Origin of the sequence: Streptomyces sp. CC0208, assembly GCF_003443735.1 — a bacterium.
Taxonomy (GTDB): domain Bacteria; phylum Actinomycetota; class Actinomycetes; order Streptomycetales; family Streptomycetaceae; genus Streptomyces; species Streptomyces sviceus.
On record NZ_CP031969.1, the window covers coordinates 6559687 to 6675029 of the forward strand.

Consider the following 115343-nt stretch of genomic DNA (forward strand, 5'->3'; position numbering starts at 1 on the left):
CGTCGAGGACGTCCAGACGGCCCTCGGCGCCCTCGCGCGTCATGTCGTACGACGGCTCGGGGCGACCCTCGTCGCCCTCACCGGCTCCGCCGGCAAGACCAGCACCAAGGACCTGATCGCGCAGGTGCTGCGGCGCAAGGCGCCGACGGTGTTCACGCCGGGCTCGCTCAACAACGAGATCGGGCTGCCGCTCACCGCGCTCACCGCCACCGAGGAGACGAGGTTCCTCGTCCTGGAGATGGGCGCCCGCGGTATCGGCCACATCAGCTACCTCACGGATCTGACGCCCCCGAAGATCGGCCTGGTCCTCAACGTCGGCTCCGCGCACATCGGCGAGTTCGGCGGCCGTGAGCAGATCGCGCAGGCCAAGGGCGAGTTGGTGGAGGCGCTGCCCGCGGAGGGTGCGGCGATCCTCAACGCCGACGATCCTCTCGTACGGGCCATGGCGTCCCGTACGAAGGCGAAGGTGATCCTTTTCGGAGAGTCCGGCGAAGCGGACGTTCGCGCCGAGAACGTACGACTCACGGACAGCGGACAGCCTGCCTTCATGCTTCACACACCCTCCGGTGCAAGCGAAGTGACCATGCGCCTGTACGGTGAGCACCACGTGTCGAACGCGCTCGCCGCGGCCGCCGTCGCCCATGAGCTGGGCATGTCCGCAACCGAGATCGCCACCGCGCTCTCCGAGGCGGGCTCCCTCTCCCGCTGGCGTATGGAGGTCACCGAGCGCCCGGACGGCGTGACCATCGTCAACGACGCCTACAACGCGAACCCCGAGTCCATGCGAGCGGCCTTGCGCGCGCTCGCGGCGATGGGCAAGGGGCGGCGGACCTGGGCGGTGCTCGGCAAGATGGCCGAGCTCGGGGACGAGGCGCTCGCCGAGCACGACGCGGTCGGACGGCTCGCCGTCCGGCTCAATGTCGGCAAGCTCGTCGCGGTCGGGGGCAGGGAAGCGTCCTGGCTGCAACTGGGCGCATATAACGAGGGTTCGTGGGGTGAGGAGTCGGTGCACGTGTCCGACGCACAGGCGGCGGTCGACCTGCTGCGCAGTGAGTTGCGCCCGGGAGACGTCGTCCTCGTGAAGGCGTCCCGTTCGGTCGGCCTGGAGAGCGTCGCCCAGGCGCTGCTCGACGCCGAGGGTGAGGTTGCCGCCCGATGATGAAGCAGATCCTGTTCTCAGGAGTCATCGGCCTCTTTCTGACCCTGGTCGGCACCCCGCTGCTGATCAAGCTGCTCGCGCGCAAGGGGTACGGCCAGTACATCCGGGACGACGGCCCGCGTGAGCACGCCAGCAAGCGCGGTACGCCGACCATGGGTGGTATCGCCTTCATCCTGGCGACGGTCGTCGCCTACTTCCTGTCCAAGGTCATCACCGGCTACCCGCCCACCTACTCGGGTCTGCTGGTGCTCGGCCTGATGTGCGGCATGGGCCTGGTCGGCTTCCTCGACGACTACATCAAGATCGTCAAGCGGCGTTCGCTGGGCCTGCGGGCCAAGGCGAAGATGGCAGGGCAGCTCATCGTCGGCATCAGCTTCGCGGTGCTCGCGCTGATGTTCCCCGACACCCACAACAACACCCCGGCCTCGACGCGGCTGTCGTTCATCACGGACTTCGGCTGGAAGATCGGCCCGATCCTGTTCGTGGTCTGGGCGCTGTTCATGATCCTCGCGATGTCGAACGGCGTGAACCTCACCGACGGTCTGGACGGCCTCGCCACCGGTGCCTCCGTGCTCGTCTTCGGCGCCTACACGTTCATCGGCGTCTGGCAGTTCCAGGAGTCCTGCGCCAACGCGCAGACCCTGACCAACCCCAATGCCTGCTTCGAGGTGCGTGATCCGCTCGACCTCGCGGTGATCGCCTCCGCGCTGATGGGTGCCTGCCTCGGCTTCCTGTGGTGGAACACCTCGCCGGCCAAGATCTTCATGGGTGACACGGGTTCGCTCGCGCTCGGCGGTGTCCTCACCGGCCTGGCCATCCTCTCCCGCACGGAGCTGCTGGTGGCCATCATGGGTGGCCTGTTCGTCCTCATCACCATGTCGGTGGTCATCCAGGTCGGCTCCTTCAAGCTCACCGGCAAGCGCGTCTTCCGCATGGCCCCGCTCCAGCACCACTTCGAACTCAAGGGCTGGTCCGAAGTCCTCGTGGTGGTCCGTTTCTGGATCATCCAGGGCATCTGCGTGATCGTCGGCCTTGGTCTCTTCTACGCGGGATGGGCAGCAGAAAAGTGACCTCCTCGGAGCACCTCGACTGGCAGGGGAAGCACGTCACCGTCGCCGGACTCGGTGTCTCCGGCATCCCGGCGGCCAAGGCGCTGCACGCGCGCGGGGCGCACGTCACGGTCGTCAACGACGGCGACGACGCACGCGCGCGTGAGCAGGCCGCCGAGTTGGAGGCGCTGGGCATCACCGTGCGCCTCGGCGACGGCGCGACCCTGCCCGAGGGCACCGAACTCGTCGTCACCGCGCCGGGCTGGAAGCCGGACAAGCCGCTCTTCACGGCGGCCCGTGCGGCCGGTCTGGAGATCTGGGGCGACGTCGAACTCGCCTGGCGTCTCAGGGGCCCCGACGCGGCCCCCTGGCTCGCGATCACCGGCACCAACGGCAAGACGACCACCACCCAGATGCTGGCGTCGATCCTGAAGGCCGCGGGGCTGCGCACCGCCGCCGTCGGCAACATCGGCGTCTCCCTCCTGGACGCGGTCCTCGGCGACGAGCAGTACGACGTCCTGGCCGTGGAGTTGTCGAGCTATCAGCTCCACTGGGCGCCCTCGCTGCGCGCCCACTCCGCCGCCGTCCTCAATCTCGCCCCCGACCATCTCGACTGGCACGGCTCCATGGAGGCGTACGCCGCCGACAAGGGCCGCATCTACGAGGGCAATCGGGTCGCCTGCGTCTACAACGTGGCCGACAAGGCCACCGAGGACCTGGTGCGCGAGGCGGATGTCGAGGAGGGCTGCCGGGCCATCGGCTTCACCCTCGGCACTCCCGGGCCCTCTCAACTCGGTGTCGTCGAGGGCATCCTGGTCGACCGGGCCTTCGTCGAGGACCGGCACAAGAACGCCCAGGAGCTCGCCGAGGTCTCCGACGTCAACCCGCCCGCCCCGCACAACATCGCCAACGCCCTTGCGGCGGCGGCACTCGCACGCGCATTCGGGGTGCCCGCCAGGGCCGTACGGGACGGGCTGCGGGACTTCACCCCGGACGCCCACCGCATCTCCCACGTGGCCGACGTGGACGGGGTCGGCTACGTCGACGACTCCAAGGCGACCAACACCCACGCGGCCGAAGCCTCGTTGGCGGCCTACGAGTCGATCGTGTGGATCGCGGGCGGGCTCGCCAAGGGCGCGACCTTCGACGAGCTGGTCGCCAAGTCGGCAAAGCGACTTCGCGGTGTCGTGCTCATCGGCCAGGACCGCGCCCTGATCCGTGAAGCCCTCGCGCGACACGCCCCGGAAGTACCCGTGGTGGACCTCGACCGGACCGACACTGGGGCGATGCTCGCGGCTGTCCAGGAGGCCTCCCGCCTCGCCGTCGCAGGGGACACGGTGCTGCTGGCCCCGGCCTGCGCCTCGATGGACATGTTCGCCAACTACAACAAGCGCGGTGACGCGTTCGCGGAGGCGGTTCGCGAACTCGGCTCCTGACCGACGTAGCGGAGGCGTTGATGCCCACCAGCCGAACCGGCAGGCCGCCCGTGCAGCGGGCGTCCCGACGCCCCGCCGTCCCCCGGCAGGCGCGCGAGAACCCCGTACAACAGCTCTACTCGCGTGCGCGGAAGGCCTGGGACCGGCCGCTGACCGCCTACTACCTGATCCTCGGTGGCAGCCTGCTGATCACCGTGCTCGGGCTGGTGATGGTCTACTCGGCCTCCCAGATCACGGCCCTGCAGATGTCGTTGCCGGGATCCTTCTTCTTCCGCAAGCAGTTCCTGGCCGCCGTCATCGGCGCCGTACTGCTGCTGATCGCCTCCCGGATGCCGGTCAAGCTGCACCGGGCGCTCGCCTATCCGATCCTGGCGGGCGCGGTCTTCCTGATGGCCCTGGTGCAGGTGCCCGGGATAGGGATGTCGGTCAACGGCAACCAGAACTGGATCTCGCTCGGCGGCTCCTTCCAGATCCAGCCCAGCGAGTTCGGCAAGCTCGCCCTCGTGCTGTGGGCGTCCGACCTGCTCGCCCGCAAGCAGGACAGGAAGCTGCTGACCCAGTGGAAGCACATGCTGGTGCCGCTCGTCCCGGTCGCCTTCCTGCTGCTCGGGCTGATCATGCTCGGCGGCGACATGGGCACGGCGATCATCCTGACGGCGATCCTGTTCGGCCTGCTGTGGCTCGCGGGGGCCCCGACCCGGCTGTTCGTCGGGGTGCTGTCGGTCGCCGGGCTGATCGGGATGATCCTCATCAAGACCAGCCCCAACCGCATGGCCCGGCTTGCCTGCATCGGCGCCACCGAGCCCAGGTCGGGGGGCGCCGACTGCTGGCAGGCCGTGCACGGCATCTACGCCCTGGCGTCCGGCGGAATCTTCGGCTCCGGGCTCGGCGCGAGTGTGGAGAAATGGGGCCAACTACCCGAAGCCCACACCGACTTCATCTTCGCCGTCACCGGTGAGGAACTGGGCCTTGCGGGGACGCTGTCGGTACTCGCTCTCTTCGCGGCTCTAGGCTATGCGGGTATCCGCGTGGCCGGACGCACGGAGGACCCCTTCGTGAGGTATGCCGCGGGAGGCGTGACCACCTGGATCACCGCTCAGGCGGTGATCAACATCGGTGCGGTGCTCGGTCTGCTGCCGATCGCCGGAGTCCCGCTCCCGCTGTTCTCCTACGGAGGGTCCGCCCTGCTGCCGACCATGTTCGCCGTCGGGCTGCTGATCGCGTTCGCGCGTGACGATCCCGCTGCGCGGATGGCGCTTTCGATGCGGCAACCCCGCTTTGGTAGAAAGCGGGCGGGAGGCGCCGTGCCGGCACGGGGTCCTCGGAGATGGAACACGATGCGACGGCGCGCCCCCTCGGCGCGTTCGTCCGGAGAGCGGTGAATTTCGGTGCATGTCGTACTCGCCGGTGGGGGGACCGCCGGCCACATCGAGCCCGCGCTCGCCCTCGCGGACGCCCTGCGCAGGCAGGACCCGACCGTGGGGATCACGGCCCTGGGCACGGAACGGGGCCTGGAGACCAAGCTCGTCCCACAGCGCGGCTACGAGCTCGCGCTCATCCCGGCCGTCCCGCTGCCCCGTAAGCCGACCCCGGAGCTGATCACCGTGCCGGGCCGGCTGCGCGGCACGATCAAGGCCACCGAGCAGATCCTGGAGCGCACCAAGGCCGACGCGGTGGTCGGCTTCGGCGGCTATGTGGCGCTGCCCGGCTACCTCGCCGCCAAGCGGCTCGGCGTGCCGATCGTGGTCCACGAGGCCAACGCCCGTCCCGGCCTCGCCAACAAGATCGGGTCCCGGTACGCCGCCCAGGTCGCCGTCGCCACGCCGGACAGCAAGCTGCGCAACTCCCGGTACATCGGCATCCCGCTGCGCCACACCATCGCCACCCTGGACCGGGCCGCCGTCCGCCCCGAGGCCCGGCACGTGTTCGGCCTCGACCCGAACCTGCCGACCCTGCTGGTCTCCGGCGGCTCGCAGGGCGCCCGGCGCCTCAACGAGGTCGTCCAGCAGGTCGCGCCCCTGCTCCAGCAGGCCGGGATCCAGATCCTGCACGCGGTCGGTCCCAAGAACGAACTGCCGCATGTACAGCAGATGCCGGGAATGCCCCCGTACATCCCGGTAAGTTACCTGGACCGGATGGACCTCGCGTACGCCGCGGCCGACATGATGCTCTGCCGCGCGGGCGCGATGACCGTCGCCGAACTCTCCGCCGTCGGGCTCCCGGCCGCCTATGTCCCGCTGCCCATCGGCAACGGCGAACAGCGGCTGAACGCCCAGCCGGTGGTCAAGGCCGGCGGCGGACTGCTGGTCGACGACGCGGAACTGACGCCCGAGTGGGTACGGGGTCACGTCCTGCCCGTGCTCGCCGACCCGCACCGGCTGTACGAGATGTCCCGCGCCGCCGCCGAGTTCGGCCGCCGGGACGCCGACGACCTGCTCGTCGCCATGGTGTACGAGGCGATCGCCTCGCACCGACGCCAGTAGCCAGGAAGAGGGAGTGCGCGTGGCCGGATCGACGACCGCCGAGCGCGGCGAACGCCAACAGGAGTCGTCCGGCCCGCCTCCCGTCCGGCGGTTGAGGGTGCGTCGGCTTCGTACGATCATCATCCTTGCCGTGGCGCTCGCGCTCCTCTCCGCGGGCGCCGTCTGGCTGTTGTACGGCTCCCAGTGGCTGCGCGTGGAACGCGTGTCGGTCTCGGGCACCCTGGTGCTGACTCCGGAACAGGTCCGCGAGGCCGCGGACGTCCCGGTGGGCTCGCCGCTGATTTCCGTCGACACCGATGCGATTGAGGCACGGCTGCGCCAGAAATTGGCCCGAATTGACTCGGTTGATGTCGCTCGCTCCTGGCCCCATGGAATCGGGCTGAAAGTGACTGAGCGTACTCCGGTTCTGCTTGTCCAAAAGGGCGGAAACTTCGTCGAAGTGGACGATGAAGGTGTCCGATTCGCCACGGTTCCCGTGGCCCCGAAAGGCGTCCCCGCCCTGCAATTGGCACTCGGTCGACCGGACACCCGCGCCGCGAGCCTGCGCCGCTTCGGCGAGTCCCGGCTGGTGCGCGAAGCGGTGCGCGTGGCGGGTGACATTCCGATCGACGTCGCGCGCGCGACCCGTTCCGTCAAGGTGCGTTCGTACGACGACATCTCGCTGGAGTTGAGGGGCGGTCGCACCGTCGCCTGGGGGAGTGGCGAGAACGGCGCCGCCAAGGCTCGCACCCTGACCGCTCTCATGAAAGCGGCCCCCGATGCGCGGCACTTCGACGTCAGCGTTCCCACCGCCCCTGCGTCAGCGGGGAGTTGACGCACATCAGCGCAGGCCAGCACCCTGGTTGGGCACTGCTACGGCTGATCACATAGGGTGAAAAGAAAAACGGGAGGTTCGGCGTGTTCGTTGAACGTGCGCCACTTGTCGACTTAGTGTCCTGTTCAGAAGACTCCAGGGAACAGACACACTGGTAACCCTAAACTTCAGCGTTAGGGTTCGGGTCGGCGCTACGGACCGTCCCATTCGGCATCAGTCGACGGATCGCGAGGCAGCACTGCTTCGTCGGTTCGGCGACACGTAACTCGAGGCGAGAGGCCTTCGACGTGGCAGCACCGCAGAACTACCTCGCAGTCATCAAAGTCATCGGTGTCGGCGGCGGTGGTGTCAATGCCATCAACCGGATGATCGAGGTCGGTCTCAAGGGCGTCGAGTTCATCGCCATCAACACCGACGCGCAGGCGCTGTTGATGAGCGACGCCGACGTCAAGCTCGACGTCGGCCGCGAACTCACCCGCGGACTCGGCGCCGGCGCCAACCCGGCCGTCGGCCGCAAGGCCGCCGAGGACCACCGCGAGGAGATCGAGGAGGTCCTCAAGGGGGCCGACATGGTCTTCGTGACGGCCGGTGAAGGCGGCGGCACCGGCACCGGCGGCGCGCCCGTCGTGGCCAACATCGCCCGCTCGCTGGGCGCCCTCACCATCGGCGTGGTCACCCGCCCGTTCACCTTCGAGGGCCGGCGCCGCGCCAACCAGGCCGAGGACGGCATCGCGGAACTCCGCGAAGAGGTCGACACCCTCATCGTCATCCCCAACGACCGCCTGCTGTCCATCTCGGACCGCCAGGTCTCGGTCCTCGACGCCTTCAAGTCGGCCGACCAGGTCCTGCTCTCCGGTGTCCAGGGCATCACCGACCTCATCACCACGCCCGGTCTGATCAACCTCGACTTCGCCGACGTCAAGTCGGTCATGTCCGAGGCCGGTTCGGCGCTCATGGGCATCGGCTCGGCCCGCGGCGACGACCGCGCGGTGGCCGCGGCCGAGATGGCGATCTCCTCGCCGCTGCTGGAGGCGTCCATCGACGGCGCCCGGGGCGTGCTGCTCTCCATCTCCGGCGGCAGCGACCTCGGCCTGTTCGAGATCAACGAAGCGGCCCAGCTGGTGAGCGAGGCCGCCCACCCCGAGGCCAACATCATCTTCGGCGCGGTCATCGACGACGCCCTCGGCGACGAGGTCCGCGTCACCGTGATCGCCGCCGGCTTCGACGGGGGCCAGCCGCCGACCCGCCGCGAGACGGTCATGGGATCCTCCTCGACCTCGGCCCGCCGGGAGGAGCCCACTCCGGTACGGCAGACCGAGAGCCGTCCGTCCTTCGGCTCGCTCGGCAGCGTCACGCCGAAGGAGGACCCGGAGCCCGCGCCCGAGCCGGCCGCCGACCTCCCGGTCGCCCCGCCCGTCCCGCCGTCCCGGAGCTACTCGGACAGTGCGGCTGAGGAGCTGGACGTGCCGGACTTCCTGAAGTGATAGGACAGCGCGACAGCGTGAGCGGCGCGCACTTCGCCTTCACCGACCGGTGGGGCGGGGTGAGCGCCGCTCCGTATGAGGAGCTCAACCTCGGCGGAGCGGTCGGCGACGACCCCGAGTCCGTGACGACCAACCGCGAACTGGCCGCCAAGTCACTCGGGCTCGACCCGACCCGCGTGGTCTGGATGAACCAGGTGCACGGGGCGGACGTCGTGGTGGTCTCCGAGCCCTGGGGCGACAAGCCGGTGCCCCGGGTCGACGCGGTCGTCACCGCCGAACGCGGTCTCGCCCTCGCCGTCCTCACCGCCGACTGCACCCCGGTGCTGCTCGCCGACCCGGTCGCCGGGATCGCCGCGGCGGCCCACGCGGGTCGCCCCGGCATGGTGGCCGGAGTCGTCCCGGCCACGCTACGCGCGATGACCGAACTCGGCGCCGATCCCGCCCGGATCGTCGCCCGCACCGGACCCGCCGTCTGCGGCAGGTGCTACGAAGTGCCCAAGGAGATGCGCGCCGAGGTCGCCGCCGTAGAACCGGCGGCGCACGCCGAAACGAGTTGGGGCACTCCCGCGGTCGACGTGAGCGCCGGAGTGCACGCGCAGCTCAACCGGCTCGGGGTGCGCGACCGGCGTCAGTCGCCGGTGTGCACGCTGGAGTCGGGCGACCACTTCTCGTATCGCCGCGATCGCTCCACAGGGCGACTCGCGGGATATGTCTGGCTGGACTGATGGGGCATGACGGACCGTAAGGACGAACTCGCCGCGAATCTGGCGAAGGTGGAGCAGCGCATCGCCGCCGCGTGTGCGGCCGCCGGGCGGGGGCGCGAAGAGGTGACCCTCATCGTGGTCACCAAGACCTACCCCGCGAGCGATGTGCGGATTCTCTCCGAGCTCGGGGTGCGCCACGTCGCCGAGAACAAGGACCAGGACGCGGCGCCCAAGGCTGCCGAATGCTCGGATCTGCCCCTTACTTGGCATTTCGTTGGTCAATTGCAGACCAACAAAGTGCGATCTGTGGTGGGTTACGCGGATCTCGTGCAGTCCGTCGATCGTTCGAAGTTGGTGACGGCTCTCTCCAAGGAGGCCGTGAAGGCCGAGCGCGAAGTGGGCTGCCTGATCCAGGTGGCCCTGGACGCCGGTTCGAGCGAGCGTGGGGAGCGGGGTGGTGTGGCGCCGGGCGGAATCGGGGAGTTGGCCGGTCTCGTGGCCCGGGCTCCGGGACTGCGGCTCGACGGTCTGATGACCGTCGCTCCGCTCACCGGGGAGTACGCGGGACGCGAACAGGCGGCGTTCGAGCGGTTGATGGATTTGTCGACCGACCTGCGCCGGGACCATCCGGCTGCGAACATGGTCTCGGCAGGGATGAGCGCGGACCTCGAACAGGCCGTGGCGGCAGGGGCGACACATGTGCGCGTCGGCACCGCGGTACTCGGAGTCCGCCCCCGGCTCGGGTAACGTCGCCAGGAAGTCGGACCACAGCAGAAAATATGGTCATTACCGCCGAAAGGCGGTCATAACGACCTCGTGGATCGCGGGCACTTGGCAGTCAGCCGATCCACCACAGAGCGGAGGACTCAGAGAATGGCCGGCGCGATGCGCAAGATGGCGGTCTACCTCGGCCTCGTGGAGGACGATGGGTACGACGGCCGCGGTTTCGACCCCGACGACGACTTCGAACCGGAACTCGACCCGGAGCCCGAGCGGGACCGCCGACGGCATGAGCCGTCTCATCAGTCACATCAGGCACTTCAGCCTGAAAGGGACGAATCGGTCAGAGTTGTACAGTCCTCGGTGCCGCGCGACCCGGTGCCCCGATCCTCTTCGCTCGCCGCGGAATCGGTGCGTCCGGCGCGCATCGCGCCCGTGGCATCCATCACACAAGAGCGCGCAAGCCTGGAGAAGAACGCACCGGTGATCATGCCCAAGGTCGTGTCGGAACGAGAGCCTTACCGGATCACCACACTTCACCCCCGGACCTACAACGAGGCCCGTACCATCGGGGAACACTTCCGTGAGGGCACCCCGGTGATCATGAATCTGACTGAGATGGATGACACAGACGCCAAGCGACTTGTCGACTTTGCGGCCGGTTTGGTGTTTGGTCTTCACGGCAGCATCGAGCGGGTGACGCAGAAGGTGTTCCTGTTGTCGCCTGCTAACGTCGATGTCACGGCGGAGGACAAGGCCCGCATCGCAGAGGGCGGGTTCTTCAACCAGAGCTGAGAAGCAACAACCGGAACGAAGCACGGAACAGGGGAGAGGGAAAGACAGTCCATGAGCGTGTTCGCACAGGTGATCTACATCGCGCTGATGGTGTTCCTCATCGTGCTCATCTTTCGGTTGGTCATGGACTACGTCTTCCAGTTCGCCCGCTCGTGGCAACCCGGCAAGGCGATGGTGGTCGTTCTGGAGGCCACCTACACTGTCACCGATCCACCGTTGAAGCTTCTGCGGCGGTTCATCCCGCCGCTGCGTCTCGGGGGCGTGGCGCTCGACCTGTCCTTCTTCGTGCTGATGATCATCGTCTACATCCTCATCTCCGTCACGGGAAACCTGGCGAGGTGACTGTGGACGATACGGTCTTGCCGACTGCCGATGACTACGTTGAGGTGAAGAGATGCCGTTGACCCCCGAGGACGTGCGGAACAAGCAGTTCACGACCGTCCGCCTCCGAGAAGGCTATGACGAGGACGAGGTCGATGCCTTCCTCGACGAGGTCGAAGCCGAACTGACCCGCCTGCTGCGCGAGAACGAGGACCTGCGCGCCAAGCTGGCCGCGGCGACGCGTGCTGCTGCCCAGAACCAGCAGAACATGCGCAAGCCCCCGGAGCAGCAGGACCAGCAGCAGGGTGGCATGCCCGGACAGGGAATGCCGCAGCAGGGTATGCGTGGGCCCGGTCCCGGCGCCCCCGTACCGGCCGGCATATCCGGTCCGCCGCAGCAGCAGATGGGCGGCCCCATGGGTGGCCCGCCCCAGCTGCCGAGTGGTGCGCCGCAGCTGCCCGCCGGTCCCGGCGGTGGCCAGGGCGGCCCGCAGGGTCCAGGTCCGATGGGCCAGGGTCCCATGGGTCAGGGCCCGATGGGCCAGATGGGCCAGGGTCAGATGGGCCAGGGTCAGATGGGCCAGGGCACCATGGGCGGTCAGCCGCCCATGCAGCAGCAGATGGGTGGCCCGATGGGCGGCCCCATGGGCGGTCCGATGGGCGGCCCCGGTCAGGGCCCCGGTGGCGACAGCGCCGCCCGAGTCCTCTCGCTCGCCCAGCAGACCGCCGACCAGGCGATCGCGGAGGCCCGTTCCGAGGCCAACAAGATCGTCGGCGAGGCGCGTTCACGTGCCGAGGGTCTCGAGCGTGACGCCCGTGCCAAGGCCGACGCCCTGGAGCGGGACGCACAGGAGAAGCACCGCGTCGCGATGGGCTCCCTGGAGTCCGCCCGCGCCACGCTGGAGCGCAAGGTCGAGGACCTGCGCGGCTTCGAGCGCGAGTACCGCACGCGTCTGAAGTCGTACCTCGAGTCCCAGCTGCGTCAGCTGGAGACCCAGGCCGACGACTCGCTGGCTCCGCCGCGTACCCCGGCGACCGCGTCGCTGCCGCCGTCCCCGGCGCCTTCGATGGCTCCGGCCGGTGCGAGCGCGCCGTCCTACGGTGGCAACCAGGGCATGGGCGGCGGTCCTTCGCCGGCCGGTCCGTCCTACGGCGGGCAGCAGCAGATGTCGCCCGCGATGACCCAGCCGATGGCGCCGGTGCGGCCGCAGGGGCCCGGTCCGATGGGGCAGGCTCCCTCGCCCATGCGTGGCTTCCTCATCGACGAGGACGACAACTGACGGCCTCTAGTACGCCTCAGGCGTCGGCAGCGTTCAGGGCAGGGCCCCGGATTTCGATCCGGGGCCCTGCCCTTTTACGCGGGTTGATCACAGTGTCGCGGACATGAGGAAGGCCCGGTCCCCTCGCTTTCGCGGAGGAACCGGGCCTTCCTTCTCGGTCCTACGCCTTGCGCAGGCGGAACGTCAGCGACAGGCCCTCGTCGGTGAACGGGGTGCCGTAGGTGTCGTCCGCCTGGCCCTGGGCGAAGTCCGTCGCCAGGACCTCGTCGGCGATCAGAGCCGCGTGTTCGGACAGGGCCGCGAGGACCGCCGGGTCCGTGGAGGTCCATCGCAGCGCGATGCGGTCGGCCACGTCGAGGCCGCTGTTCTTGCGGGCCTCCTGGATCAGGCGGATCGCGTCACGGGCCAGGCCCGCTCGGCGCAGCTCCTCCGTGATCTCCAGGTCCAGGGCCACCGTCGCACCGGAGTCGGACGCCACCGACCAGCCCTCGCGCGGGGTCTCCGTGATGATCACCTCGTCGGGGGCGAGCGTGATCGTCTCGCCGTCGACCTCCACCGACGCCGTGCCCTCGCGCAGGGCGAGGGAGAGCGCGGCCGCGTCGGCGTGCGCGACGGCCTTGGCCACGTCCTGGACGCGCTTGCCGAACCGCTTGCCCAGGGCGCGGAAGTTGGCCTTCGCCGTGGTGTCGACCAGGCTGCCGCCGACCTCGCTCAGGGAGGCGAGCGCGGTCACGTTCAGCTCGTCCGTGATCTGTGCGTGCAGTTCGCGGTCGAGGGCGTCGAAGCCGGTCGCGGCGATGAGCGCCCGGGACAGCGGCTGACGGGTCTTCACGCCCGACTCCGCGCGCGTGGCACGGCCCAGCTCGACGAGCCGGCGCACCAGCACCATCTGCTTCGACAGCTCCGGGTCGATGGCGGAGAGGTCCGCCTCCGGCCAGGAGGCCAGGTGCACCGACTCCGGGGCGCCCGGGGTGACCGGCACGACCAGGTCCTGCCAGACCCGCTCGGTGATGAACGGGGTCAGCGGGGCCATCAGCTGGGTGACCGTCTCGACGACCTCGTGCAGCGTGCGCAGCGCGGCCTTGTCGCCCTGCCAGAAGCGGCGCCGGGACCGGCGTACGTACCAATTGGACAGATCGTCGACGAACGCCGACAGGAGCTTGCCGGCGCGCTGGGTGTCGTACGACTCCAGGGACTGGGTCACCTGGTCGGTCAGGGCGTGCAGTTCGGACAGCAGCCAGCGGTCCAGGACCGGGCGGTCGGCCGGGGCCGGGTCCGCCTCGCTGGGCGCCCAGCCGGACGTACGCGCGTACAGGGCCTGGAAGGCGACCGTGTTCCAGTAGGTGAGGAGGGTCTTCCTCACCACCTCCTGGATGGTGCCGTGGCCCACGCGGCGGGCCGCCCACGGGGAACCGCCGGCCGCCATGAACCAGCGCACCGCGTCCGCGCCGTGGCGGTCCATCAGCGGGATCGGCTCCAGGGTGTTGCCCAGGTGCTTGGACATCTTGCGGCCGTCCTCGGCGAGGATGTGGCCGAGGCAGACGACGTTCTCGTACGACGACTTGTCGAAGACCAGGGTGCCGACGGCCATCAGCGTGTAGAACCAGCCGCGCGTCTGGTCGATGGCCTCGGAGATGAACTGCGCCGGGTAGCGGGACTCGAACAGTTCCTTGTTCTTGTACGGGTAGCCCCACTGCGCGAACGGCATCGAACCCGAGTCGTACCAGGCGTCGATGACCTCCGGCACGCGCGTGGCCGTCTTCTGGCACTGCGGGCACGCGAAGGTGACGTCGTCGATGAACGGGCGGTGCGGGTCCAGTTCGGAGTGGTCCGTGCCGGTCAGCTCGGTGAGCTCCGCGCGGGAGCCGACGACGGTGAGGTGGTCGTCCTCGCAGCGCCAGATCGGCAGCGGGGTGCCCCAGTAGCGGTTGCGGGACAGCGCCCAGTCGATGTTGTTCTGGAGCCAGTCGCCGAAGCGGCCGTGCTTGACCGTCTCCGGGAACCAGTTGGTGTTCTCGTTCTCCTGGAGGAGGCGGTCCTTGACGGCGGTGGTGCGGATGTACCAGGACGGCTGCGCGTAGTAGAGGAGCGCGGTGTGGCAGCGCCAGCAGTGCGGGTAGCTGTGCTCGTACGGGATGTGCCGGAAGAGGAGGCCGCGCTGCTGGAGGTCCTCGGTGAGCTGTTCGTCCGCCTTCTTGAAGAAGACGCCGCCTACGAGGGGGACGTCCTCCTCGAAGGTGCCGTCGGGGCGGACCGGGTTCACCACGGGCAGGCCGTAGGCGCGGCAGACCTTGAGGTCGTCCTCACCGAAGGCGGGGGACTGGTGGACCAGGCCCGTACCGTCCTCGGTCGTGACGTATTCGGCGTTGACGACGTAATGCGCCGGTTCCGGGAACTCCACGAGCTCGAACGGACGTTGATAGGTCCAGCGCTCCATCTCGGCGCCGGTGAAGGACTCGCCGGTGGTCTCCCAGCCCTCGCCGAGGGCCTTGGCGAGCAGCGGCTCGGCGACGACGAGCTTCTCCTCGCCGTCGGTCGCGACGACGTAGGTGACCTCGGGGTGCGCGGCGACCGCCGTGTTGGACACCAGGGTCCAGGGGGTCGTCGTCCACACCACGAGCGCAGCCTCACCGGCGAGCGGACCGGAGGTGAGCGGGAAACGGACGTACACGGACGGGTCCACGACCGTCTCGTAGCCCTGCGCCAGTTCGTGGTCGGACAGGCCGGTGCCGCAGCGCGGACACCAGGGGGCGACGCGGTGGTCCTGGACCAGCAGGCCCTTGTCGAAGATGGTCTTCAGCGACCACCAGACGGACTCGATGTACTCCGGGTCCATCGTGCGGTACGGGTCCTGGAGGTCGGTCCAGTAGCCCATGCGGGTCGTGAGCGCCTCGAAGGCGTCGGTGTGGCGGGTCACGGACTCGCGGCACTTGGCGTTGAACTCGGCGATGCCGTACGCCTCGATGTCCTTCTTGCCGCTGAAGCCGAGCTCCTTCTCGACCGCCAGCTCCACCGGGAGGCCATGGCAGTCCCAGCCGGCCTTGCGGGCCACGTGGTAGCCGCGCATGGTGCGGAAGCGGGGGAAGACGTCCTTGAAGACGCGGGCCTCGATGTGGTGGGCGCCCGGCATGCCGTTGGCGGTGGGCGGGCCCTCGTAGAACACCCACTCGGGGCGGCCCTCGGACTGCTCCAGGGTCTTGGCGAAGATCTTCTGCTCGCGCCAGAAGTCGAGCACCGCGTGCTCGAGCGCGGGCAGGTCGACCTGGGCGGGCACCTGGCGGTACTGCGTCATCAGTCTTCCTCCGGCGGATGTGCTGCCTTCCGTCCGGAGGGACGAGAGCCGTGTCTTTCCGTACGCCGGTTTCGGCGCGCTCCCGCGGTACCACCCTCCTTGGCCCGCCGACGCCTGGTGTGTGTCGGTGAGCCCCCTCATTGGGGTCGCGATGCCGGGTCTAACGGCCCTCATGGGCTTTCTTCCGGCGGCTCCGGGGTGATCTTCGCGTCGCGCTCGCCCCCGGGCTTCCACCGTCCCCGGGTCGCTCTGGGCTGCGTACGCCGCTACTCGTCCCCATCCACGCTTTTCGCTCCGCCCAGTGTACGGCGCCCCGAGGACAGTGGCCGACCGCTTTTTCCGGGGCCGGGCGGAGAGGCTGCCGCAGGGCGTCGAGTGGCCCGAATGGAGCGGCGCCGGTGTTCGGATTCCGGGACGGGCGGTTGTGCGGATTACCCGGCGGGGAGCTGGGCACAACGCATGCATGCTTCCCGCCCCGCGCGCGTGGGGCGGGCGAATCGGGCGGCGTGCCCCGTTGCCGCGGGACTCAAGTCGATTTATCGTCCCAGCACGATTCGCGAGCAAGATCACAATATGTGAAGGGGCCGCGGCATGGTGGCGAAGAAGACCGCCGTACAGCAGTCGGCGTCGGGCCGTTCCAGCCATGCCCGTGCCTCCGGTGGCGGGGCCAAGGACGCGGGTGGGAAGAAGAGTGTGCGCGGGGTGGCGTCCGAGGCCGCGTCGTCCGGCAAGGGCGCGGCGGCCAAGGCCGTGAAGGCGGTCGGATCGGCGGCGAAGAGTGTCGCGAAGAAGGCCACGGCGGCCTCCCGGGGGGCCGCGCAGGAGGATCTCCCGGCCGGGAGACCGGCGACCGAGCCGCCGGTCGGCGGGAGGGCGTCGGCCACGAAGGGCGTCGGCAAGGCCTCGGTCACGAAGAAGGCGTCGGCGACGAAGAAGGCGTCGGTCACGAAGAAGGCTGCGGGTAGGAAGAAGGCGGTCACGTCCAAGTCCGCGGCCACGGGGAAGGCGGCCACGGGGAAGGCGGTCGCCGAGGAGGCGGCCAGGGAAGCCGGAGCCAGTGGGAAGGCGGTTGCCGGGAAGTCTGGGGTTGCCGAGAAGGCGTCGGCCACGAAGAAGTCCGCGGTCGCCAAGAAGGCGGTCACGTCCAAGTCCGCGGCCAGGGAGAAGGCGGTCACGGGGGAGGCGGTCGCCGAGGGAGCGGTCAGGGAAGCCGGAGCCGGTGAGAAGGCGGTTGCCGGGAAGTCTGGGGTTGCCGAGAAGGCGTCGGCCACGAAGAAGTCCGCGGTCGCCAAGAAGGCGGCCACGGAGAAGGCGGTCGCGGGGAAGGCGGTCGCCGAGGAGGCCGTCACGGGGGGCGGAGGGACTGGGAAGGCGTCGGTCACGAAGAAGAAGGCGGTCGTGAAGAAGACCGCCGCGAAGAGCACGGCGGCGCCGAAGAGCGCGGTCAGGAAGACAGCCGCGCCGAAGGGCGCGGCCAAGGGCACGGCCGCGACCAAGGCCGCGGGGAGGAAGACGGCCGCGAAGGACACCGCGGTCGAGGAGACGGCCGCCACGGAGGCCGGGGTCCCGCAGGGGGCCGCCGGGCAGGGCACCTCCGGGAAGACGGCGGCCAGGAAGAGCACGGCCAACAAGGCGGGCGCGGCCGAGGCCGCGAAGCAGACGGGAGCCACGACGGTGGTTGCGAAGAAGACCCCTGGCACGGCCACAGCGGCGAAGACAGCCCTACCCAACGCGCGTGTCGCCGCGGTGGAGCCCGGCGAACTGGCGGTGCGCCCGGGTGAGGATCCGTGGACGCCCGAAGAGGTCGAGGAGGCCCGCGCGGAACTGACGGCCGAGGCTCTGCGGCTGCGTACCGAGATCTCCACGTCCGAGGAGTCCCTGGTGGGGCTCATGCGGGACTCCGGGGACGGCGCCGGCGACGACCAGGCCGACACCGGGACAAAGAACATCACGCGCGAGAGCGAGATGGCCCTCGCGGCCAACGCGCGCGAGATGCTCCTCCAGACCGAGCGCGCCCTGGGGCGTCTCGACGCCGGCACCTACGGCCTGTGCGAGAACTGCGGCAACCCCATCGGCAAGGCCCGCATGCAGGCTTTCCCGCGCGCGACCCTGTGCGTGGAGTGCAAGCAGAAGCAGGAACGCCGGTACTGAGGGTCCTTGGAGGCGTGTCGTACCCTCGTCCTCAGTCAGGTACCTAGGTCGAGGGACTCACGTGGCAGAGGCGGAGCGCATCATCGGTACGCCGGATACCCCAGAGGCGGCGGGGACCGAGCCGGAGCAGGACCAGACGGCGCGGCCCAGGGGCAAGCGCCGTATCGCCGTGCTGTTCACGGTGGCCGCCTTCGCGTACGCCCTCGACCTGGTCAGCAAGATGATCGTGGTCGCCAGGCTGGAGCACCACGAGCCGATCGAGATCATCGGGGACTGGCTGAAGCTCGAGGCGATCCGCAACGCGGGCGCGGCCTTCGGCTTCGGCGAGGCGTTCACCGTGATCTTCACGGTGATCGCGGCCGCGGTGATCGTGGTCATCGCCCGGCTCGCCCGCAAGCTCCACAGTCTGCCCTGGGCGATCGCGCTCGGGCTGCTGCTCGGCGGGGCGCTCGGCAACCTCACCGACCGGCTCTTCCGCTCGCCCGGCGTCTTCGAGGGCGCGGTCGTCGACTTCATCGCGCCCAAGCACTTCGCCGTCTTCAACCTCGCCGACTCGGCGATCGTGTGCGGCGGCATCCTGATCGTGCTGCTGTCCTTCAAGGGCCTCGACCCGGACGGCACCGTCCACAAGGACTGAGCGCGCGGTCGGGGCTGTCTCACCCGTCCGGCATACTCGACGGGTGAGCACCATTCCCGAGATCCGTACCCTGCCCGTGCCCGACGGCCTGGAGGGCGAGCGCGTCGACGCTGCCATCTCCCGCATGTTCGGCTTCTCCCGGACCAAGGCGGCCGAGCTCGCCGCCTCGGGGAAGGTCACGGTCGACGGGTCGGTGGTCGGGAAGTCCGAGCGGGTGCACGGCGGGGCCTGGCTGGAGGTCGAGATGCCACAGGCGGCCGCGCCGGTGCAGATCGTCGCCGAGCCGGTCGAGGGCATGGAGATCGTCCATGACGACGACGACGTGGTCGTGATCGTCAAGCCGGTCGGTGTGGCCGCGCACCCGTCGCCCGGCTGGACCGGGACGACCGTGATCGGTGGGCTCGCCGCCGCCGGGTACCGCATCTCCACCTCCGGTGCCGCCGAGCGCCAGGGCATCGTGCACCGGCTCGACGTGGGCACCTCGGGGCTGATGGTCGTGGCCAAGTCGGAGCGGGCCTACACCTCGCTCAAGCGGCAGTTCAAGGAGCGCACGGTCGACAAGCGGTACCACACGCTCGTCCAGGGCCACCCTGACCCGACCAGCGGCACCATCGACGCGCCCATCGGCCGGCACCCTCAGCACGACTACAAGTGGGCCGTCACCGCCGAGGGCAAGCCGTCCGTCACGCACTACGACCTCATCGAGGCGTTCCGCGCGGCCTCCCTGCTCGACGTGAAGCTGGAGACCGGGCGCACCCACCAGATCCGCGTCCACATGGCGGCCCACCGCCACCCGTGCGTCGGCGACCTGACGTACGGCGCCGACCCGACGCTCGCCAAGCGGCTCCGGCTGACCCGGCAGTGGCTGCACGCCGTGCGGCTGGGCTTCGAGCACCCCGGGGACGGGGAGTGGGTGGAGTTCGCGAGCGACTATCCGGAGGACCTTCAGCAGGCCCTGGACCTGGTGCGTGAGGAGACCTACGGGTGAGCACGCTCGCGTACGCGGTGCGGGTCGCCGAGGACCCCGCCGACCGTGAGGCCTGCTTCGCGGTGCGCAAAGAGGTCTTCGTCGGCGAGCAGGGCGTGCCCGAGGACATCGAGTACGACGCCTACGACGCCGTGGCGGTGCATGTGCTGGCCGTGCGGGAGGACGGGGTGCCGCTCGGGACCGGGCGGCTGCTGTTCGGTGACGCGGCGGCCGGGAAGACCGGCGGTGACCCGTCGGTGGGGTCGCTGGGGCGGCTCGCCGTGACCCGGGAGGCGCGCGGGCTCGGGGTGGGGGCCGCGCTCGTGCGGGCCGTCGAGGAGGCGGCACGCGCGCGGGGGCTGACGGCGGTGGACCTGCACGCCCAGACGCAGGCGCTGGGGTTCTACGAGCGACTGGGGTACGTGGCGTACGGGCCGGAGTTCCCGGACGCGGGGATGCCGCACCGGGCCATGCGGCGGGTTCTCTGACGGTCGGCGGGAGCGGCGGTCGGGAGGGTTCGGGCGTTTTGCGGGCAGACTGAAGTGAACATTGGTTCGTCGATCTGCCCGGAGCTCTGACCGTGGATCAGTTGGCCCTGTTGTTCGTGTTGTTGCTGGGGGCTCTGATCAGTGTCCCGGTGGGGGACCGTTTCGGGTTGCCGGCGCCGGTGCTGATGACCCTGCTCGGCATAGTGCTCGCGGTGCTGGACTTCGTACCGAATGTCGACATCCCGCCGGACCTGATCCTGCCCATTCTGTTGCCGCCCCTGCTCTACGCGGCGGTGCGGCGCACGTCCTGGCGTCAGTTCGCAGCCAACAAGCGGCCGATCTTCCTGCTCGCCGTCGCGCTGGTGTTCGTGACGACCCTGTGTGTCGCCGCCGTCGCCCACGCGATCGTGCCGGGGCTGCCGATCGCCGCCGCCGTCGCGCTCGGCGCGCTGGTCGCGCCGCCCGACCCGGTCGCCGCGACCGCCGTCGCGGGCCAACTCGGACTGCCCCGCCGACTGGTGTCCATCCTGGAGGGCGAGGGCCTGTTCAACGACGTGACGGCGATCGTGCTCTATCACGTGGCCGTCGCCGCGGCCGTCAGTGGCTCGTTCCAGGCCGGGGAGGCCGTCTTCGAGCTGGTGCTCTCCGCCGTGGTCGCCGTCGTCGTGGGGCTCGTGCTGGGCTGGGGCGCCAACAAGCTGATGGATCTGCTGGGTGACGCGACCCTCCAGATCGGGCTGACGGTGCTCGTGCCGTACGCCTCCTACGTGCTTGCCGAGGAGCTCCACGGCTCCGGTGTGCTCGCCGTGCTGACCACCGCCCTGTTCCTCGCCGAGCACGGCACCGACGCCGACGACGTGATGACCCGGCTGGCCGGGCACACCTTCTGGGACATCGTCGACACGCTCGTCACCGGCGTGGCCTTCGGGCTGATCGGTCTCGAACTGCACAACGCGATCAGGACCGCGTCCGGCCGCTGGGGCGAGATGCTCGGCTGGGCCGCGGCGATCGTGGCCGTGGTCGTGCTCGTACGGCTGGCGTGGCTGATGCCGGCCACCTGGCTCACCAAGCGGATGCACGCCAAGCGGGACTACAGCGAGGAGATCCCGACCAGCTGGCGCGAGACCGTCATCATGTGGTGGTCCGGGATGCGGGGCGTGGCGTCGGTGGCGCTGGCGTTGGCCATTCCGCTGGAGACCGAGTCGGGGGCGGGCTTTCCCGACCGGGACGAGATCGTCTTCATCGCGTTCGGGGTGATCATGGCCACGCTGGTGCTCCAGGGGCTGACCCTGCCGTGGCTGGTGAAGCGGCTGGGGGTACAGGCCGACACCGAGCGGGAGAAGGAGTTCGAGAAGGCCCTCGCCGTCCGGGCGGCCAAGGCGGCCAAGCGGCGGCTGCGGGAGATCGAGGCCGTGGAGGAGCTGCCGGAGGAGCTTGCCGAGCAGATGCAGCGGCGGGCGTTCGAGATCGGCGTGCGGATCCATCCCGAGACGGGGGACGAGGAGCGGCGCGAGGCACGGCGGCGGCTCAAGCGGGTGCGGCGCATCCACGGGGAGATGCTGAGCGCCGCGCGGCACGAGGTGCTGGCGGCGCGGAGCGAACCGGGGGCCGACCCCGAGGTGGTGGACCGGGTGCTGCGGCACCTGGACGTCCGCAGTCTGCGGTGAGCGCGCGGAAACCGGGGTGAACCCGCCGAGGGTGTGTTTGTAGGCTGCGGTTATGGCTCGCAACGTGGTAATCAGCGGTGGCGGTACGGGAATCGGGCTCGCGGCGGCACAGGTGTTCGCCGCGGAAGGGGACCGGGTGCTGCTGCTCGGGCGGCGCGCCGAGGTGCTGGAGAAGGCCGGGGTGCCCGGGGCGCTGACGTACGCCGCCGATCTCTCCGACGTCGATCAGGTGCGCGGGGTCGTCGGGTTCGTGGGACGTGAACTCGGGGCGGTGGATGTGCTGATCCACAGCGCCGGGGGCACCGGGCAGCTTGAACCGCCCGCTGACAGTACCGATCCGCTGGAGGCCGTCGCCCACAACTGGACCGTGAACTTCAGGCTCAATCTGCTGACCGCGGCGCTGCTCACCGAGGGGCTGAAGGACCGGCTCGCCTCGCCGGGCGGGCGGGTCCTGTTCGTCAGCTCCATCGCCGCGTACCGGGGGTCCGGGAGCGGGGCGTACGGGGCGGCGAAGGCGGGGCTGCATCCGTACGCCTACGACCTGGCTCGCGACTTGGGGCCGCGGGGGATCACCGCGAACGTGGTGGCGCCGGGGTACATCGAGGACACGGAGTTCTTTGGCGCGGCTATCGATCCTGCTCGGCGGGAACGGCTCATCGGGGACACGTCCAACGGGCGGGCGGGGACGCCGGGTGATGTCGCCGCCACGCTGCACTGGCTGGCGTCGCCCGGGGCCGGGCATGTGACGTCGCAGATCGTGCAGGTCAATGGCGGGGCTGAGCGCGGGAGGTGACGGGGGGATGCCGGCCGTCGACGGGCCGTGGGCGGGTGCGGGTCCGTCGTGGCTGGTGGCGCAGTTCCCCGCGCCCCTGGGTGGGTGTGGTCATGGGGTGCCGGGACGGGCCCTTTGTCGTGCGGCGCCATGGCGTGCGGCGCCGTGGTGGGACTGAGGCGTGGTGTCGGGACGGGTCGGCGGGTGCGGGTCCGTCGTGGCTGGTCGCGCAGTTCCCCGCGCCCCTGGGTGGGTGCGGCCACGCGGCGCCACGACGGACCCCCTGCCGTGCGGCGCCACGACGGACGCCCTGCCGTGCGGGTGACAGGGCGGGCCGCCGTGCGACGACCCACGGCCGGGTCAGCCGCGGCCCGTTCGAGGGGGCTCGTGGGGTCCGCCGACGGTCACGCCTTCGGAGTTGTGGCCGTTGCGTCGGTCGCCGTTCCGGTGGAACCCAGGCGCCAGCGTGGCGTCCGCCGTGTTGACCCGTGGCAGGGCGTACGGGTGGTGGTCGGTGAGCCAGCTGAGCATCTGTTCGCGGACCGTGACCCGTACCGTCCAGATGTCGTCGGCGTCCTTCGCGGTCACCAGGGCACGCACCTGCATGGTGTTCGGAGTGGTGTCGGTGACGGCGAGGCCGTAGTCGCGCCCGTCCCAGGCGGGGCACTCGCGCAGGATGTCCCGCAGCCGCTCACGCATCAGCTCCACCGGGGCCGTGTGATCGACGTGCCAGTACACGATGCCGGTCATCTGCGGGGTGCCGCGCGACCAGTTCTCGAACGGCTTCGAGGTGAAGTACGACACCGGCATGGTGATCCGGCGCTCGTCCCAGGTCCGTACCGTCAGGAAGGTCAGCGTGATCTCCTCGACGGTGCCCCACTCGCCGTCCACCACCACGGTGTCGCCGATGCGCACCATGTCGCCGAAGGCGATCTGCAGCCCGGCGAACATGTTGCTGAGCGTCGACTGGGCGGCCACACCGGCGACGATGCCGAGGATTCCGGCCGAGGCCAGCAGTGAGGCACCGGCCGCGCGCATCGCCGGGAACGTCAGCAGCATCGCGGCCACCGCCATCACGCCGACGACCGCGGCGACCACCCTTGTGATCAGCGTCACCTGGGTGCGCACCCGGCGGACCCGGGCAGCGTCGTGGTGGGCGCGGGCATAGCGGGTGTACGTCGTCTCCACTACGGCGGCGGCGATCCGGATCACCAGCCAGGCGGTCGCCCCGATGAGGATCAGGGTCAGCGCCTGCCCGATACCGGCACTGTGCCGCTGTGCCAGCCGCGCCTCGTCGTACGCCCCTCTCAGCATCGCCGCGCACAGCACGAGCATGTAGGGGATGCGGCCACGGCGCAGCAGACCCCACAGCGGGGTCTCGCTGTGGCGGTCGTCGGCCTTGCGCAACAACAGGTCGGTGGCCCAGCCGATCACGAGAGTGAGCAGCACTGAGCCGCCGACCACGATCAGTGGGCGGAGTACGTTCTCCATGACCCCGAACCTAACCGGACTGGAGAATCATGAACATGTGACTTCTGCCCCGAAGTGGGTACGGCCCCCGCCCTGCCCGCGCGACGGCACTGTCGGTGCAGGCTGGCACCATGGCCTCATGAACATCATGCTCTTTCACTCGACCTACGGCCTCAGGCCCGCCGTCCGTCAGGCCGCCGACCGGCTGCGGGAGGCCGGGCACGAGGTGTGGACGCCGGACCTCTTCGAGGGGCGCACGTTCGAGACGGTCGAGGAGGGCATGGCCTTCAACGAGGAGATCGGCAAGGACGAACTGCTGAAGCGGGCCGTCCTGGCCGCCGCGCCCTACTCCGAGCGCGGTCTCGTCTACGCCGGCTTCTCCCTCGGGGCCTCGATCGCGCAGACCCTCGCCCTCGGCGACGAGAAGGCCCGCGGCCTGCTGCTCCTGCACGGCACGTCCGACATCGCGCCGAACGTGACCGCGGACGAGTTGCCGGTCCAGCTGCACGTGGCCGAGCCCGACCCCTTCGAGACCGACGACTGGCTGAGCGCCTGGTATCTCCAGATGGTCCGCACCGGCGCCGACGTCGAGATCTACCGGTACGCCGGGGCCGGTCACCTCTACACCGACCCCGGCCTGCCGGACTACGACGAGGAGGCCGCCGAGGCCACCTGGCGGGTGGCCCTCGGCTTCCTCGACAGCCTCTAGAGCGGCTCTAGACCGGCGTGTACGTCCGCTCGACCTTCTGCGTGCCGGTCCGCGTGCGGTACGAACGCGCCCAGGACGAGGTCGCGTTCGCCTTCGTCTTGTCGGACAGCACGTAGTAGTCCATCTGCGCCCGGTCGGCGGTGATGTCCAGGACGCCGTAGCCGTGGCGGTCGGTGTCGACCCAGTGGACGTGCCGGTTGGCGACCTGGATGACCGGCGCCGCGAGCGCGGTGACCGTGCCCTCGGGGACCTTCAGGATGTCGTCGAGGTTGTCCGAGCTCACCGAGGTGACGACGAACTCCGTGGCGGCCGAGGCCGACAGCGGATAGGTACCGGCGTCCACCGGCACGTCGTTGGCCCACGCCATGTGGATGTCCCCGGTCAGGAAGACGGTGTTGCGGATGGCGTTGGAGCGCAGGTGGGCGAGGAGTTCACGGCGGTCGTCCGTGTAGCCGTCCCACTGGTCGGTGTTGAGGGCGAGGCCCTCCTTCGGCAGGCCCAGCAGCTCGGCGAGCGGCCTGAGCAGGTCGGCGGAGAGCGAGCCGATCGCGAACGGCGAGATCATCACGGAGTTGCCGACCAACCGCCAGGTCGTGTCGGAGGACTTCAGCCCCGCCTTGAGCCAGTCCAGTTGGGCCCGGCCCGTGATCGTGCGGTCCGGGTCGTCGACCGAGCCGTTGCCCACGGCGGCCTGCTGGGAGCGGAAGGACCGCAGGTCGAGCAGTGAGAGGTCGGCGAGCTTGCCGAAACGCAGCCGGCGGTAGGTGGTGCCCGCGAGCGCCGGGCGGACCGGCATCCACTCGAAGTAGGCCTGCTTGGCGGCGGCCTGACGGGCCGACCAGGCGCCCTCCGCGCCCTCGGTGTGGTTCTCGGCGCCCCCCGACCAGGCGTCGTTGGCGAACTCGTGGTCGTCCCAGATCGCGACCACCGGGGCGACCGTGTGCAGGGCCTGGAGGTCCGGGTCGGTCTTGTACTTGCCGTGCCGGATCCGGTAGTCGGCGAGGGTGAGTATCTCGTGGGTCGGCGCGTGCTGCCGTACGACGGTGTCGCGGGTGCCGTAGTCGCCGGTGCCGTACTCGTAGATGTAGTCGCCCAGGTGCAGCCAGGCGTCCAGGTCGCCGCGGGCCGCGAGGTGGCGGTACGACGAGAAGTAGCCGGCCTCCCAGTTGGCGCAGGAGACCACGCCGAAGCGGAGGTTCGTGACGGCCGCGTCCGCCGCCGGCGCGGTGCGGGTGCGCGCCGCCGGGGAGTCGGTGCCGCCCGCCGAGAACCGGAACCAGTAGTCGGTCGCGGGCGCGAGGCCGCGCACGTCCGCCTTGACCGTGTGGTCGGAGGCGGCGGTCGCGGTGACGGAACCCTTGGCGACGACGCTCGTGAAGGCCTTGTCCCTGGCGACTACCCAGCCGACCTCGGTGTCCGGGCCGAGCCCGGAACCGGGCACCGCCTCGGCGGTCGGGGTCACCCGGGTCCACAGCAGGATGCCGTCCGGGAGCGGGTCGCCGGAGGCAACGCCGTGCAGGAAGGCGGGGGCCTCGACCGCGCCGGCCGGCCATGCGGCGGCGAGGGGGGCGGCCAGGACAGCAGTGGCCGCCGCGGCCTTGACGACCGTACGGCGGCGTGGGGACAGGGAGTTGCTGTCGGCTGATCTCTGTCTACTAGTCACGGCCGATCAGGTTACTGATCGGTATGAACGAGAGCGGGCGAACTCATGAAAGTTCGCCCGCTCTTTGCCTGAAGAGTGCGGGGATCAGCCCTTCAGGGCCGCTGCGAGCGCCGTGTTGAAGTCGGCGACCGTCATCGGCGCGTTCTTGCCGTCGGGGCCGGTCAGCTTCTTGCCGTCCATCATCAGGGTCGGAGTGCCGGTGATCCCGTCCTTGTTGAACTTCTCGGACATGTCCAGGGCCCACTTGTCGTAGGTGCCGTTCTTCACGGCGTTCTGGAAGGTCTTGTTGTCCTTGAGCTCCGGGACGGTCTGCGCGATCTTGATGAGGTAGGCGTCGTCCTTGAACTTGTCGGGGCCGCTCTCCTCGGGGTGCCACTTCGTGGAGTACATCGCGGTCTTGTACTTCAGGAACGCGTCGGAGCTGACGTTCAGCGCCGCGCCGAGGGCGCTGAGGCCGTTCTTGGAGCCCTCGCCGCCGAGGTTGCCGTCGAGGAAGGTGGCGCCGACGAACTGGATCTTGAACTTGCCGTCCGCGACGTCCTTGTCGACGGTCGAGCCGACGGTCTGCTCGAACTGGGCGCAGACGGGGCAGCGCGGGTCCTCGTACATGAGCAGGGTCTTCTTGGCGGTGCTCTTGCCGATGACGACCGTCGTGCCGTTGGTGCCCGTGCTGTTGGCCGGCTTGACCAGCTTGTCGTCCTTGGCCGCTTCCCAGTAGCCGGGCTTGTTGCTCTGCACGACCGCGTAGCCGATGCCGCCGGCTATCGCCAGGACGCCGACCACGGCGCAGGCGACGATGACCTGCCGCTTGATCTTGTCGCGCTTGGCCTGGCGCTCGCGCTCCTGCCGCAGCCGCTCGCGGGCGGCGGTCTTCGCGGCCTGGCTGTTCCGCTTGCTCATGGTGGTGTTCTCCATCGAGGGGACGCGCACACGTCGTGTGCGGGGATACGTGGGTCGGGACTGGTGGTGCGCGGACGCTGTGCGAGCGGGAGGCTCAGGCGACAGCGGGCGAGCACGGCGGTCCACGCCGTCCCAGGGAGTGCACGAGGATCGCGTCGAGCACGACGGCCGTACGGCGGCCGGGGCGCACCGGGCGGGCCGGTTCCGGCGCCGACCGCACGGTCAGCGCGGCGGCCGCGAGAAGCAGCGGCCGGAAGGTCGTGGCGGCCACGGCCCGCAGCAGCTGGGCCAGGGCCCGCTCGCCGCGGCGCAGCCAGGCGGCCGCGAGGAGGCCGACGCAGATGTGGGCGCCCAGCAGCAGCCAGGCGGTCTGCGGGTCGGCGTGGGCGAGCAGGCCGCCGAGCCGGCCGGGGTCGGTGCCGGTCATCCGGGCCAGCGGCGAGCCGACACTGGTGCCGTCCCCGCAGAACACGTCCCAGCCGACCGAGCGCAGCGGACCCGCCACCGGGCCGCCCGCGGCGCCGTAACAGACGTGCTGGCCGGTGGTGAAGACGGTGTCGGCGGCGAGCTCCAGCGGGATCAGTACGGCGGCGATCCGCCCGAAGCCGCGCTCCCGGCCGGCCAGCGCGAAGGTGAGCGCGAACACGGCGACGGCGACCGCCGCCACCGTGTTGAGCGGCAGGGGAGCCCGGGACAGCAGTACGTGCGACGCGGTGCTGAGCGTCACGACGAGTGCCGTGAACAGCGCCGCGCGGAGCGCTCGTAGCTGGGTCCCGGATATGTCCATAGCGTGGAGAGTGTGTCACGCGGGCCTGTAAGGGACCCCTAAAGAGTCCCTGTGAGCGGCCCTATCGTTATCGACAGCGGTGAGGGGCCGGTCACAGGCCGGGGATGCGGCCGTTGCGGAACAGGTCGACGAAGGTCTGGTGGTCGGCACGCGCGCGTGCGCCGTAGCTGTGCGCGAAGTCGACCAGGAGGCCCGCGAAACCGTCCTCGTCGGCCGCGATCGCCGCGTCGATGGCCCGCTCGGTCGAGAAGGGCACCAGGGACTCGCCCGAGGTGTCGTCCGCTGCCGCGTGCATGGTGGCCGTGGCCCGGCCGAGGTCGGCGACGACCGCCGCGATCTCCTCCGGGTCGTCGATGTCGCCCCAGTCCAGGTCCACGGCGTACGGCGAGATCTCGGCGACCAGCTGGCCCGCGCCGCCCAGCTCGGTCCAGCCCAGCCACGGGTCGGCGTGCTGCTGGAGGGCGCGCTGGGAGATCACCGTGCGGTGGCCCTCGTGCTGGAAGTAGTCGCGGATCGCCGGGTCGGTGATGTGCCGGGAGACGGCCGGGGTCTGGGCCTGCTTGATGTAGATCACGACGTCGTTCTCCAGGGCGTCGGTGTGCCCTTCGAGCAGGATGTTGTACGACGGCAGCCCGGCCGATCCGATGCCGATGCCGCGGCGGCCGACGACGTCCTTGACGCGGTAGGAGTCCGGGCGGGCCAGGGAGGCCTCCGGGAGGGTCTCCAGATAGCCGTCGAACGCCGCGAGCACCTTGTAGCGGGTGGCCGCGTCCAGCTCGATGGAGCCGCCGCCCGGCGCGAAGCGGCGCTCGAAGTCGCGGATCTCCGTCATCGACTCCAGGAGGCCGAAGCGGGTCAGCGAGCGGGCGTCGCGCAGCGCGTCCAGGAGCGGGCCCTGGGCGGTGTCCAGGGTGAAGGGCGGCACCTCGTCGCTCTTGGCGCCGGTGGCCAGGGCGTGGATCCGCTCGCGGTACGCGCCCGCGTACACCTCCACCAGCTCGGTGATCTGCTCGTCGCCGAGCGCCTTGGCGTACCCGATCAGCGCGACGGAGGCGGCGAAGCGCTTGAGGTCCCAGGTGAAGGGGCCGACGTAGGCCTCGTCGAAGTCGTTGACGTTGAAGATCAGCCGGCCGTTGGCGTCCAGGTACGTGCCGAAGTTCTCCGCGTGCAGGTCACCGTGGATCCACACGCGCGAGGTGCGCTCGTCCAGGTACGGCCCGCCCCTCTTCTCGGCGTCGAGGTCGTGGTAGAAGAGGCACGCCGTCCCGCGGTAGAACGCGAACGCCGAGGCCGCCATCTTCCGGAACTTCACGCGGAACGCTGCCGGATCGGCGGCCAGGAGCTCGCCGAAGGCGGTGTCGAAGACAGCGAGGATCTCCTCGCCGCGGTGCTCGTCGTTGAGCTGCGGTACCGACATCGCGGGGTGCCTCCAGGTACATGTGTACGACAGCGTTTCTGTCGTCTCTCCAACGGGCGGGTCCCGGCGAAAGTGCCCGCGACCCTCGTTGTGAAGGTACGCGGGGCGGCCCCTTGAGTGTCAGTGCCGAGGCATAGACTTCGACGCTGTCCCCCCACTGTCCGCCCGCCTGTCGTCGAGTGTTTTCCATGGAGGCCACGCCGTGTCAAAGCCGCCGTTCACGCACCTGCACGTCCACACCCAGTACTCCCTGCTGGACGGTGCCGCGCGGCTCAAGGACATGTTCAACGCGTGCAACGAGATGGGCATGACCCATATCGCCATGTCCGACCACGGCAACCTCCATGGGGCGTACGACTTCTTCCACACCGCGAAGAAGGCCGGGGTCACCCCGATCATCGGGATCGAGGCGTACGTCGCCCCCGAGTCCCGGCGCAACAAGCGCAAGATCCAGTGGGGCCAGCCGCACCAGAAGCGGGACGACGTCTCCGGTTCCGGTGGTTACACCCACAAGACGATGTGGGCCGTGAACTCGACCGGCCTGCACAACCTCTTCAAGCTCTCCTCGGACGCCTACGCCGAGGGCTGGCTGCAGAAGTGGCCCCGCATGGACAAGGAGACGATCTCCCAGTGGTCCGAGGGGATCGTCGCCTCCACCGGCTGCCCCTCGGGTGAGCTCCAGACCCGGCTGCGCCTCGGCCAGTACGACGAGGCACTGAAGGCGGCCGCCGACTACCAGGACATCTTCGGCAAGGACCGCTACTTCCTGGAGCTGATGGACCACGGCATCGAGATCGAGCACCGGGTCCGCGACGGCCTTCTGGAGATCGGCAAGAAGCTCGGCATCCCCCCGCTGGTCACCAACGACTCGCACTACACGTACGCGCACGAGGCGACCGCCCACGACGCCCTGCTGTGCATCCAGACCGGCAAGAACCTCTCCGACCCCGACCGCTTCAGGTTCGACGGCACCGGCTACTACCTGAAGTCCACGGACGAGATGTACGCCGTCGACTCCTCGGACGCCTGGCAGGAGGGCTGCGCCAACACCCTCCTGGTCGCCGAGATGGTCGACACCACCGGCATGTTCGAGGCGAAGAACCTCATGCCGAAGTTCGACATCCCCGAGGGCTACACCGAGGTCACCTGGTTCAAGGAGGAGGTCCGCCGCGGCATGGAGCGCCGCTTCCCCGGCGGCGTCCCCGAGGACCGCCAGAAGCAGGCCGACTACGAGATGGACGTCATCATCCAGATGGGGTTCCCCGGCTACTTCCTCGTGGTCGCCGACTTCATCATGTGGGCCAAGAACAACGGCATCGCGGTGGGCCCCGGCCGAGGCTCCGCGGCCGGTTCGATCGTCGCCTACGCCATGGGCATCACCGACCTCGACCCGATCCCGCACGGCCTGATCTTCGAACGGTTCCTCAATCCCGAGCGCGTCTCCATGCCCGATGTCGACATCGACTTCGACGAGCGTCGGCGCGTCGAGGTGATCCGGTACGTGACGGAGAAGTACGGCGCCGACAAGGTCGCCATGATCGGCACCTACGGCAAGATCAAGGCCAAGAACGCGATCAAGGACTCCGCGCGCGTGCTGGGCTACCCGTACGCGATGGGCGACCGGCTCACCAAGGCGATGCCCGCCGACGTCCTCGGCAAGGGCATCGACCTGAACGGCATCACCGACCCCTCCCACCCGCGCTACAGCGAGGCCGGCGAGATCAGGTCGATGTACGAGAACGAACCGGACGTGAAGAAGGTCATCGACACCGCCAAGGGCGTCGAGGGCCTGGTCCGGCAGATGGGTGTGCACGCGGCCGGCGTGATCATGTCCAGCGAGCCCATCGTCGACCACGCCCCGATCTGGGTGCGGCACACCGACGGCGTGACGATCACGCAGTGGGACTACCCGCAGTGCGAGTCGCTCGGCCTGCTGAAGATGGACTTCCTGGGCCTGCGCAACCTCACGATCATGGACGACGCCATCAAGATGGTGAAGGCCAACAAGGGCATCGACCTGGAGATGCTCGCCCTGCCGCTGGACGACCCCAAGACCTTCGAACTGCTCTGCCGCGGTGACACCCTCGGTGTCTTCCAGTTCGACGGCGGCCCGATGCGCTCGCTGCTCCGCCAGATGCAGCCCGACAACTTCGAGGACATCTCCGCCGTCTCGGCCCTCTACCGGCCGGGCCCGATGGGCATGAACTCGCACATCAACTATGCGGAGCGCAAGAACGGCCGCCAGGAGATCACGCCGATCCACAAGGAGCTGGAGGAGCCGCTCGAAGAGGTCCTCGCGGTCACCTACGGCCTGATCGTCTACCAGGAGCAGGTGCAGAAGGCCGCCCAGATCATCGCCGGGTACTCGCTCGGCGAGGCCGACATCCTGCGCCGCGTGATGGGCAAGAAGAAGCCCGACGAGCTGGCGAAGAACTTCACCATCTTCCAGGCCGGCGCCCAGAAGAACGGCTACAGCGACGAGGCCATCCAGGCCCTGTGGGACGTGCTGGTCCCCTTCGCCGGCTACGCCTTCAACAAGGCCCACTCCGCCGCGTACGGCCTGGTCTCCTACTGGACCGCGTACCTCAAGGCCAACTACCCGGCCGAGTACATGGCCGCGCTGCTCACCTCGGTCAAGGACGACAAGGACAAGTCGGCCGTCTACCTCAACGAGTGCCGACGCATGAAGATCAAGGTGCTCCCGCCGAACGTCAACGAGTCGGAGCACAACTTCGCGGCCCAGGGCGACGACGTGATCCTCTTCGGCCTCGAAGCGGTGCGCAACGTCGGTACCAACGTGGTCGAGTCGATCATCCGCAGCCGCAAGGCCAAGGGGAAGTACGCCTCCTTCCCCGACTACCTCGACAAGGTCGAGGCGGTCGCCTGCAACAAGCGCACCACGGAGTCGCTGATCAAGGCGGGCGCGTTCGACACCATGGGGCACACCCGCAAGGGCCTCACCGCGCACTTCGACTCGATGATCGACAACGTGGTCGCGGTCAAGCGCAAGGAGGCCGAGGGCCAGTTCGACCTCTTCGGCGGGATGGGTGAGGCGGACAGCAGCGAGCCCGGCTTCGGACTCGACGTGGAATTCACCACCGACGAGTGGGACAAGACCTATCTGCTCGCCCAGGAGCGGGAGATGCTCGGCCTGTACGTCTCCGACCACCCGCTCTTCGGCCTGGAGCACGTGCTGTCCGACAAGGCCGACGCGGGCATCGCCCAGCTCACCGGCGGTGAGCACGCGGACGGCGCGGTCGTCACCATCGGCGGCATCATCTCGGGCCTGCAGCGCAAGATGACCAAGCAGGGCAACGCCTGGGCGATCGCCACCGTCGAGGACCTCGCCGGGTCCATCGAGTGCATGTTCTTCCCGGCGACCTACCAGCTGGTGTCGACCCAACTCGTCGAGGACGCCGTGGTGTTCGTCAAGGGCCGCCTCGACAAGCGCGAGGACGTGCCCCGGCTGGTCGCGATGGAGCTCCAGGTCCCCGACCTGTCCAACGCGGGCACCAACGCGCCCGTGATCCTCACGATCCCGGCGCTGAAGGTGACCCCGCCGATGGTCAGCAGGCTCGGTGAGATCCTCAGCCATCACAAGGGGGAGAGCGAGGTCCGCATCCGGCTCCAGGGGCCCAGCAAGACCACGGTCCTCAGGCTGGACCGGCACCGAGTGAAGCCGGACCCGGCGCTCTTCGGCGACCTGAAGGTGCTGCTCGGACCGTCCTGCCTGGCGGGCTGAACGACCCGGACGGCACCGACCATGCAGAGGGGCGCACTCCTTATGGGGTGCGCCCTTCTGTGTGCCTGGGTCTCAACAACCCTTTATGCAGATGTCAGTTGTGGCCGAAGCTTTTCTGCCGCCCCTTGCGGGCCACGTCGCCGGGGGTCACCTGCGGAGCGTGCTGCTCGCTCGGCGTCTCCATCGAGGAGTGCTGGGGCTCCTGCCCGGCACGCTCGGTCTGCGACGGCTTACGGTTCTGCTTCTTGTTCTTGGCCATGGTGGTGCCTCCTGTGGGGATCTAGGGGCCAGGGCCAGGACCAGATTCACATAGGCTGACAGCAGGCGCATTTCGGGCAATTACCGTGTGTGACAGGGAATGTCGCCGGGCAATGCCCCGAAACGCCACGCCGAAGATCGAGTTCCGGCCGTTAACCCTCGTGCGGTCGGGCAGACTCGAAGGAAGCCCGAAGCAAACCTCCCGGAAAGAGGGTGGATCGCGTGGACCGCTGCATCGTCCTGGTGGACGCCGGGTATCTGCTGGGGGCCGCCGCCAGTCTCCTTGCCGGGGAGCCCTCCCGTTCCCGTATCACCGTCGACCACGCCGCCCTCGTGCAGGGGCTGCGCGACCGGGCCGAGTCCGACACCGAACGGCCCCTGCTGCGCATCTACTGGTTCGACGGCGCCCCCGACCGCGTCCCGCAGCCCGAGCACCGACGACTGCGGGTGATGCCCCGGGTCACCGTTCGGCTCGGCGCCCTGACCCGCAGCGACGGACGCTGGGCCCAGAAGGGCGTGGACGCCGCCATGCACGCCGAGCTCACCGAGCTGGCCCGCAACCGGGCCTGCTCCGACATCGTGCTCGTCACCGGCGACGGGGACCTGCTGCCGGGCATGATGGCCGCCAAGGAGCACGGGGTCGCCGTACACCTGTGGGCCGTGCAGGCCGCCGACGGGGACTACAACCAGTCGGAGGACCTGGTCGCCGAGGCGGACGAGCGGCGGGTGCTGGACCGCGCGTGGATCACCAAGGCCGTCCGCGCGAAGGAGCTCGGCGGTATCTGCGCGCCGCAGCCCGTGCCGCGGCCCGAGATCGCCGCGATCCTGTCGGCGCCCCTGCCCGAGTCCGCGCCCTCGCAGGCGCCCGAGCGGTCCGCCGAGGAGAGCGAGCACGCCCCGGCGGCCGCCTCGGAGAACGGCACGCAGGAGCGGGTGCCGGCGCCGAAGGGCGTACCGACGCCCAAGGACCTCGCCGCACTGCGCGCCCCCGGTGCCCAGCAGCCCGCCCAGCACCCCGCGAGCGCGACCCTGCGCTGGTCCTCCGACAAGGGCTGGGTCGACCGGCCCAGTGGTGCCGCCGAGCCGCCCGAGGTCGCCTCCATGCCGACGCTCGCGCAGCTGACCACGGCGGAGCAGCGGTGGGCCGACCGGGAGGAGGACATCACCACCGTCGGCGGCGACCCTTTCGAGGTGGGGCAGGTCTTCGCGCGGCGGTGGATGGAGCGGCTCGGGGACCAGCCGCATCTGCAGCGGCTGTCCGGGATGTACCCGCGCGTGCCGCACCGGATCGACGGGGAGCTGCTCCGGTACGCGGCCCGGTTCGGGCTGCTGGCGCACAAGGACGACCAGATCGACGAGCACGACCGTTATGCGATCCGGGCCGGCTTCTGGCGGGAGATCGATGCGCGGACGGCCGCGGAGCACGCCCCCGCCGGGGAGTGAAACGGCACATACACCGCCCCAAGGGCGAGCAAAGCTCCCCGACCCCGTAGTCTCGTCCTTTGTGAGTACGCGCGCTGCACCGGCACTTCGACACCGTGGTGATGTCGTGTGTGCGGTGCGCGGACTGACCAAGACCTATCCCGCGGTGCGCGGGCGGCGCGGGACGCCGGCGACGCCCGAGGTGCGGGCCACCGACGACGTACGGCTGGACATCCGCCGCGGTGAGATCTTCGGGCTGCTCGGGCCGAACGGCGCCGGAAAGACCACACTCGTACGGCAGCTCACCGGGCTGATGCGGCCCGACCGGGGCAGTGTCGAGATCCTCGGGCACGACATCGTGCGCCACCCGGACCGGGCCTCGCGGATCCTCGCCTACCTCGGCCAGGAGTCCACCGCCCTCGACGAACTCACCGTCTCCCTCGCCGCCGAGACCACCGGTCGGCTGCGCGGCCTGGAGGCCAGGAAGGCGCGGGCCGAGCGGGACGCCGTACTCGACGAGCTGGGGCTCACGCCGATCGCCGGGCGGCCGCTGAAGAAGCTCTCCGGCGGGCAGCGACGGCTCGCCTGCTTCGCGTCGGCGCTCGTGGGGGAGCGGCCGCTGCTCGTGCTCGACGAGCCGACCACCGCGATGGACCCCGTGGCGCGGCGCGCGGTGTGGTCCGCCGTGGACCGCCGGCGGGCCGAACGCGGCACGACCGTGCTGCTCGTCACCCACAACGTCATCGAGGCGGAGACGGTCCTGGACCGGGTCGCCGTCCTCGACCAGGGTCGGGTGATCGCCTGCGACACACCCACCGGCCTCAAGGAACAGGTCGCGGGCGAGGTCCGCGTCGACCTCGTGTGGCGCGAGGCGGCCCCGCTGCACGTGCCCGAGGTCGCCGCGCTCCAGGAGCGGGCCGTGGCCGCCGGGCGCCGCTGGACGCTGCGGCTCGCCCCCGAGGAGGCCCGCGCGGTCGTCGCCACCGTCACCGGCGGGGCCGCGTTCGCCGCGCTGGACGACTTCACGCTCGCCACACCCAGCCTGGAGGACGTGTACCTCGCGCTGGGCGGGGCCGCGCAGCAGGGACTGGTGAAGGCTTGAGCACTTTGAGTACGCGGACGGCCCTGTCCGTACGTCACAGGGCGAGTGCCGGAGCGAAGAGGAGCTGAGCCACGTGAGTGTCGTACCCGCCGAGGCTCTGCAGGGCGGCGCGCCGGCCGTAGAGGAGACGGGCCGGGACGCGGCCGCCGAACTCGGGCCGCGCGCGAGGCTGTGGCCTTCGCTGGCGGCCGTGTACCGGGCGCAGCTGTCCCGCGCGCGGGTCGCCCGCATCCCGCTGCTGTTCGTGGCGACCTTCCAGTCGATCGGGATCATGATCCTGATGCGGGGGGTCGTGGACGGCGGGGGCGAGGCGCAGTCCGTGGTCGCCGGGGCGTCCGTGCTGGTCGTGGCCTTCGTCGCGCTCAATCTGCTCGCGCAGTACTTCGGGCAGCTGCGGGCGAGCGGAGGGCTCGACCACTACGCCACCCTGCCGGTGCCGCCCGCCGCCGTGGTGCTCGGCGCCGCGGGCGCGTACGCCTCCTTCACCGTGCCCGGGACCGTGGTGACCGCCGTCTTCGGGTGTGTGCTGTTCGGGCTGCCGCTGGCGCACCTGTGGGTGCTGGTGGCGGTGATTCCGCTGGCGGGAGCCGCTCTGGCGGGCCTCGGTGCGGCCCTCGGGCTGCTCGCGCCCCGGCCCGAGCTGGCCACCCTGCTGGGACAGCTCGGGATGTCCGCCGCGCTGCTGCTCGGGGTGCTGCCCGCCGACCGGATGCCCGGGGTGGTGCGGTTCGCCCGGGACCTGCTGCCGTCGACCTACGGCGTCGAGGCCTTCGCCCGGACCTTCGGGCCGCATCCCGACTGGGCCTTCGTGCTCGGCGACCTCGCCGTGTGCGGGTGCGTGGGAGTGGTCTCGCTGGCCGTCGCCACCTGGGCCTATCGCCGGGCGGCCGTCCGGTGACGCGCCGCACAGGCGGGCCTGGCACGATGTCAGGGTGACCGCTCCGTTGACGCCTCCTCCGCCGCCGCACGAACCGTCCCCGCACGAACCGTCCTCGCACGATGCCTGGCAGGCCCCCGGTGCCGCCTACGCGGCTCCTGCCGAACCCCGGTACGGGCACGGCGGGCCCGGGATGAAGACCGAGCTGCTGGAAGGCACGGTGATCATGGTCGCCGTGGCGCTCGCGGGGGCGCTGCTCGGGGTGCTGTGGTGGTGGCTGGCTCCGCATGTGCCGCTGGTCGGGGACGTGGACGAACAGGGGAGCTGGGTCGTCTATCTCAAGGACACCGAGGGGGAGCAGGCGGTCGGGGTGGACGGGACGCTCACCCTGCTGGCCCTGGCCTTTGGTTTCGTGAGCGCGCTGGCCGTGTTCCTGTGGCGGCGGCGGGGCGGGGTGCCGCTGGTCGTGGGGCTGGCCGTCGGGGGAGTGCTGGCGTCTCTGCTCGCGTGGCGGGTGGGGACGTGGCTCGGTCCCACGTCCGACGTGATCGCCCATGCCAAGGCCGTGGGCAAGGGGGTGACGTTCTCCGCGCCGCTGAAGCTGGGGGCGAAGGGGGCGTTGCTCGCCTGGTCGTTCGCGGGCCTTGTCGTGCATCTGGGGCTCACGGCGCTGTTCGGGCCGCGGGATCCTGAGCCGGCGTACGGGGCGGCGGTCCCGGGGGACGGGTACGGGACGCCCGCGCAGTAGGGGCTCCGAGAGGGCCCCGTCCCTTGAACGCCGGACGGGGCCGAGCGACCTGGGCCGGAGTCGGCCCCTACGCCGGGCGCCTGCCGTGGTTCGATCGGCCCTTCTTCGTGCGCCACCTGCGCTTGCGCGTTCTCTTCGACATACCCCTGCTGCTTAGTCCAGGAAGGGGCCCTCGTCGAGGGGTCACGCGCGGGCGATGGGCGCCAGGACCGCGTTCGTGAGATCGGCCAGGTCCTTCGGCGCCAGTTCCACCTCCAGGCCCCGGCGGCCGGCCGAGACGCAGATCGTGTCGTGAGCGGAGGCGGAGGCGTCCAGGACCGTGGGCAGCTTCTTGCGCTGGCCTAGTGGGGAGATGCCGCCCCGGACATAGCCCGTGGTGCGTTCCGCGAGGTTCGGGTCGGCCATCGCCGCCCGCTTGCCGCCCGCGGCCGTCGCCAGGGCCTTCAGGTCCAGGGAGCCCGCCACCGGGACCACCGCGACCGTCAGCGCGCCGTCCACGTCCGCCACCAAGGTCTTGAAGACGCGCTCCGGGGAGACTCCCATCGCCTCGGCCGCCTCCTCGCCGTAGGAGGGGTGGGCGGGATCGTGGTCGTAGGCGTGCACGGTGAAGGAGACGCCCGCGGTGGTCAGGGCCACGGTCGCCGGAGTGCCGCCCGGCTGCTGCTTCTTCGACTTCTTCGCCATCTGACGGATTCCGGCCTCAGTTCAGACTCGTCGGGCCGCGCGTCAGTTCCGACGCCGGCAACGACGGCAGATTACGGATGATCGACGTCTCCGCGCGCAGGATTTTCAGTTCGTCGCGCAGCCGGGACGCGGTGTCGGGGGCCTGGAGCAGACGCTGCTTGGTGGGGATGTCCAGCATCACCGCGGCCGCCACCAGGTACGAGACCACCGACGGTTCGTCCGGGAGGTCCGCACCGGACGACAGGGAGCGTTCCCTGGCTCCCGCCAGGCGCTTCTGGTACTGCTGGAAGGCCCGTAGGACGCCCTCCGCCAGGGGCCCGGACTCGTCGCCCGCCTCCTCCGGCAGCTCCTCCAGTTCGGCCGTCAGATAGGGGCCCGAGGCGTCGACGGACAGCAGCCGGACCCGGGTCGTGCCCGTAGCCAGGACCTCGAAGGTGCCGTCGGCCCGTTCCCGGATCGTCGCCGCGTCCGCGACGCAGCCGACCGCGTGGAACGCCTTGACCGGGTCGTCACCGAAGCCGGCCGCGGGGCCGACGTCGGGCACGGCCGTCCGGTCCGGCAGGCCGGGGGCGCTGAGCGCCACCTCGTGGCCGTCACGGATCGCCACGACGGCGAACCGGCGCGGTTCCTCCTCGGGCGTCTTCAACAGTTCGCGCATCATGGCGCGATAGCGCTCCTCGAAGACGTTGAGAGGAAGCACGAGCCCCGGGAACAGCACAGAGTTCAGGGGGAAGAGCGGGAGCCGCACGGTGGTCACGGCGCCAAAGCCTAATGGCCCGCGGAGCGGACACGTCCCCCGAGCCCACTCCGTGGATGGATCAGGGCGTGCCGCCGGACCTCCTCCCGGACCTCCAGGAAGCGGCCCAGCGGGTCCCCGGCCTCCCGGCTCCACGGGAACGAGGTCGCGTACGGGCCGAGCATGCGAAGCTGCTCCAGGGCGTCCTGCCAGCGGCCCAGGCGCACCAGGACGTACACCAGCTTGTTGCGGATCTCGGCCGGCCAGGGGTCGGCCGGCGCGAACGTGGCGGACAGCTCGATCGCCCGGTCGGCGGCCGCGTCCAGCCGCTCGCGCGGCACCGCGTCGGAGCCGGCCTCGGTCAGACACGCGAGGGCCGCCCGGGCGGGCAGCGCCTGGACGAGAGAGCCGGGCGGGGCGTCCTGGGCGGCCCGGTCGGCGAAGTCGAAGCACTCGCGGTACGAGCCGCGCCAGGACGCCGCCAGATAGCGCAGGGCGGCGACATGGCAGCCGTAGTGCAGCGGGGCGCGCCTGAGGGCCGCCTCCCACAGCTCCCCGAAGTAGGTGTGGCCGGCCTGGGAGCCGCGTGCGTGGTCCAGGGCGATCCGCCACGGCACCGGGTCCCGGTCCTCACCGCGCGCAGCGGCCGTGATCAGCGGGCTCACCTCGCGCAGCAGCTCCACCCGGGCCGGTGAGTCCCACACCCGGTCCACCGCGAGCTGCGCGCCGAGCAGCAGTTGGTCCGGGTCGTACGGGGCGTCGGCGCGCCAGGCGTCGTACCACTCGGGGCGGGAGCGGGCGAAGGCGGAGAGCCGCCGGACGTACCGGTCGCGCAGTTCCCAGGCGGCGCTCTCGCGGGTCGTGGAGAGCAGCTCGGCCGCTCGCCCGTACGTGCCCTGTCCGGCGGCGACCAGCGCGGGTCCGAGCCGGTCGTCGGGCGCGTCGAGCAGCACCTCGTCGTCGGCGGACAGTCCGGCGGTGAGGTACGGGGGCATCCGCGTGGCGCGGATGAAGGGGGGCAGCAGAGCCATGGTGTCGACCATTGAAAGTCCGACGGCGAAGGCTGCGCCAGTGCGAACGTGCAATTCGTGGAAAGTTGTACGCCGGGAGGTCAAGGGACCTTAAAAAGGTGACTGTTGAACAACTTTCTGACCAGCGGTCTCACCGGTCCCACCCGGTGCCCTGCCGAATTCTTCACAGGGCCCGTCAGCTCCGCCGCAGCAGCCTCGTGGCCCCCGCCGCCACGGTGGTCGCCAGGACCCAGCCGAGGAGGACCATGGCCGCCGCCAGCCACTGCCAGCCGCCGCGCAACTGCCAGAAACCGACCTGCCCCAGGTCGATCACCGGAAGCAGCAGGTCGAGGGCGAAGAGGGCGGGATTCCAGGCGGGATGGTCGCCGCCCTTGAGCGGCGGATGGCTCGCGTGTGCGAACGCCACGGAGCTCGCCGCCCACAGCACCGCCATCCATACGGCGGCCCGGCCCGGCCGGTACCCGTAGGCGACCGTCCAGTCCTGCACGTACCCCCACAGCTTGGCGGCCGGCGGCAGGCTCTCGCGGCGCCGGCGCTGCTTGGCGAGCAGCACCTCGCGCGCGTCCTCGTCCTCGCCGCCGGCCCGCAGCACGGCGGCGAGCCTCTCGTACGGCTCCGGGTTGTACTCGGCGGTCGCGGCTGCCACCCACTCCAGCCGCTCGGCCAGCGGGAAGGGGCCGTGCGGCACGAGGTTCTCGTAGGCGAAGCCGCCCATGTGCAGATTGCCGGGCCCCGGCCAGGCGCTCGCCCGGTCCACGAGGTTGCCCACGCGTGCGCCCGACAGCACCACCTTGCCGCGCTGCGGCTTCTCGCCGAGGAAGCGCAGCTCGGGCGCCTGGATGCGGCGCAGCGACAGCTCCTGCTCGTCGGTGAAGACGAAGCGGGCCCGTTCCAGGTCCACGGCGTCCCCGAACCGCCCGTCGTCCAGCCGCACCCCGCCCTGGCACTCGAAGCGCTGGATCCGCGTCCCGCGCGCGGGGGTCGCCCCGCTGAGCATGGCGGAGCCGACGCCCGCGGGGGTCATGTAGAGCGTGCGCTCGACGGTCAGCTGGGGGGCGTTCAGCGCGAGCCGGGTGTACGGGTTGGTCAGCCGGGCGCCGCGCAGGCTCAGCGAGACGCCGATCGTCGCGCTGCGCAGGCTCAGCTCGCCGTGCGACTCCAGCAGCTCGGCCTGGAGGTCCTGGCCCACGGTCATGCCGTCGGCGGCGATGGAGCGGCCGCTGCGGTCGCGGTAGACGATCGCCTGGTTCATCAGCAGGTCCGTGCCGATGTGCGCGTCGGTCAGCCGTACGCCGTTGTGGAACCGGCAGCGCGGCAGATGCAGATCCCCCTCCGTGTGCACCCGGGCGGCCTCCAGGCGCGGCACCGAGCAGTTCACGAACCGCGCGGTGGTGAAGCGGGCCTCCGGCAGCAGGATCTCCCGCTCGAAGCGGCAGCCCTTCATCTCCACGTACGGCACCACCGTGCCGCCCGCGAGGTCCAGGATGCCGCTGATCTGCACACCGGTGAGCTTCAGGGACGGCACCCGGCCCGCGAGCGCGGGCGGACCGTCCAGGAGCAGCCAGCACACGATCCGGGCGCGGACCGTGCGATCGGGGCCCCACGGGTGCCCGCCGTGCGGATCGTCGACGACGGTGTCGCCACTGCTCAGGTCGTACACGGTGCCGTTGCGGAAGGCCTGCCACATGCCGGCCTCGGCGGCGGTCAGATCGTCCGGCAGGTCTCCGCTCCGGATGCCGGCCCCCTCGGTCACGTCTTCGTCATCCCCTCGGCTGCTCACGGGTTTCGCACACCTGTTCATGCCCGCTCGGTGACCCCACGAACGCTAGACGTGAAGGGGATCTTCCGGGTTGCGTATCAGCCACTGGAATGCGCGAACGGGCCCTGACGACGGTCTGAGAGAATTGGGAACGTGATCTCCCGAATCGATCTGCGCGGCGACGCCCTCCCCGAGGGCCCCGCCCTGCGCGACCTGCTGCCCCGAGCCGACTTCGACGTCTCGGCCGCCCTGGAGAAGGTGCGTCCGATCTGCGAGGCCGTGCATCATCGGGGCGACGCGGCGCTGATCGACTTCGCGGAGAAGTTCGACGGCGTCCGGCTGGAGCGGGTGCGGGTGCCCGCCGAGGCCCTCACGCGCGCGTTGGAGGAGCTCGACCCGGCCGTGCGCGCGGCCCTGAAGGAGTCCATCCGCCGCGCCCGTCTCGTCCACCGCGAACAGCGCCGCAGCACCCACACGACCCAGGTCGTGCCCGGCGGCAGCGTGACCGAGAAGTGGGTGCCGGTCGACCGGGTCGGGCTGTACGCGCCTGGCGGCCGGTCGGTCTACCCGTCCTCCGTGATCATGAACGTGGTGCCCGCGCAGGAGGCGGGAGTGCCCTCCATCGCGCTCGCCTCGCCGGCCCAGGAAGAGTTCGGCGGCCTTCCGCACCCGACGATCCTCGCCGCGTGCGCGCTGCTCGGCGTCGACGAGGTCTACGCCGCCGGTGGCGCGACCGCCGTCGCGATGTTCGCGTACGGCACCGAGTCCTGCCCGCCCGCCACCATGGTCACCGGCCCCGGCAACATCTGGGTCGCCGCCGCCAAGCGCTACTTCACCGGGAAGATCGGCATCGACGCCGAGGCCGGCCCGACCGAGATCGCCGTCCTGGCGGACTCCTCCGCCGATCCGGTGCACGTGGCCTCCGACCTGATCAGCCAGGCCGAGCACGACCCGCTGGCCGCGGCCGTCCTGGTCACGGACTCCGTCGAACTCGCGGACGCCGTCGAGAAGGAGCTGGAGCCGCAGGTCGCGGCCACCCGGCACATCGAGGACCGGATCGTGCCCGCCCTGAAGGGCAGGCAGTCCGCGATCGTCCTCGTTGACGGCATCGAGGAGGGCCTCAGGGTCGTCGACGCGTACGGCGCCGAGCACCTGGAGATCCAGACGGCCGACGCCGCCGCGGTCGCCGACCGGGTCCGCAACGCCGGTGCGATCTTCGTCGGCCCCTGGGCCCCCGTGTCCCTCGGCGACTACGCCGCGGGGTCCAACCACGTCCTGCCCACCGGCGGCTGCGCCTGCCACTCCTCGGGCCTGTCCGTCCAGTCCTTCCTGCGCGGCCTCCACATCGTCGACTACACGAAGGACGCGCTCGCGGACGTGGCGCACCACGTGGTCACGCTGGCGGAGGCGGAGGACCTGCCGGCCCACGGGGCGGCGATCAAGGCTCGGTTCGGTTGGAAGGTGCCCGGCAAGTGACATTCGGAATCGATGACCTCCCCGTACGGGACGAGCTGCGCGGCAAGTCCCCCTACGGAGCGCCCCAGTTGGACGTCCCGGTCCGGCTGAACACCAACGAGAACCCCTACCCGCTGCCCGAGCCGCTGGTCGAGCGCATCACCGAGCGCGTCCGCGCGGCCGCCCGCGACCTCAACCGCTACCCGGACCGGGACGCGGTCGAGCTGCGCACCCAGCTCGCCAAGTACCTGACGGACACCTCCGGGTACGAGGTCGGCCTCCCCAACGTCTGGGCGGCGAACGGCTCCAACGAGGTCATCCAGCAACTGCTGCAGACCTTCGGCGGCCCCGGCCGTACGGCGATCGGCTTCGAGCCGTCGTACTCGATGCACGCGCTCATCGCGCGCGGCACCGGCACGGGCTGGATCCCGGGCCCCCGCAACGAGGACTTCGCCATCGACGTCGAGGTGGCCGCGCAGGCGATCGCCTCGCAGAAGCCCGACGTCGTCTTCATCACCACCCCCAACAACCCCACCGGCAACGCGGTCCCGCCCGGGACGGTCCTCGCGCTCTACGAGGCCGCGCAGGCCGCGAAGCCCTCCATGGTCGTGGTCGACGAGGCGTACATCGAGTTCAGCCACGGCGACTCGCTGCTGCCGCTGCTCGAAGGACGGCCGAATCTCGTCATCTCCAGGACGATGTCGAAGGCGTTCGGGGCGGCGGGCCTGCGCCTCGGCTACCTGGCCGCGCACCCGGCGGTCGTGGACGCCGTCCAGCTCGTACGGCTGCCCTACCACCTGTCGGCCGTCACGCAGGCGACCGCGCTGGCCGCCCTGGAGCACACCGACACGCTGCTCAAGTACGTCGAGCAGCTGAAGGCCGAGCGGGACCGGCTGGTGAGCGAGCTGCGCACGATCGGCTTCCAGGTCGTGGAGTCCGACGCGAACTTCGTGCAGTTCGGGCGGTTCGAAGATTCCCACGTGGCCTGGGAGAAGATCCTCGACCGGGGTGTCCTGGTCCGGGACAACGGCATTCCGGGGTGGCTGCGGGTCAGCGCCGGAACCCCGCAGGAGAACGACGCGTTCCTCGACGCGGTACGTGAACTCAAGAAGGAGCAGAGCACATGAGCCGCGTAGGACGCGTGGAACGGGTCACCAAGGAGACCTCGGTGCTGGTCGAGATCGATCTCGACGGCAGCGGCAAGGTCGAGGTGTCGACAGGCGTCGGCTTCTACGACCACATGCTCGACCAGCTCGGCCGGCACGGTCTGTTCGACCTGACCGTGAAGACCGAGGGCGACCTGCACATCGACTCGCACCACACCATCGAGGACACCGCCCTCGCCCTCGGCGCCGCCTTCAAGCAGGCGCTCGGCGACAAGGTGGGCATCTACCGCTTCGGCAACTGCACGGTCCCCCTGGACGAGTCGCTCGCCCAGGTGACCGTCGACCTCTCCGGCCGCCCCTACCTCGTGCACACCGAGCCCGAGAACATGGCGCCGATGATCGGCGAGTACGACACCACGATGACCCGGCACATCCTGGAGTCCTTCGTGGCCCAGGCGCAGATCGCCCTGCACGTGCACGTGCCGTACGGGCGCAATGCCCACCACATCGTGGAGTGCCAGTTCAAGGCGCTGGCCCGGGCCCTGCGCTACGCCTCCGAGCGCGACCCGCGTGCGGCCGGCATCCTCCCCTCCACGAAGGGCGCGCTGTGACCGGCCTGTCGACCCTCCTGATCGTCGTCGGCCTCTTCCTGGCCGGCGGCATCTATTCCTTCGTCAAGCAGCAGATGCCCAAGGGCCTCATCGTGCTGCTCTCCATCGCCGCCGGGATGTGTCTGGTCGCCGGTGTCATGAGGCTGGAGGTGTGGAATTGAGCGCTCCGACTTCGAAGAAGGTCGTCGTCTTCGACTACGGCTTCGGCAACGTGAGGTCCGCCGAACGCGCCCTCGCGCGCGCGGGAGCCGAGGTCGAGATAACGCGCGACTACGACAAGGCCATGAACGCCGACGGCCTGCTGGTGCCGGGCGTGGGCGCCTTCGCCGCGTGCATGAAGGGCCTGCACGAGGCTCGCGGTGACTGGATCATCGACCGCCGGCTGTCCGGCGGGCGCCCGGTCATGGGCATCTGCGTCGGCATGCAGATCCTCTTCGCGCGCGGCATCGAGCACGGCGTGCAGACCGAGGGCCTGGACGAGTGGCCCGGTTCGGTCGAGCCGCTGAAGGCCGACATCGTGCCCCACATGGGCTGGAACACCGTCGACGCGCCGGCCGGCTCCCAGCTGTTCGCCGGCCTCGACGCGGGCGCCCGCTTCTACTTCGTGCACTCCTACGCCGTCCACGACTGGTCGCTGGAGACGCACAACAAGGCGATGACCGCGCCCAAGGTCACCTGGTCGACCCACGGCAGGCCCTTCGTGTCGGCGGTGGAGAACGGCGCCCTGTGGGCCACGCAGTTCCACCCCGAGAAGTCCGGCGACGCCGGTGCGCAGCTGCTGAAGAACTGGATCGGAACCCTGTGATGCCCTCGAAGCTCTCCCGGCTCGAACTCCTGCCCGCCGTCGACGTCCGCGACGGCCAGGCCGTCCGCCTCGTGCACGGCGAGTCCGGGACCGAGACCTCGTACGGCTCCCCCCTGGAGGCCGCCCTGTCCTGGCAGCGGGCGGGCGCCGAGTGGCTGCACCTGGTCGACCTGGACGCGGCGTTCGGCACCGGCGACAACCGGGAGCTGGTCCGGCAGGTCACCGAGGCGATGGACATCAAGGTGGAGCTGTCCGGCGGCATCCGCGACGACGCCTCGCTGGCCGCCGCCCTCGCCACCGGCTGCACCCGGGTGAACCTCGGCACCGCCGCCCTGGAGAGCCCCGAGTGGGTCGCCAAGGTGATCGCCGAGCACGGCGACAGGATCGCGGTGGGCCTGGACGTCCGCGGGACGACCCTCAAGGGCCGCGGCTGGACCAGCGAGGGCGGCGACCTCTACGAGGCGCTGGAGCGGCTCGACAAGGAGGGCTGCGCCCGGTACGTCGTCACCGACATCGCCAAGGACGGCACGCTCCAGGGCCCCAACCTGGAGCTGCTGCGCAACGTCTGCGCCGCGACCGACCGCCCGGTCGTGGCCTCCGGCGGGGTGTCCTCGCTGGACGACCTGCGGGCCATCGCCGAACTGGTCCCCCTCGGTGTCGAGGGCTCCATCGTCGGGAAGGCGCTGTACGCGAAGGCGTTCACGCTGGAAGAGGCTTTGGAGGCGGTGGCTCAGTGAGCGATCTGCGACGCGTCACGACCGGTGCGCCCTGGGAGGACACTTTCGGGTACTCCCGGGCGGTGGAACTGCCGAACGGCCTGGTGCTGGTCTCCGGGTGCACCTCGGTGGTGGACGGTGAGATCGTCGCGGGCGATCCGTACGAGCAGACGGTCAACTCCTTCAACGTCGCGTTCGCGGCGCTGAAGGAGCTGGGGCTCGGCCGGGACGACGTGGTGCGCACACGCCTGTACATCACCCACGCCCGGGACGTCGAGGAGGTCGGACGCGCTCACAAGGAGCTGTTCGACGCCGTCCGGCCCGCCGCATCCATGATCATCGTCTCCGGCTTCGTGGACCCCAGCCTGGTCGTCGAGGTCGAGGTGGAGGCGTTCCGAGGAGACACCGCAGCATGACCCTTGCCGTACGAGTCATCCCCTGCCTGGACGTGGACAACGGCCGGGTCGTCAAGGGCGTCAACTTCCAGAACCTGCGCGACGCGGGCGACCCCGTCGAGATGGCCAAGGTGTACGACGCCGAAGGCGCCGACGAGCTGACGTTCCTCGACATCACCGCCTCGTCGGGCAACCGCGAGACGACGTACGACGTGGTGCGCCGCACCGCCGAGCAGGTGTTCATCCCGCTCACGGTCGGCGGCGGTGTCCGCACGGCCGAGGACGTCGACAAGCTGCTGCGCGCCGGCGCCGACAAGGTGGGCGTGAACACCGCGGCCATCGCCCGCCCCGACCTGATCCGCGAGATCGCCGAGCGGTTCGGCCGGCAGGTACTGGTGCTGTCGGTGGACGCGCGGCGCACCGGGTCGGGTTCCTTCGAGGTGACCACCCACGGCGGCCGCCAGGGCACCGGCATCGACGCCGTCGAGTGGGCGCACCGGGCCGCCGAGCTGGGCGCCGGTGAGATCCTGCTCAACTCGATGGACGCGGACGGCACCAAGGACGGCTACGACCTGGAGATGATCGAGGCCGTCCGCAAGCACGTGACGGTGCCGCTGATCGCCTCCGGCGGCGCGGGGAAGCTGGACCACTTCCCGCCGGCCATCGGGGCAGGCGCGGACGCGGTGCTGGCGGCCTCGGTGTTCCACTTCGGCGATCTGCGGATCGGCGAGGTGAAGGAGACGCTGCGGGGGGCGGGACACCCCGTTCGCTGAACCACCAAGATGCGAAAGGAAAGTTGCGCAAAATCAATTGTGCAACTTTTCTTTCGCATCTACGGTGAGGTCATGTCACGCGAGCAGAACCGCCCGATCACCGACCTCGGCACGCTCAAGGCACTGGCCCACCCGCTGCGCATGCGGCTGTACCGCCTGCTGTGCGTGTCCCGCACGGCCACCGCCTCGCACCTCGCCGACCAGGTCGACGAGGCCGTGTCCCTGGTCAGCTACCACCTGCGCAAGCTGGCCGAGCACGGGCTGATCGAGGAGGCCGAGGCACAGAGCGGGGACGGCCGGGAGCGCTGGTGGCAGCCCTCCTCGGAAGGCGTGAGCATCCGCGACCGGGACTTCCGGGACGCGCCGGAGCGGGCCGCCGCTCACCTGGCGGCCACCCGGCTCTTCCACGAGCAGCGCGCCGACATGTACCGCCGCTACCTCGACGAGCGGCCTACCTGGAGCGCCGAGTGGAACGAGGCCGCCCCGGACAGCGAGTCCCTGCTGCGCCTGACGGCAGGCGAACTGGACGAGCTGCGCGAGGAGTTGCTCACCCTCGCCAGGAAGTACGACGAGAAGGGCCGGGCCGCCGAGGCCGCCGGCGACACCGAGGGGCGCGAGAACGTCGCGCTGCACATGTACGGCTTCCCGTTCCGGGTCTGATCCCCGCTGATCCCCGTTCCGCCGCCGACTCCCGCTCCGCGTCCGAGAGGGCCCCACCCGTGACCTCCACCGCCACCGCCGCCACGCCCACGGCCGGCGTCGTCGACACCCCCGCCCACCGCGACGGCAACGTCCTGCGCTGGCTCGCCGCCTACACCGCCTCGATGACCGGCGACAGCGTCTACTACATCGCCCTGTCCTGGGCGGCCGTCCAGTCCGGCACCCCCGCGCAGGCGGGCATCGTGATGTCGGTCAGCGCGCTGCCGCGGGCCGTGCTGATGCTCGGCGGAGGAGTGATCGCCGACCGGCTGGGCCCGCGCAGGGTCGTCATCGGCAGCGACGCGGTGCGCTGCGCGGCCGTGCTCGCGGTGGCGGCGCTGCTGTTCCTCACCAGCCCCGGACTGTGGCCGCTGGCCCTGCTGGGCCTCGTCTTCGGGACTGTCGACGCCGTGTTCATGCCGGCCGTGGGAGCCCTCCCCGCGCGCGTGACGAGCCGCGGGCAGCTCGCGCGCGTGCAGGGCATGCGAGGGCTCGGCATCCGCTTCGCGAGCGTCGTCGGCGGCCCGCTCGGCGGACTCGCGGTGGCGGCCGGGGGAGCGAAGGCCGCGTTCACCCTCGCGGGACTGCTGATCGCGATATCGGTGCCGCTGCTGGTCGCCGTGCGGACACGGGAACTGCCCGCCGACGACACCAAGGCCGCCGGGACCGCCTGGCACGACCTGCGCGCCGGACTGCAATACATCCGCCGCCACCGCGTCCTCGCCCCACTGATGCTGGTCATCGCCCTCGGCGACCTCGGCTTCGTCGGGCCGCTCAACGTCGGGCTGACCCTGCTGGCCGACGAGCGCGGCTGGGGCGCCTCCGGAATGGGCTGGGTGCTCGGCGGGTTCGGGACCGGGGCCGGTGTCGCCTCGCTGCTGCTCGCCGTACGCGGGCGCGTGCCGCACGCGGGGCACGTGATGGCGTACGCCTGTCTCTGCGGGGCGGTCGCCATCGGTGCGCTGGCCTTCGTCCCGGGCATCGTCGCGGCGGCCGGGGTCGCCCTGCTGATCGGACTGCTCGCCGGGCTCAGCGGCGCCCTGTGCGGGGCACTGCTCCAGACCCAGGCCGACCCCGCCTGCCTGGGCCGGGTGACCGCCGTGTCCTCACTGGTCAGCCTGGGTTTCGCACCGCTCAGCATGCCGCTGTCGGCCGCGGCGATCGGCGCCTTCGGCACCGGGCCGGTCTTCGTGACGAGCGCGGCGGTGTGCGGGCTCGGCGGGGTGGTCGCACTGTGCGCACCGAACCTGCGCCGCGCCGAGCTCCCCGCCTGACCCGTCAGATCCCGAGTTCCTTCGCCTCGTGCAGCTTGGCGATCGCCTCCTTGTCGCCGTCCAGCTCCACCTTGGCCGCGCTCTGCCGCCCGTACAGGAACAGCAGCAGCTCCGAGGGCTCACCGGTCGCCGTCACGACCGGAGTGCCCCGGTGCGCGACCGCCGTCTGGCCGTCCGGGCGGCGCAGCACCAGACCGGTGGGGACACCGCGGCCCATCAGCCGGGCGGTGCGCTCCAGCCGGGACCACAGGGTGTCCTGGAAGACCGGGTCCAGCTCGCGGGGCGTCCAGTCGGGGCGGGCCCGGCGGACGTCCTCCGTGTGGACGTAGAACTCCACCGTGTTCGACAGCTCCTCGACCTGCTTGAGCTGGAACGGCGAGAAGCGCGGCGGGCCGGTGCGGATCAGCTGGATCAGCTCTTCGTAGGGCTTCTCGGAGAACTCGGTCATCACCCGGTCCAGGCGGGACGCGAGCTGCTTGATCAGCAGACCGCCGGCGGCGTCGGGACGGCGCTCGCGCACCACCACGTGCGCCGCGAGATCCCGGGTGAGCCAGCCCTGGCACAGAGTGGGGGCGTCGGGGCCCTCGGCCTCCAACAGGTCGGCGAGGAGAAGTCGTTCACGCTTGGCGAAAGTCGACATGCAGTCAGCGTACGACTGCGCCGGGGGTCCGCCCAGTGGACACCCCACAGTCACTGTCAGTGGCGCGCGGCACAATGGCACCATGACCAGCACGCCCCTGCCCAGCAGCAGCCTCGACCCCGAGATCGCCGCGCGCCTCAAGCGCAGCGCCGACGGGCTCGTCCCCGCCATCGCCCAGCAGTACGACACCGGTGAGGTGCTCATGCTCGGCTGGATGGACGACGAGGCGCTGCACCGCACGCTGACCACCGGCCGCTGCACCTACTGGTCGCGCAGCCGCCGGGAGTACTGGGTCAAGGGCGACACCTCCGGCCACTTCCAGTGGGTCAGGTCCGTCGCCCTGGACTGCGACGCCGACACCGTGCTGGTCAAGGTGGACCAGGTGGGCGCCGCCTGCCACACCGGCGCGCGGACCTGCTTCGACGAGGACGTGCTCCTCAAGGACGGCGCGGATTCCGGTCCCGCCGCCTCGGATCAGTAAGGCCGGCCGCCATGGACCTCGAGGCCTTCCGCAAGCTGGCCACCGACCGCCGTGTCATCCCCGTCACGCGCAAGCTCCTGGCCGACGGCGACACCCCGGTCGCCCTCTACCGCAAGCTCGCCGCCGAGCGCCCCGGCACCTTCCTGCTGGAGTCAGCGGAGAACGGCCGCTCGTGGTCCCGCTACTCCTTCGTGGGCGTGCGCTCGGCCGCGACCCTGACCGCGCGTGACGGACAGGCGCACTGGCTCGGCACCCCACCGGTCGGCCTCCCCGTCGACGGCGACCCGCTGGCCGCCCTGCGCGCCACCATCGAGGCCCTGCACACCCCGCACCAGGAAGGCCTGCCGCCTTTCACCGGCGGCATGGTCGGCTACCTCGGCTACGACATCGTCCGCCGCCTGGAGAAGATCGGCCCCGGTGAGCGCGACGACCTGAAGCTCCCCGAGCTGACCATGCTCCTGACCAGCGACCTCGCCGTCATGGACCACTGGGAGGGCTCGGTCCTGCTGATCGCCAACGCGATCAACCACAACGACCTCGAAACCGGTGTCGACGAGGCCCACGCGGACGCGGTGGCCCGTCTGGACGCCATGGAGGCGGACCTGTCCCGCGCGGTCGCCCAGCCCCCGGCGGTCCTCCCGCCCTCCGAGCTGCCCGAGTACACCGCGCTCTGGGGCGGCCCCGACTTCCAGGAGGCCGTCGAGGACATCAAGGAGCGCATCCGGGCCGGCGAGGCCTTCCAGGTCGTCCCCTCGCAGCGCTTCGAGACGCCGTGCACGGCAAGCGCGTTGGACGTCTACCGGGTGCTGAGGGCCACGAACCCGTCCCCGTACATGTACCTGTTCCGCTTCGACGGCTTCGACGTCGTGGGCTCGTCCCCCGAGGCCCTGGTCAAGGTCGAGGACGGGCACGCCATGGTGCACCCCATCGCCGGCACCCGGTGGCGCGGGGCGACCCCGCAGGAGGACCAGGCCCTCGCCGACGAGCTGCTCGCCGACCCCAAGGAGCGCGCCGAGCACCTGATGCTGGTGGACCTCGGGCGCAACGACCTGGGGCGGGTCTGCGAGCCGGGCTCCGTCGAGGTCGTCGACTTCATGTCCGTGGAGCGGTACTCCCACGTGATGCACATCGTCTCCACCGTCACCGGCAAGGTCGCGCCGGACCGCACCGCCTTCGACGTCCTGACCGCCTGCTTCCCCGCGGGCACCCTCTCCGGCGCCCCCAAGCCCCGCGCGATGCAGATCATCGACGAACTGGAGCCGTCCCGGCGCGGGTTGTACGGCGGCTGCGTCGGCTACCTCGATTTCGCGGGCGACTCCGACACCGCGATCGCCATCCGCACGGCCCTCCTGCGCGACGGCACGGCCTACGTCCAGGCCGGCGCAGGCATCGTCGCCGACTCCGACCCGGTCGCCGAGGACACGGAGTGCCGCAACAAGGCCGCGGCGGTCCTGCGGGCGGTGCACACGGCGAACCGGCTCGGCAAGTAGGGGGCTTCGGCGCCGAATGGGGCGCTTCTCACGGGGCCCCGGGTGCCCGTTCGCCCCGGGTTCGGGTGATAGTGGGGTACGTGACTGCCGTACCCCACCCCCGTTCCGAAGCCGCCGGACCCGCCAGGGCCGGACGTCTGAGTCTCGCCGTCGCCCTGCTGGGCGGCGCGCTCGGCGCCGCCGTGGCGTTGCTGGCCACCCGTCAGCAGTGGGCGGAGGGCACCGCGACCGTGGCCGGCGGCGCCTTCCCCCTGACCGCCAAGGGCAGTGACGTCACGGGCGTCCCCGCCGCCCTGGCCATAGTGGGCCTCGCCGCGCTCGTCGCCGTCTTCGCCGTCCGCAGGGCGGGCCGTCTCCTGGTCGCCGGGGTGCTCGCGCTCTCCGGCGCGGGAATCGCCGCCGCGGCGCTGTTCGGGGCGAGCGATTCGTCCGCGCTGGACGAGCAGGCGGCGAAGGCGTCCGGGGACACGTCGGCGACGGTCGCTTCCCTCTCGCACACCGCCTGGCCGTATGTCGCCGTGGTGGGGGGTGCGCTGATTCTCCTGGCCGGGTTGCTCGCTCTTCGGTACGGGCGGTTGTGGCCCGCGATGTCGGGGCGGTACGAGCGGGACGGGGCGCCTCGGGTACGGCGTAAGGCCGCTGTCGTGGACCCTGACCGGCCCGAGGACATCTGGAAGGCGCTTGACCGGGGAGAAGATCCAACGGGGGCGTGACGGTCGCGCGACCAGGTGACCCCCGGATACATCGCGGCCGGGCGTACGGAACAATGGCTCCTGAGCTTCCGGCTCGGACTCGTACCTCAGCACCTAGGAGCAAGCAATGGCGGGCAGCAGCCACGGTCACACCCCGGCCGCCTGGACCGGTGTCACTATCGCCTTCATCGGTTTCTGTGTCGCGGGCGCCTTCATGGTGATGGCCCAGCCGGCGGGCTTCTGGGCCGGTATGGCGATCGTGGTCATCGGCGGTGTCATCGGCTGGATCATGAGCGCCATGGGGATGGGCATGCCCAAGGACGCCCACAAGCCGCTCGCCACCTCGCGGCCCGAGTCGGCGGACGCCAAGAGCTGACACGCGCACCTCGTGAAGGGGCGGCCCGGCGAAACCGCCGGGGCCGCCCCTCACGCGTTCGACGGGAGGGCGGTGGACAATGGCGGACGTGAACGCCGAAACGCAGCGCGTGGTGCCCCGGACCGGCCTGGCGGGACGACTCGCCGTCCCGGGCGGGATCCTCGCGGCCGTCGCCGGGGCCTTCGCGTACGTGGGGAGCGTGGACCCCAACCAGCCCGGCCACTACCCCGTCTGCCCGCTCTACCGGATCACCGGCCTCTACTGCCCCGGCTGCGGCGGACTGCGCAGCGCGCACGCGTTCATCCACGGTGACTTCCTGGCCGCGCTCCAGGACAACGCGCCGGCCGTGCTGGGCTATCTGGGCTTCGCCGTGCTGTGGACCGTCTGGGTGGTCCGCGCGGCCCGCGGCCGGCCGCTGGAGCTCGGTCTGGGGCCGGTGCACCTGTGGACGGCGGGGACATTGCTGCTGGTCTTCACGGTTGTCCGGAACCTGCCCTTCGGTGGCTGGCTTCATCCTTGATCAACTGGCAAACGTCCAGGTAGTGGGACCGGCGTCAACCGGATGCGAGGGCTACGCCCTCCTGCGGATACCATCGCAGTGACCACTTGTTTTCTTCGGTCGCTGGAACTGTCAACCGTCTGGAAGGGGGCCGCTCGCGTGAGTGTGCTCGACGAGATCATCGACGGAGTCCGTGCCGACCTCGCGGAACGGCAGGCGCGCGTCAGCCTCGACGAGCTCAAGGAGCGCGCGGCGAAGGCTCCCGCGGCCAAGGACGGCGTGGCCGCACTGCGCGGCGACGGCGTCAAGGTCATCTGCGAGGTCAAGCGCTCCAGCCCCTCCAAGGGCGCGCTGGCCGCGATCGCCGACCCGGCGGGCCTCGCCGCCGACTACGAGGCGGGCGGCGCGGCCGTCATCTCCGTCCTCACCGAACAGCGCCGCTTCGGCGGTTCCCTGGCCGACCTGGAGGCCGTCCGCGCGCGCGTGGACATCCCGGTCCTGCGCAAGGACTTCATCGTCACGTCGTACCAGCTGTGGGAGGCCCGGGCCTACGGCGCCGACCTCGCGCTGCTCATCGTCGCGGCCCTGGAGCAGCCCGCCCTGGAGTCCCTGATCGAGCGCGCCGTGTCCATCGGGCTCACCCCGCTCGTCGAGGTCCACGACGAGGACGAGGTCGAGCGCGCGGTGGACGCCGGAGCGAAGATCATCGGCGTCAACGCGCGTAATCTCAAGACCCTTGAGGTCGACCGCGGCACGTTCGAGCGCATCGCCCCCGAGATCCCCGCCCACCTGGTCAAGGTCGCCGAGTCCGGCGTCCGCGGCCCGCACGACCTGATCGCCTACGCCAACGCCGGCGCCGACGCGGTCCTGGTGGGCGAGTCCCTGGTCACCGGCAAGGACCCGAAGACGGCGGTCGCGGACCTGGTGGCGGCGGGCGAGCACCCCGCACTGCGCCACGGGCGCGGATGATCACCCGCTAGGCTTGCCCGCGATGACTCCGACGACCTTCACGACGGCCACGGACCGGTACGCGCGCCTGGCGCGCGGCTGCCGCCCCCGTGGCTGCCGCGCGCCCGCACGCAGGGTGCATGGCCGTCGGGTCCGGTATGTGATCGGTGACGAACCTGGACAGGTGAACGGCCGTCGATGGCAGCGCGCCCTATAGGGGCGCGGGGAACTGCGCGACAAGCCACATACGGCCCGCAGCCAAGCAACAACCCCCCGCCCCACGGCGATCAGTGCTGTCCACAAACTCACCGTGAGGTTTCCGCATGCCCAGCGAGTTCTTCATCCCCGACCCCGAGGGTCAAGTCCCCAGCGCCGAGGGCTACTTCGGCGCGTTCGGCGGCAAGTTCATCCCGGAGGCCCTCGTCGCCGCCGTGGACGAGGTCGCCGTCGAGTACGACAAGGCCAAGCACGACCCCGAGTTCGCCCGCGAGCTCGACGACCTGCTCCTCAACTACACGGGCCGCCCGTCGGCGCTCACCGAGGTCCCCCGTTTCGCGGAGCACGCGGGCGGCGCCCGGGTCTTCCTCAAGCGGGAAGACCTCAACCACACCGGCTCCCACAAGATCAACAACGTGCTCGGCCAGGCCCTGCTCACCAAGCGCATGGGCAAGACCCGGGTGATCGCGGAGACCGGTGCCGGCCAGCACGGCGTCGCCACGGCCACCGCCTGCGCGCTCTTCGGCCTCGAGTGCACGATCTACATGGGCGAGATCGACACCCAGCGCCAGGCCCTCAACGTGGCCCGGATGCGCATGCTCGGCGCCGAGGTCATCGCCGTGAAGTCCGGCAGCCGCACGCTGAAGGACGCCATCAACGAGGCCTTCCGCGACTGGGTCGCCAACGTCGACCGCACCCACTACCTGTTCGGCACGGTCGCGGGACCGCACCCCTTCCCGGCCATGGTCCGCGACTTCCACCGGGTCATCGGCGTCGAGGCCCGCCGCCAGCTCCTGGAGCGAGCCGGCCGGCTGCCCGACGCGGCCATCGCCTGCGTCGGCGGCGGCTCGAACGCCATCGGCCTGTTCCACGCCTTCATCCCGGACACCGGGGTACGCCTCATCGGCTGCGAGCCCGCCGGGCACGGGGTGGAGACCGGCGAGCACGCGGCGACCCTCACCGCGGGCGAGCCCGGCATCCTGCACGGCTCCCGCTCCTACGTCCTCCAGGACGAGGAGGGCCAGATCACCGAGCCGTACTCCATCTCGGCCGGTCTGGACTACCCGGGCATCGGCCCCGAGCACTCCTACCTCAAGGACACCGGCCGCGGCGAGTACCGCGCGGTCACCGACGACGCGGCGATGCAGGCCCTGCGGCTGCTGTCGCGCACCGAGGGCATCATCCCGGCCATCGAGAGCGCCCACGCGCTGGCCGGCGCCCTGGAGGTCGGCAGGGAGCTCGGCAAGGACGGGCTGATCGTCGTCAACCTGTCCGGCCGCGGTGACAAGGACATGGACACGGCCGCACGCTACTTCGGCCTGTACGACACCGACGCCGCCGTCGCGGCGGACGAGGCCGGCACCGGCGCGGAGATCGAGGGGGACGCCAAGTGAGCGGGAACATCCAGCTGCTGTCCGACACCCTCGCCGCCGCCAAGGCCGAGGGCCGGTCCGCGCTCATCGCCTACCTCCCGGCCGGGTTCCCGACCGTGCACGGCGGCATCGAGGCGATCAAGGCCGCCTTCGAGGGCGGCGCGGACGTCGTCGAGGTCGGTCTGCCGCACAGCGACCCCGTCCTCGACGGCCCCGTCATCCAGACGGCCGACGACATCGCCCTGCGCGGCGGCGTCAAGATCGCGGACGTCATGCGCACGGTCAGGGAGACCTACGAGGCCACCGGGAAGCCGGTGCTCGTGATGACGTACTGGAACCCCATCGACCGTTACGGCGTCGAGCGCTTCACCGCCGAACTCGCCGAGGCGGGCGGCGCCGGCTGCATCCTGCCCGACCTGCCTGTGCAGGAGTCGGCGCTGTGGAGGGAGCACGCCGAGAAGCAGGGGCTCGCCACGGTCTTCGTGGTCGCGCCCAGCAGCAAGGACGCGCGGCTCGCCGAGATCACCGCGGCCGGCAGCGGATTCGTGTACGCCGCCTCGCTGATGGGCGTCACGGGCACGCGTGAGTCGGTCGGGGCGCAGGCCCAGGACCTGGTCGAGCGCACCCGCGCCGCCGGTGCCGGGGCCGCGCTGCCCGTCTGCGTCGGGCTCGGTGTCTCCAACGCGGAGCAGGCCGCCGAGGTGGCCGGCTTCGCCGACGGCGTGATCGTCGGCTCGGCCTTCGTGAAGCGGATGCTGGACGCACCGGACGACAAGGCCGGCATCGAGGGCGTCCGCGCTCTCGCGGGCGAGCTGGCGAAGGGCGTGCGCCGGCAGGCGTAGGCCGCGGTACGCCGTCAGGGCGTGACGGCACATCCGCTCACTCGAACGGGTGGACCTGGGGCCGGGGAGGCGCGGTGCGCCTCCCCGGTTCGTTCTGCGGGTGTGAGCGAGAAGAACCGTGAGGGAAAGCGCACCGCCCGAGAGCGGCTGGCGGAGGAGCGCGCGAAGCAGAAGTCCGCGGAGAAGCGGCGCCGGGTGCTGATCGTGGGCGCGAGTGTGGTGTGCGTCCTCGGTCTCGCGGCGGTGGTCGGCGTCGTCGCGGCCAACTCCGGCAAGGACAAGGACAGCAAATCGGGCCCGGTCGTGGTGCCCTCGGGGGCGAAGGGCCAGGACAGTCTCGCCATCCCGGTCGGCAAGGAAGGCGCCAGGTCGACGCTCGTCGTCTGGGAGGACTTCCGCTGCCCGGCCTGCAAGGCCTTCGAGGCGGCGTACCGCCCGACCGTCCACGAGCTCACCGGATCCGGGAAGCTCAAGGTCGAGTACCACCTGGCGACGATCATCGACGGCAACATGGGCGGCACCGGCTCCCGCAACGCGGCCAACGCCGCGGCCTGCGCCCAGGACGCCGGGAAGTTCCCGGGGTACCACGACGTGCTGTACGAGAACCAGCCCGACGAAACCAGCGACGACTACGCCGAGAACGAGAAGCTGCTCGACCTGGCGAAGAAGGTCGACGGCCTCGACACGCCCGCGTTCCGCACCTGTGTCGAGAAGGGCACCCACAACAGCTGGGTGGAGAAGTCCGCGGCCGCCTTCCGCAACGGCGGCTTCTCCGGCACCCCGACCGTGCTGCTCGACGGCAAGAACATCTACCAGGACCGCACGATGACCCCGGCGAAGCTGAAACAGCAGGTGGAGGCCGCCAACAAGGGGTGACGGGAGGTAAGGCGGCGGCCGCCTTCTCTCACCCGCCTGTTATGGACCCGTTGCCGGGCCGCCTGCCGTGGGCCCGGCCCGGCAGGGTAGCGTCGACCCTGCCATGGAACTTGCCTACATTCCCAGCCCGGCGCACGGGGTGTACCACCTCGGTCTCATCCCGCTGCGTGGCTACGCGTTCTGCATCATCATCGGCGTCTTCGTTGCCGTCTGGCTCGGCAACAAGCGCTGGATCGCCCGCGGCGGACGGGTCGGCACGGTGGCCGACATCGCGGTCTGGGCCGTGCCGTTCGGACTGCTCGGCGGCCGCCTCTACCACGTGATCACGGACTACGAGCTGTACTTCAGCGAGGGCCGTGACTGGGTGGACGCCTTCAAGGTCTGGGAAGGCGGCCTCGGCATCTGGGGCGCGATCGCGCTCGGTGCGGTGGGCGCGTGGATCGGCTGCCGCCGCCGGGGCATCCCGCTGCCCGCCTGGGCCGACGCCCTCGCCCCCGGTATCGCCCTCGCGCAGGCCATCGGCCGCTGGGGCAACTGGTTCAACCAGGAGCTGTACGGCAAGCCGACCGACCTGCCGTGGGCCCTGCACATCACGTCCTCCACGGACGGCCGGGTACCGGGCTACTACCACCCGACCTTCCTCTACGAGTCGCTGTGGTGCATCGGTGTCGCGCTGCTCGTCATCTGGGCCGACCGCCGCTTCACGCTTGGACACGGACGGGCGTTCGCGCTGTACGTCGCCGCGTACTGCACGGGGCGCGGCTGGATCGAGTACATGCGCATCGACGACGCCCACCACATCCTCGGGGTCCGGCTCAACGTCTGGACCGCGATCATCGTGTTCCTGCTCGCGGTGACGTACTTCGTGCTGTCGGCGAAGAAGCGGCCCGGCCGCGAGGAAACCGTCGAGCCGGGTGCCACCGACGACGAGACCGAGCCCGGCGGTGACACCGAGCCCGGCGACGCTGCCGCGAGCGACGAGAAGGCCGACGGCGACGAGAAGGCCGACGGCGACGAGAAGGCCGAGGCAGACACCACCGAGGTGGCCGACGAGGCCGGGTCGGCGAAGAAGAGCTGACGGTCGGTCGTACGTCGCCGAGGGCGCCCCGAGTGGTCGGGGCGCCCTCGGCGTATGTCAGGCGCGGTCGGCGAGGGAGAGGGTGCGGTGGGCCTGGGTCACCACCGCCGCGTCGATGAACGTACCGTCCGCGAGGGCCTGGGCCCCCTGGTGGGCCTCCGCCGCTTTGATGATCGTTTCCGCCTGCTCGATCTCCTCCTGCGTGGGGAGGAACGCGCGCTCGATCACCGGGAGTTGCCGGGGATGGACGGCTGCCCGGCCCAGGAAGCCCAGGGCACGGCCATGGGCGCAGGACGTCCTCAGGCCCTCCAGGTCCCGGATGTCGGGGTGGACCGACTGGGACGGGGGAGGAAGGGTCGCCGCTCTCGCCGCCACGACCACTCGGGAGCGGGACCAGTCCAGACCCCCGTCGTGTCGGACGCCCAGGTCGGCTCGTAGGTCCGCCTCGCCGAGGGCGATGCCCCGCAGGTTCGGGTGGGCGGTGGCGATGGCGTAGGCACGCTCGATGCCCAGGGCTGATTCCAGGAGGGCGTACAGGGGTGGGGCGCCGCCTCCTTCGGTCCGGGCCGTCCTGCGCGCGACGCGGGTGATCTGGGCGGGGGAGGTGACCTTGGGCAGGCGCAGACCGCAGACGCCCGGGAGCGGGGCGAGCGCTGCCAGGTCCGCTGCCGCCAGGGGCCCGTCGAGGGCGTTCACCCGGACGTGGACCGGGACCGGCTGGGGGTCGCTGAGACGTTCGGCGGTCGCCTCGCGGGCGTACCGCTTGCGGTCGGGGGCGACCGCGTCCTCCAGGTCGACGACCACGACGTCGGCGCCGGCCGCGAGGGCCTTGGTGACGGTCTCCGGGCGGTCGCCGGGGACGTAGAGCCAGGTCAGTGGGTACGGTCTCACAGGGCGCCCTCCGTGCGCAGGGCCGTCAACTCGGCCTCGGTCAGGCCCAGTTCCCGCAGGATCTCGTCCGTGTCAGCGCCGTGCGGGCGGCCCGCCCAGCGGATCGCGCCCGGGGTCGAGGAGAGCCGGAAGAGGACGTTCTGCATGCGCAGGGGGCCGAGTTCCGGATCGTCGACGGTGGTGACGGTGTCGAGCGCCTGGTACTGCGGGTCGGCCAGCACGTCCCGGACGTCCTGGATCGGGGCGACCGCGGCCTCCGCCTTCTCGAAGGCCGCGAGGACGTCGGCGCGGCTGCGCCGGGCGATCCAGGAGCCGACCGCAGCGTCGAGGACGTCGGCGTGGGCGGCCCGCTCGGCGCCCGTCGCGAACCACGGCTCGTCGATCAGTTCCGGGCGGCCCACCAGGTGCATCACGCGTTCCGCGATCGACTGGGCCGAGGTGGAGACGGCGACCCAGGTGCCGTCGGCGGTGCGGTAGGTGTTGCGCGGGGCGTTGTTGGCGGAGCGGTTGCCGGTGCGCTCCTGGACGTGACCGAGCTGGTCGTACCAGGTCGGCTGGGGGCCGAGGACCGTCAGGATCGGCTCGATGAGCGCCATGTCGACGACCTGGCCCTCGCCCGTGCGGTCCCGGGCCGCGAGCGCCGTCATCACCGCGTACGCCGTGGCCAGGCCCGCGATGGAGTCGGCCAGGCCGAAGGGCGGCAGGACCGGGGGCGCGTCCGGCTCGCCGGTGATCGCCGCGAAGCCGCTCATCGCCTCGGCGAGGGTGCCGAAGCCGGGGCGGTGGGCGTAGGGGCCGAACTGGCCGAAGCCCGTGACGCGGGTGAGGACCAGGCGGGGGTTGACGGCGGACAGCTCGGGCCAGCCGAGGTCCCACTTCTCCAGGGTGCCGGGGCGGAAGTTCTCGATGACCACGTCCGCGGAGGCGGCCAGCTTGAGGAAGGTGGTCCGGCCGCCCGGCTTGGACAGGTCCAGGGTGATCGTGCGCTTGTTGCGGCCCAGGACCTTCCACCACAGGCCGATGCCGTCCTTCGAGGGGCCGTGGCCGCGGGAGGGGTCCGGTTTGGTGGGGTGCTCGATCTTGACGACCTCCGCGCCGAAGTCGCCGAGCAGGGTGGCGGCGAGCGGGCCGGCGAAGAGGGTGGCCGTGTCGAGCACGCGCAGGCCTTGGAGGGGGGTCTCGGTCATGACGGGTACCGGGCCTCGATCTCGGAGCGGTAGGGCATGGACGCCGAGGCGCCTTCCCGCTGGACGGACAGCGCTGCCGCCGCGGCGGCCCAGGTCATCGCCTCCCGGATCGGCCGTTCCTCACCGAGGGCTACGGCGAGAGCGCCCACGTAGGTGTCGCCCGCACCCGTGGAGTCCACCGCGGTGACCCGCGGGGCGGGGACGGCGAGGGGTTCGGCGTCCCGGGTCAGATACACGCTGCCCGCCGCGCCCAGGGTGATCACCACGCGCGGGACCCGGTCGAGGAGGGCGGCGCCCGCGGCGAACGGGTCGGCGAGGCCGGTGAGGGTGGCCGCCTCGTGCTCGTTGGGGACCAACAGGTCGGTGGCGGCGAGGAGTTCGGGCGGCAGGGGCTGGACCGGGGCGGGGGTGAGGATCGTACGGACACCGTGGGCGCGGGCCGTCCGCGCGCCCGCGAGGACCGCTGCCAGGGGGATCTCCAGCTGGAGGAGCAGGGCGTCGGCGGAGGCGATCAGGCCCTCGTCGCCGGGGACGAGGCGGTCGACGGTGCCGTTCGCGCCGGGGATGACGACGATCGCGTTGCCGCCCTCGTCGTCCACGACGATGTGCGCGGTGCCGGAAGGGCCCTCGACGGTGCGCAGGTGGTCGGTGGTGACGCCGGAGTGTTCGAGGGTGGAGCGCAGGCGGGTGCCGAAGCCGTCGTCGCCGACCGCGCCGATCATCGAGACGGTGGCACCCGAGCGGGCCGCGGCGATCGCCTGGTTGGCGCCCTTGCCACCGGGGATCGTACGGAAGTCCCTGCCGGTGACGGTCTCTCCGCGCCGGGGTGCCTGTTCGACGTAGACGACCAGGTCCATGTTCGTGCTGCCGAGCACGGCGATGTGGGTCATGGGCGAGCAGCCTCCCGGTGGGTGAGGTGGGCCAGGGTGTCGAAGCCGGTGCCGTTGAAGTCGGCGACGGAGGTGGCCAGGCGGTTCTTCAGGGGGGTGGTCCAGCGGTCGGGGAGGTTTTCCGGGGCGCCGGAGAGGAGGCCGGCGATGCTTCCCGCTGTCGCGCCGTTGGAGTCGGTGTCCCAACCGCCGCTGACCGCCCTGCAGAGGGAGCCGGTGAAGTCGCCGTTCGCGTGGGTGAGGGCGGCGGCGATCAGCGCCGTGTTGGGGATGGCGTGGACCCAGTGGTGGGTCGCGCCGTGGGTGGCGTGGAGTTCGTCCACGACCGTGTCGAAGTCGCCGTGCTGTTCGGCCAGTCGGACGGCGTGCACGATGGCCCTGGTGAGGCGGGAGTTCGGGGGGATCACGCTGAGCCCGGTGCGCAGGCAGGTGTGGATGTCGGGGGTCGCCGCCGCCTGGGCGATCACGGCGGCCGTGAACATCGCCGCGTAGACGCCGTTTGCGGTGTGGGTGAGGGTGGCGTCCCGGTGGGCCTGTTCGGCCGCGGCCGCCGGGTCGCCGGGGTTGGTCCAGCCGTGGACGTCCGCGCGGATCAGGGCGCCGATCCATTCGCGGAAGGGGTTGCGGTGGCGGGCCGTTCTGGGGGGTTCCAGTCCCTGGAGGAGGTTGCGGTAGGCGATGCGTTCGGCGGTGAAGGTGCGGCCGGCGGGAAGCTCGTCGAGCCAGAGCTTCGCCACGTCCGCGGTGGTGAAGCGCTTGCCGTGGCGTTGGAGCAACAGCAGGTTCAGCAAGGGGTAGTTGAGGTCGTCGTCCTCGGGCATGCCGTCGATGTTCTCGGCGAGGGAGGTCGCCGCGGAGCGGCGGTTCCAGGGGTGGGCGGCGAGGAGTTCGCCGGGGACGCCCTTGGCCGTGAAGTAGGTGCTCAGAGGCCAGTTGCCGGTGGACCGGGCGAGTGCGCGGATGGCTTCGAGGGGGAGCTTCTCCACGGGCTTGCCCAGCAGACAGCCCACGGCCCGGCCCAGCCAGGCCGCCTCCAGACGGGCCTCGGTGAGGGGGGCCGTGGAGGCGGGCGCCGGCCATGTACGGCAGCGGGCCTTGATCCTCGCGAGGTCGGTGGGCTCGTCGTCGGCCCACGCGCTCGGCAGATCCGCCAGTTCGTCCAGCAGGTCCTCCGCGAGCTGCCGCAGATACCGGGACGCGGGCTCCGCCGAGGCGCCCGCTCGGGTCGGCGCCGGTCCGCCTCCCGCCGCTCGCCATCTCGCCGCGATCGCCGACGGCTCCCTGCCGTCCTGGGCCGCCTGGCGGAGCTCGTGGCCGAGCAGGTCCTCCGGTTGCACCCAGGTCAGTCGGAGCATCTCGGGCCTCCGAGTTCCGCGAAGGCCGCCTCGTGGGCCCTGCGGCGGGCCACGTCCTTCTCGAAGATCCCACGGGTCACGGCGGTCAGCGTCGTCGCCGGTTCCCACAGGTCCAGACGGCTCGCCTCCGAGACCGTCTTCGACCAGTCGTCCGGGACCGGGAAGCCCAGAGCGCCCGACAGGGCGCCCGCCATCGTGGCGATCGAGTCGCAGTCCCTGCCGTAGTTCACCGCGCCGAGAACGGCCTGCCGGTAGTCGCCCGCGGCCACCACCAACATCGCGAGGGCGACGGGAAGTTCCTCGATCGCGTGGAGGCGGGAGGGGCGGCGGGCGCCGAGGGAGGGGGCGCGGTAGTCGGGGCCGACCGTGTCGTAGGGAGCCACGGCGTCCCGCAGGGGTCGTAGGGCCGACTCGAAGTCCGTGTAGTGGGCGGCCACTTCGCAGACCTGCTCGATCGCCGTACGGGTGCCGTCCTTCGCCAGCGACAGGCAGGCCGTCACCACGGAGTCCGGTGTCGCTCCCGGTGCGGCCGCCGCCGCGACCGCCGCCGCGAAGACTCCCGCCGCCTCCCGGCCGTACGACGACTGGTGGGCGCCCGCGATGTCCAGGGCCTCGGCGTAGGCGGCCCGCGGGTCGGCCGCGTTGACCAGGCCGACCGGGGCCATGTACATCGCCGCGCCACAGTTGACGATGTTGCCCACGCCTGCCTCGCGGGGGTCGATGTGGCCGTAGTGGAGGCGCGTGACCAGCCACTTCTCCGCGAGGAAGAGGCGCTGCAGGGGGAGGGCCTCGGCCTCAAGCTCCGGGATCCAGCGCGGGTTCGTCATCAGGTCGGGGACCAGGTGGTCGGCGATCGCGTAGGCGTCGAGGTGGTCCTGGACCCGGTCGTAGACGCGGATCAGCGCGTGGGTCATCAAGGTGTCGTCGGTGACGTGGCCGTCGCCCTTGTGGTACGGGGCGATGGGGCGGGCGGTGCGCCAGGCGTCGCCGTTCCAGGGGCCGACGACGCCGTGCACGCGACCGGCGTGGCGTTCGAGGATCTGGTCGGGGGAGTAGCCCTCGACGGGCCCGCCGAGGGCGTCGCCCACCGCCGCGCCCACGAGGGCTCCGGCGATCCGGTCCTCAAGGCTGCTTTCTGTGTTTTTGGGCGTCATGCCCGGAATCATCCTCCTGGGAGGGGCGGTTGCGCGGCTTCCAGGAGTTCGGCGAGTTCCACGAGGTCCGTGCCGGTGAGACGGGGGAGGGCGCAGCCGGAGAGGGTGCGGCAGGTGTCCCGCCAGGTGGCGGGGATCGCGCCGGCCCCGCCGAGTGCGCCGGTCAGGGCGCCCACCAGGGCCGGGGCCGAGTCGGCGACCCGGGAGAGACAGGCTGCCGCGGGGATGGCCTCGGCGATGCGGCCCTGGGCCGCGGTGGCCAGGGCGAGGGCCACGGGGACGGTTTCGGCGGCCGCGATGCCGTAGCTGTAGACGTGGTCGACGATCTCGTGTTCCAGGGCGGGGATCAGGGCGAAGGCGCGGCCGGCGGTCCGGGCGAGGCGCAGGGCGTGGCGGGCGTTGCGGCCGATCTCCGTCTCCTCGGGGAGCTCGGTGAGGGCCGCTGCCACACAGGCTTCGACGGGGGCGCCGGTCAGGGCCAGGGAGAGGGCCGCGGCCATCGCCCTCGCTCCGTGCACCCCGTCTCCGTCCTGGGTGTAGCGGGCGTCGAACTCGGCGAGGTCGGCGGCGAGTCGGGGGTCGCCGGGGTGGGCGACCGCGAGGACGCAGGCCCTGACGCAGGCCGCGTCGTCGAAGTAGTGGGGATTGTCGTGGCCGGTGGCGGGTGGGCGCAGGCCGGTGGCGAGGTTGCCGAGGCCTGCGCGTACGGAGATGCGGGCGCGGAGGGGGATTTCCGCGGACTCGATCTCCGGGGCCTTGTCCGCCGCGGCGGACACTTCGGCGGCGAGGGCGTTCCAGGCGAGGTCGATGGCGGCTCTCGTACGGCGCTCTCTCGTCAGGTCGCCCAGGGCGGTGTCGTCGCCTGCTCTGAGGAGGGCTTCCGCGGTGAAGGCCGCCCATTCGGCGTCGTCTGAGGGGCCGAGGCGGAGGGGCTCGGGGGGTTGGTTCAGGGCGATGGGGACGGGGAGGGTGGTGGTGGCGTTCTGTTCGGCGAAGGTGTCCAGTTCGCGGGTGAGGCGGCGGGTCCAGTCGGGCATGCGGGCGGCTCTGTGGCGGGCGGCGGGCCAGCCGGCGGCGTCGCCTGCGGCCAGGCCCAGGAGGAGGCCTGTGACTCTCTGGCCGGCCTCGGCTTTGCCTTCGGCCTTTGTGTTCCCACCCGCACCACCCGTGCAGCTTTCGTGGTCGGGTGCCGGTGGCCCCTGTGGCACGTTCCCGCCGTCGGCGGCCGCGGGAGCGTTCGGCTTCGTCGTGGATGCGGGCTCGGCAGAACCCGACGTGTTCGTCGAGCCCTCGCCCCACGGCCCCGGCGGCCTCACCGGTCCGTCCCCGGGTCGGTGCCCGCCGCCAGGGTGAAGGCGTCCGGGTCGGGCGGGGGCCACTCCTGGGCCAGGCCGGTCGTGGCCCACTTGCCGTCCTCGCCCGCCACCAGCAACTCCGCCACGTCCAGCACGTGATGGCCTGCCATGGAGGGCAGGCAGCTGCCTTTCGCCGGGCCGATCGCCGCGGCCCACTCGGCCGGGATCGCCGACGCGCCCCTGGTCGCGCCGGCCAGCGCACCCGCCACCGCCGCCGTCGTGTCCGCGTCTCTGCCCATGTTCACCGCCGTGAGGACCGCCTCGCGGAAGTCTCCGTCCGCCGCCGCGTACGCGCCGAAGGCCAGGGCCACCGCCTCCGGGGCCAGGTCGGTCCACGGATAGCCGCCGATGACGACGGAGGAGCGGACCGCGCGCTCGCCCCGGTGGGCCACTGCCACGGCGCGGCGCAGCGAGCGGGCCGTCCAGCTGTCGTCCGGGATCACCGCCAGCGCGGAGGCGACGACGGCGATCGTCGGGGCACCGGCCATCGCCGCGGCCACTCCCGCCGCGACCGCCTGGCCGCCGTAGATGCCCTCGCCGTCGTGGCTCACCGAGCCGTCGACGGCCACCAGGCGGGCCGCCTCCGCGGGGCGGCCCGCCGCGAAGACGCCGAAGGGGGCCGCCCGCATGGCCAGGCCGTCGCTCCAGGCGTGGCGGTGCTGGGCCGAGATGGGGGCCGCAAGGCCGCGGCGGAGGTTCTCCAGCGTGCCGCGCTCGCTGAAGCCGGCGCCCCGGAACGGGCCCTCGTCGCGGTCCGCGATCCACTCGTGCCAGGCCGCCTCCACATGGGCGGGGGTGAGGGCCGAGCCGTGGCGGGCGAGGAGCAGACCCGAGAAGATCGCGTACTCCGTGTCGTCCGTGCCGGCCGGCTCGTCCTCCACGTAGCCCTCGATACGGCCCCAGCGGGCGCGGATCTGCGACGGCTTCATGTTCTCGGCGGGGGCTCCCAGGGCGTCCCCGACCGCCAGGCCCAGCAGGGCGCCGCGGGCCCGCTCGCGGAGTTCGGCGGTGTCCTGGGGCGCCGGGACCGAGGAAACGCGGGCGATCGATGTCATACGCGGCCTCTCCACAACAGGGAGCAGAGGAGGTTCGCGCGGAACGCGGAACCTTTTGCCGCATATGTCCCACCATCGGCGGTTGACCTCAGCCTCCCTTGCGCCAACGTCACCCGGTCGACATCTGAGCGGGGCCATGATCGTCTGCGCATTCGAAGGTAAAGCCGCAGGTTAGCCCAGCCTTTCCTTGCTGGCGGACGGGAATGACCCGTCGTACTGTGTGCGTTATTAAGAATTAGAACGTGTCCAAAGTTAGCTTTGGCTTGGCTTCCCTGGGGGACCGGAATGGCCGTCATCGACATCGAAGCGCCCCTGCACGAGGCGCACCGCGACAACCACACGCACCGCGACGTGAACGGTGGCTGGCTCAGGCCCGCCGTCTTCGGGGCGATGGACGGGCTGGTCTCCAACCTCGCCCTGATGACCGGTGTCGCCGGTGGGGCCGTCGGCCAGAACACCATCGTGCTGACCGGACTCGCCGGGCTCGCCGCCGGCGCCTTCTCCATGGCCGCCGGCGAGTACACCTCCGTCGCCTCCCAGCGCGAGCTCGTCGAGGCCGAACTGGACGTGGAGCGCCGGGAGCTGCGCAAGCACCCCCAGGACGAGGAGGCCGAGCTCGCCGCCCTGTACGAGGGGCGCGGGGTCGAGCCCGAGCTGGCCAGGGAAGTTGCGCGGCAGCTGTCGAAGGACCCCGAGCAGGCCCTTGAGATCCATGCTCGTGAGGAACTGGGGATCGATCCGGGCGATCTGCCCTCGCCGCTGGTCGCCGCCGTGTCCAGCTTCGGATCCTTCGCCCTGGGTGCCCTGCTCCCCGTACTGCCGTATCTGCTCGGCGCGACCGTGCTGTGGCCCGCCCTCCTGCTCGCGCTGGTCGGGCTGTTCGCGTGCGGTGCCGTCGTGGCCCGGGTGACCGCGCGGACCTGGTGGTACAGCGGGCTCCGGCAGCTCGTCCTGGGAGGCGCGGCGGCCGGTGTGACGTACGCCCTGGGCAGTTTCTTCGGAACGGCCGTAGGATAGATCGGCTGCTACTTATGCGTTGGGCCGCATAAGTAGCCGTTACTCGCTGGTTTCGAATGCTTAACCACTGGGCATGAGCCGTAAGCGCTGCGGGCAATGACGCTTGCGGTGCGCTCGCGGGGTCGGCGACGACGCCTTCGCCGCCCCCTGGACCGATGGACGACGATCTGACCGATCAGTCCGGCTCGGTCCCCACATACTTCAAGCCACGTGTGCGACACCCCCCTCGCACCGCGTGGCGTCCGCATGCTGGAACGGAGTATCCGGTTCCCGAGATCCGTCCCATCATGTAACCTGCACGAAATTTTGCACTTACGCAGAGGGCCAACGTCGTCCCTCGGCAAGCTGAATATGCCAATTGACGACGACGGGAGAGCCGATGCGTACGCCGCGCCAGCCGTCCCAGCACTCCACGAGTGGCCAGAAGTGGTCGTTCATGGATGCTCGCCCTGCTGCGCAGGGTATGTACGACCCCCGCAACGAGCGCGACGCCTGTGGCGTCGGCTTCGTGGCCACCCTCACCGGCGAGGCGAGCCATGCGCTGGTCGAGCAGGCGCTCACGGTTCTGCGCAACCTGGAGCACCGCGGTGCCACCGGCGCCGAGCCCGACTCGGGCGACGGCGCGGGCATCCTGTCCCAGGTTCCGGACGCCTTCTTCCGTGAGGTCGCCGGCTTCGAGCTGCCCGCGGCCGGTGGATACGCGGTCGGTACCGCCTTCCTCCCGGAGGACGGCATCGAGGACGCCGTCTCGAAGATCGAGACGATCGCCGTCGAGGAGGGCCTCACCGTCCTCGGCTGGCGCGAGGTCCCGGTCGCCCCCGAGCTGCTCGGCGCCACCGCCCGCTCGACGATGCCCGCCTTCCGCCAGGTCTTCGTGACCGACGGCGCTTCGGAGGGCATCGACCTGGACCGCAAGGCCTTTGTGCTGCGCAAGCGCGCCGAGCGCGAGGTCGACGTCTACTTCCCCTCGCTGTCCGCGCGAACCATCGTCTACAAGGGCATGCTGACCACCGGTCAGCTGGAGCCCTTCTTCCCGGACCTGTCCGACCGCCGCTTCGCCTCCGCGATCGCGCTCGTGCACTCCCGGTTCTCCACGAACACCTTCCCGTCGTGGCCGCTCGCGCACCCGTACCGCTTCGTCGCGCACAACGGTGAGATCAACACCGTCAAGGGCAACCGCAACTGGATGGCGGCCCGCGAGTCGCAGCTGGTCTCCGACCTGTTCGGCAACGACAGCAAGGCCCTTGAGCGGGTCTTCCCGATCTGTACGCCGGACGCCTCCGACTCGGCGTCCTTCGACGAGGTCCTCGAACTCCTGCACCTGGGCGGCCGTTCGCTGCCGCACTCCGTGCTGATGATGATCCCGGAGGCGTGGGAGAACCACGACTCCATGGAGTCGGCCCGCCGCGCCTTCTACCAGTTCCACTCCAACCTGATGGAGCCCTGGGACGGTCCGGCCTGTGTCACCTTCACCGACGGCAAGCAGGTCGGCGCGGTCCTGGACCGCAACGGCCTTCGCCCCGGCCGCTACTGGGTCACCGACGACGGCCTCGTCGTCCTCGGCTCCGAGGTCGGCGTCCTCGACATCGACCCCGCCAAGGTCGTCCGCAAGGGCCGCCTGCAGCCCGGCCGGATGTTCCTCGTCGACACCGTCGAGCACCGCATCATCGAGGACGACGAGATCAAGGCCGGCCTCGCCGCCGAGCAGCCCTACGCGGAGTGGGTGGAGGCCGGAGAGATCGAGCTCGGCGACCTGCCCGAGCGTGAGCACATCGTGCACACCCACGCCTCGGTCACCCGCCGCCAGCAGACCTTCGGCTACACCGAGGAAGAGCTGCGCGTCCTCCTCGCGCCGATGGCCAAGGCCGGTGCCGAGCCGATCGGTTCGATGGGCACCGACTCGCCGATCGCCGCACTGAGCGAGCGTCCGCGTCTGCTCTTCGACTACTTCACCCAGCTGTTCGCGCAGGTCACCAACCCGCCGCTGGACGCGATCCGCGAGGAGCTCGTCACCTCGCTGCGCTCGGCCCTCGGCCCGCAGGGCAACCTGCTCGACCCGAGCGCCGCCTCCTGCCGTTCCGTCGTGCTGCCCTTCCCGGTGATCGACAACGACGAGCTGGCCAAGCTCATCCACATCAACGCCGACGGCGACATGCCCGGCTTCAAGGCCGCGACCCTGTCCGGTCTGTACCGGGTCTCCGGCGGCGGCGACTCCCTCGCCGCGCGCATCGAGGAGATCTGCGCCGAGGCCGACGCCGCCATCGCCAACGGCGCCCGGCTGATCGTCCTGTCCGACCGCCACTCGGACGCCGAGCACGCGCCGATCCCGTCGCTGCTGCTCACCGCGGCCGTCCACCACCACCTCATCCGCACCAAGCAGCGCACCCAGGTGGGCCTGCTGGTCGAGGCCGGTGACGTCCGCGAGGTCCACCACGTCGCCCTGCTGATCGGCTTCGGCGCCGCGGCCGTGAACCCGTACCTCGCCATGGAGTCCGTCGAGGACCTGGTCCGCGCGGGCACCTTCCTGTCGGACATCGAGGCCGAGCAGGCCATCCGCAACCTGATCTACGCCCTCGGCAAGGGCGTCCTCAAGGTCATGTCGAAGATGGGCATCTCGACCGTCGCCTCCTACCGCGGCGCCCAGGTCTTCGAGGCCGTCGGTCTCGAAGAGGGCTTCGTCCAGAAGTACTTCAGCGGTACGGCCTCCAAGATCGGCGGCGTCGGCATCGACGTCATCGCCAAGGAGGTCGCCGCCCGGCACGCCAAGGCGTACCCGGCGAGCGGCATCGCGCCGGCCCACCGTGCCCTGGAGATAGGCGGCGAGTACCAGTGGCGCCGCGAGGGCGAGCCGCACCTGTTCGACCCGGAGACGGTCTTCCGCCTCCAGCACTCGACGCGCGCGAACCGCTACGACATCTTCAAGAAGTACACGGACCGCGTGAACGAGCAGTCCGAGCGCCTGATGACGCTCCGCGGCCTGTTCGGCTTCAAGTCGGACCGTCAGCCGATCTCCGTCGACGAGGTCGAGCCCGTCTCCGAGATCGTCAAGCGCTTCTCCACCGGCGCCATGTCGTACGGCTCCATCTCCAAGGAGGCGCACGAGACCCTCGCCATCGCCATGAACCAGCTGGGCGGCAAGTCCAACACCGGTGAGGGCGGCGAGGACGCGGACCGGCTGTACGACCCGGCACGGCGTTCGTCGATCAAGCAGGTCGCCTCCGGCCGCTTCGGCGTGACCTCCGAGTACCTGGTCAACGCGGACGACATCCAGATCAAGATGGCCCAGGGTGCCAAGCCCGGCGAGGGCGGCCAGCTGCCCGGCCACAAGGTGTACCCGTGGGTCGCCAAGACCCGGCACTCCACCCCGGGTGTCGGTCTGATCTCCCCGCCGCCGCACCACGACATCTACTCGATCGAGGACCTGGCCCAGCTGATCCACGACCTGAAGAACGCGAACCCGCAGGCGCGGATTCACGTGAAGCTGGTCTCCGAGGTCGGCGTCGGCACGGTCGCGGCGGGTGTGTCCAAGGCGCACGCGGACGTCGTGCTCATCTCGGGTCACGACGGTGGTACGGGTGCCTCCCCGCTCACCTCGCTGAAGCACGCGGGCGGCCCCTGGGAGCTCGGTCTCGCCGAGACCCAGCAGACCCTGCTGCTCAACGGCCTGCGCGACCGGATCGTCGTCCAGACCGACGGTCAGCTCAAGACCGGCCGTGACGTCGTCATCGCCGCGCTGCTCGGCGCCGAGGAGTTCGGTTTCGCGACCGCGCCGCTCGTCGTCTCCGGCTGCGTCATGATGCGCGTCTGCCACCTGGACACCTGCCCGGTCGGCATCGCCACCCAGAACCCGGTGCTCCGCGACCGGTTCACGGGCAAGGCCGAGTACGTCGTCAACTTCTTCAAGTTCATCGCCGAAGAAGTCCGCGAGATCCTCGCCGAGCTGGGCTTCCGCTCCATCGAGGAGGCCGTCGGCCACGCCGAGACGCTCGACGTCGAGCGGGCCGTCAACCACTGGAAGGCGCAGGGCCTGGACCTGTCCCCGCTCTTCTACGTGCCCGAGCTGCCCGAGGGCACCCCGCTGCACCAGGTCATCGAGCAGGACCACGGTCTGGAGAAGGCGCTCGACAACGAGCTCATCAAGCTCGCCGCCGACGCCCTGGCCGCCGACTCGGCGACCGACGCCCAGCCGGTGCGCGCCCAGGTCGCGATCCGCAACATCAACCGCACGGTCGGCACCATGCTCGGCCACGAGGTGACGAAGAAGTTCGGTGGCGCGGGCCTGCCCGACGACACCATCGACATCACCTTCACGGGCTCGGCAGGACAGTCCTTCGGCGCCTTCCTGCCGCGCGGTGTCACGCTGCGCCTGGAGGGCGACGCCAACGACTACGTCGGCAAGGGCCTCTCCGGCGGCCGGGTGATCGTCCGTCCCGACCGGGGCGCCGACCACCTCGCCGAGTTCTCCACGATCGCCGGCAACACCATCGCCTACGGCGCGACCGGCGGCGAGCTGTTCCTGCGCGGTCGTACCGGTGAGCGGTTCTGTGTCCGCAACTCCGGCGCGCTGGTCGTCTCCGAGGGCGTGGGCGACCACGGCTGCGAGTACATGACCGGCGGTCACGCGGTGGTCCTCGGCGAGACCGGGCGCAACTTCGCGGCCGGCATGTCCGGCGGTGTCGCCTACGTGATCGATCTCGACCCGGACAACGTCAATGTCGGCAACGTGAACGCCGTAGAGGCCCTGGACGACGCCGACAAGCAGTGGCTGCACGACGTGGTGCGCCGTCACCAGGAGGAGACCGCCTCTACGGTCGCCGAGAAGCTGCTCGCCGAGTGGGACTCCGCGGTCGAACGCTTCAGCAAGATCATCCCCAGTACGTACAAGGCAGTGCTCGCCGCCAAGGACGCCGCCGAGCAGGCGGGACTCTCCGAGTCCGAGATCACCGAGAAGATGATGGAGGCGGCGATCAATGGCTGACCCGAAGGGCTTCCTGAACCACGGGCGCGAGGTCGCCAAGTCCCGCCCGGTCGACGTACGCCTGAAGGACTGGAACGAGGTCTACGTCCCCGGCTCCCTGCTGCCGATCATCAGCAAGCAGGCCAGCCGCTGCATGGACTGCGGCATCCCGTTCTGTCACAACGGCTGTCCGCTCGGGAACCTCATCCCCGAGTGGAACGACTTCGCCTACCGCGAGGACTGGTCCGCCGCCTCCGAGCGGCTGCACGCGACCAACAACTTCCCGGAGTTCACCGGTCGTCTGTGCCCCGCTCCCTGTGAGTCGGCGTGTGTGCTCGGCATCAACCAGCCGCCGGTCACCATCAAGAACGTCGAGGTCTCGATCATCGACAAGGCGTGGGACAGCGGTGACGTCGAGCCGCAGGCCCCCGAGCGCCTGTCCGGCAAGACCGTCGCGGTGATCGGGTCCGGCCCCGCCGGTCTCGCCGCCGCGCAGCAGCTCACGCGGGCCGGTCACACCGTCGCCGTCTACGAGCGCGCGGACCGCGTCGGAGGCCTCCTGCGGTACGGCATCCCCGAGTTCAAGATGGAGAAGCGGCACATCAACCGGCGCATCGAGCAGATGCGCGCGGAGGGCACCCGCTTCCGCACCGGCATCGAGATCGGCCGCGACCTCAGGGCCACCGACCTCAAGAAGCGCTACGACGCGATCGTCATTGCCGCCGGTGCCACGACCGCCCGTGACCTGCCGGTCCCCGGCCGCGAGCTCAAGGGCATCCACCAGGCGATGGAGTACCTGCCGCTGGCCAACAAGGTGCAGGAGGGCGACTTCGTGGCGCCCCCCATCACCGCCGAGGGCAAGCACGTCATCGTCATCGGCGGCGGCGACACCGGCGCCGACTGCGTGGGCACCGCCCACCGCCAGGGCGCGGCCTCGGTCACCCAGCTGGAGATCATGCCGAGGCCCGGCGAGGACCGTGCCCCGCACCAGCCGTGGCCGACCTTCCCGATGCTCTACAAGGTCACCTCCGCGCACGAGGAGGGCGGCGAGCGGGTCTACTCCGTCTCGACGACCCACTTCGAGGGCGACGAGGACGGCAACGTCCAGTGGCTGCACCTCAGCGAGGTCGAGTTCATCGACGGCAAGCTGACCCCGAAGCCGGGCACGGAGCGCAAGATCCCCGCCCAGCTGGTCACCCTCGCGATGGGCTTCACCGGCACCGACCGCGAGAACGGCCTGGTCGAGCAGTTCGGCCTGGAGCTCGACGAGCGCGGCAACATCGCCCGCGACGCCGACTTCCAGACCAACGTGCCGGGCGTCTTCGTCGCCGGTGACGCGGGCCGCGGCCAGTCGCTCATCGTGTGGGCGATCGCGGAGGGCCGCTCGGCCGCCCGCGGCTGCGACCGCTTCCTGACCGGCGCGAGCCAACTCCCCGCACCGATCCGGCCGACGGACCGCTCGCTGATGGTCTGACCCACCCCGAAGAACGTCCCGTACAAAGGCGTACGGAACACTGACGGCGCCTGCCTCCACGTCCCCGACCGGACCGGAAGGCAGGCGCCGTCGCCTTTCCTACGGCACCTTGTACGTCTCCCCGTACACCTGCCACTCCAGCGGTGTCCTCAGGTCCAGGTTCCCTTCGTCCAGGAACCGCCGCTGCGCGGTGTCGACGCGGGAGGTGTCGTAGACGAACTGGCCGAGGGGGCCGAGTCCGTCGAGCTTGGCGAGGCGGACCGCGGGGTCGAAGTAGACCCGGTCGCGGGCCGTGTCCTGGGCCTTCCGGAAGATGTAGGCGTAGGCGCTGCGCCAGTCGAGGGTGGAGTTCTCGGCGCTCGCCACGAGCTGCTGCGCGAGGTCCTTCTCGGCGGGGGCGGCCAGGCCGGGCGGCGCGCCGGCGAGCACGTCGGTGTCGGCCGCGCCGCCGGCCCCCTCGGCCCAGGCTTTGGCGCCCTCGGCACCCTTGGCGTCTTCGGCCGCCTGCGACCGGTAGGCGGAGGAGAGGTCGGGGCCCGCCCCTCCCGCGCCGGGATCCTCGGACGCGAGGAGCAGCAGGCGGGCTGGTTTCACCGGCCTCCCGTCAGGTCGGCGACCTTGGCCCAGGTGGCCACCAGGAGCACGAGCAGCAGTACGGCGCACGCTCCCGCCTGCACCAGGGCGCGACGGCCGTCCCGGGGCGCGTACGCGTAGGCGAGGGTGACGACGGCTCCGGCGAGCAGGCCGCCGAGGTGGCCCTGCCAGGACGTCAGCCCCGCGGAGATCAACAGCCACAGCAGCAGGCCTGCCATGAAGCGGTTGACCTGGGCCATGTCGGCGCCGAGCCGCCGGGCCATCACGTAGTAGGCGGCCCCGAGTCCGAAGATCGCGCCGGACGCGCCGAGCGTGGGCTCGGTGGGCGCGATCAGCAGGACGAGGACCGAGCCGCCGAGCGCTGAGAGCAGATAGAGGGCGAGGTACCGGATCCGGCCGAGCTGGAGCTCGACCACGCGGCCGATGTTCCACAGCGACACCATGTTCATCACGATGTGCAGGATCCCGAACGTGCCCCCGGTGGGCGGCAGATGGAGGAACGCGCCGGTCAGCAGCCGGTACCACTCGCCGTCGACGACACCCTCGGCGTGGAAGTCGGCGGGATAGGAGGCCTGCCACACGTAGTGGCCGCCGTCCGGGCCCACCAGGCCGACGCCCAGCATCTCGAACCGGTCCACGATCGCCGGGCGCACGAGCTCGCCGACGTAGGCGAACACGTTGAGGCCGATGAGGACGTACGTCACCAGCGGTACGGCAGAGATCCGCCCGCCGAACGCGGTCCGGGCCTGCCGCACCGACCGCGCCCCCTCCCGCACGCACTCCGGGCACTGGTGGCCGACGGCCGCCTCCCGCATGCAGTGCGGGCAGATGTACCGCTCGCAGCGGGTGCAGCGGACATGGGACTCCACCGCGGGGTGGCGATAGCAGGTGGTGACGGTGGATTCGGGTTCCACGGCCGGCTCTCCTCAAAGTGACAGGGGTGATGATCGAGCCGGTGGGGTCGGCGGCGAACAAAATAGCGAACTCCGGTGAGGGGAGACCGCGCCGGGGCCGGAGTCGGCTGTCCGCCCCGTTGGCTTGGCCGCACGACCGTGCCACGCTGTCAGTGATCCGACGGGGAGGCGACGACGTATGGACGGCGCGCGATCGGTGAACCAGACGGCTCGGGGAGAGGCCGGCAAGGGCGAGAGGCTCGCCGACTGGGCGGACGGGCGGCTCGGCCTGTACGCGCTGGCCAAGGCCAACATGCGCAAGGTCTTTCCGGACCACTGGTCGTTCATGCTGGGCGAGGTCTGTCTCTACAGCTTCCTCATCCTGATCCTCACGGGCGTCTATCTCACGCTGTTCTTCGAGCCCAGCGGGGTCGAGGTCGTCTATCACGGCTCCTACGAGCCCCTCAACGGCGTGGTGATGACCAGGGCCTACGAGTCCACGCTCGACATCAGCTTCGACGTGCGCGGCGGACTGCTGATCCGGCAGATCCACCACTGGGCGGCCCTCGTCTTCGTGACCGGCATGCTCGTGCACATGATGCGGGTGTTCTTCACCGGCGCCTTCCGCAAGCCGCGCGAGCTCAACTGGGTGTTCGGCTGGACCCTGCTGTTCCTCGGCATCATCACCGGCCTGACCGGCTACTCCCTCCCCGACGACCTGCTGTCCGGCACCGGCATCCGCTTCGCCGACGGGGCGATCCTGTCCGTCCCGATCGTCGGGACGTATCTGTCGTTCTTCCTGTTCGGCGGGGAGTTCCCGGGCCACGACATCATCCCGCGGCTCTTCCCGATCCATGTGCTGCTGCTGCCCGGGATCATGCTCGGCCTGGTGGTCGCCCATCTGATCCTGGTCTTCTACCACAAGCACACCCAGTACCCGGGGCCCGGCCGTGACAACAGGTCCGTGGTCGGCATGCCCTTCCTGCCGGTCTACATGGCCAAGGCGGGCGGCTTCTTCTTCCTGACCTTCGGCGTGCTGGCGCTCATGGGAGGACTCGCCCAGATCAACCCCGTGTGGGCGTTCGGGCCGTACAGCCCGCACCTGGTGACCACCGGCGCCCAGCCCGACTGGTACCTCGGCTTCTCCGAGGGGCTGATCCGGGTGATGCCGGGATGGGAGATCAACGTCTGGGGCCACACCCTGGAACCCGGTGTCTTCATCCCCTTCTCGCTCTTCCCGCTGATCCTGCTCGCGATCGGGGTCTACCCCTTCGTCGAGGCGTGGGTCACCGGCGACAAGCGCGAGCACCACATCCTGGACCGGCCGCGCAACGCCCCCGTCCGCACGGGGCTGGGCGTCGCCTGGCTGAGCCTGTACGTGGTGCTGCTGATCGGCGGCGGCAACGACATCGTGGCCACGCATCTGCATCTGTCGATCAACGCGATCACCTGGTTCGTGCGGGTCTCCGTGTTCGTGGCGCCGGTGCTCGCCTTCGTGATCACCAAGCGCGTCTGCCTCGGGCTCCAGCGCCGGGACCGGGACAAGGTGCTGCACGGACGGGAGACCGGCACCATCAGGCGGCTCCCGCACGGGGAGTACGTGGAGGTCCACGAGCCCCTCGCGCAGGAGCAGCTGCACACCCTCACCCAGCACGAGCAGGAACCGCCGTACGAGATCGGGCCGTTGACCGACGCCAACGGGGTGCGGCGGCCGGTCAGGCGTTCCCAGCGGATGCGGGCCGGGCTCGCGCGGGTGATGTTCGGGCCCGATACGCGGATCGCGAAGCCGACGGTGGAGGAGTACCGGGAGGTCACCAGCGGCGACCACCACTGAGGACTGTCGCGCGGCACTCGTCGGGGCTGCCCCACGCGGTGCGCAGGGCGCGGGCCTTGGTGAGCCACAGGGACAGGTCGTACTCGGCCGTGTACCCGATGGCGCCGTGGAGCTGGAGCGCGGTACGGGCGGCCCGGTACGCCGCCTCGCACGCCGTGACCTTGGCGGCGGCGACGTCTTCCCGGGTCATCGTCAGGGCGGCGCCGAGGACCAGGGGGCGCGCGAACTCCAACGCGATCTTCACGTCGGCGAGTTGGTGCTTGACGGCCTGGAAGGAACCGATGGGGACGCCGAACTGGGTGCGCTGCCTGACGTAGGAGACGGTCCTGTCGAGAAGGGCGAGGCCGACGCCGAGGGCCTGGGCGGCGGTGGTGAGGCGGGCGGTGGTGAGGGCGCGCGCCGTGGCCGCGGCCACCTGGGGGCCGGTGGCGAGCGGTTGTCCCCCGGTGGGGAGGGGGAAGAGGCGGCGGGCGGGGTCCAGGGACGGGTGCGCCGGAGGGGCCGAATGGGGCCGAAGGTCCTTCAGGGGCGCGGGGAACTGCGTGACCAGCCCCCACTCGCCCGCATCCGAGATCGCCAGCCGGACCTCCGCCACGTCCGCGTCCAGCGCATACGACCCCGTCGTCACGGTCGCCACCGCTTCACCGGACGCCAGCGCGGGCAGCAGCCGCTTCGCCGGGCCCGTGTCGTCCAGCGCCGTGAGCAGCGTCGCCGCCGTCACCGTCTCCACCAAGGGGCCCGGTACCGCGTGCCGCCCCAACTCCACGAAGGCCACGGCGAGTTCCACCGGGCGCGGTCCCAGGCCCTCGTACGCCTCCGGTACCGCCAGTGCGAACACGCCCGCCCCGGCGATACGGCCCCACAGTGCGCGCCCGCTGTCATGGTCGCCGCGGCTCCAGTCCCGTACGACGGAGGGCGTGTCGGCCGCGGTCAGCATGGAGTTCAGCGAGGCGGCGAACTCCCGCTGCTCGGCGTCCAGAAGGAAACGCATCAGCGGCGGCCCTTCGGCAGGCCCAGCAGGCGTTCGGCGATGATGTCGCGCTGGATCTCGTTCGTGCCGGCGTAGATGGGGCCGGCGAGGGCGAAGACATAGCGCTCGGACCAGTCCGGGTCCTCTTCCTCACCCAGGAGGTCCAGGGCCGTCTCGGTGAGCGCGATGTCGTACTCGGACCAGAAGACCTTGTTCAGGCTGGACTCGGGGCCCAGCGTGTCACCGTCCAGGAAACGGGAGGCGGACGCGTAGGTGAAGAGCTGATACGCGCGGGCTCCGATCAGGGCGTCCGCGACCCGGTTCCCGGTCTCCCGCGGGCTTCCCTGGGCCTGCCAGAGCGCGGACAGCCGGTGCGCCGCCGCCAGGAAACGGCCCGGTGAGCGCAGCATCAGCCCTCGTTCGTTGCCCGCCGTCGACATCGCGATCCGCCAGCCCTGGCCGGGCCCGCCGATGACGTCCTCGTCCGGCACGAACACCTCGTCCAGGAAGAGCTCGGCGAAGGCCGGCTTTCCGTCGAGGCGGCGGATCGGGCGGACGGTGACACCGGGCGCCCGCAGGTCGAACATCAGGTAGGTCAGGCCCTGGTGGGGTTTCGGGGTGTCCGGGCCGGTGCGGAAGAGCCCGAAGGCGCGGTCCGCGAAGGCCGCCCGGGAGGACCAGGTCTTCTGGCCGCTGAGCAGCCAGCCCCCTTCCGTACGCACCCCCCTGGACCGCAGGGACGCCAGGTCCGAGCCCGCCTCCGGCTCCGACCAGGCCTGCGCCCAGACCACCTCGCCGGTGGCCATCGACGGCAGCACGCGCGCGCGTTGCTCCGGTGAGCCGTGGTCGAAGAGGGTCGGGGCGAGCAGGCTGATGCCGTTCTGGTTGACGCGCCCGGGTGCCCCCGCCGCGTAGTACTCCTCCTCGAAGGCCAGCCAGCGGACCAGCCCCGAGTCCCGGCCGCCGTACTCGCGGGGCCAGTTGACCACCGACCAGCGGTCCGCGGCGAGTGCGGCCTCCCACCCGCGGTGGGCCGCGAAGCCCTCCTCGGTCTCCAGGGAGGGAAGCGGAGAGGCGGGCACATGTGCGCGCAGCCACGCGCGGGCCTCGGCGCGGAAGGCCTCTTCCTCCTGCGTGAACGCCAGATCCATGGACACCGGTCCTTCCCTAACAAGTGTTTGGTAGGTTAGCGTGGCACCATGACAGGCGTCGAGAGTCCGGTGTACGAACCGGGGCACGGGCTGCTGAAGGGGCGCACCGCCGTCATCACCGCCGCCGCCGGAGCGGGCATCGGCGGGGCGACCGCGCGCCGCTTCCTCGAGGAGGGCGCGCGCGTCCTGATCAGCGACGCGCACGCGCGGCGGCTGAAGGAGTGCGAGGCGGCTCTCGCCCGGGAGTTCCAGGGAGCGGTGGCCGCCGTGGCGTGCGACGTCACCGACGAGGCGCAGGTGCGGGCGCTCTTCGGCGCGGCGGTAAGGGAACACGGACGACTCGACATCGTCGTCAACAACGCGGGCCTCGGCGGCACGTCGGCGCTCGTCGACATGACCGACGAACAGTGGACCCGCGTCCTGGACGTCACCTTGAACGGCACCTTCCGCTGCACCCGGACGGCCCTGCGGCACATGCGGGACTCCGGCGGCGGCGTGATCGTCAACAACGCCTCTGTCGTCGGCTGGCGCGCCCAGGCCGGACAGGCGCACTACGCCGCCGCGAAGGCCGCGGTGATGGCGCTGACCCGGTGCGCGGCCCTGGAGGCGGCCGAGTACGGCGTACGCGTCAACGCCGTGTCACCGAGCCTCGCCATGCACCCGCACCTGGTGAAGGTGACCTCGGCCCAGCTGCTGGAGGAACTGACCGCGCGCGAGGCCTTCGGGCGGTACGCCGAGCCCTGGGAGGTGGCCAACGTGATCGTGTTCCTGGCGTCCGGCTACTCCTCGTACATGACGGGCGAGGTCGTCGCCGTCAGCAGCCAACACGCCTAGGACAATGGACGATGTGCCGACCAAGAAGAAGCCCCAGGTGAGCGCCGCCGCGCCCGCGCGCCGCCGTGAACTCCTCGACACCGCCGCCGAGGTCTTCGCCGAACAGGGCTACAACGCCACGACCGTACGCAAGATCGCGGACCACGCGGGCATGCTCGCGGGCAGCCTCTACTACCACTTCGACTCCAAGGAATCGATGCTGGAGGAGATCCTGCGGACCTTCCTCGACGAGCTCTGGGACGGCTACGACACCGTCCTGGGTGCCGAACTCGGCCCGCGGGAGACGCTGGAGGCCCTGGTCACCGAGTCGTTCCGGGAGATCGACCGGCACCGCGCCGCCGTCGCGATCTACCAGAAGGAGAGCAAGCAGCTGGTGGCGCAGGAGCGGTTCGCGTTCCTCGCCGAGTCGCAGCGCAGGTTCGAGAAGGCCTGGCTGTCCACGCTGGAGCGCGGGGTCGCTGCCGAGGTGTTCCGGGCCGACCTCGATGTCCGGCTGACCTACCGGTTCGTGCGCGACACCGTGTGGGTCGCCGCGTCCTGGTACCGGCCCGGCGGACAGCACAGTCCGGAGGAGATCGCCCGGCAGTACCTGTCGATGGTGCTGGACGGGATCGCCGTACGTACGTAACTCACTGGGGAGTTGCCATGGCCGAGGCCTACATCGTCGAAGCGGTCCGTACGCCCGTCGGGCGGCGCGGGGGAGGGCTGAGCGCCGTGCACCCGGCCGATCTCGGCGCCCATGTCCTCAAGGAGCTGGTCGCGCGGGCGGGGGTCGATCCGGCCGCCGTGGAGGATGTCGTCTTCGGCTGTCTCGACGCGGTCGGGCCGCAGGCCGGGGACATCGCGCGCACCGCGTGGCTGGCGGCCGGGCTGCCCGAGGAGGTGCCCGGGGTGACCGTGGACCGGCAGTGCGGGTCCTCGCAGCAGGCCGTGCACTTCGCCGCGCAGGGTGTGCTGTCCGGGACGCAGGACCTGGTGGTGGCCGGCGGGGTGCAGAACATGTCCATGATCCCGATCGCCTTCGCGACCCGGCAGGCCGCCGAGCCGCTCGGGCTGACCCAGGGGCCCTTCGCGGGCAGCGAGGGGTGGCGGGCGCGGTACGGGGACCGGGCGGTGAACCAGTTCGTCGGCGCCGAGATGATCGCCGGGAAGTGGGGGATCAGCCGCGAGGACCAGGAGGAGTTCGCGCTCCGGTCCCACCGGCGGGCCCTGCGGGCCATCGACGAGGGCCGCTTCGAGCGCGAGACCGTGGCCTACGGCCCGGTCGCGGTCGACGAGGGCCCGCGCCGGGACACCTCCCTGGAGAAGATGGCAGGGCTCAAGCCGGTGGTCGAGGGCGGCACCATCACCGCGGCCTGCTCCTCGCAGGTCTCCGACGGAGCGGCGGCCATGTTGCTGGCCTCGGAGCGGGCGGTGCGCGAACACGGTCTCACCCCACGCGCACGCGTGCACCACCTCTCCGTCCGCGGCGAGGACCCCATCCGCATGCTCACCGCCCCCATCCCGGCCACCGCGCACGCCCTGAAGAAGACCGGCCTCACCATCGACGACATCGACCTCGTCGAGATCAACGAGGCGTTCGCGCCGGTGGTGCTGGCCTGGCTGAAGGAAACGGGAGCCGACCCGGACAAGGTCAACGTCAACGGCGGCGCGATCGCCCTCGGGCATCCACTGGGTGCGACGGGCGTGAAGCTGATGACCACCCTGCTGCACGAACTGGAGCGGACGGGCGGAAGGTTCGGACTGCAGACGATGTGCGAGGGCGGCGGACAGGCGAACGTGACGATCATCGAGAGGCTGTGAGGTCCTGAAGGACCTCCTCGGCCTCCTTCATGATCCGCTCCACCAGCTCCGCGCACGACGGCAGGTCGTCGATCACCCCGGCGACCTGCCCGGCGGCCATCACGCCGAGATCCGTACGGCCGTCCACCATCGCCGACTTGAGGAGCATGGGGGTGTTGGCGGCGAGGAGGACCTGGCTCCAGGTGAGGTCCCTGCCGTGGCGCAGGGCGAGGCCGTCGTGGACCAGCTGCCGCCGGCTCAGGCCCGACAGTTCGCGGAAGCGGGCCGCCCGTCGCAGCGCGTGCCACAGGGCCCGCGCCCGCCCGGAGCCCTCCAGCGCGGCCACCAGGTCGGTGCGCAGCATGCGGTGCGGAAGGCCGTCGACGGCCCGGGTCACCGTCACGTCCTTCACCGTCGCCGCCAGATAGCGCGCCTTCACCGCGTCCGGCACCGTCGAGTCCGAGGTGAGCAGGAACCGCGTGCCCATGGCGACGCCCGCCGCCCCGTACGCCAGCGCCGCGACCAGACCCCGCCCGTCGAAGAAGCCGCCCGCCGCCACGACCGGGATGTCCACCGCGTCCACCACCTGCGGCAGCAGGACCGTCGTCGCCACCTCCCCGGTGTGTCCGCCGCCCTCGCCGCCCTGCACGATCACCGCGTCCGCACCCCAGCCCGCGACCTTCTCGGCATGGCGCCGGGCACCGACGGACGGGACGACGACGATCCCCGCCTCCTTGAGCCGCGTGATCAGCCCGGGGGAGGGCGCGAGGGCGAAGGAGGCGACCCGGACCCCCTCCTCGATCATGATCCGCACCCGGTCCCCGGCGTCCGCCGCGTCGGCGCGGAGGTTGACCCCGAAGGGCGCGTCGGTACGGGACTTCACTTCCCGCACGGCGTCCCGGAGCTGGTCGAGGGTCATGGTCGCGGAGGCCAGGATGCCGAGCGCGCCCGCGTTCGCCGTCGCGGAGACCAGGCGCGGGCCCGCCACCCAGCCCATCCCGGTCTGTACGACCGGGTGGCGGACCCCGACCAGCCGGGTGAGCGCGGTGTCCATCAGGAACCGACCTCCCGTTCGCGCGCACCGGCCGGGTCGAGCACCTCGCGGATCAACTCCAGTTCGCCGGGGGTCGGTTCGCGGGTGTACGGCACCTCGTCCGGTACGGCCAACTCGAAACCCGTGGCCTCCCGGACCTGCTCCACGGTGACCCCGGGATGCAGCGAGGCCAGCCGCATCGAGCGGTCCGGGGTGTCGAAGTCGAACACGCCCAGGTCGGAGACGACCCGCGGGATGCGGTGGAAACGTGCCCCGGCGGCGTGGTCGTAGCCGACTCCGCACACCATGTCGACCTTCTCCACGAACACCCGCCGGGAGTGCCTCGGCACCCAGTAACTGGTCGGATTGTTCAGGGTGTTGACCGGAGCGCCCCGCACCCCGAGCAACTGCCGCCTCGGCCTCGCCCAGTCGCCGATGCAGGAGATGTTCTGGTTGCCGTGGCGGTCGATCTGGCTCGCGCCCATCATCACGTGCCGCCGCCCCCCGGTGACCAGGGCGAGGTGCTGGCGGTAGGGCAGCCAGCCCTCGGGCGTGCCGTCCGGGCGGACCAGCAGGGCCTCGCCGTCGGTCAGCAGCAGGTCGGGGGAGAAGGTGAGCCGGGCCAGCCGGGCGCCGACCGAGGGGATCAGGCCCATCGGGCTCGCCAGGATCTCGCCCGCGTCCCGCCAGGCCTCGGCGCAGGCGATCACGCAGTACTCACTCCGGGTCGCGGTCATGCAGTCCTCCCCCGAGATACCGTGCGGCGAACTCCGGCCAGGGCGTGGTCGCGTACTCCCGCTGCACGGCCTCGTCCCGGCCGTAGTCGGGAGCGCAGGAGGTGAAGTGCGCGCCGCCCGGAGCCTCGACCACGCCGGTCACCGTGTGCCGTTTGACCAGCAGTGACTGCGGCGGCGCGTCCTTGGTCAACTCCGCGGTCTCCACGATCCGTTCGCAGGAGACGTACGCGGTGTCGGCCGCCTCGCAGAACAGGTCGTCGAAGTACGGGTCGGGCCCGAGACACTGGCCGTTGCCCAGCCGGTCGGCGCGGTTCAGGTGCACCAGGGCGGCATCCATGCCGAGTGCGGGCATGGCCACGAACGTCTCCTGGTCGTCGTACGGCGAGGTCACCGTCCGCAGGCCCGGGTTGACCCGCATGACGTCCGAGCCGATCCCCGCCCGCACCGGCAGGAACGGCAGCCGGTTGGCGGCCGCCCGCAGGCCCCACATGAACATCGCCTCGTCGACCTCCGTCAGCTCGAAGGCGCCGGCCTCGCGGGCCGCCCGGTAGTGCGGTTCGAGGGGGATCGAGTCGAGGGTGACGAAGGCGGCGACGAGCTTGCGGATGCGCCCGGCGGCGGCGAGCATGCCGACGTCCGGGCCGCCGTACGAGACGATCGTCAGGTCGGTGACGTCCGAGCGCAGCAGCGCGCGCACCAGCGCCATCGGCTTGCGGCGCGAACCCCAGCCGCCGATGCCGAGGGTCATGCCGCTGCGCAGCCGGGAGACGACCTCGTCGGCCGTCATGGTCTTGTCGCTCACTCGGCCTCCCTGCCGAACCTGTCGCGGACCCGGTCGGCGACCCCGCTGACGCTCGCCTCGTAGGTGAAGCCCTGTTCGTAGCGGTAGCTGCGGCGGACGTCGACCGGGTCGATGCCGTTGATGGCGGCCTTGGCCAGCCGCAGCAGCTCGCCGTCCTTGGCGGCGATCTCCCGGGCCGACTCCAGGGCCGCGGCGGCGAGTTCGTCCCTCGGGACGACCTTCCACACCGCACCGTGCCGGTGCAGTTCGGCGGCGGTGACCGTGCGGGAGGTGAAGTACAGGGCGCGCATGAGGTGCTGGGGGACCAGGCGGGCCAGGTGGGTGGCCGCGCCGAGGGCCCCGCGGTCCAGCTCGGGCAGGCCGAAGGTGGCGTCCTCGCTCGCCACGATCACGTCCGCGTTGCCCACCAGGCCGATGCCCCCGCCCAGGCAGAATCCCTGCACGGCTGCCACGACGGGCACCTCGCAGTCGTACACGGCCGAAAAGGCCTCGAAGCAACCGCGGTTGGCACCGACGAGGGCGGCCGAGCCGCGCGTCTGGATCTCCTTGATGTCCACGCCCGCGTTGAAGCCGCGCCCCTCGGCCGCCAGGACCACACACCTGACCTCCGGATCACGGCCCGCCGCGCGGACGGCGTCGGCCAGGGCGAACCAGCCGTCCACCGCAAGGGCGTTCACCGGCGGGAAGTCGACCTCGACCAGAACGATCCCCTTTTCCGGGGACGAGGTGGAGACACCCATGGCCGCATCAGCTACCTTTCCACCAAACGTTTGTTAGGTGAAGGGTAGCGGTGAATGGAGCTGAACGGGAGGGTCGTGGTCGTCACCGGCGGGACGCGCGGCGTCGGCGCCGGGATCGCCCGCTCCTTCACGGAGGCGGGGGCCAAGGTCGTCGTCTGCGCGCGCAGACCGCCCGAAGCCCCCCTGCCGAAAGCGCGGTTCGTGCCGCTGGACGTCCGGGACGCCGACGCCGTACGGCACTTCTTCGCCGAACTGCCGCGCCTGGACGTCCTGGTCAACAACGCGGGCGGCGCCCCCTACCGGCTGCTCGCCGACGCCGGACCCGAACGGCACCTCCGCGTCCTGGAGTTGAACCTGCTCGCCCCGCTCACGGTGTCCCTCGCCGCGTACGAACACCTGAAACGGACCCATGGCTCGATCGTGATGATCGGCAGCGTCAGCGGCGGCCGGCCCTCGCCCGGCACCGCAGCGTACGGGGCGGCCAAGGCGGGCCTGGAGAACCTCGCCCGCTCGATGGCCGTGGAGTGGGCGCCGGACGTCCGAGTGAACACCCTGGTCGTCGGCATGGTCCGCACCGAGCAGTCGCAGCTGCACTACGGCGACGAGGAGGGCATCGCGGCGGTCTCCCGCACGGTCCCGCTGGGCCGTCTGGCCGAACCCTCCGACGTGGGCGCCGCGGCCGTGTTCCTCGCCTCGGACGCCGCCGCGTACATCAGCGGCGCCTCGCTGCTGGTGCACGGCGGCGGGGAGCGACCGGCGTTCCTGGACGCCGCAACGGTCAACAAGGAGACGCGAACCATCGACAGGGAGACGTGAGATGACCGGAATCTGCGACGGCCGGGTCGTCGTCGTCACCGGCGCGGGCCGCGGTCTGGGCCGCGCCCACGCGCTCGCCTTCGCCGCCGAGGGGGCACGGGTCGTCGTCAACGACCTCGGCGTCGGCCTCGACGGCACACCGGACCCCGACAGCCCCGCCTTCCTCGTCGCCGAGGAGATCCGCGCGGCGGGCGGCGAGGCGGTCGCCCACGGCGGTGACATCGCGACCCCCGACGGTGCCGCCTCCCTCGTCCACACGGCCCTGGAGACCTACGGCCGCCTCGACACCCTCGTCAACAACGCCGGGTTCCTGCGCGACCGGATGCTGGTGAACCTGGAGGAGGACGACTGGGACGCGGTGCTGCGCGTCCACCTGAAGGGCCACTTCCTGCCCCTGAAGCACGCGGCCGCGCACTGGCGGGCGGAGACGAAGGCGGGCCGTGCATCGGTGGCCAGGATCGTCAACACGTCCAGCGGGGCAGGCCTGTCGGGCTCGGTGGGACAGGGCAACTACAGCGCCGCGAAGGCCGGGATCGTCGGCCTCACCCTGGTCGCGGCGGCCGAACTCGCCCGCTACGGCGTCCAGGTCAACGCGATCGCCCCCGCGGCACGGACGAGGATGACGGAGCAGACGTTCGCCGACACGATGGCCGTTCCGTCCGACGGCTTCGACGCGATGGCTCCGGAGAACGTGTCCCCGCTGGTCGTGTGGCTGGGCTCGGCGGAGTGCGCGGGGGTGACGGGCCGGGTCTTCGAGGCGGAGGGCGGGCGGATCACGGTGATGGAGGGCTGGCGGCCGGGCCCGACCGCCGACAGAGGCGCGAGGTGGACCCCGGCGGAGGCAGGAGAGACGGCACGGAAGCTGCTGGGGGAGGCGGAGACGCCGGCCCCGGTGTATGGCGCGTAATCGGACCTGCCCAGGGGCGCGGGGCTGCATCGATCTGCGGCTCCGCCGCGTGTGCGCGACCAGCCACAGGACACTCGCAGACGGGCGCAAACCCTACGTGTCGCACTCCAGAACCGTCCGGCACACCGCGCACCGCGCCCGCACCCGCCCCCGCACCGGCACCCGGATCCGCTGGTGGCAGGTGGGGCAGGGAAACGACACCCGCAGGCGGCCGGGTCCGTCCGGGGTGAAGGTGTAGGGAACCCCCGGCTGCGGCCCAGGGGCGTGACGGCGGTCCCGGGCGTAGCGGCGGCGGCCCGCCCAGCCCGCCGCCGTGAGGGGCGGCTGTTCGGAGTCCTGGCGGGCCTGGGCCATCCCCTTCACATACGCCGTGTACGCCTGCGCACTGGTGAACCAGACCGAGGGATCCTCCCCGAACACCAGCGACCGCTTCGCCAGCACGTACCCGAACTCCTCCGGCGTGAGGTACCCCAGCTTCTGCGACGACGCCGCGTCCTCCCGGTACGCGTCCAGCAGCAGCCAGCCCGCCCCCAGATACGTCGTCGCCGTGTCCGTGAGGATCTCGTTCTCCCGCACCCCCGGGAAGGACAGGTCCAGCCGGTGCAGATACACGTGCATGACCTCGTGGGCCAGTGCCGCGCCGATGTCCCGCCGATGCGTGCGGAAGCGGTCGTTCAGCTCGACGAAGTACTCGGGCCCCGCGGCGAGTTCGACGTTCGCCGCGTGGGTCATCTCCCGGAAGCTGACCACGAACCGGGCATCCGGCAGCCGGTAGTGCCGCACCAGCTCCCGGGCCACCCGCTGCGTCCCGAGATACAGATCGTCGGTGTCGCAGAACGCCACGTCCACCGGCGCCACGCTCGTCGCGAACGTCTGGACGGTGTCGTAGGAGAGCCGCTTGTAGAGCGCGTTGATCGAGGCCCGCACCGTCTCCAGGTGCGGGTAGCCGTGCTGGACCGGTCCGTCGTTCGTCACGCCCGTACCCCCAAGACGCCCTGAACCCGATTCCACTCTACGAGGTCGAGCGTCTACGAGGTCCCGTGCGGATTCTCGTGGGCCGGATCCGGGGCGCGGAGCCGGAGGGCGGGCCCGCGCTCCGGTGCCTCCTCCAGTTCCAGCACCCACACGTCGTTGGCGCCCTCCCGCAGCACAGGACCGGGCACGTACAGCGTCCGCTGCGGGCCCGCGGACCAGTACCGGCCGAGGTTGAAGCCGTTGACCCACACGAACCCCCGGGTCCAGCCCGGCAGCTCGAGCACCGCGTCCCCGGCACCGCGCACGCTCACCTCGCCCCGGTACAGGCCCGCCGAGCCGTCCCCGGGCAGCTCACCGAAGCCGATCCCCGTCCTCGAGTCCAGCGAGTCCAGCGAGTCCAGCGCGTCGAGGCGCAGCCCCCGCGCCCGCACCCCGTGCAGGAACTGCCGCTCGTGCAGCAGCCCCCCGGTGATCCCCTTGGCCTCCCCGCTCCGGGGCCCGTAGTTCACCCGCCCCAGCGACTCCACCCACAGCTCCACGCGCGCGTACCCCGCGACAGGCTCCTTGAGCTGCACGTCGGCCTCGGTGAGCACCCCGGCCCGCTCCCCGTCCACGTACACCACCGCGAGATCCCGCAGCCCCCGCGCGATCAGCGGGTACGGCTGCCGCGGCCCCGGCACGGTCACCTCGTACCGCACCAGTCCCCGGTCGACGTCCAGCTTCTCGAAGGTCGGCGGCACAGGGCCCTCGTGAACCGGTCCGCCGCGCTCCTCCAGGACGGCGGACAGGGAAGCCCATGCGGTCAGGTCCACGTCACTGACGGCACCCAACACCTCCGGCGCGGGCGGCAGCTCCGCCACCGGACCGTACGCGGACAGCACCTCACGGAAGCGCCAGAACTTCTCCGTCGGCCTGCCGTACTCGTCGATCGGCGCGTCGTAGTCGTACGACGTCACGTCCGGCTCCAGCGGACCGTCGTGCAGCGCGCCCCCGCCCCGGTTGGCGCCCGCCCAGCCCGCGAAGTTCGTGCCCCCGTGCGCCATGTACAGGTTCACCGAGGCCCCGCACTCCAGGATCTCCCGCAGCGCCTCGGCCGCGTCCTCGGCATCCCGTACGACGGGCTCACCGCCCCAGTGCTCGAACCAGCCGCACCAGAACTCCATGCACATCAGCGGGCCGTCCGGCCGGTACCGGCGCAGCGCCTCGAAGGCCGTGCGGGCGCCGGAGCCGAAGTTCACCGTGGCGAGGACACCCGGCACCGAGCCGCCGGTGAGCATGTGGTCCTCGGGGCCGTCCGAGGTGAACAGCGGGACCGTGATCCCCTGTGCGCGCAGCAGCTCGGTCAGCCGCAGCAGATACGCGGCGTCCGAACCGTAGCTGCCGTACTCGTTCTCCGCCTGCACCATGATCACCGGGCCGCCGCGGTCGATCTGCCGCTCCACGACCTGCGGCAGCAGCCGCCCGAACCAGCGCTCCACCTGCCCCAGGTACACCTCGTCGCTCGTACGCGCGTGCCCCTTGAGCCAGTGCGGCAGACCGCCGTTCTCCCACTCCGCGCAGATGTAGGGACCGGGGCGGACGATCGCCCACAGCCCCGCCTCCCGGGCCGCGTCCAGGAACCGGCCCAGCGCCTCCACGTCCCGGACGTCACCCGGGTGCGGCTCGTGCAGGTTCCACGGCACGTACGTCTCCACACAGTTGAGACCCATCGCCCCCAGCATCGCCAGCCGGTGCCCCCACTGCGCCTCGTGCACCCGGAAGTAGTGCAGCGCGCCGGACAGCAGCCGCACCGGCCGGCCGTCCAGCAGGAAATCGGTTTCACCCACCGTGAACTCGCTCATAGGCTCCACCCTCGCCACTGGCGACGATCAGGTCCATGGACAAAGATCGGCGCTGCTTGGACCGAAGCGCATGCAAGGAGCGCGATGTACCACACCTGGATGCGATTCCTCACTCCCAGCCCCGTCCACCACCGCCTGGGCGTGGTCTGCCTGGGAGTCGGACTCCAGTACGGCGCGCTGCCCACCGTCGGCCCCCGCACCCTCGACAGCCATGTCGCCGTCGTCATCAGTACCGGCACCGGGTGGTACGAGACCCCCGACGGCCGCCGTACGACGGTCACCGCGCCCTCGCTGCTGTGGCTCACCCCCGGCATCCCGCATCACTACGCACCCGACCCGGAAACCGGCTGGGACGAGGGGTTCGTCGGCTTCACGGGGCCCGCGACCGCCACCTACACCGAACTCGGGTACATCGAACCCGACCGCCCCGTCGTGCCCCTGTCCGACGCCACAGGCCCGCGCGCGGTCATCGCCCGCATCGCCCGCGCCGCCCGCCGCGACAACCCTCTCCTGGAGGTCGAGACCGGCGCCGCCGTCCACGAACTCCTCGTCGCCCTGCGCCGCGCCCGCGCCGACCTCGCCCCCGACGGCGACGTCGTCCTCAAAGCGCTCGCCCGGGACGCCTGTCTGCCGCTGTCGGTCGCCGACCACGCGGCCCGGCACGGCATGACCCTCGCCGAACTGCGCACCGCGGTGCGCCGCGGCGCCGGCTGCAGCCCCAAGGACTACCTCCTCGGCATCCGTCTCGGCCGCGCCAAGGAACTCCTCGCCGCCACCGAACTCCCCGTCGCCGCCGTCGCCCGCCGCGTCGGCTACGACGACCCCGCCTACTTCTCCCGCCTGTTCACCCGCCGCGTCGGCATGGCCCCGATCCGCTTCCGCGCCCAGGAGAGCCGGACCGTGCCCGGTGGCTGGAGCAACCAGGTACCGGATCCGGACGATCCGCCGAGAGTTTGAGGGGGGGCGGGTGTGGGGTTTGGAGCCGGTCGGTCTGATGGGGGTCTGATGGCCGTGGTTCCGGGGCCGGGGGGCTTGCTGTGGGGGTGGGGGCCGGGTCGGGATTGGCCCGTCGGTTGAGGATTGCATCGTCGCTGTCGACCTGGAGCTGGCCTGCCGGGAGGGGGGCGGTTGTTCGGGGTTTCGGGGCCGGTGGTTCGGTGCGTGGGGTGGCGACCCGGTGTCGGGGCGGCGGGTCCGCTGGGGTCGGGTCACCTGGCCTCGGCATCTGCGTGTTGGCCGCGAGTTGGGGCCGGGGCGCCGGGGTGACCGTTGGCCGGGGAGTCGGTCGTTCGGGCCCTCGATCCTGCTGATCCGCCGGGTAGCCGATCACCCGGCCCTCGCTCCAGCCGTCTCGCCGGCAGCCGAGGTCCAGGCTCCTTGATCCGGCCTGTCCGCCGACCGCCGACCTCCAGGCCCCCGCTCCGGCCGATCCGACGCCGAACCGTTCACCCCGCCCCCTTAGGGTTGTCGCCCATGACCACCAGCAACACCGGATCCGGTGACGTCGACCCCGCCGTCCGCGAAGAGCTCGGACGGCTGCGCGACAGCATCGACAACATCGACGCGGCCGTCGTCCACATGCTCGCCGAGCGCTTCAAGGCCACCCAGCAGGTCGGCCACCTCAAGGCCCGCCACCAGTTGCCGCCCGCCGACCCGGCCCGCGAGGCCCGCCAGATCGAGCGACTGCGCACCCTCGCCGAGAACGCCAAACTCGACCCGGCCTTCGCTGAGAAGTTCCTGAATTTCATCATCGCCGAGGTGATCAGGCACCACGAGCGCATCGCCGAGGACACCGTCGACGACCCCACCTCCCTGGCCGATTGACCTCGCCCAACGCCCCGGGGAGGTGACACGGGCGCCCGCACCCGGCATGCTGCGCTGTGCACTCCTTGTCAGCCCGCGAGCACTCCGTGTCAGTGCACGGGCGTAGGCTGGCTGTCCGCGAGGGAGGGACGTCGGGCCATGCCTTCGGATGCCAAGATCCTCATCGTCGACGACCACGAGGACACGCTCTACGCGCTGGAGAGCGCCCTGGCCCCCCTGGGTTACCGGCTCGGCCGCGCCACCAGCGGTGACGAGGCCCTCAAGCAGGTGCTCCGGGGCCAGGTCGGCCTCCTGCTCCTCGACGTACGGATGCCCGGCGTCAGCGGCCTCGACGTGGTCCGCTACATGCGGCGCCTGGAGCAGACCCAGCACATCCCCGTCGTGCTGCTCACCGGGTTCGGCCCCGACCACGAACTGACCTCCGCCGCGTTCGCCCTCGGCGTCGCCGACCTCCTGATGAAACCCATCGACCCCTGGGCCCTGCGCACCAAGGTCCGCTACCTCTTCGACACCCACCGCCGCCACCTCGCCCTCGAACACGAGGTGCGGGAGTTACGCGCCCTCGTCAAGGACCACACCGAGGACAAGGACCACACCGAGGACAGGGGTCACGAGGGCCAGGACCACGACGAGGACGACGACGCGGCCGCCCGCCACCGCGCCCTGCCCCACCCGGACGCCCGAGTCCCGGTACAGCGCATCAACGGGGCGCACACGGGGGAGCTCGAACAGGACCGGACATAAGGCATGTACCGATCCGCCTCTGTGAGTTGCCCGTGCCATCAGGCAGCATGTCCTGCATGTCCGTACTGACGCGCGACGAAGCGCAGACCCGTGCCAAGCTCCTCGACGTCCACCGCTACACCATCGCGCTGGACCTCACCACCGGCGACGAGACCTTCGAGTCCCGGACCGTCGTCCGGTTCACCGCGCGCACGGACGCGGACACCTTCGTCGAACTCAAGCCGGCCGAACTGCGCGAGGCCACCCTCGACGGCCACCCCCTCGACCCCGAGACCCTCGAGGACAACCGGCTGCCCCTCAAGGCACTGACCGCCGGCGAGCACGAACTGCGCATCGACGCCGTCATGCGGTACTCCCGCACCGGCGAGGGCATGCACCGCTTCACCGACCCCACCGACGGCGAGACCTACGTCTACACCCAGCTGTTCATGGAAGACGTCCAGCGCGTCTTCGCCGCCTTCGACCAGCCCGACCTCAAGGCCGTCTTCGACCTGTCCGTCAAGGCCCCCGCAGGCTGGAGCGTCCTCGCCAACGGCATCACCACCGACCTCGGCGACGGCCACTGGCAGGCCACCCCCACCCCCCTGATCTCCACCTACCTCGTCGCCGTGGCCGCCGGCCCCTGGCACTCCGTGCGCACCGAACACCGCGGCCTGCCCTTCGGTCTCCACTGCCGCCGCTCGCTGGCCCCCTACCTCGACCCGGACACCGACGAGATCTTCGAGATCACCAGGCAGTGCTACGACCGCTACCACGAGAAGTTCGAGGAGCCCTACCCCTTCGACTCCTACGACCAGGCCTTCGTCCCCGAGTTCAACGCCGGCGCCATGGAGAACCCCGGCCTCGTCACCTTCCGCGACGAGTTCGTCTACCGCTCCGCCGTCACCGACACCGAACGCCAGACCCGCGCCATGGTCATCGCCCACGAAATGGCCCACATGTGGTTCGGCGACCTCGTCACCCTGCGCTGGTGGGACGACATCTGGCTGAACGAGTCCTTCGCCGAGTACATGGGCTACCAGACCCTCACCGAAGCCACCCGCTTCACCGACAGCTGGGTCGACTTCGGCGTCATGCGCAAGGGCTGGGGCTACGACGCCGACCAGCGCCCCTCCACCCACCCCGTCGCCCCCGAGGAAGTCAACGACACCGCCTCGGCCCTCCTCAACTTCGACGGCATCTCCTACGCCAAGGGCGCCTCCGCACTGCGCCAGCTGGTCACCTGGCTCGGCGAGAAGGACTTCCTCGCCGGCATCAACACCCACTTCGCCCGCCACCGGTTCGCCAACGCCACCCTCGCCGACTTCATCGACTCCCTCGCCTCGGCCACCGAACGCGACGTCCACGCCTGGGCCGACGCCTGGCTGCGCACCACCGGCGTCGACACCCTGCGCCCCGTGGTCACCCCCGGCGAGGAGGGCACGTACACCCTCCAGGTCGAGCACAAGGGCAGCCGCCCGCACCGCATCGCCGTCGGCCTCTACGACCTGGACGTCGCCGACGAGGGCCGCCACCTCGTCCTGCGTGAACGCCTCGACCTCGACATCCCGCAGAGCACCCCGCAGCCCATCGGCAAGCGCCCCACCCTCCTCCTCCCCAACGACGGCGACCTCACCTACACCAAGGTCCGCTTCGACCCCGAGTCCTTCAAAGCGGTCACCGAGACCCTCTCCGGCCTGCCCTCGCCCCTGACCCGCGCCGTCGTCTGGAACGCCCTCAGGGACGCGGTCCGCGACGGCGAACTCCCGCCCACCGCCTACCTGGACGCGGCCCGCACCCACCTCCCGCACGAGACCGACCTCGCTCTCGTCCAGGGCGTCCTCGCCTTCGCCTCCGCCTACGTCACCGACCGCTACGTCACCCCCGAACAGCGCCCCGCCGCCCTCGCCACCCTCTCCTCCCTGTGCCGCGACCTCATCCGCCGCACCGAGGACGGCGACAACCCCGGCCTGCGCCTCATCGCCGTCCGCCACTGCGTCAACGCCGCCGCCCACCCCGACACCATCGCCGCCTGGCTCGCCGAAGGCACCGTCCCAGGCGGCCCCGAACTCGACCCCGAACTGCGCTGGCGCGTCCTCGCCCGCCTCGCCGTCCTCGGCGCCACCGACGAGACCGCCATCGCCGCCGAACTCGAACGCGACCCCTCCGCCACCGGCCAGGAAGGCGCCGCCCGCTGCCGCGCCGCCCTGCCCACGGAAGAGGCCAAGGCACAGGCCTGGGAAGCCATGTTCGCCCGCGACGACCTCTCCAACTACCTGTTCACCGCCACCGCCCAGGGCTTCTGGCAACCCGAACAGACCGACCTCGTACGGCAGTACGTGCCCCGTTACTACGAGGACGCCGTCGCCCTGGCCGCCCGCCGCGGCCCCGCCATCGCCGACGCCGCCGGCCGCTGGGCGTTCCCCGACTACGCCATCGACGAGGACAACCAGGCCCTCGGCCAGGCCTGCCTGCGCGACGCCGACCCCATTCCCGCCCTGCGCCGCAAACTGGTCGACCAACTCGACGACCTGGGACGGGCGTTGCGCGTGAGGCAGTCGTAGAGCGGATTTTCCCCGCACGGGAGTACCCCCTTTCGGGTCAGGATCGTTGAACTCTCCGGGCGCGCCCAGGCAACCGCGTCCAAGCTGGAAGCCCCCAGCGCCCCCGGAGGTCGACGATGAACACGCCGCCCCTGGCCTCGGGCCCCGAAGGCCGAGATGCCCTGCGCCCGCTGCTGGACACGGTCGTCGACGCGCTGAGGGAGGGAGCGCAGGCGAGGGGAGGCCCCCTGTCGGCGGGTGGGCCGCACGCGGTCGCGGCGCGCGTGCGGGATGCCGTGGGGACCGTACTCCCGGACGAGGGCGATCCGGAGGCTCTACGGCGCCTGGTAAGCGCTGTGGCGGAAGGCGCTGCAGACCCGGCGGACCCTTTCTGCGCGGCCCACCTGCACTGTCCGCCCTTGGCAGTCGCCGCGGCAGCCGACCTGGCTGTCAGTGTGCTGAACCCGTCGCTGGACTCATGGGACCAGGCCCCGGCTGCATCAGAGCTGGAGGCACTGGTGACACGGCAACTGGCGAGCGAGGTGTACCTGTTCAGGGGCGCGGGGAACTGCGCGACCAGCCCCCACCGGCCCGAAGCTTTGGTCACTACCGGCGGCACGGAATCAAACCAACTCGCCCTCCTCCTGGCCAGAGAGACCCTGGGCCCGGACGTCCGCCTGGTCTGCGGCGAGAACGCCCATCACTCCCTCCCCAGGTCCGCCTGGCTCCTGGGCCTGCCCGAACCGCTCATCGTCAGAACCCCTCACGGCACCCTCGACCCCGCAGCCCTCGACACAACCCCGCGCGGACCGCTGCTCATCGCCGCCACGGCGGGCACCACCGATGCCGGCCTGATCGACCCGCTGCCCGAGATCGCCGACTGGTGCGCGCAGCGCGGCGCCCGCCTGCACATCGACGCGGCCTACGGCGGAGGCCTCCTCTTCAGCGACCAGCACCGAGGGAAACTCGAAGGACTCGCCGCCGCCGACACCGTAACCCTCGACCTGCACAAACTCGGCTGGCAGCCCGTCGCCGCAGGCATCCTCGCCGTCCGCGACAACAACGACCTCGCCGCCCTGACCCAACGCGCCGACTACCTCAACGCCGACGACGACACCGAGGCGGGCCTCCCCGACCTCCTCGGCCGCTCTCTGCGCACCACCCGCCGCCCCGACATCCTCAAGATCGCCGTCACGCTGAAGACCCTCGGGCGCACGGGACTCGGCGCACTCGTCGACCAAGTCTGCGACCTCGCAAGGCAGTTCGCGGAGCTCGTCGAGGACCACCCCCGGTTTGAACTCCACGCACCCCCCACCATCAGCACGGTCCTGTTCCGACCGGCGAACGCCACCGACGACGCCGTAGCCGCCGTACGCCGAATGCTCCTCACCGACGGCCGCGCCGTCCTCGGCCGAGCCCGCGCGGCGAACCGGCTCTGGCTCAAGGCCACCCTCCTCAACCCCACCACCCGGCCGGCCGACCTCGCCGGACTCCTGCACCTCGTGGAAGGAACCACCCCCCGATGAACCCCCACCCCCCACACCACGAGCCCGACGCACCCCGCGACCTCGTCGGCATCGGCATCGGACCCTTCAACCTCTCCCTCGCCGCCCTCGCCCAGCCCCTCACCGCACTCGACGCCGTCTTCTACGAACAACGCCCCGCCTTCGGCTGGCACTCCGGGCTCCTCATCGACGGCGCCACCATCCAAGTCCCCTTCCTCGCCGACCTGGTGACCCTCGCCGACCCCGCCAGCGAATGGACGTTCCTCAACTACCTCAAAACCCGCGAGCGCCTCTTCCCCTTCTACTTCGCCGAGCGCTTCCACATCCAGCGCGCCGAATACGACGCCTACTGCCGCTGGGTCGCCGAGAACCTCCCCGGACTCCACTTCAGCCACCAGGTCGACGCCGTCCGCTTCAACCCCGAACGCGACGTCTTCGAAGTCGACTTCACCCAGCTCGACACCGAGGGCGAAGCCGAGGCACTGGGCCGCACCTACACCAAGAACATCGTCCTCGGCATCGGCACCGAGCCCTACGTACCCGAACCCCTCAAGCCCCTCGTCGAAGCCCCCGGCGTGCCCGTCATCCACGCCACCGACTACCTCGACCATCGCCGGACCCTCCTCGCCGCCGACCACGTCACCGTCGTCGGCTCAGGACAGTCCGGCGCCGAGATCTTCCTCGACCTCCTCCGCCACCGCCCCACCGGCCGCGAAAAACTCCACTGGCTCGGCCGCACCGAAGCCTTCGCCCCCATGGAGTACTCCAAGCTCGGCCTCGAACACTTCACCCCCGACTACACCCGCTACTTCCACGCCCTGTCCGAAAGCGTCCGCGACCGCCTCGGCACCACCCAATGGCAACTCCACCGCGGCATCGACGCCGACACCATCGCCGCCATCCACGACGAGCTCTACCGCCGCACCCTGCACGGCGGCTGGCCCGACACCGTCCTCACCCCCGGCGTCCGCGTCCGCACCGCCGGCAGAATCGCCACCACCAAGATCGAACTCCACCTCGAACACTTCCAGCAGGGCACCCGCTCCCGCCTCACCACCGACGCCGTCGTCCTCGCCACCGGCCACCGCGAACGCCCCCTCGACCGCATCCTCGCCGGACTCGACCCCTACATGCGCCGCGACAGCCGCGAACGCCCCCGCGTCGACGAACACTTCCGCCTCGCCCTCGACCCGTCCGTCACCGGCGCCGACTGCCACGTCTACGTCCAGAACGCCGAACGCCACACCCACGGCGTCGGCACCCCCGACCTCGGCCTCGCCGCCTGGCGCAGCGCCACCATCCTCAACACCCTCACCGGCAAGGACACCTACCCCCTCCCCACCCGCACCGCCTTCACCACCTTCGGCCTCGAAGACCGACTGCCCCAGATCCCACCCGCCCGCAAAGCCTCCGTCCTGACCCCCCTCGTCGAGGGACGGTAAGAAGCCGGCGACGGCCTCCACGCCAACGGCGCCGGCGTGAAAGTCACCGCCGACGCCGTGGACACCACCCCGCTCAACCTCTAGAAGACCGGCACACCGTCCCGCGTGAGCCTCCAGTCCACCGACGCGAAGTCCTTCGGGTCCAGCACACCCTTCGCGGTCACCCACTCCGCGATCCGCGTCCGGATCTCCGTCGACTCCGACCACACCTCGGTGGCCGAGGCCACATGCGGGAACGCCCCACCACCGTTCGCCCGGTAGTTGTTCACCGCGAACACGAACTTCTGCGCGTCGTCCAGCGCGGCACCGTTGAACGTCAGGTTCTTGATCCGAGACCCGGCAGCCTGAGCGATGTCGATGTCGTACGACAGCCCCGACACGTAGTCGTAGTTGTAGTCCGGACGGTTGCCCGCGTTCGTCAGCTTCTCCACGTCCACGACCGCGCCCGCCGCCGTCTGCACGAAATACTGCGCCGAGTACTCCAGGTACGCCCTGACCTGCGCACCCGTCAGCAACTTCGCCACCAGCGTGTTGTCGTAGACGTACAGGCTGGACAGGTCCCGGATCGTCACAGAGCCCGCCGGGATCTCCGAGGTCCGCGAGAACGGTGACGCCTGCGCGATGACGGGCAGCGAGGCGTACTCCGTACCCGCCAGCGCCGCCTTGACCACGTCCTCCTGCACCTTCGTGATCAGGTCGATGATCGGGGCGTCCTTGTAGCGCGCCTCCACCGTCGTCAGCGTCTGCGTCGCCGTACCGACCACCTGGTTCACGTACTTCACCACGACGTCGTGATCGGCCTTCAACAGCTTGGTGATCTTCGGGTCGTCCGCGACCGAGTTCGAGTTCAGCACCTTGGACGACACCGACTCGACCGACCAACGCCCCTTCGCGAAGACCAGCTCGATGTCGAACAACGACAACCGCTCCGCATACGCCAACGGCTCCGACAGCACGACCGTCTTCCCGGTCTTCGCGTTGGTGACCTTCAGCTCCGGAATCTCCACATGCGCGTGCCCCACCAGGATCGCGTCGATCCCCGGCACCTGCTGCGCCACCAGCGCCGCCGAGTTCTCGACATACGGCAACTGGTCACCGTACGACGACGTACCCGACGACCCGGAGTGCGCCGACACGACCACCACATCCGCACCCATCGACCGCAGCTTCGGCACCCACTTCGCCGCCTGCTCCTCAAGCCCCGGGAACGTCAGCTTCCCCTGTACGTAGGCCTTGTCCCAGATCGCGATACCCGGGTTCGTCAGACCCAGCACCGCCACCTTCACCGGCGGCGCGCCCTTCACATGGAACTTCTTGATGAAGTACGGCGGGAAAGCCGGCTTCAGCGTCTTCGCGTCCAGCGCATTGGCGCCGAGGAGCGGGAAGTCGCACTGCTCCTCGAACTTCCGCAGCGTCTCGATGCCGTAGTTGAACTCGTGGTTGCCCAGCGCCACCGCGTCGTACCCGATGGCGTTCATCGCCGCGGCCATCGGATGGACGGGACCGCCCTTCGCGGTGATCGGGTCGACCTTCGCGTAGTAGTACGTCAGCGGCGTCCCCTGGATCGTGTCGCCCGCGTCGAGGAGCAGCGTGTTGCAGCGGCCCTTCTCCGCACGGACCTGGTTCACCAGCGTCGAGATCCGCGACAGACCCTGCGCGTTGCCCGCGGTGTCCTTGTACTCCGCGTCCTTGAAGTAGTCCCAGTTGAAGACATGGCCGTGCAGATCGGTGGTGCCCATCACGGTCAGCGAATAGCGCTTCTCGCGCCCCTTCCCGGCCTCCGCGGCCTGGGCGGCCGGAGCACTCACGGCACCGGCCAGCGCGACACCCGCACCGGTCACGGCGGACTTCTCCAGGAACTTCCTGCGGTTCAAGGCCATGTCTTGATCTCCTCGGGGAACGGTCAACAACGCGCGTAGATTCTGACCCGCACATGTCGAACGGCAACAGACCCCACAGGTTTCGATCTGGTGACCCCACCCGTGAAAACTGACACAGTGGGGCGTTATGGCCACCGACTCCGCTCCCTACGGCACCCCCGACGCGCCCCGCCTCGCCGTCCGCGGTGAAGCCCACCTCGAAGTCGACCCCGAGATCGCCCGCATCAGCGTCACCGTCGCCTCCCGCGGCAAGGACCGCCGCACCGCCCTCGACGACCTCACCCGCCGCAACGCCGACGCCCTCGACCTGCTCAAGTCCTACGGCGACGCCGTCGAACACCTGGAAACCGGCTCCTTCTCCGTCACCCCCGAACTCAAGGAACACGGCCGCGGCGAACGCGTCCACGCCTACCACGGCCGCGTCCACATCACCGCGGAGCTGACCGACTTCACCGCACTGGGCGAACTGACCACCAGGCTGGCCGACCTCGACCTGACGGGGGTCGACGGCCCCTGGTGGGCCCTGCGCCGCGACTCACCCGCCTACCGGGAAGCCCGTCAGCAGGCGGTACGGGACGCGGTCCAGCGGGCGAAGGAGTACGCGGAGGCGCTGGGCACGTCACTGGCCTCTTTGGTGGAACTCGCCGACCTCGGCGCCGAGGACCCCGAACCCCGCTTCGTCGGCAAGGCCAGCCGCGCACGCTCCATGGCCTACGAGGCCGCAGCCGACACCTCGGCCGCCCCCCTCGACCTCGAACCCCAACGCCAACACGTCCACGCCCAGGTCAACGCACGCTTCACCATGGCACCACCCACACTATGAGCGTCACTCGAATTTGCATTCGGAATGCTCATCAGAGCGGAGTGGCGCACACTTCAACCCTTGTCAACAGCCCTTCACCCAAAGGTTGTTGAGTAGTCATACCTCCCCAATTCCCTACCCATCGGTAAGGTCTAGGGTCGAAACATGCGCCGAGCAAAGATCGTCTGCACCCTGGGCCCCGCCACCGACTCCTACGACCAGATCAAAGCCCTGGTCGACGCCGGAATGGACGTAGCCCGCTTCAACCTCAGCCACGGCAGCTACGCCGAACACGAGGAGCGGTACCACCGCGTCCGCAAGGCCTCCGACGAGACCGGCCGCAGCGTCGGCCTCCTCGCCGACCTTCAGGGCCCGAAGATCCGCCTCGGCCACTTCACCGAAGGACCCGTACTCCTTGAACGCGGCGACACCTTCACCATCACGGTGGAGGAGGGCGCGGAGGGCGACCAGCGCTCCTGCGGCACCACGTACGGCGGACTCGCCTCGGATGTCACTGTGGGTGAGCGCATCCTCGTCGACGACGGCAAGGTCTGCCTGGAGGTCACGTCGGTGGAGGGCCCCCAGGTCCACACCAGGGTGATCGAGGGCGGCATGGTCTCCGACCACAAGGGCCTGAACCTCCCGGGCGTGGCGGTCTCGGTGCCCGCCCTCTCCGCCAAGGACGAGGAGGACCTCCGCTGGGCCCTGCGCATGGGCTTCGACGTGATCGCGCTGTCGTTCGTGCGAAGTGGCCGCGACATCGAGGCCGTTCACCGGATCATGGACGAGGCGGGGCGGCGGCTCCCGGTCATCGCCAAGGTGGAGAAGCCCCAGGCGGTCGAGGCGATCGACGACATCGTGGCCGCGTTCGACGGCATCATGGTCGCGCGCGGGGACCTGGGCGTGGAGATGCCGCTGGAGCAGGTACCGATCGTCCAGAAGCGCGCGATCAAACTGGCCAAGCGCAACGCCAAGCCGGTGATCGTCGCGACCCAGATGCTCGACTCGATGATCGAGAACTCCCGCCCGACGAGGGCGGAGGCCTCTGACGTGGCCAACGCGGTCATCGACGGCACGGACGCGGTGATGCTGTCGGGGGAGACCAGCGTCGGGAAGTACGCGATCGAGACGGTCCGGACGATGGCGAAGATCGTGGAGGCGGCGGAGGAGGACATCCTCGCGAAGGGACTGCCGCCGCTGACCGAACGCAACAAGCCGCGGACGCAGGGCGGGGCGGTCGCCCGCGCGGCGGCGGAGATGGGCGACTTCCTGGGCGCGAAGTTCCTGGTGGCCTTCACCCAGTCGGGCGACACGGTGCGACGGCTTTCGCGGTACCGGTCCCCGATCCCGCTCCTGGCCTTCACTCCGGAGCCGGCGACTCGGTCGCAGCTGAGCCTGACGTGGGGTGTGGAGACCTTCCTCGGCCCGCAGGTCGACACCACGGACGCGATGGTGGACCAGGTGGACGAGCTGCTGCTGCAGTACGGTCGCTGCGAGAAGGGCGACGTGGTCGTGATCACGGCCGGCTCCCCGCCCGGGGTCTCCGGCTCGACGAACCTGGTCCGGGTCCATCACGTCGGCGAGGACGACAGTCCCAAGTAGGGGTGGTCAGTGCTTGGGGCCTACGTGGGTGTCCATGAGGGCTACTGAGGCTTTGCGGGCGATGGAGATGTTGTGGCTGTTCGCCCGCTTCCAGTCGACTCCCACTCGGTCGAGGGTGTGGGTGAAGAGCCTGATGATGTCGCCCGACAGGTTGGTGAAGAAGTACCGGGGATATTCGTAGCGCTTCTGTTCACCGGCCACGAGGCGCGTCGTCCAGTTGGTGATGCGGCACCCGTCGGAGTGGATGAGGCCGCGGATGAACTCCCATGGGTGGACGTCGACGATGGCCTGCTGCCAGGAAACGAGGGCGATGGAGCGCTCATGCTTCTTGCCAGGTCCGTGCTGGGGGAAGAGGCTGGGCCAGTGCCGGGAGTAGCCGGTCATCATCCGGTAGCCCTCCTTTTGGAGGGCGTAGACGGCAATACCTGGGCGCACTTTGGTGATGGCTTCGCGGCACTCCTGGATGAGGCCCGGCCAGGCGTCGGCGCACGCGATGCGCAGGTGGTAGCCGCCGCGCGGGTGTGCGCTGATGCAGCCATCACCCAGGTAGAGGCCCAGTAGGTACGCGTAGGCCTGTTCGTCGGCAGGCGGCCCGGGGCCGGGAGATGACATGCGCGGTAACGGCTCGATGCGTTGCTGCCAGGAGCAGATCGCGGCTCGCGAGATTCCCGTTTCTCGGCTGACCGAGTTGAGGCTGCGCCCCTGTGTCACCAGTGCGAGAGCTCGCTTGCGCGTGCTGACGTCGTACATGCGGCCACTCTGCGCGAGTGATCGCGAAGACACGCAGCAAAAAGTGGATGTTCACGAGAACGGGAACATCCACTTCTTGAGGGTAACCTTGGAATCGAAGGAAAAGTGCCCCAGGTGGGATTCGAACCCACACTGTCCGCTGTTTGAGAGCGGCCTCTCTAACCAGTTGGAGTACTGGGGCCTTAGAAAGGAAGGAGAAGTGCAACCCCTCGCGCACCCACCTTACCGCAGCTAGGTACGCTCTTGTCAGCAGTACCCCTGCCCCTGAACGAGGAGCCCCCGTGACCGCCCCCGAGTCGCCCCAGCCCGTAGACGCGCCCGACGACGACAAGTCGCACGTGCCTCCGCTGACGACCCGTGTCGTCATTGCCGAGGACGAGGCCCTGATCCGGCTCGACCTCAAAGAGATGCTGGAGGAAGAGGGCTACAGCGTCGTAGGCGAGGCAGGCGATGGCGAGCAGGCCATCGAGCTGGCCCGTGAGCACAAGCCGGACCTCGTGATCCTCGACGTGAAGATGCCCAAGCTGGACGGCATCTCCGCGGCCGAGAAGATCGCCGAAGAGCGCATCGCGCCCGTCCTCATGCTCACCGCCTTCTCGCAGCGCGACCTGGTGGAGCGGGCCCGGGACGCCGGTGCGATGGCGTACCTCGTCAAGCCCTTCAGCAAGAGCGATGTCGTGCCGGCGATCGAGATGGCCGTGTCCCGGTTCACCGAGCTGAAGGAGCTGGAGAACGAGGTCGCGGATCTGACCCAGCGGCTCGAGACGCGCAAGCTCGTCGACCGGGCGAAGTCGATCCTCCAGACCTCCTACGGCCTGACGGAGCCTGCCGCGTTCCGGTGGATCCAGAAGACGTCGATGGACCGGCGCATGTCGATGCAGCAGGTCGCGGAGGCGGTCATTCTGGACGCCGACGAGAAGAAGGCCAACAAGGGCTGAGCCCCGATCGGCACAGACGAAGGCCCGCGTCCCGGAGAAGGGGGCGCGGGCCTCGTCGTACGCACGAAGGGCGTCAGTCCTCGCCGAGGTATGCCTTGCGGACCGACTCGTCGTGGAGGAGGTCTTGTCCGGTGCCGGACAGGACGATGTTGCCGACCTCCATGACGTGTCCCTGGTCGGCGAGAGAGAGTGCCGCTTGGGCGTTCTGCTCGACGAGGAGGATCGTCGTGCCCTGGGACTTGAGTTCGACGATGGTCGCCATGATCTTCTGCATCATGATGGGGGACAACCCCATGGAGGGCTCGTCCAGCATCAGGAGCTTCGGCTGGGACATCAGGGCGCGGCCCATCGCGAGCATCTGCTGCTCGCCGCCGGACAGGGTGCCTGCCGCCTGGTTGCGGCGTTCTCCCAGGATCGGGAAGAGCTCGTAGGCGCGCTGTATGTCCTTTTCGATGCCTTCCTTGTCTTTCCTGAGGAAGGCTCCGAGCTGGAGGTTTTCGAAGATCGTCAGGCGGGGGAAGATGTGCCGGCCTTCGGGGGAGTGGGCGAGTCCGAAGGAGACGATCTTGTGGGCGGGGATGCCGCTGAGGGGTTTGCCGTCGAAGAGGATCTTGCCGGAGGTGGGCTTCAGCAGACCGGACAGTGTCCTGAGTGTCGTCGTCTTGCCGGCGCCGTTGGTGCCGATGAGGGTGACGACCTGGCCTGCTTCGACGCTGAAGGAGATGCCTTTGACGGCTTCGATCTTGCCGTAGGAGACCCGGAGGTCCTCGACTTCGAGGAGTGCGGTCACTGGCCTTCTCCCTTGGTGCTGGTGGTGCTCTGCGCTTCGGCCGCGTCGGTCTCGGCGGTGCCTGCCGTGCCGGGGTCGCCGTCGAAGGGTTCGCCGAGGTAGGCGGCGATGACGCGTTCGTCGGCCTGGACGACGTCGGAGGTGCCTTCGACGAGTTTTTCGCCCTGGACGAGGACGGCGACGCGGTCGGAGAGGTTGAAGACGAAGCGCATGTCGTGCTCGATGAGGAGGACGGCGATGCCCCTGTCGCGGATGGCGAAGACCAGTTCTTCGGTGGCTCGGGTCTCCTGGGGGTTCATGCCGGCGGTGGGCTCGTCGAGGAGGAGCAGGCCGGGTTCGGAGGCCAGGGCGCGTGCGATCTCGAGCTTGCGCTGTTCGCCGTAGGGGAGGTTGCGGGCGAGGTGGTCGCGCTTGGCCTCCAGGCCGATGAACTCGAGGAGTTCCATGGCTCGTTCTTCGCTGGCCTTCTCCGCCTTCTTGAAGCCGGGGCCGCGCAGGAGGGCGGACCAGAGGCCTTCCTTGGTGCGGGTGTGGCGGCCTACGAGGACGTTCTCGAGGACCGTCATGTTGGCGAAGAGGCGGATGTTCTGGAAGGTGCGGGCGATGCCGGCCTGGGTCACCAGGTGGGGCTTGGGGGGCAGGACGGTGCCTTTGTAGGTGACCGTGCCTTCGGTGGGGACGTAGAGGCCGGTGAGGCAGTTGAAGAAGGTGGTCTTGCCGGCGCCGTTGGGGCCGATGAGGCCGACGATCTCGCCTGCGTTGACGGTGAAGTCGACCGAGCGGACGGCGGTGAGGCCGCCGAAGCGCATGGTGACGTTGCGGGCTTCGAGTACAGGTGTCGTCATGGTGCTCACGCCCCCGCCTTGGTGACGGCGGCGGGGTCGCCGGTCAGCGTTGTTGTTTCTGGTACGTCGAGTTGGCCGGTCTCGTGGAATTCGAGTTGGCGGCGGCGGTTGGCGATGATGCCTTCGGGGCGGAAGCGCATCAGCAGGATGAGGGCGATGCCGAAGGCGAGCAGCGACTTGTCCTGGAGGAAGACGAGCTTCTCCGGGAGCAGGTAGAGGAGTGCGGCGCCGAGGATGGGGCCTGCGACCGTGCCCATGCCGCCGAGGACGACTGCGGCGAGGAGGAAGGCCGAGTTGGGGGGTGTCGAGCCCGCGAACTGGTACGGCGTCGGGACGACGCTGTAGGTGACGTGGGCGCTGACGGTGCCGGCGAGGCCGGCGAGGGTGGCGCCGAGGGCGAAGGCGATGAGTTTGACGCGGAAGCCGTTGATGCCCATGGCGGTGGCGGCGGTCTCGTCCTCGCGGATGGCGATCCAGGAGCGGCCGATGCGGGAGTCGGCGGCGCGGGTGTAGACCAGGACCACGATGGCCATGATCAGCACCATGAGCAGGTAGTAGTTGGCGAAGCGGCCGAGGGTGAAGCCTGCTACGTCGTGGGCTTGGCCGAGGTTGAACCCGAAGAAGTTGAGGTCGGGGATGGCCGGAATGCCGTTGGGGCCGTTGGTGAGGTCGGGGCCGGAGTCGCCGTCCATGTTGTTGACGGCGATACGGAAGATCTCTCCGAAGCCGAGGGTGACGATGGCGAGGTAGTCGCCGCGCAGTCGCAGGGTGGGGGCGCCGATGAGGACGCCGAAGACGAGCGATGCGGCGGCGCCGGTGAGGGCGGCGGCCCAGAAGGGGAAGTGGACGCCGGAGAAGCGGGAGAACTCGGAGCCGGAGACGAGGGCGGCGGTGTAGGCGCCGACGCCGAGGAAGGCGACGTATCCGAGGTCGAGAAGGCCCGCGAGGCCGACGACGATGTTGAGGCCCAGGGCGACGGTCCCGAAGATCAGGATGTTGACGCCGATGTTGGCGTAGTGGTCGTTGGTCTGGGTGAAGGGGAACGCGATGGCCGCGGCGAAGCCCATGGCGAGCGTGAAGCTGCGGTTGCGGGCGACGATGCGGGAGAAGCGGTCGTTGAGGCCGGCGGTGTGCAGGGCCCAGACGGCGAAGATGACGACGATGAGGTAGCCGATGAAGAGTTCGCCGTACTCGGTGTCGATGCCGTAGGTGAAGACGGCCAGGCCGACGATGGTGGCGAGGGTGATGATCGCGCGCTCGACCCAGGGGCTGATGGGTGCGGCGGCGGGGATGCCGTCGGGCTTGGCGATGTAGGCCTTGAGGTTGCCCTTGGCACTCGCGGTGCGGGGCTCGGGGAGAGCGAAGGCGCCGATGACGGGCAGGAGGGAGGCGATGGCCGCGACCCAGCCGCCCGGTTCGAGGTTGGCGAGTCCGCCGAGTTCGACCGCGATCGAGACGATGGTGTACCAGGTGACGCCGAAGCCGCCGAGGGCGGTGAGTACCAGGGGGGCGTTGTTGCGGGCGGGGATCAGTCCGCGGAGGCCGGGGACTTCGTATGCCGCGAGCGCGAACACCGTGACGAGCAGGCCGGCGATGAAGGTGAGCCACTGGAGGCCGCCGGGGTAGCCGCTGATGGTGAGGTCGCCGGGGAACTCGCTGGTCCAGGTCCAGGCGAGGAAGGCGGAGGCGGCGGTGGCGATTCCTCCGGCGAGGAGGAGTGCGCGGGCCGCGGGGAGGGGCAGGGGGATCAGGCCGCGGGTGGTGGTGTCGGTCATCGTGATCACGCCCTGTCCGCTACGCGTTCGCCGAGCAGGCCTTGTGGCCTGACGAGGAGGACGATGATGAGCAGGCAGAAGGCCCAGACGTCCTTCCAGGAGCCGCCGCCGAAGAGGTGCATGCCGGGGATGTCGTCGATGTAGGCGGAGGCGAGGGTCTCGGCGACGCCGAGGACGAGGCCGCCGAGCATGGCGCCGTAGATGTTGCCGATGCCGCCGAGGACGGCCGCGGTGAAGGCCTTGAGGCCCATCAGGAAGCCCATGCGGTAGTCGATGCTGCCGTACTTCATGCCGTAGGCGACGGCGGCGACGGCGGCGAAGAAGCCGCCGATGGCGAAGGCGATCACGATGATGCGGTTGGTGTCGATGCCCATGAGCTGTGCGGTGTCCGGGTCCTGGGCGGTGGCCTGCATGGCGCGGCCGGTGCGGGACTTGCGGACGAAGAAGGCGAGGGCGGACATGCAGACGATCGCGGCGACGATCAGGAAGATGTCGGCGTCCTTGATGGTGATGGAGCCGATGTCGTGGGTGGCGTCGAGGCCGGGGAAGGCGACGGCGCGGTCGGCGTGCGGGTAGAAGTTGCGGACGACTTCCTGCAGGGCCAGGGAGAGGCCGATCGCGGTGATGAGCGGTGCGAGCCGTGGGGCTCCGCGCAGGGGCCGGTAGGCGAACCGTTCCGCTCCGACGGCGATGAGGATGGCGACGATGCCGCCGCCGATCAGCATCAGGGGGACGGCGAGTGCCATCGAGGTGCCGTCGGGGAGGATGTAGAAGTAGACCGTGAAGGCGCCGAAGGCCCCGGTCATGAAGATCTCGCCGTGCGCGAAGTTGATGAGCTGGACGATGCCGTACACCATCGTGTAGCCGATGGCGATGAGCCCGTACATCGAGCCTAGGAGCAGCCCGTTGGCCAGCTGCTGCGGCAGGGTGTTCACCGCGTGGCCTCCATTGTCGCTGGTGGTCGTGTGCACGTATTGCGTGCTGGGGTGGGGTGTGGCAAGGGCCGCGCGGTCGGGGTCCCCTCCCGCGCGGCCCGTGAGTGGTGTCGCTGTGTGCTGCTGGGGCCTGGACTAGCCGAGGTCGGCGGTGCCGGTCTTCACAGCCTTCCACGCACCCTTGGTGACCTGGTAGACGGTGAGCTGCTTGTTGGTGGTGTCACCGTACTGGTCGAAGGCGACCTTGCCGGAGATGCCTTCGAAGTCGGACTTCTGGACACCGTCGACGACGGAGGAGCGCAGGGCGTTGATGTCGCTGGGGACCTTGCCGCTGTTGGCGTCGACGGCGGCCTTCACTGCCTTGATGATGGCGGTGGTGGCGTCGTAGGAGTACGCGCCGTAGGCGCCGTAGTCACCCTTGTAGCCCTTGGACTTGTAGGTCTCGATGAAGGTCTTGGCCGCGGGCAGGGTGTCGGCGGGGACGCCGACGGCGGTGGCGAGGTCGCCCTCGGAGGAGGCGCCGGCGGTCTCGATGTAGGTGGAGGCGAACATGCCGTCGCCGCCGAAGAGCGGGATCTTGACGCCGGCGCCCTTGAGCTGCTTGGTGATCAGCGAGGACTCGTCGTACTGGCCGCCGTAGTAGAGCAGGTCGGCCTTGGCGTTCTTGATCTTGGTGACGAGGGAGCCGAAGTCCTTGTCGCCGGTGTTGATGTGGTCGGTGCCGACGACCTTGCCACCGAGCTTCTTGAACTGCTCGTTGAAGATCTTCGCGAGGCCGGCGCCGTAGGTCTGCTTGTCGTCGACGACGAAGACCTTCTTCTTCTTGAGGCCGTTGTACGCGTAGTCGGCGGCGAAGCTGCCCTGGAGCTCGTCGGTGGTGGCGGTGCGGAAGTACGTCTTGTACGGCCGCTTCTTGTCCGTCTGCCAGTTCTTGCCCTGGGTCAGCTCGGGGTTGGTGTTCGAGGGGGAGATCTGGACCATGTTGGCCGAGGCGAACACCTGCTGCATCGTCTGGGCGACGCCGGAGTTCAGGGGGCCGACGGCGCCGACGGCGGTCTTGTCGCCGGTGATGGTGGTGGCGTTGGACTGGCCGGTGGCCGGCTGCGCCTTGTCGTCGAAGGCCTTCAGCTTGAACGTCACGCCCGGGACGAGCTTGTTCTTGTTGGCGTCGTCGACGGCGATCTGGGCGCCGTACTGGATGCCGAGACCGGTGGTGGAGTTCTCGCCGGACAGCGGGGCGTCCACGCCGATGGTGAGGGTGGTGCCACCCCCGTTGTCGCTGTCGCTGCCCTTGTCGTCACGGGAGCCGCAGGCGGTGAGTGTGAGAGCCCCCGTCGCCATGACGGAGGTCAGGATCACCATGGAACGTCGCACAATCATTCCTTTCCGCAGGCTCGCGCGCCCTTGTGGGTGCGGCTGGTGCCCGCGCTTTACCGAACTCCCGATGGAGCGGTGACTGGCCGTGACTCTAAGCCCGGTTTGCAGGCAGGGGCATCGCTGTGTGCGGGCTTGTGACTTTCTTGTTATGACGTGATGGATGGCGGGCTTCCGTCGAGGGGGCTCTCAGCCGGTTTGGCGGATTATCCCCTCAGTCCGCATTTTGAGAACCTGCACTTCCGCTTGGCCGTCCGGGCTGTGGCCCGGATGTCGTGGCGCAGGCGTCCCGAAGGAGCCGGAAAAGGTCGCGGGAGTACGCCCGGCCGAAGATGAAGCTGTGATGCTGTATTGCGCGCGCGTTACGGAGGGTTACGTCAAGAAAGGGTAGGTCGGCATTCAGGGGCAGACCCGAACAGTCGGAAACCGTGATTTCCACGGTGACCCGGCGTGTGGTGCCGGGGTGGACGGTGAACGCCTCGGGGAGGGCGTGGGCGGTGAGGCCGGTGAAGGCGGCGCCGGTGACCTGGAGGGTGACGGGGGTCCCGCTGTCGACGTCGACGGCGAAGCGGAAGCGGCCGGTGGTGGGGTGGGTGCCGGGGGGTTCGGGGAGTCCGGCGGGCCCGAGGTACCGCCAGGCGGTGACGTTGGCGGGCCAGGGGGAGGGGGTGTGCTCCGGCTCGGGGTGGTGGTCCTCGGAGAGGGTGCGGGGGACGAGAACTCCGGCCGCGAGCAGGGTGATCGCGGTGGTGGCCAGGGTGGCCCTGCGGACGCGTGGCGGCAGGCCGCGCCACCACACGCTCCAGCGGTCCGTCAGCCGGGGCCCGTCGGCGCCGATGACGTCGTAACTCTCCCCGCGATCGGGGGAGTCGACGGGCTCGACGGGGCCGATACCGGTCATGGGAGAACGGTAGGGGGAGTCGGGGGGCCGTGCCCAGTCGGTGTACGCCCCGGGGCCTGCTCGGCGGACCGGGGGGACGGCGGGAGGCGGTGTGGCCGGGGTGGGGCGAGCGGGGGGTGTCGATGAAGGGCCGTTCTGGGTGGGGTTGTTCGGGTTCGGGGAGCCCGGGGGGCTATGGGTGTGGGGACCCGGTGGCTGGCGTCGCGGAGGGGTGGGGTGGGTCGGCTCGCGGGGGTTGCCGGCTCGGGTCGTCGGCCAGTTTTGTGCGGCCGGAGGTGTCCCGGGCGGGCAGGGGGGCCGGCAGGCGGCAGCGGCACCCGGAGGGGTGGGGCGGTCCCGCGGTGCCGGCCCGGTCCCCCGGGCGGCCCCTAGCGGCCGGGGGCGTCCCGCAGGAGGCAGGTCAGGCGGGCGGTGCAGACGCGGCGCTCCTCCTCGTCGCTGATCACGATCTCGTACGTCGCGGTGGACCGTCCCCGGTGCACCGGTGTGGCCACTCCGGTCACCAGTCCCGAGCGCACCCCGCGGTGGTGCGTGCAGTTCAGGTCCACCCCCACCGCGATCTTGGAGCTGCCGGCGTGCAGCATGGAGCCGACGGAGCCCAGCGTCTCGGCGAGCACGGCGGAGGCGCCTCCGTGCAGCAGGCCGTACGGCTGGGTGTTGCCCTCGACGGGCATCGTGCCGACGACCCGGTCCGCCGAGGCCTCGACGATCTGCACGCCCATGCGGGTGCCCAGGTGCCCGGCGGAGAACATGGCGACGAGGTCGACGCCGAGCGCCGCGTACTCGTCGATGACCTCTTGAGGGAACGTGGCGTGCTGCTGCTCACCCATGGGCGGGCTCCGTTCGTCCTGGTCGCTACGACTGTCTGCGCTGAGCAAACGCTCAGTCGGTTGCCGATTGTTCCAGACGTACGACGACGGACTTGCTGGCCGGGGTGTTACTGGTGTCGGCGGTGGCGTCCAGCGGCACCAGGACGTTGGTCTCGGGGTAGTACGCGGCCGCGCATCCCCGGGCGGTCGGGTAGTGCACGACCCGGAACCCGGGGGCCCGCCGCTCCACGCCGTCCTTCCACTCGCTGACGAGGTCGACGTACGACCCGTCGGCGAGCCGGAGCCGGTCGGCGTCCTCGGGGTTGACCAGGACCACCCGGCGGCCGTTCCTGATGCCCCGGTAGCGGTCGTCGAGGCCGTAGATCGTGGTGTTGTACTGGTCGTGCGAGCGCAGCGTCTGCAGCAGCAGCCGGCCCTCGGGCAGCTCGGGGTACTCGACGGGCGCGGCGGTGAAGTTGGCCTTGCCGGTGGCGGTGGGGAAGCGGCGCTCGTCGCGTGGGGCGTGCGGCAGGGTGAAGCCGCCGGGGCGGGCCACGCGCGCGTTGAAGTCCTCGAAGCCGGGGATCACGCGGGCGATGCGGTCGCGGATGGTGGCGTAGTCCTTCTCGAACTCCTCCCACGGCACCCGGCTCTTCTCGCCGAGGACCCGGCGGGCGAGCCGGCAGACGATGGCGGGCTCGGACAGCAGCCGGCCGCTCGCGGGCTCCAGGCGGCCCCGGGAGGCGTGCACCATGCCCATGGAGTCCTCGACGGTCACGAACTGCTCGCCGCTGCCCTGGAGGTCGCGCTCGGTGCGGCCGAGGGTGGGCAGGATCAGGGCACGCGCGCCCGTGACCACGTGCGAGCGGTTCAGCTTGGTCGACACGTGCACGGTCAGCCGGGCGCGCCGCATGGCGGCCTCGGTGACCTCGGTGTCGGGGGAGGCGGAGACGAAGTTGCCGCCCATGGCGAAGAAGACCTTGGCCTCGCCGTCGCGCAGGGCGCGGATGGCGCGCACCACGTCGAAGCCGTGCTCGCGGGGCGGGGCGAAGCCGAACTCCTTCTCCAGGGCGTCCAGGAAGGCGGGCACGGGGCGCTCGAAGATGCCCATGGTGCGGTCGCCCTGGACGTTGGAGTGGCCGCGGACCGGGCAGACGCCGGCGCCGGGGCGGCCGATGTTGCCGCGCAGGAGGAGGAAGTTGACGACCTCGCGGATGGTCGGCACGGAGTGCTTGTGCTGGGTGAGGCCCATGGCCCAGCAGACGATGGTCCGCTCGGAGGCGAGGACCATGGCGAGGGCTTCCTCGATCTCCTGCTGGGACAGGCCGGTCGCGGTGAGCGTCTCGTCCCAGTCGGCGGCGCGGGCGGCCTCGGCGAACTCCTCGTAGCCATGGGTGTGTTCGCGGACGAAGGCCTCGTCGACGGCCCCGTCCGTCTGAAGGATCAGCTTGTTGAGGAGGCGGAAGAGGGCCTGGTCGCCGCCGATGCGGATCTGCAGGAACAGGTCGGTGAGGGCGGCGCCCTTGACCATGCCCTGCGGGGTCTGCGGGTTCTTGAAGCGCTCCAGTCCGGCCTCGGGCAGCGGGTTGACGCTGATGATCTTCGCGCCGTTGGCCTTGGCCTTCTCCAGCGCGGAGAGCATGCGGGGGTGGTTGGTCCCGGGGTTCTGTCCGGCGACGATGATCAGGTCGGCCTGGTAGAGGTCGTCGAGCAGGACGCTGCCCTTGCCGATGCCGATGGTCTCGCTGAGCGCCGAACCGGACGACTCGTGGCACATGTTGGAGCAGTCCGGCAGGTTGTTCGTGCCCAGTTCGCGGGCGAAGAGCTGGTACAGGAACGCGGCCTCGTTGCTGGTGCGGCCCGAGGTGTAGAAGATCGCCTCGTCGGGGGAGCCGAGGGCGGCGATCTCCTCGGCGATGATGTCGAAGGCGCGCTCCCAGCTCACCGGCTCGTAGTGGGTGCCACCCTCGGGGACGTACATGGGGTGGGTGAGCCGCCCCTGCTGGCCGAGCCAGTAGCCGCTCCTGGTCGCGAGGTCGGCGACGGGGTGCGCGGCGAAGAACTCGGGGGTGATCCGGCGCAGGGTGGCTTCCTCGGCGACCGCCTTCGCGCCGTTCTCGCAGAACTCGGCCGCGTGCCGGTGGTCGGGCTCCGGCCAGGCGCAGCCGGGGCAGTCGAAGCCGTCCTTCTGGTTGACGCGCAGCAGTGTCAGCGCGGTGCGCTTCACGCCCATCTGCTGCTGCGCGATCCGCAGCGTGTGCCCGATGGCGGGCAGTCCCGCCGCCGCGTGCTTCGGTTCGGTGACCTGCGGAGCGTCCTGAACCGGATCACCCTTGGGCGGCTTCGTGGCCATCGGACTCTCTCCTTCGCACACACCTGTGAGGTACGTCTCCGATCCTCGCACGCGCCGGTGACAACGGCGTTTGCCGGGCCCGCGGGAAGCGACGGCAGAGCTTGCACCTTTCGTGCCGTGGGCGGCGGGCGGGTCTGACTGTCAGTGGGGCGTGGCAGGATCGGGGGCGTGGCAGAGACAGCAGCGAAGAAGACCGACAACAGCCCCGGCGGCAGCCGCCCGCGCCTGATGCTCATGGACGGGCACTCGCTGGCCTATCGCGCGTTCTTCGCGCTGCCCGCGGAGAACTTCACGACCGCGACCGGCCAGCCGACGAACGCGATCTACGGCTTCGCGTCGATGCTGGCCAACACCCTGCGCGACGAGGAGCCCACGCACTTCGCGGTGGCCTTCGACGTGTCCCGCAAGACGTGGCGGTCCGAGGAGTTCACGGAGTACAAGGCCAACCGCTCCAAGACCCCGGACGAGTTCAAGGGTCAGGTCGAGCTGATCGGTGAGCTCCTCGACGCGATGCACGTCTCGCGCTTCGCGATCGACGGCTTCGAGGCCGACGACGTGATCGCCACGCTCGCCACCCAGGCCGAGGCCGAGGGCTTCGACGTGCTGATCGTCACCGGCGACCGAGACTCCTTCCAGCTGGTCTCCGAGCACACCACCGTGCTGTACCCGACGAAGGGCGTCTCGGAGCTGACCCGGTTCACCCCGGAGAAGGTCTTCGAGAAGTACGGCCTGACGCCCGCCCAGTACCCCGACTTCGCGGCCCTGCGCGGCGACCCGTCCGACAACCTCCCCGGCATCCCCGGCGTCGGCGAGAAGACCGCCGCGAAGTGGATCAACCAGTTCGGCTCGTTCGCCGAGCTGGTCGAGCGCGTCGAGGAGGTCAAGGGCAAGGCCGGGCAGAACCTCCGCGACCACCTGGAGGCCGTCAAGCTCAACCGCCGCCTCACCGAGATGGTGCGCACGGTGGAGCTGCCGAAGACGGTCACCGACCTGGAGCGCGCCCCGTACGACCGCAAGTCGCTCGCGATGATCCTCGACACCCTGGAGATCAGGAACCCCTCCCTGCGGGAGCGGCTCCTGGCCGTCGACCCGGGAGCCGAGGAGGCCGAGGGCGCCCCGGTCGCCGCGCCCGGAGTGGCGGTGGACGGCACGGTGCTCGGTACCGGTGAGCTGGCCGGCTGGCTCGCCGAGCACGGCGCGGGGCAGCCCCTCGGTCTCGCCACGGTCGACACCTGGGGTCTGGGCACCGGCTCGGTCGCCGAGGTCGCGCTCGCCGCGTCCGGCGGTGCGGCCGCCTGGTTCGATCCGTCCGAGCTGGACGAGGCCGACGAGAGGGCGTGGGTCGCCTGGCTCGCCGATGCCGAGCGGCCCAAGGTGCTGCACAACGCCAAGGGCGCCATGCGGGTCTTCGCCGAGCACGACTGGAGTGTCGCCGGTGTC

Annotated in this window: 102 protein-coding genes and 1 tRNA gene (2 of these 103 only partly in view); 63 read left to right on the plus strand and 40 right to left on the minus strand. The window is 70.6% G+C overall.

Annotated features, from left to right (window positions below; translation table 11 throughout):
• From murF to D1369_RS30205, 12 genes are all read left to right on the plus strand, one after another.
• On the plus strand, positions 1-1159 hold the 3' portion of the coding sequence (murF, locus tag D1369_RS30150; protein ID WP_007381422.1) for a UDP-N-acetylmuramoyl-tripeptide--D-alanyl-D-alanine ligase. The gene continues 242 nt to the left of window position 1, outside the view; the window shows 1159 of its 1401 coding nt (coding positions 243-1401); its start codon lies off the left edge, out of view; the stop codon is at positions 1157-1159.
• Complete coding sequence (mraY, locus tag D1369_RS30155; RefSeq protein WP_007381421.1) at positions 1156-2229, plus strand: phospho-N-acetylmuramoyl-pentapeptide-transferase; 1074 nt, start codon at positions 1156-1158, stop codon at positions 2227-2229. The genes murF and mraY overlap by 4 nt, the downstream gene beginning before the upstream one ends.
• A complete protein-coding gene (murD, locus tag D1369_RS30160) occupies positions 2211-3644 on the plus strand; it encodes a UDP-N-acetylmuramoyl-L-alanine--D-glutamate ligase (RefSeq protein ID WP_202476972.1) in 1434 nt (477 codons plus the stop codon). Before mraY ends, murD begins: the two co-directional genes overlap by 19 nt.
• 20 nt (positions 3645-3664) lie before the next feature.
• Positions 3665-5026 carry a putative lipid II flippase FtsW gene (gene ftsW, locus D1369_RS30165; protein ID WP_007381419.1) on the plus strand — a complete coding sequence of 454 codons (1362 nt, stop codon included), beginning with the start codon at positions 3665-3667 and terminating at the stop codon, positions 5024-5026.
• 6 nt (positions 5027-5032) lie between these two features.
• Positions 5033-6127: an undecaprenyldiphospho-muramoylpentapeptide beta-N-acetylglucosaminyltransferase gene (gene murG, locus D1369_RS30170; protein ID WP_007381418.1), complete on the plus strand. Its 1095-nt coding sequence runs from the start codon at positions 5033-5035 to the stop codon at positions 6125-6127.
• 19 nt (positions 6128-6146) lie between these two features.
• The gene (locus tag D1369_RS30175) at positions 6147-6941 is read left to right on the plus strand and encodes an FtsQ-type POTRA domain-containing protein (protein WP_007381417.1); all 795 of its coding nucleotides are present in this window, start codon (positions 6147-6149) and stop codon (positions 6939-6941) included.
• A 287-nt stretch (positions 6942-7228) separates the two neighbouring features.
• On the plus strand, positions 7229-8425 hold the full coding sequence (gene ftsZ, locus D1369_RS30180; protein ID WP_007381416.1) for a cell division protein FtsZ: 1197 nt from the start codon (positions 7229-7231) through the stop codon (positions 8423-8425).
• Positions 8422-9150: a peptidoglycan editing factor PgeF gene (gene pgeF, locus D1369_RS30185; RefSeq protein ID WP_007381415.1), complete on the plus strand. Its 729-nt coding sequence runs from the start codon at positions 8422-8424 to the stop codon at positions 9148-9150. The genes ftsZ and pgeF overlap by 4 nt, the downstream gene beginning before the upstream one ends.
• A 6-nt stretch (positions 9151-9156) precedes the next feature.
• Complete coding sequence (locus tag D1369_RS30190; RefSeq protein WP_007381414.1) at positions 9157-9876, plus strand: YggS family pyridoxal phosphate-dependent enzyme; 720 nt, start codon at positions 9157-9159, stop codon at positions 9874-9876.
• A gap of 126 nt (positions 9877-10002) precedes the next feature.
• Positions 10003-10644, plus strand: coding sequence for a cell division protein SepF (gene sepF / locus D1369_RS30195; protein WP_007381413.1), 642 nt, complete (start codon positions 10003-10005; stop codon positions 10642-10644).
• A gap of 51 nt (positions 10645-10695) precedes the next feature.
• Positions 10696-10986 (plus strand): YggT family protein, encoded by a 291-nt coding sequence (locus D1369_RS30200; protein WP_007381412.1) that lies wholly within the window; start codon positions 10696-10698, stop codon positions 10984-10986.
• A gap of 52 nt (positions 10987-11038) precedes the next feature.
• Complete coding sequence (locus tag D1369_RS30205) at positions 11039-12244, plus strand: DivIVA domain-containing protein (protein WP_007381411.1); 1206 nt, start codon at positions 11039-11041, stop codon at positions 12242-12244.
• Positions 12245-12404: 160 nt separating this feature from the next.
• Here the strand turns inward: D1369_RS30205 and ileS are convergent, their stop codons facing one another.
• Positions 12405-15536: an isoleucine--tRNA ligase gene (gene ileS / locus D1369_RS30210; protein WP_118082711.1), complete on the minus strand. Its 3132-nt coding sequence runs from the start codon at positions 15534-15536 to the stop codon at positions 12405-12407.
• A gap of 591 nt (positions 15537-16127) precedes the next feature.
• Here ileS and D1369_RS30220 point away from each other — a divergent pair.
• The 6 genes from D1369_RS30220 to D1369_RS30245 all read left to right on the plus strand — a co-directional run bounded on the left by D1369_RS30220 (position 16128) and on the right by D1369_RS30245 (position 22239).
• On the plus strand, positions 16128-17687 hold the full coding sequence (locus D1369_RS30220) for a TraR/DksA C4-type zinc finger protein (RefSeq protein ID WP_082319382.1): 1560 nt from the start codon (positions 16128-16130) through the stop codon (positions 17685-17687).
• Between the two features lie 61 nt (positions 17688-17748).
• Positions 17749-18324, plus strand: coding sequence for a signal peptidase II (lspA, locus tag D1369_RS30225; protein WP_007381407.1), 576 nt, complete (start codon positions 17749-17751; stop codon positions 18322-18324).
• 43 nt (positions 18325-18367) lie between these two features.
• Complete coding sequence (locus D1369_RS30230; protein WP_007381406.1) at positions 18368-19312, plus strand: RluA family pseudouridine synthase; 945 nt, start codon at positions 18368-18370, stop codon at positions 19310-19312.
• Positions 19309-19779, plus strand: coding sequence for a GNAT family N-acetyltransferase (locus D1369_RS30235; protein ID WP_007381405.1), 471 nt, complete (start codon positions 19309-19311; stop codon positions 19777-19779). Before D1369_RS30230 ends, D1369_RS30235 begins: the two co-directional genes overlap by 4 nt.
• 92 nt (positions 19780-19871) lie before the next feature.
• Positions 19872-21446 carry a Na+/H+ antiporter gene (locus D1369_RS30240; protein WP_037899670.1) on the plus strand — a complete coding sequence of 525 codons (1575 nt, stop codon included), beginning with the start codon at positions 19872-19874 and terminating at the stop codon, positions 21444-21446.
• A gap of 52 nt (positions 21447-21498) precedes the next feature.
• Positions 21499-22239: an SDR family oxidoreductase gene (locus D1369_RS30245; RefSeq protein ID WP_007381403.1), complete on the plus strand. Its 741-nt coding sequence runs from the start codon at positions 21499-21501 to the stop codon at positions 22237-22239.
• Positions 22240-22578: 339 nt separating this feature from the next.
• On the opposite strand, the gene D1369_RS30250 is transcribed toward D1369_RS30245, so the two are convergent.
• Positions 22579-23709, minus strand: coding sequence for a mechanosensitive ion channel domain-containing protein (locus D1369_RS30250; RefSeq protein ID WP_007381402.1), 1131 nt, complete (start codon positions 23707-23709; stop codon positions 22579-22581).
• Positions 23710-23827: 118 nt separating this feature from the next.
• On the opposite strand from D1369_RS30250, the gene D1369_RS30255 reads away from it, so the two are divergent.
• Positions 23828-24397, plus strand: coding sequence for a dienelactone hydrolase family protein (locus D1369_RS30255; RefSeq protein ID WP_007381401.1), 570 nt, complete (start codon positions 23828-23830; stop codon positions 24395-24397).
• Between the two features lie 7 nt (positions 24398-24404).
• Here D1369_RS30255 and D1369_RS30260 read toward each other — a convergent pair whose 3' ends face one another.
• The 4 genes from D1369_RS30260 to D1369_RS30275 form a co-directional block, all read right to left on the minus strand.
• Positions 24405-26060, minus strand: coding sequence for an alkaline phosphatase D family protein (locus D1369_RS30260; protein ID WP_007381400.1), 1656 nt, complete (start codon positions 26058-26060; stop codon positions 24405-24407).
• 84 nt (positions 26061-26144) lie between these two features.
• Positions 26145-26960 (minus strand): thioredoxin domain-containing protein, encoded by an 816-nt coding sequence (locus D1369_RS30265; RefSeq protein WP_037903214.1) that lies wholly within the window; start codon positions 26958-26960, stop codon positions 26145-26147.
• Between the two features lie 94 nt (positions 26961-27054).
• A complete protein-coding gene (locus D1369_RS30270) occupies positions 27055-27747 on the minus strand; it encodes a hypothetical protein (RefSeq protein ID WP_118082712.1) in 693 nt (230 codons plus the stop codon).
• 91 nt (positions 27748-27838) lie between these two features.
• On the minus strand, positions 27839-29164 hold the full coding sequence (locus tag D1369_RS30275) for a DUF2252 domain-containing protein (protein ID WP_007381396.1): 1326 nt from the start codon (positions 29162-29164) through the stop codon (positions 27839-27841).
• Positions 29165-29366: 202 nt separating this feature from the next.
• Between D1369_RS30275 and dnaE the strand changes: the two genes are divergently transcribed.
• Complete coding sequence (dnaE, locus tag D1369_RS30280) at positions 29367-32906, plus strand: DNA polymerase III subunit alpha (protein WP_007381395.1); 3540 nt, start codon at positions 29367-29369, stop codon at positions 32904-32906.
• 94 nt (positions 32907-33000) lie between these two features.
• Here dnaE and D1369_RS43145 read toward each other — a convergent pair whose 3' ends face one another.
• Positions 33001-33165 (minus strand): hypothetical protein, encoded by a 165-nt coding sequence (locus tag D1369_RS43145; protein WP_007381394.1) that lies wholly within the window; start codon positions 33163-33165, stop codon positions 33001-33003.
• A gap of 221 nt (positions 33166-33386) precedes the next feature.
• Between D1369_RS43145 and D1369_RS30285 the strand changes: the two genes are divergently transcribed.
• From D1369_RS30285 to D1369_RS30300, 4 genes are all read left to right on the plus strand, one after another.
• Positions 33387-34607 (plus strand): NYN domain-containing protein, encoded by a 1221-nt coding sequence (locus D1369_RS30285; protein WP_007381393.1) that lies wholly within the window; start codon positions 33387-33389, stop codon positions 34605-34607.
• A 106-nt stretch (positions 34608-34713) separates the two neighbouring features.
• Positions 34714-35688: an ABC transporter ATP-binding protein gene (locus tag D1369_RS30290; protein WP_118082713.1), complete on the plus strand. Its 975-nt coding sequence runs from the start codon at positions 34714-34716 to the stop codon at positions 35686-35688.
• A 73-nt stretch (positions 35689-35761) separates the two neighbouring features.
• Positions 35762-36586: an ABC transporter permease gene (locus tag D1369_RS30295; RefSeq protein WP_007381391.1), complete on the plus strand. Its 825-nt coding sequence runs from the start codon at positions 35762-35764 to the stop codon at positions 36584-36586.
• A 34-nt stretch (positions 36587-36620) separates the two neighbouring features.
• Positions 36621-37313, plus strand: coding sequence for a DUF2567 domain-containing protein (locus tag D1369_RS30300; RefSeq protein ID WP_007381390.1), 693 nt, complete (start codon positions 36621-36623; stop codon positions 37311-37313).
• Between the two features lie 183 nt (positions 37314-37496).
• On the opposite strand, the gene ybaK is transcribed toward D1369_RS30300, so the two are convergent.
• From ybaK to D1369_RS30320, 4 genes are all read right to left on the minus strand, one after another.
• The gene (ybaK, locus tag D1369_RS30305; protein ID WP_007381389.1) at positions 37497-37997 is read right to left on the minus strand and encodes a Cys-tRNA(Pro) deacylase; all 501 of its coding nucleotides are present in this window, start codon (positions 37995-37997) and stop codon (positions 37497-37499) included.
• A 16-nt stretch (positions 37998-38013) separates the two neighbouring features.
• Positions 38014-38754, minus strand: coding sequence for an LON peptidase substrate-binding domain-containing protein (locus D1369_RS30310; RefSeq protein WP_007381388.1), 741 nt, complete (start codon positions 38752-38754; stop codon positions 38014-38016).
• Between the two features lie 11 nt (positions 38755-38765).
• Positions 38766-39776 (minus strand): hypothetical protein, encoded by a 1011-nt coding sequence (locus D1369_RS30315; protein ID WP_037899663.1) that lies wholly within the window; start codon positions 39774-39776, stop codon positions 38766-38768.
• Between the two features lie 163 nt (positions 39777-39939).
• Complete coding sequence (locus tag D1369_RS30320) at positions 39940-41517, minus strand: hypothetical protein (protein WP_037899658.1); 1578 nt, start codon at positions 41515-41517, stop codon at positions 39940-39942.
• A gap of 159 nt (positions 41518-41676) precedes the next feature.
• On the opposite strand from D1369_RS30320, the gene hisD reads away from it, so the two are divergent.
• From hisD to D1369_RS30365, 10 genes are all read left to right on the plus strand, one after another.
• On the plus strand, positions 41677-42999 hold the full coding sequence (gene hisD / locus D1369_RS30325; protein ID WP_007381385.1) for a histidinol dehydrogenase: 1323 nt from the start codon (positions 41677-41679) through the stop codon (positions 42997-42999).
• A complete protein-coding gene (locus D1369_RS30330; protein ID WP_007381384.1) occupies positions 42996-44105 on the plus strand; it encodes a histidinol-phosphate transaminase in 1110 nt (369 codons plus the stop codon). The genes hisD and D1369_RS30330 overlap by 4 nt, the downstream gene beginning before the upstream one ends.
• Positions 44102-44695: an imidazoleglycerol-phosphate dehydratase HisB gene (hisB, locus tag D1369_RS30335; RefSeq protein ID WP_007381383.1), complete on the plus strand. Its 594-nt coding sequence runs from the start codon at positions 44102-44104 to the stop codon at positions 44693-44695. The genes D1369_RS30330 and hisB overlap by 4 nt, the downstream gene beginning before the upstream one ends.
• Positions 44692-44856, plus strand: a complete 165-nt coding sequence (locus D1369_RS43150) for a hypothetical protein (RefSeq protein WP_007381382.1) — start codon at positions 44692-44694, stop codon at positions 44854-44856. The genes hisB and D1369_RS43150 overlap by 4 nt, the downstream gene beginning before the upstream one ends.
• Entirely contained in the window at positions 44847-45500 is a 654-nt protein-coding gene (hisH, locus tag D1369_RS30340; protein WP_037899655.1) for an imidazole glycerol phosphate synthase subunit HisH, read from the plus strand. The genes D1369_RS43150 and hisH overlap by 10 nt, the downstream gene beginning before the upstream one ends.
• Positions 45500-46237 (plus strand): bifunctional 1-(5-phosphoribosyl)-5-((5-phosphoribosylamino)methylideneamino)imidazole-4-carboxamide isomerase/phosphoribosylanthranilate isomerase PriA, encoded by a 738-nt coding sequence (priA, locus tag D1369_RS30345; RefSeq protein WP_007381380.1) that lies wholly within the window; start codon positions 45500-45502, stop codon positions 46235-46237. The genes hisH and priA overlap by 1 nt, the downstream gene beginning before the upstream one ends.
• Entirely contained in the window at positions 46234-46632 is a 399-nt protein-coding gene (locus tag D1369_RS30350; protein WP_007381379.1) for a RidA family protein, read from the plus strand. The genes priA and D1369_RS30350 overlap by 4 nt, the downstream gene beginning before the upstream one ends.
• Entirely contained in the window at positions 46629-47384 is a 756-nt protein-coding gene (hisF, locus tag D1369_RS30355) for an imidazole glycerol phosphate synthase subunit HisF (RefSeq protein WP_007381378.1), read from the plus strand. Before D1369_RS30350 ends, hisF begins: the two co-directional genes overlap by 4 nt.
• Before the next feature lie 72 nt (positions 47385-47456).
• Complete coding sequence (locus tag D1369_RS30360) at positions 47457-48044, plus strand: helix-turn-helix domain-containing protein (protein ID WP_007381377.1); 588 nt, start codon at positions 47457-47459, stop codon at positions 48042-48044.
• Positions 48045-48103: 59 nt separating this feature from the next.
• Entirely contained in the window at positions 48104-49357 is a 1254-nt protein-coding gene (locus D1369_RS30365; RefSeq protein ID WP_007381376.1) for an MFS transporter, read from the plus strand.
• A gap of 4 nt (positions 49358-49361) precedes the next feature.
• Here D1369_RS30365 and D1369_RS30370 read toward each other — a convergent pair whose 3' ends face one another.
• Positions 49362-49997 carry a TIGR03085 family metal-binding protein gene (locus D1369_RS30370; RefSeq protein ID WP_007381375.1) on the minus strand — a complete coding sequence of 212 codons (636 nt, stop codon included), beginning with the start codon at positions 49995-49997 and terminating at the stop codon, positions 49362-49364.
• Between the two features lie 82 nt (positions 49998-50079).
• On the opposite strand from D1369_RS30370, the gene hisI reads away from it, so the two are divergent.
• From hisI to lgt, 10 genes are all read left to right on the plus strand, one after another.
• Positions 50080-50478 (plus strand): phosphoribosyl-AMP cyclohydrolase, encoded by a 399-nt coding sequence (gene hisI, locus D1369_RS30375; protein WP_007381374.1) that lies wholly within the window; start codon positions 50080-50082, stop codon positions 50476-50478.
• An 11-nt stretch (positions 50479-50489) separates the two neighbouring features.
• Entirely contained in the window at positions 50490-51968 is a 1479-nt protein-coding gene (locus D1369_RS30380) for an anthranilate synthase component I (RefSeq protein ID WP_007381373.1), read from the plus strand.
• 71 nt (positions 51969-52039) lie between these two features.
• Positions 52040-52681, plus strand: coding sequence for a TIGR02234 family membrane protein (locus D1369_RS30385; RefSeq protein WP_007381372.1), 642 nt, complete (start codon positions 52040-52042; stop codon positions 52679-52681).
• Positions 52682-52787: 106 nt separating this feature from the next.
• The gene (locus tag D1369_RS30390) at positions 52788-53036 is read left to right on the plus strand and encodes an HGxxPAAW family protein (protein WP_007381371.1); all 249 of its coding nucleotides are present in this window, start codon (positions 52788-52790) and stop codon (positions 53034-53036) included.
• A gap of 79 nt (positions 53037-53115) precedes the next feature.
• On the plus strand, positions 53116-53556 hold the full coding sequence (locus D1369_RS30395) for a DUF2752 domain-containing protein (RefSeq protein WP_007381370.1): 441 nt from the start codon (positions 53116-53118) through the stop codon (positions 53554-53556).
• 138 nt (positions 53557-53694) lie between these two features.
• A complete protein-coding gene (gene trpC / locus D1369_RS30400) occupies positions 53695-54504 on the plus strand; it encodes an indole-3-glycerol phosphate synthase TrpC (protein ID WP_037899650.1) in 810 nt (269 codons plus the stop codon).
• 302 nt (positions 54505-54806) lie between these two features.
• Positions 54807-56093 carry a tryptophan synthase subunit beta gene (trpB, locus tag D1369_RS30405; RefSeq protein ID WP_007381368.1) on the plus strand — a complete coding sequence of 429 codons (1287 nt, stop codon included), beginning with the start codon at positions 54807-54809 and terminating at the stop codon, positions 56091-56093.
• Positions 56090-56914 (plus strand): tryptophan synthase subunit alpha, encoded by an 825-nt coding sequence (trpA, locus tag D1369_RS30410; protein WP_007381367.1) that lies wholly within the window; start codon positions 56090-56092, stop codon positions 56912-56914. Before trpB ends, trpA begins: the two co-directional genes overlap by 4 nt.
• 102 nt (positions 56915-57016) lie before the next feature.
• Positions 57017-57790: a thioredoxin domain-containing protein gene (locus D1369_RS30415; protein WP_037899647.1), complete on the plus strand. Its 774-nt coding sequence runs from the start codon at positions 57017-57019 to the stop codon at positions 57788-57790.
• Positions 57791-57893: 103 nt separating this feature from the next.
• The gene (lgt, locus tag D1369_RS30420) at positions 57894-58868 is read left to right on the plus strand and encodes a prolipoprotein diacylglyceryl transferase (protein ID WP_037899645.1); all 975 of its coding nucleotides are present in this window, start codon (positions 57894-57896) and stop codon (positions 58866-58868) included.
• A 57-nt stretch (positions 58869-58925) separates the two neighbouring features.
• Here lgt and D1369_RS30425 read toward each other — a convergent pair whose 3' ends face one another.
• From D1369_RS30425 to D1369_RS30455, 7 genes are all read right to left on the minus strand, one after another.
• The gene (locus tag D1369_RS30425; RefSeq protein WP_007381364.1) at positions 58926-59759 is read right to left on the minus strand and encodes a CoA ester lyase; all 834 of its coding nucleotides are present in this window, start codon (positions 59757-59759) and stop codon (positions 58926-58928) included.
• Complete coding sequence (locus D1369_RS30430) at positions 59756-60946, minus strand: CoA transferase (RefSeq protein ID WP_118082714.1); 1191 nt, start codon at positions 60944-60946, stop codon at positions 59756-59758. The genes D1369_RS30425 and D1369_RS30430 overlap by 4 nt, the downstream gene beginning before the upstream one ends.
• Positions 60943-61836: a ribokinase gene (rbsK, locus tag D1369_RS30435; protein ID WP_007381362.1), complete on the minus strand. Its 894-nt coding sequence runs from the start codon at positions 61834-61836 to the stop codon at positions 60943-60945. Before rbsK ends, D1369_RS30430 begins: the two co-directional genes overlap by 4 nt.
• On the minus strand, positions 61833-63191 hold the full coding sequence (locus tag D1369_RS30440) for an ADP-ribosylglycohydrolase family protein (protein WP_037899643.1): 1359 nt from the start codon (positions 63189-63191) through the stop codon (positions 61833-61835). Before D1369_RS30440 ends, rbsK begins: the two co-directional genes overlap by 4 nt.
• Positions 63179-64345, minus strand: a complete 1167-nt coding sequence (locus D1369_RS30445; RefSeq protein ID WP_118082715.1) for an ADP-ribosylglycohydrolase family protein — start codon at positions 64343-64345, stop codon at positions 63179-63181. Before D1369_RS30445 ends, D1369_RS30440 begins: the two co-directional genes overlap by 13 nt.
• An 8-nt stretch (positions 64346-64353) precedes the next feature.
• Positions 64354-65553 carry an ADP-ribosylglycohydrolase family protein gene (locus D1369_RS30450; RefSeq protein ID WP_240436110.1) on the minus strand — a complete coding sequence of 400 codons (1200 nt, stop codon included), beginning with the start codon at positions 65551-65553 and terminating at the stop codon, positions 64354-64356.
• A gap of 104 nt (positions 65554-65657) precedes the next feature.
• Positions 65658-66755, minus strand: coding sequence for an ADP-ribosylglycohydrolase family protein (locus D1369_RS30455; protein WP_118082716.1), 1098 nt, complete (start codon positions 66753-66755; stop codon positions 65658-65660).
• Between the two features lie 285 nt (positions 66756-67040).
• On the opposite strand from D1369_RS30455, the gene D1369_RS30460 reads away from it, so the two are divergent.
• From D1369_RS30460 to D1369_RS30470, 3 genes are all read left to right on the plus strand, one after another.
• The gene (locus tag D1369_RS30460) at positions 67041-67772 is read left to right on the plus strand and encodes a VIT1/CCC1 transporter family protein (protein ID WP_007381359.1); all 732 of its coding nucleotides are present in this window, start codon (positions 67041-67043) and stop codon (positions 67770-67772) included.
• Positions 67773-68151: 379 nt separating this feature from the next.
• On the plus strand, positions 68152-72750 hold the full coding sequence (gene gltB / locus D1369_RS30465; protein ID WP_118082717.1) for a glutamate synthase large subunit: 4599 nt from the start codon (positions 68152-68154) through the stop codon (positions 72748-72750).
• Entirely contained in the window at positions 72743-74203 is a 1461-nt protein-coding gene (locus tag D1369_RS30470) for a glutamate synthase subunit beta (RefSeq protein ID WP_007381357.1), read from the plus strand. Before gltB ends, D1369_RS30470 begins: the two co-directional genes overlap by 8 nt.
• A 99-nt stretch (positions 74204-74302) precedes the next feature.
• On the opposite strand, the gene D1369_RS30475 is transcribed toward D1369_RS30470, so the two are convergent.
• Together D1369_RS30475 and D1369_RS30480 are read right to left on the minus strand one after the other, a co-directional pair.
• Positions 74303-74797 (minus strand): chitosanase, encoded by a 495-nt coding sequence (locus tag D1369_RS30475; RefSeq protein WP_037899638.1) that lies wholly within the window; start codon positions 74795-74797, stop codon positions 74303-74305.
• The gene (locus tag D1369_RS30480) at positions 74794-75711 is read right to left on the minus strand and encodes a rhomboid family intramembrane serine protease (RefSeq protein ID WP_007381355.1); all 918 of its coding nucleotides are present in this window, start codon (positions 75709-75711) and stop codon (positions 74794-74796) included. The genes D1369_RS30475 and D1369_RS30480 overlap by 4 nt, the downstream gene beginning before the upstream one ends.
• Before the next feature lie 178 nt (positions 75712-75889).
• On the opposite strand from D1369_RS30480, the gene D1369_RS30485 reads away from it, so the two are divergent.
• Positions 75890-77524 carry a cytochrome bc complex cytochrome b subunit gene (locus tag D1369_RS30485; RefSeq protein WP_007381354.1) on the plus strand — a complete coding sequence of 545 codons (1635 nt, stop codon included), beginning with the start codon at positions 75890-75892 and terminating at the stop codon, positions 77522-77524.
• On the opposite strand, the gene D1369_RS30490 is transcribed toward D1369_RS30485, so the two are convergent.
• Positions 77502-78515, minus strand: a complete 1014-nt coding sequence (locus tag D1369_RS30490; protein ID WP_118082718.1) for an acyl-CoA dehydrogenase family protein — start codon at positions 78513-78515, stop codon at positions 77502-77504. The genes D1369_RS30485 and D1369_RS30490 overlap by 23 nt on opposite strands.
• On the minus strand, positions 78515-79645 hold the full coding sequence (locus D1369_RS30495; RefSeq protein ID WP_037899636.1) for an acyl-CoA dehydrogenase family protein: 1131 nt from the start codon (positions 79643-79645) through the stop codon (positions 78515-78517). The genes D1369_RS30490 and D1369_RS30495 overlap by 1 nt, the downstream gene beginning before the upstream one ends.
• Positions 79646-79693: 48 nt before the next feature.
• Between D1369_RS30495 and D1369_RS30500 the strand changes: the two genes are divergently transcribed.
• Genes D1369_RS30500 through D1369_RS30510 form a run of 3 tightly spaced genes read left to right on the plus strand, consistent with a single transcriptional unit; the run spans position 79694 to position 82282 of the window.
• Complete coding sequence (locus D1369_RS30500) at positions 79694-80479, plus strand: SDR family oxidoreductase (RefSeq protein ID WP_007381352.1); 786 nt, start codon at positions 79694-79696, stop codon at positions 80477-80479.
• Between the two features lie 13 nt (positions 80480-80492).
• Positions 80493-81107, plus strand: coding sequence for a TetR/AcrR family transcriptional regulator (locus tag D1369_RS30505; RefSeq protein WP_007381351.1), 615 nt, complete (start codon positions 80493-80495; stop codon positions 81105-81107).
• A gap of 17 nt (positions 81108-81124) precedes the next feature.
• On the plus strand, positions 81125-82282 hold the full coding sequence (locus D1369_RS30510) for an acetyl-CoA C-acetyltransferase (protein ID WP_007381350.1): 1158 nt from the start codon (positions 81125-81127) through the stop codon (positions 82280-82282).
• Here the strand turns inward: D1369_RS30510 and D1369_RS30515 are convergent.
• The 4 genes from D1369_RS30515 to D1369_RS30530 are packed head-to-tail and all read right to left on the minus strand — an operon-like array spanning position 82266 to position 85573.
• Positions 82266-83315, minus strand: coding sequence for a nitronate monooxygenase (locus D1369_RS30515; RefSeq protein WP_037899634.1), 1050 nt, complete (start codon positions 83313-83315; stop codon positions 82266-82268). The two genes, D1369_RS30510 and D1369_RS30515, sit on opposite strands and share 17 nt — an antisense overlap.
• Positions 83315-84031 carry a CoA-transferase gene (locus tag D1369_RS30520; protein WP_007381348.1) on the minus strand — a complete coding sequence of 239 codons (717 nt, stop codon included), beginning with the start codon at positions 84029-84031 and terminating at the stop codon, positions 83315-83317. The genes D1369_RS30515 and D1369_RS30520 overlap by 1 nt, the downstream gene beginning before the upstream one ends.
• A complete protein-coding gene (locus D1369_RS30525; protein WP_007381347.1) occupies positions 84012-84833 on the minus strand; it encodes a CoA-transferase in 822 nt (273 codons plus the stop codon). Before D1369_RS30525 ends, D1369_RS30520 begins: the two co-directional genes overlap by 20 nt.
• A complete protein-coding gene (locus tag D1369_RS30530; RefSeq protein ID WP_007381346.1) occupies positions 84830-85573 on the minus strand; it encodes an enoyl-CoA hydratase family protein in 744 nt (247 codons plus the stop codon). The genes D1369_RS30525 and D1369_RS30530 overlap by 4 nt, the downstream gene beginning before the upstream one ends.
• Before the next feature lie 54 nt (positions 85574-85627).
• On the opposite strand from D1369_RS30530, the gene D1369_RS30535 reads away from it, so the two are divergent.
• Both D1369_RS30535 and D1369_RS30540 read left to right on the plus strand, forming a co-directional pair.
• Positions 85628-86389 carry an SDR family oxidoreductase gene (locus D1369_RS30535; protein ID WP_007381345.1) on the plus strand — a complete coding sequence of 254 codons (762 nt, stop codon included), beginning with the start codon at positions 85628-85630 and terminating at the stop codon, positions 86387-86389.
• Position 86390: 1 nt separating this feature from the next.
• A complete protein-coding gene (locus tag D1369_RS30540) occupies positions 86391-87296 on the plus strand; it encodes an SDR family oxidoreductase (protein WP_007381344.1) in 906 nt (301 codons plus the stop codon).
• 93 nt (positions 87297-87389) lie between these two features.
• Here D1369_RS30540 and D1369_RS30545 read toward each other — a convergent pair whose 3' ends face one another.
• Both D1369_RS30545 and D1369_RS30550 read right to left on the minus strand, forming a co-directional pair.
• Positions 87390-88271 carry a hypothetical protein gene (locus D1369_RS30545; protein WP_007381343.1) on the minus strand — a complete coding sequence of 294 codons (882 nt, stop codon included), beginning with the start codon at positions 88269-88271 and terminating at the stop codon, positions 87390-87392.
• 53 nt (positions 88272-88324) lie between these two features.
• Entirely contained in the window at positions 88325-90112 is a 1788-nt protein-coding gene (locus tag D1369_RS30550; RefSeq protein ID WP_037899631.1) for a beta-galactosidase family protein, read from the minus strand.
• Between the two features lie 84 nt (positions 90113-90196).
• Here D1369_RS30550 and D1369_RS30555 point away from each other — a divergent pair, with 84 nt between their 5' ends.
• From D1369_RS30555 to D1369_RS30580, 6 genes are all read left to right on the plus strand, one after another.
• Positions 90197-91069: an AraC family transcriptional regulator gene (locus D1369_RS30555; RefSeq protein WP_007381341.1), complete on the plus strand. Its 873-nt coding sequence runs from the start codon at positions 90197-90199 to the stop codon at positions 91067-91069.
• 516 nt (positions 91070-91585) lie between these two features.
• Positions 91586-91936 (plus strand): chorismate mutase, encoded by a 351-nt coding sequence (locus tag D1369_RS30560; RefSeq protein WP_037899628.1) that lies wholly within the window; start codon positions 91586-91588, stop codon positions 91934-91936.
• A 138-nt stretch (positions 91937-92074) separates the two neighbouring features.
• Positions 92075-92680, plus strand: a complete 606-nt coding sequence (locus D1369_RS30565) for a response regulator (protein WP_007381339.1) — start codon at positions 92075-92077, stop codon at positions 92678-92680.
• A gap of 56 nt (positions 92681-92736) precedes the next feature.
• Positions 92737-95223, plus strand: coding sequence for an aminopeptidase N (gene pepN / locus D1369_RS30570; protein ID WP_037899626.1), 2487 nt, complete (start codon positions 92737-92739; stop codon positions 95221-95223).
• Between the two features lie 116 nt (positions 95224-95339).
• Complete coding sequence (locus D1369_RS30575) at positions 95340-96728, plus strand: aminotransferase class V-fold PLP-dependent enzyme (RefSeq protein WP_007381337.1); 1389 nt, start codon at positions 95340-95342, stop codon at positions 96726-96728.
• Complete coding sequence (locus tag D1369_RS30580) at positions 96725-98149, plus strand: SidA/IucD/PvdA family monooxygenase (RefSeq protein ID WP_007381336.1); 1425 nt, start codon at positions 96725-96727, stop codon at positions 98147-98149. Before D1369_RS30575 ends, D1369_RS30580 begins: the two co-directional genes overlap by 4 nt.
• A gap of 80 nt (positions 98150-98229) precedes the next feature.
• Here D1369_RS30580 and D1369_RS30585 read toward each other — a convergent pair whose 3' ends face one another.
• The gene (locus tag D1369_RS30585; protein WP_037899623.1) at positions 98230-100029 is read right to left on the minus strand and encodes a 5'-nucleotidase C-terminal domain-containing protein; all 1800 of its coding nucleotides are present in this window, start codon (positions 100027-100029) and stop codon (positions 98230-98232) included.
• A 127-nt stretch (positions 100030-100156) separates the two neighbouring features.
• On the opposite strand from D1369_RS30585, the gene D1369_RS30590 reads away from it, so the two are divergent.
• Positions 100157-100852 carry an SIMPL domain-containing protein gene (locus D1369_RS30590; protein ID WP_007381334.1) on the plus strand — a complete coding sequence of 232 codons (696 nt, stop codon included), beginning with the start codon at positions 100157-100159 and terminating at the stop codon, positions 100850-100852.
• A gap of 144 nt (positions 100853-100996) precedes the next feature.
• Positions 100997-102433 carry a pyruvate kinase gene (gene pyk / locus D1369_RS30595; protein ID WP_007381333.1) on the plus strand — a complete coding sequence of 479 codons (1437 nt, stop codon included), beginning with the start codon at positions 100997-100999 and terminating at the stop codon, positions 102431-102433.
• A 6-nt stretch (positions 102434-102439) separates the two neighbouring features.
• Here pyk and D1369_RS30600 read toward each other — a convergent pair whose 3' ends face one another.
• Complete coding sequence (locus D1369_RS30600; RefSeq protein WP_037899621.1) at positions 102440-103183, minus strand: helix-turn-helix domain-containing protein; 744 nt, start codon at positions 103181-103183, stop codon at positions 102440-102442.
• Positions 103184-103289: 106 nt separating this feature from the next.
• Positions 103290-103364: transfer RNA gene (locus tag D1369_RS30605), tRNA-Leu, on the minus strand.
• Positions 103365-103464: 100 nt separating this feature from the next.
• Here D1369_RS30605 and D1369_RS30610 point away from each other — a divergent pair.
• Entirely contained in the window at positions 103465-104121 is a 657-nt protein-coding gene (locus D1369_RS30610; RefSeq protein ID WP_007381331.1) for a response regulator, read from the plus strand.
• A gap of 73 nt (positions 104122-104194) precedes the next feature.
• On the opposite strand, the gene D1369_RS30615 is transcribed toward D1369_RS30610, so the two are convergent.
• The 8 genes from D1369_RS30615 to D1369_RS30650 all read right to left on the minus strand — a co-directional run bounded on the left by D1369_RS30615 (position 104195) and on the right by D1369_RS30650 (position 113903).
• Positions 104195-104911: an ABC transporter ATP-binding protein gene (locus D1369_RS30615; RefSeq protein ID WP_007381330.1), complete on the minus strand. Its 717-nt coding sequence runs from the start codon at positions 104909-104911 to the stop codon at positions 104195-104197.
• Positions 104908-105756, minus strand: a complete 849-nt coding sequence (locus D1369_RS30620; protein ID WP_037903213.1) for an ABC transporter ATP-binding protein — start codon at positions 105754-105756, stop codon at positions 104908-104910. The genes D1369_RS30615 and D1369_RS30620 overlap by 4 nt, the downstream gene beginning before the upstream one ends.
• Before the next feature lie 5 nt (positions 105757-105761).
• Positions 105762-107531 carry a branched-chain amino acid ABC transporter permease gene (locus D1369_RS30625; RefSeq protein ID WP_050789874.1) on the minus strand — a complete coding sequence of 590 codons (1770 nt, stop codon included), beginning with the start codon at positions 107529-107531 and terminating at the stop codon, positions 105762-105764.
• 5 nt (positions 107532-107536) lie between these two features.
• Positions 107537-108466: a branched-chain amino acid ABC transporter permease gene (locus tag D1369_RS30630; RefSeq protein WP_020119997.1), complete on the minus strand. Its 930-nt coding sequence runs from the start codon at positions 108464-108466 to the stop codon at positions 107537-107539.
• A 135-nt stretch (positions 108467-108601) separates the two neighbouring features.
• The gene (locus D1369_RS30635; RefSeq protein WP_007381326.1) at positions 108602-109828 is read right to left on the minus strand and encodes a branched-chain amino acid ABC transporter substrate-binding protein; all 1227 of its coding nucleotides are present in this window, start codon (positions 109826-109828) and stop codon (positions 108602-108604) included.
• Between the two features lie 226 nt (positions 109829-110054).
• Positions 110055-110741, minus strand: a complete 687-nt coding sequence (locus D1369_RS30640) for a hypothetical protein (RefSeq protein ID WP_037899616.1) — start codon at positions 110739-110741, stop codon at positions 110055-110057.
• A 368-nt stretch (positions 110742-111109) separates the two neighbouring features.
• Positions 111110-111571: a hotdog fold thioesterase gene (locus tag D1369_RS30645; protein ID WP_037899614.1), complete on the minus strand. Its 462-nt coding sequence runs from the start codon at positions 111569-111571 to the stop codon at positions 111110-111112.
• A gap of 52 nt (positions 111572-111623) precedes the next feature.
• Positions 111624-113903, minus strand: a complete 2280-nt coding sequence (locus D1369_RS30650) for an FdhF/YdeP family oxidoreductase (protein WP_118082719.1) — start codon at positions 113901-113903, stop codon at positions 111624-111626.
• A 168-nt stretch (positions 113904-114071) separates the two neighbouring features.
• Between D1369_RS30650 and polA the strand changes: the two genes are divergently transcribed.
• Positions 114072-115343, plus strand: the 5' portion of a protein-coding gene (polA, locus tag D1369_RS30655; protein ID WP_118082720.1) for a DNA polymerase I. It continues 1458 nt past the right edge of the window; 1272 of the gene's 2730 nt are visible here — the first part of the coding sequence; the start codon lies at positions 114072-114074; its stop codon lies beyond the right edge, outside the window.

What these genes read in the sequence shown, in the direction of transcription:
- mraY (WP_007381421.1), top strand. Translation starts at nt 1,156, where the DNA reads ATGATGAAGCAGATCCTGTTCTCAGGAGTCATCGGCCTCTTTCTGACC.
- murD (WP_202476972.1), top strand. Translation starts at nt 2,211, where the DNA reads ATGGGCAGCAGAAAAGTGACCTCCTCGGAGCACCTCGACTGGCAGGGG.
- ftsW (WP_007381419.1), top strand. Translation starts at nt 3,665, where the DNA reads ATGCCCACCAGCCGAACCGGCAGGCCGCCCGTGCAGCGGGCGTCCCGA.
- D1369_RS30190 (WP_007381414.1), top strand. Translation starts at nt 9,157, where the DNA reads ATGACGGACCGTAAGGACGAACTCGCCGCGAATCTGGCGAAGGTGGAG.
- sepF (WP_007381413.1), top strand. Translation starts at nt 10,003, where the DNA reads ATGGCCGGCGCGATGCGCAAGATGGCGGTCTACCTCGGCCTCGTGGAG.
- D1369_RS30200 (WP_007381412.1), top strand. Translation starts at nt 10,696, where the DNA reads ATGAGCGTGTTCGCACAGGTGATCTACATCGCGCTGATGGTGTTCCTC.
- D1369_RS30205 (WP_007381411.1), top strand. Translation starts at nt 11,039, where the DNA reads ATGCCGTTGACCCCCGAGGACGTGCGGAACAAGCAGTTCACGACCGTC.
- ileS (WP_118082711.1), bottom strand. Translation starts at nt 15,536, where the DNA reads ATGACGCAGTACCGCCAGGTGCCCGCCCAGGTCGACCTGCCCGCGCTC.
- D1369_RS30220 (WP_082319382.1), top strand. Translation starts at nt 16,128, where the DNA reads ATGGTGGCGAAGAAGACCGCCGTACAGCAGTCGGCGTCGGGCCGTTCC.
- D1369_RS30245 (WP_007381403.1), top strand. Translation starts at nt 21,499, where the DNA reads ATGGCTCGCAACGTGGTAATCAGCGGTGGCGGTACGGGAATCGGGCTC.
- D1369_RS30250 (WP_007381402.1), bottom strand. Translation starts at nt 23,709, where the DNA reads ATGGAGAACGTACTCCGCCCACTGATCGTGGTCGGCGGCTCAGTGCTG.
- D1369_RS30255 (WP_007381401.1), top strand. Translation starts at nt 23,828, where the DNA reads ATGAACATCATGCTCTTTCACTCGACCTACGGCCTCAGGCCCGCCGTC.
- D1369_RS30265 (WP_037903214.1), bottom strand. Translation starts at nt 26,960, where the DNA reads ATGAGCAAGCGGAACAGCCAGGCCGCGAAGACCGCCGCCCGCGAGCGG.
- D1369_RS30270 (WP_118082712.1), bottom strand. Translation starts at nt 27,747, where the DNA reads ATGGACATATCCGGGACCCAGCTACGAGCGCTCCGCGCGGCGCTGTTC.
- D1369_RS30275 (WP_007381396.1), bottom strand. Translation starts at nt 29,164, where the DNA reads ATGTCGGTACCGCAGCTCAACGACGAGCACCGCGGCGAGGAGATCCTC.
- D1369_RS43145 (WP_007381394.1), bottom strand. Translation starts at nt 33,165, where the DNA reads ATGGCCAAGAACAAGAAGCAGAACCGTAAGCCGTCGCAGACCGAGCGT.
- ybaK (WP_007381389.1), bottom strand. Translation starts at nt 37,997, where the DNA reads ATGGCGAAGAAGTCGAAGAAGCAGCAGCCGGGCGGCACTCCGGCGACC.
- D1369_RS30315 (WP_037899663.1), bottom strand. Translation starts at nt 39,776, where the DNA reads ATGGTCGACACCATGGCTCTGCTGCCCCCCTTCATCCGCGCCACGCGG.
- hisB (WP_007381383.1), top strand. Translation starts at nt 44,102, where the DNA reads ATGAGCCGCGTAGGACGCGTGGAACGGGTCACCAAGGAGACCTCGGTG.
- priA (WP_007381380.1), top strand. Translation starts at nt 45,500, where the DNA reads ATGCCCTCGAAGCTCTCCCGGCTCGAACTCCTGCCCGCCGTCGACGTC.
- hisF (WP_007381378.1), top strand. Translation starts at nt 46,629, where the DNA reads ATGACCCTTGCCGTACGAGTCATCCCCTGCCTGGACGTGGACAACGGC.
- D1369_RS30360 (WP_007381377.1), top strand. Translation starts at nt 47,457, where the DNA reads ATGTCACGCGAGCAGAACCGCCCGATCACCGACCTCGGCACGCTCAAG.
- D1369_RS30370 (WP_007381375.1), bottom strand. Translation starts at nt 49,997, where the DNA reads ATGTCGACTTTCGCCAAGCGTGAACGACTTCTCCTCGCCGACCTGTTG.
- hisI (WP_007381374.1), top strand. Translation starts at nt 50,080, where the DNA reads ATGACCAGCACGCCCCTGCCCAGCAGCAGCCTCGACCCCGAGATCGCC.
- D1369_RS30380 (WP_007381373.1), top strand. Translation starts at nt 50,490, where the DNA reads ATGGACCTCGAGGCCTTCCGCAAGCTGGCCACCGACCGCCGTGTCATC.
- D1369_RS30390 (WP_007381371.1), top strand. Translation starts at nt 52,788, where the DNA reads ATGGCGGGCAGCAGCCACGGTCACACCCCGGCCGCCTGGACCGGTGTC.
- D1369_RS30395 (WP_007381370.1), top strand. Translation starts at nt 53,116, where the DNA reads ATGGCGGACGTGAACGCCGAAACGCAGCGCGTGGTGCCCCGGACCGGC.
- trpB (WP_007381368.1), top strand. Translation starts at nt 54,807, where the DNA reads ATGCCCAGCGAGTTCTTCATCCCCGACCCCGAGGGTCAAGTCCCCAGC.
- lgt (WP_037899645.1), top strand. Translation starts at nt 57,894, where the DNA reads ATGGAACTTGCCTACATTCCCAGCCCGGCGCACGGGGTGTACCACCTC.
- D1369_RS30430 (WP_118082714.1), bottom strand. Translation starts at nt 60,946, where the DNA reads ATGACCGAGACCCCCCTCCAAGGCCTGCGCGTGCTCGACACGGCCACC.
- rbsK (WP_007381362.1), bottom strand. Translation starts at nt 61,836, where the DNA reads ATGACCCACATCGCCGTGCTCGGCAGCACGAACATGGACCTGGTCGTC.
- D1369_RS30440 (WP_037899643.1), bottom strand. Translation starts at nt 63,191, where the DNA reads ATGCTCCGACTGACCTGGGTGCAACCGGAGGACCTGCTCGGCCACGAG.
- D1369_RS30445 (WP_118082715.1), bottom strand. Translation starts at nt 64,345, where the DNA reads ATGACGCCCAAAAACACAGAAAGCAGCCTTGAGGACCGGATCGCCGGA.
- D1369_RS30455 (WP_118082716.1), bottom strand. Translation starts at nt 66,755, where the DNA reads ATGACATCGATCGCCCGCGTTTCCTCGGTCCCGGCGCCCCAGGACACC.
- D1369_RS30460 (WP_007381359.1), top strand. Translation starts at nt 67,041, where the DNA reads ATGGCCGTCATCGACATCGAAGCGCCCCTGCACGAGGCGCACCGCGAC.
- gltB (WP_118082717.1), top strand. Translation starts at nt 68,152, where the DNA reads ATGCGTACGCCGCGCCAGCCGTCCCAGCACTCCACGAGTGGCCAGAAG.
- D1369_RS30470 (WP_007381357.1), top strand. Translation starts at nt 72,743, where the DNA reads ATGGCTGACCCGAAGGGCTTCCTGAACCACGGGCGCGAGGTCGCCAAG.
- D1369_RS30485 (WP_007381354.1), top strand. Translation starts at nt 75,890, where the DNA reads ATGGACGGCGCGCGATCGGTGAACCAGACGGCTCGGGGAGAGGCCGGC.
- D1369_RS30490 (WP_118082718.1), bottom strand. Translation starts at nt 78,515, where the DNA reads ATGCGTTTCCTTCTGGACGCCGAGCAGCGGGAGTTCGCCGCCTCGCTG.
- D1369_RS30495 (WP_037899636.1), bottom strand. Translation starts at nt 79,645, where the DNA reads ATGGATCTGGCGTTCACGCAGGAGGAAGAGGCCTTCCGCGCCGAGGCC.
- D1369_RS30500 (WP_007381352.1), top strand. Translation starts at nt 79,694, where the DNA reads ATGACAGGCGTCGAGAGTCCGGTGTACGAACCGGGGCACGGGCTGCTG.
- D1369_RS30510 (WP_007381350.1), top strand. Translation starts at nt 81,125, where the DNA reads ATGGCCGAGGCCTACATCGTCGAAGCGGTCCGTACGCCCGTCGGGCGG.
- D1369_RS30515 (WP_037899634.1), bottom strand. Translation starts at nt 83,315, where the DNA reads ATGGACACCGCGCTCACCCGGCTGGTCGGGGTCCGCCACCCGGTCGTA.
- D1369_RS30520 (WP_007381348.1), bottom strand. Translation starts at nt 84,031, where the DNA reads ATGACCGCGACCCGGAGTGAGTACTGCGTGATCGCCTGCGCCGAGGCC.
- D1369_RS30530 (WP_007381346.1), bottom strand. Translation starts at nt 85,573, where the DNA reads ATGGGTGTCTCCACCTCGTCCCCGGAAAAGGGGATCGTTCTGGTCGAG.
- D1369_RS30535 (WP_007381345.1), top strand. Translation starts at nt 85,628, where the DNA reads ATGGAGCTGAACGGGAGGGTCGTGGTCGTCACCGGCGGGACGCGCGGC.
- D1369_RS30540 (WP_007381344.1), top strand. Translation starts at nt 86,391, where the DNA reads ATGACCGGAATCTGCGACGGCCGGGTCGTCGTCGTCACCGGCGCGGGC.
- D1369_RS30550 (WP_037899631.1), bottom strand. Translation starts at nt 90,112, where the DNA reads ATGAGCGAGTTCACGGTGGGTGAAACCGATTTCCTGCTGGACGGCCGG.
- D1369_RS30555 (WP_007381341.1), top strand. Translation starts at nt 90,197, where the DNA reads ATGTACCACACCTGGATGCGATTCCTCACTCCCAGCCCCGTCCACCAC.
- D1369_RS30560 (WP_037899628.1), top strand. Translation starts at nt 91,586, where the DNA reads ATGACCACCAGCAACACCGGATCCGGTGACGTCGACCCCGCCGTCCGC.
- D1369_RS30565 (WP_007381339.1), top strand. Translation starts at nt 92,075, where the DNA reads ATGCCTTCGGATGCCAAGATCCTCATCGTCGACGACCACGAGGACACG.
- pepN (WP_037899626.1), top strand. Translation starts at nt 92,737, where the DNA reads ATGTCCGTACTGACGCGCGACGAAGCGCAGACCCGTGCCAAGCTCCTC.
- D1369_RS30575 (WP_007381337.1), top strand. Translation starts at nt 95,340, where the DNA reads ATGAACACGCCGCCCCTGGCCTCGGGCCCCGAAGGCCGAGATGCCCTG.
- D1369_RS30580 (WP_007381336.1), top strand. Translation starts at nt 96,725, where the DNA reads ATGAACCCCCACCCCCCACACCACGAGCCCGACGCACCCCGCGACCTC.
- D1369_RS30585 (WP_037899623.1), bottom strand. Translation starts at nt 100,029, where the DNA reads ATGGCCTTGAACCGCAGGAAGTTCCTGGAGAAGTCCGCCGTGACCGGT.
- D1369_RS30590 (WP_007381334.1), top strand. Translation starts at nt 100,157, where the DNA reads ATGGCCACCGACTCCGCTCCCTACGGCACCCCCGACGCGCCCCGCCTC.
- pyk (WP_007381333.1), top strand. Translation starts at nt 100,997, where the DNA reads ATGCGCCGAGCAAAGATCGTCTGCACCCTGGGCCCCGCCACCGACTCC.
- D1369_RS30600 (WP_037899621.1), bottom strand. Translation starts at nt 103,183, where the DNA reads ATGTACGACGTCAGCACGCGCAAGCGAGCTCTCGCACTGGTGACACAG.
- D1369_RS30620 (WP_037903213.1), bottom strand. Translation starts at nt 105,756, where the DNA reads ATGACGACACCTGTACTCGAAGCCCGCAACGTCACCATGCGCTTCGGC.
- D1369_RS30625 (WP_050789874.1), bottom strand. Translation starts at nt 107,531, where the DNA reads ATGACCGACACCACCACCCGCGGCCTGATCCCCCTGCCCCTCCCCGCG.
- D1369_RS30635 (WP_007381326.1), bottom strand. Translation starts at nt 109,828, where the DNA reads ATGGTGATCCTGACCTCCGTCATGGCGACGGGGGCTCTCACACTCACC.
- D1369_RS30640 (WP_037899616.1), bottom strand. Translation starts at nt 110,741, where the DNA reads ATGACCGGTATCGGCCCCGTCGAGCCCGTCGACTCCCCCGATCGCGGG.
- D1369_RS30645 (WP_037899614.1), bottom strand. Translation starts at nt 111,571, where the DNA reads ATGGGTGAGCAGCAGCACGCCACGTTCCCTCAAGAGGTCATCGACGAG.
- D1369_RS30650 (WP_118082719.1), bottom strand. Translation starts at nt 113,903, where the DNA reads ATGGCCACGAAGCCGCCCAAGGGTGATCCGGTTCAGGACGCTCCGCAG.